The organism is Mesobacillus jeotgali (assembly GCF_031759225.1).
GTDB classification, from domain to species: Bacteria; Bacillota; Bacilli; order Bacillales; family Cytobacillaceae; genus Mesobacillus; species Mesobacillus jeotgali_B.
In genome coordinates this window covers 2,200,171-2,315,513 of sequence record NZ_CP134494.1, presented here as the reverse complement: position 1 = coordinate 2,315,513, position 115,343 = coordinate 2,200,171, and the positions used below count along the sequence as shown (strand labels likewise).

The 115,343-nt window shown below is 43.4% G+C and carries 116 protein-coding genes and 1 riboswitch (2 of these 117 only partly in view); of the genes, 33 read left to right on the top strand and 83 right to left on the bottom strand.

Annotated elements, in window-relative coordinates:
* From RH061_RS11590 to RH061_RS11525, 14 genes are all read right to left on the bottom strand, one after another.
* Positions 1-1,668 carry the 5' portion of a long-chain fatty acid--CoA ligase gene (locus tag RH061_RS11590; protein ID WP_311076375.1) on the bottom strand. It extends 9 nt beyond the left edge of the window, so the window shows 1,668 of its 1,677 coding nt (coding positions 1-1,668); the start codon lies at positions 1,666-1,668; the stop codon falls past the left edge of the window.
* A 20-nt stretch (positions 1,669-1,688) separates the two neighbouring features.
* Entirely contained in the window at positions 1,689-2,642 is a 954-nt protein-coding gene (locus RH061_RS11585) for an alpha/beta hydrolase (RefSeq protein WP_311076214.1), read from the bottom strand.
* Between the two features lie 33 nt (positions 2,643-2,675).
* The gene (locus RH061_RS11580; RefSeq protein WP_311076213.1) at positions 2,676-3,407 is read right to left on the bottom strand and encodes a 2-phosphosulfolactate phosphatase; all 732 of its coding nucleotides are present in this window, start codon (positions 3,405-3,407) and stop codon (positions 2,676-2,678) included.
* Between the two features lie 17 nt (positions 3,408-3,424).
* Positions 3,425-4,480 carry a phosphotransferase family protein gene (locus RH061_RS11575; RefSeq protein ID WP_311076212.1) on the bottom strand — a complete coding sequence of 352 codons (1,056 nt, stop codon included), beginning with the start codon at positions 4,478-4,480 and terminating at the stop codon, positions 3,425-3,427.
* 30 nt (positions 4,481-4,510) lie between these two features.
* Positions 4,511-5,680: a thiolase family protein gene (locus tag RH061_RS11570; RefSeq protein WP_311076211.1), complete on the bottom strand. Its 1,170-nt coding sequence runs from the start codon at positions 5,678-5,680 to the stop codon at positions 4,511-4,513.
* Positions 5,681-5,697: 17 nt separating this feature from the next.
* Positions 5,698-6,471 carry an SDR family oxidoreductase gene (locus RH061_RS11565; protein ID WP_311076210.1) on the bottom strand — a complete coding sequence of 258 codons (774 nt, stop codon included), beginning with the start codon at positions 6,469-6,471 and terminating at the stop codon, positions 5,698-5,700.
* A gap of 13 nt (positions 6,472-6,484) precedes the next feature.
* Entirely contained in the window at positions 6,485-7,690 is a 1,206-nt protein-coding gene (locus RH061_RS11560) for an acyl-CoA dehydrogenase family protein (protein WP_311076209.1), read from the bottom strand.
* 50 nt (positions 7,691-7,740) lie between these two features.
* A complete protein-coding gene (locus RH061_RS11555; RefSeq protein WP_311076207.1) occupies positions 7,741-8,886 on the bottom strand; it encodes an acyl-CoA dehydrogenase family protein in 1,146 nt (381 codons plus the stop codon).
* Between the two features lie 145 nt (positions 8,887-9,031).
* Positions 9,032-9,439, bottom strand: coding sequence for a MaoC/PaaZ C-terminal domain-containing protein (locus RH061_RS11550; RefSeq protein WP_311076206.1), 408 nt, complete (start codon positions 9,437-9,439; stop codon positions 9,032-9,034).
* Complete coding sequence (locus tag RH061_RS11545) at positions 9,436-9,885, bottom strand: MaoC family dehydratase N-terminal domain-containing protein (protein WP_311076205.1); 450 nt, start codon at positions 9,883-9,885, stop codon at positions 9,436-9,438. Before RH061_RS11545 ends, RH061_RS11550 begins: the two co-directional genes overlap by 4 nt.
* A gap of 17 nt (positions 9,886-9,902) precedes the next feature.
* Positions 9,903-10,667, bottom strand: coding sequence for a 3-oxoacyl-ACP reductase FabG (gene fabG, locus RH061_RS11540; RefSeq protein WP_311076202.1), 765 nt, complete (start codon positions 10,665-10,667; stop codon positions 9,903-9,905).
* Between the two features lie 48 nt (positions 10,668-10,715).
* Positions 10,716-11,891 carry an acyl-CoA dehydrogenase family protein gene (locus RH061_RS11535; RefSeq protein ID WP_311076201.1) on the bottom strand — a complete coding sequence of 392 codons (1,176 nt, stop codon included), beginning with the start codon at positions 11,889-11,891 and terminating at the stop codon, positions 10,716-10,718.
* Between the two features lie 338 nt (positions 11,892-12,229).
* Entirely contained in the window at positions 12,230-12,541 is a 312-nt protein-coding gene (locus RH061_RS11530; RefSeq protein WP_311076200.1) for a DUF3892 domain-containing protein, read from the bottom strand.
* 81 nt (positions 12,542-12,622) lie between these two features.
* Positions 12,623-13,522: a superoxide dismutase gene (locus tag RH061_RS11525; RefSeq protein ID WP_311076199.1), complete on the bottom strand. Its 900-nt coding sequence runs from the start codon at positions 13,520-13,522 to the stop codon at positions 12,623-12,625.
* Positions 13,523-13,671: 149 nt separating this feature from the next.
* Here RH061_RS11525 and RH061_RS11520 point away from each other — a divergent pair, with 149 nt between their 5' ends.
* Positions 13,672-14,721, top strand: a complete 1,050-nt coding sequence (locus RH061_RS11520) for a M42 family metallopeptidase (RefSeq protein ID WP_311076374.1) — start codon at positions 13,672-13,674, stop codon at positions 14,719-14,721.
* 349 nt (positions 14,722-15,070) lie between these two features.
* On the opposite strand, the gene RH061_RS11515 is transcribed toward RH061_RS11520, so the two are convergent.
* The 19 genes from RH061_RS11515 to RH061_RS11425 form a co-directional block, all read right to left on the bottom strand.
* Positions 15,071-16,285 carry an acyl-CoA dehydrogenase family protein gene (locus tag RH061_RS11515; protein WP_311076198.1) on the bottom strand — a complete coding sequence of 405 codons (1,215 nt, stop codon included), beginning with the start codon at positions 16,283-16,285 and terminating at the stop codon, positions 15,071-15,073.
* Positions 16,286-16,372: 87 nt separating this feature from the next.
* Positions 16,373-17,587, bottom strand: coding sequence for an iron-containing alcohol dehydrogenase (locus RH061_RS11510; protein WP_311076197.1), 1,215 nt, complete (start codon positions 17,585-17,587; stop codon positions 16,373-16,375).
* A 33-nt stretch (positions 17,588-17,620) separates the two neighbouring features.
* Positions 17,621-19,150, bottom strand: a complete 1,530-nt coding sequence (locus RH061_RS11505) for an aldehyde dehydrogenase family protein (RefSeq protein ID WP_311076195.1) — start codon at positions 19,148-19,150, stop codon at positions 17,621-17,623.
* 30 nt (positions 19,151-19,180) lie between these two features.
* Positions 19,181-20,074 (bottom strand): R2-like ligand-binding oxidase, encoded by an 894-nt coding sequence (locus RH061_RS11500; protein ID WP_311076193.1) that lies wholly within the window; start codon positions 20,072-20,074, stop codon positions 19,181-19,183.
* Between the two features lie 25 nt (positions 20,075-20,099).
* Positions 20,100-21,617, bottom strand: a complete 1,518-nt coding sequence (locus tag RH061_RS11495) for a class I adenylate-forming enzyme family protein (protein WP_311076191.1) — start codon at positions 21,615-21,617, stop codon at positions 20,100-20,102.
* Between the two features lie 41 nt (positions 21,618-21,658).
* Positions 21,659-22,555 carry an MBL fold metallo-hydrolase gene (locus RH061_RS11490; RefSeq protein ID WP_311076373.1) on the bottom strand — a complete coding sequence of 299 codons (897 nt, stop codon included), beginning with the start codon at positions 22,553-22,555 and terminating at the stop codon, positions 21,659-21,661.
* Between the two features lie 97 nt (positions 22,556-22,652).
* Positions 22,653-23,651, bottom strand: a complete 999-nt coding sequence (locus RH061_RS11485; RefSeq protein ID WP_311076190.1) for a phosphotriesterase family protein — start codon at positions 23,649-23,651, stop codon at positions 22,653-22,655.
* 15 nt (positions 23,652-23,666) lie between these two features.
* Positions 23,667-24,641 carry a quinone oxidoreductase family protein gene (locus RH061_RS11480; RefSeq protein WP_311076189.1) on the bottom strand — a complete coding sequence of 325 codons (975 nt, stop codon included), beginning with the start codon at positions 24,639-24,641 and terminating at the stop codon, positions 23,667-23,669.
* Positions 24,642-24,655: 14 nt separating this feature from the next.
* Complete coding sequence (locus tag RH061_RS11475) at positions 24,656-25,447, bottom strand: enoyl-CoA hydratase/isomerase family protein (RefSeq protein ID WP_311076187.1); 792 nt, start codon at positions 25,445-25,447, stop codon at positions 24,656-24,658.
* A gap of 38 nt (positions 25,448-25,485) precedes the next feature.
* A complete protein-coding gene (locus tag RH061_RS11470) occupies positions 25,486-26,265 on the bottom strand; it encodes an SDR family NAD(P)-dependent oxidoreductase (protein ID WP_311076185.1) in 780 nt (259 codons plus the stop codon).
* A gap of 31 nt (positions 26,266-26,296) precedes the next feature.
* Entirely contained in the window at positions 26,297-26,704 is a 408-nt protein-coding gene (locus RH061_RS11465) for an acyl-CoA thioesterase (RefSeq protein ID WP_311076184.1), read from the bottom strand.
* Between the two features lie 116 nt (positions 26,705-26,820).
* Positions 26,821-27,384 (bottom strand): TetR/AcrR family transcriptional regulator, encoded by a 564-nt coding sequence (locus RH061_RS11460; RefSeq protein WP_311076183.1) that lies wholly within the window; start codon positions 27,382-27,384, stop codon positions 26,821-26,823.
* A gap of 79 nt (positions 27,385-27,463) precedes the next feature.
* On the bottom strand, positions 27,464-29,077 hold the full coding sequence (locus RH061_RS11455; RefSeq protein ID WP_311076181.1) for a long-chain-fatty-acid--CoA ligase: 1,614 nt from the start codon (positions 29,075-29,077) through the stop codon (positions 27,464-27,466).
* 40 nt (positions 29,078-29,117) lie between these two features.
* Complete coding sequence (locus RH061_RS11450; RefSeq protein ID WP_311076179.1) at positions 29,118-29,870, bottom strand: SDR family NAD(P)-dependent oxidoreductase; 753 nt, start codon at positions 29,868-29,870, stop codon at positions 29,118-29,120.
* Positions 29,871-30,091: 221 nt separating this feature from the next.
* On the bottom strand, positions 30,092-30,871 hold the full coding sequence (locus RH061_RS11445) for a class I SAM-dependent methyltransferase (RefSeq protein ID WP_311076178.1): 780 nt from the start codon (positions 30,869-30,871) through the stop codon (positions 30,092-30,094).
* A gap of 27 nt (positions 30,872-30,898) precedes the next feature.
* The gene (locus RH061_RS11440; RefSeq protein ID WP_311076175.1) at positions 30,899-31,390 is read right to left on the bottom strand and encodes an NUDIX hydrolase; all 492 of its coding nucleotides are present in this window, start codon (positions 31,388-31,390) and stop codon (positions 30,899-30,901) included.
* 144 nt (positions 31,391-31,534) lie between these two features.
* A complete protein-coding gene (locus tag RH061_RS11435) occupies positions 31,535-32,596 on the bottom strand; it encodes a DUF3900 domain-containing protein (protein WP_311076173.1) in 1,062 nt (353 codons plus the stop codon).
* A 118-nt stretch (positions 32,597-32,714) separates the two neighbouring features.
* The gene (locus tag RH061_RS11430) at positions 32,715-35,852 is read right to left on the bottom strand and encodes an AAA family ATPase (protein WP_311076171.1); all 3,138 of its coding nucleotides are present in this window, start codon (positions 35,850-35,852) and stop codon (positions 32,715-32,717) included.
* Positions 35,849-36,994 carry an exonuclease SbcCD subunit D gene (locus RH061_RS11425; protein ID WP_311076170.1) on the bottom strand — a complete coding sequence of 382 codons (1,146 nt, stop codon included), beginning with the start codon at positions 36,992-36,994 and terminating at the stop codon, positions 35,849-35,851. Before RH061_RS11425 ends, RH061_RS11430 begins: the two co-directional genes overlap by 4 nt.
* A gap of 285 nt (positions 36,995-37,279) precedes the next feature.
* On the opposite strand from RH061_RS11425, the gene RH061_RS11420 reads away from it, so the two are divergent.
* The gene (locus RH061_RS11420; RefSeq protein WP_311076169.1) at positions 37,280-38,122 is read left to right on the top strand and encodes an STAS domain-containing protein; all 843 of its coding nucleotides are present in this window, start codon (positions 37,280-37,282) and stop codon (positions 38,120-38,122) included.
* A 34-nt stretch (positions 38,123-38,156) separates the two neighbouring features.
* On the opposite strand, the gene RH061_RS11415 is transcribed toward RH061_RS11420, so the two are convergent.
* From RH061_RS11415 to RH061_RS11400, 4 genes are all read right to left on the bottom strand, one after another.
* Entirely contained in the window at positions 38,157-39,110 is a 954-nt protein-coding gene (locus RH061_RS11415; RefSeq protein ID WP_311076168.1) for a glycine-rich domain-containing protein, read from the bottom strand.
* A 137-nt stretch (positions 39,111-39,247) separates the two neighbouring features.
* Positions 39,248-39,448 (bottom strand): cold-shock protein, encoded by a 201-nt coding sequence (locus tag RH061_RS11410; protein WP_311076167.1) that lies wholly within the window; start codon positions 39,446-39,448, stop codon positions 39,248-39,250.
* 237 nt (positions 39,449-39,685) lie between these two features.
* Positions 39,686-40,174, bottom strand: a complete 489-nt coding sequence (locus RH061_RS11405; protein ID WP_311076166.1) for a HAMP domain-containing sensor histidine kinase — start codon at positions 40,172-40,174, stop codon at positions 39,686-39,688.
* Between the two features lie 77 nt (positions 40,175-40,251).
* The gene (locus RH061_RS11400; protein WP_311076165.1) at positions 40,252-40,926 is read right to left on the bottom strand and encodes a LytS/YhcK type 5TM receptor domain-containing protein; all 675 of its coding nucleotides are present in this window, start codon (positions 40,924-40,926) and stop codon (positions 40,252-40,254) included.
* A 124-nt stretch (positions 40,927-41,050) separates the two neighbouring features.
* Between RH061_RS11400 and RH061_RS11395 the strand changes: the two genes are divergently transcribed.
* Both RH061_RS11395 and RH061_RS11390 read left to right on the top strand, forming a co-directional pair.
* A complete protein-coding gene (locus RH061_RS11395; RefSeq protein ID WP_311076164.1) occupies positions 41,051-41,215 on the top strand; it encodes a hypothetical protein in 165 nt (54 codons plus the stop codon).
* Positions 41,208-41,984, top strand: a complete 777-nt coding sequence (locus tag RH061_RS11390) for a hypothetical protein (protein ID WP_311076162.1) — start codon at positions 41,208-41,210, stop codon at positions 41,982-41,984. Before RH061_RS11395 ends, RH061_RS11390 begins: the two co-directional genes overlap by 8 nt.
* Before the next feature lie 521 nt (positions 41,985-42,505).
* Here RH061_RS11390 and RH061_RS11385 read toward each other — a convergent pair.
* From RH061_RS11385 to RH061_RS11370, 4 genes are all read right to left on the bottom strand, one after another.
* Entirely contained in the window at positions 42,506-43,183 is a 678-nt protein-coding gene (locus tag RH061_RS11385) for a DUF4145 domain-containing protein (protein WP_311076161.1), read from the bottom strand.
* A 115-nt stretch (positions 43,184-43,298) separates the two neighbouring features.
* Entirely contained in the window at positions 43,299-44,264 is a 966-nt protein-coding gene (locus RH061_RS11380; RefSeq protein WP_311076160.1) for an ArsA family ATPase, read from the bottom strand.
* Between the two features lie 11 nt (positions 44,265-44,275).
* Positions 44,276-44,539 carry a cory-CC-star protein gene (locus RH061_RS11375; protein WP_311076371.1) on the bottom strand — a complete coding sequence of 88 codons (264 nt, stop codon included), beginning with the start codon at positions 44,537-44,539 and terminating at the stop codon, positions 44,276-44,278.
* 58 nt (positions 44,540-44,597) lie between these two features.
* On the bottom strand, positions 44,598-46,340 hold the full coding sequence (locus RH061_RS11370) for a carbon starvation CstA family protein (protein ID WP_311076159.1): 1,743 nt from the start codon (positions 46,338-46,340) through the stop codon (positions 44,598-44,600).
* 255 nt (positions 46,341-46,595) lie between these two features.
* Between RH061_RS11370 and RH061_RS11365 the strand changes: the two genes are divergently transcribed.
* From RH061_RS11365 to RH061_RS11320, 10 genes are all read left to right on the top strand, one after another.
* A complete protein-coding gene (locus RH061_RS11365) occupies positions 46,596-48,224 on the top strand; it encodes a M4 family metallopeptidase (RefSeq protein WP_311076158.1) in 1,629 nt (542 codons plus the stop codon).
* A 385-nt stretch (positions 48,225-48,609) separates the two neighbouring features.
* Positions 48,610-48,720, top strand: a riboswitch (SAM riboswitch).
* 174 nt (positions 48,721-48,894) lie between these two features.
* Positions 48,895-50,010 (top strand): methionine biosynthesis PLP-dependent protein, encoded by a 1,116-nt coding sequence (locus tag RH061_RS11360; protein ID WP_311076156.1) that lies wholly within the window; start codon positions 48,895-48,897, stop codon positions 50,008-50,010.
* Positions 50,007-51,191 (top strand): cystathionine beta-lyase, encoded by a 1,185-nt coding sequence (gene metC, locus RH061_RS11355; RefSeq protein ID WP_311076154.1) that lies wholly within the window; start codon positions 50,007-50,009, stop codon positions 51,189-51,191. The genes RH061_RS11360 and metC overlap by 4 nt, the downstream gene beginning before the upstream one ends.
* Positions 51,188-53,050 carry a bifunctional homocysteine S-methyltransferase/methylenetetrahydrofolate reductase gene (locus RH061_RS11350; RefSeq protein WP_311076153.1) on the top strand — a complete coding sequence of 621 codons (1,863 nt, stop codon included), beginning with the start codon at positions 51,188-51,190 and terminating at the stop codon, positions 53,048-53,050. Before metC ends, RH061_RS11350 begins: the two co-directional genes overlap by 4 nt.
* Entirely contained in the window at positions 53,031-56,483 is a 3,453-nt protein-coding gene (metH, locus tag RH061_RS11345) for a methionine synthase (RefSeq protein ID WP_311076151.1), read from the top strand. Before RH061_RS11350 ends, metH begins: the two co-directional genes overlap by 20 nt.
* Before the next feature lie 117 nt (positions 56,484-56,600).
* Entirely contained in the window at positions 56,601-56,777 is a 177-nt protein-coding gene (locus RH061_RS11340) for a hypothetical protein (RefSeq protein WP_311076149.1), read from the top strand.
* 200 nt (positions 56,778-56,977) lie between these two features.
* Complete coding sequence (locus RH061_RS11335) at positions 56,978-57,508, top strand: DUF6431 domain-containing protein (RefSeq protein ID WP_311070903.1); 531 nt, start codon at positions 56,978-56,980, stop codon at positions 57,506-57,508.
* Between the two features lie 44 nt (positions 57,509-57,552).
* Positions 57,553-58,908, top strand: a complete 1,356-nt coding sequence (locus RH061_RS11330) for a DDE-type integrase/transposase/recombinase (protein WP_311070902.1) — start codon at positions 57,553-57,555, stop codon at positions 58,906-58,908.
* Positions 58,901-59,701: an ExeA family protein gene (locus RH061_RS11325; RefSeq protein WP_311070901.1), complete on the top strand. Its 801-nt coding sequence runs from the start codon at positions 58,901-58,903 to the stop codon at positions 59,699-59,701. The genes RH061_RS11330 and RH061_RS11325 overlap by 8 nt, the downstream gene beginning before the upstream one ends.
* The gene (locus tag RH061_RS11320) at positions 59,698-59,934 is read left to right on the top strand and encodes a DUF5348 domain-containing protein (protein WP_311070899.1); all 237 of its coding nucleotides are present in this window, start codon (positions 59,698-59,700) and stop codon (positions 59,932-59,934) included. The genes RH061_RS11325 and RH061_RS11320 overlap by 4 nt, the downstream gene beginning before the upstream one ends.
* A gap of 263 nt (positions 59,935-60,197) precedes the next feature.
* On the opposite strand, the gene RH061_RS11315 is transcribed toward RH061_RS11320, so the two are convergent.
* Complete coding sequence (locus RH061_RS11315; protein ID WP_311076147.1) at positions 60,198-60,344, bottom strand: hypothetical protein; 147 nt, start codon at positions 60,342-60,344, stop codon at positions 60,198-60,200.
* A 110-nt stretch (positions 60,345-60,454) separates the two neighbouring features.
* Positions 60,455-61,477 (bottom strand): VanW family protein, encoded by a 1,023-nt coding sequence (locus tag RH061_RS11310; protein ID WP_311076145.1) that lies wholly within the window; start codon positions 61,475-61,477, stop codon positions 60,455-60,457.
* Between the two features lie 172 nt (positions 61,478-61,649).
* On the opposite strand from RH061_RS11310, the gene RH061_RS11305 reads away from it, so the two are divergent.
* Positions 61,650-62,081, top strand: a complete 432-nt coding sequence (locus RH061_RS11305) for a DUF4395 domain-containing protein (RefSeq protein WP_311076143.1) — start codon at positions 61,650-61,652, stop codon at positions 62,079-62,081.
* Positions 62,082-62,111: 30 nt separating this feature from the next.
* On the opposite strand, the gene RH061_RS11300 is transcribed toward RH061_RS11305, so the two are convergent.
* Together RH061_RS11300 and RH061_RS11295 are read right to left on the bottom strand one after the other, a co-directional pair.
* Positions 62,112-62,627: a DUF1572 family protein gene (locus RH061_RS11300; RefSeq protein WP_396654876.1), complete on the bottom strand. Its 516-nt coding sequence runs from the start codon at positions 62,625-62,627 to the stop codon at positions 62,112-62,114.
* A 162-nt stretch (positions 62,628-62,789) separates the two neighbouring features.
* Positions 62,790-64,157: an MATE family efflux transporter gene (locus RH061_RS11295; RefSeq protein ID WP_311076138.1), complete on the bottom strand. Its 1,368-nt coding sequence runs from the start codon at positions 64,155-64,157 to the stop codon at positions 62,790-62,792.
* Between the two features lie 172 nt (positions 64,158-64,329).
* Between RH061_RS11295 and RH061_RS11290 the strand changes: the two genes are divergently transcribed.
* A complete protein-coding gene (locus RH061_RS11290) occupies positions 64,330-65,166 on the top strand; it encodes a GDSL-type esterase/lipase family protein (protein WP_311076137.1) in 837 nt (278 codons plus the stop codon).
* Between the two features lie 21 nt (positions 65,167-65,187).
* On the opposite strand, the gene RH061_RS11285 is transcribed toward RH061_RS11290, so the two are convergent.
* The 3 genes from RH061_RS11285 to RH061_RS11275 all read right to left on the bottom strand — a co-directional run bounded on the left by RH061_RS11285 (position 65,188) and on the right by RH061_RS11275 (position 67,650).
* Positions 65,188-65,334, bottom strand: a complete 147-nt coding sequence (locus RH061_RS11285; RefSeq protein ID WP_311076135.1) for a hypothetical protein — start codon at positions 65,332-65,334, stop codon at positions 65,188-65,190.
* Between the two features lie 366 nt (positions 65,335-65,700).
* Positions 65,701-66,039: a nuclear transport factor 2 family protein gene (locus RH061_RS11280; protein ID WP_311076133.1), complete on the bottom strand. Its 339-nt coding sequence runs from the start codon at positions 66,037-66,039 to the stop codon at positions 65,701-65,703.
* A 72-nt stretch (positions 66,040-66,111) separates the two neighbouring features.
* The gene (locus tag RH061_RS11275) at positions 66,112-67,650 is read right to left on the bottom strand and encodes a DHA2 family efflux MFS transporter permease subunit (protein ID WP_311076132.1); all 1,539 of its coding nucleotides are present in this window, start codon (positions 67,648-67,650) and stop codon (positions 66,112-66,114) included.
* A 182-nt stretch (positions 67,651-67,832) separates the two neighbouring features.
* Between RH061_RS11275 and RH061_RS11270 the strand changes: the two genes are divergently transcribed.
* Positions 67,833-68,702 carry a TetR/AcrR family transcriptional regulator gene (locus RH061_RS11270; protein ID WP_311076131.1) on the top strand — a complete coding sequence of 290 codons (870 nt, stop codon included), beginning with the start codon at positions 67,833-67,835 and terminating at the stop codon, positions 68,700-68,702.
* Between the two features lie 93 nt (positions 68,703-68,795).
* On the opposite strand, the gene RH061_RS11265 is transcribed toward RH061_RS11270, so the two are convergent.
* Positions 68,796-69,506: a DUF2161 domain-containing phosphodiesterase gene (locus RH061_RS11265; protein WP_311076129.1), complete on the bottom strand. Its 711-nt coding sequence runs from the start codon at positions 69,504-69,506 to the stop codon at positions 68,796-68,798.
* Between the two features lie 122 nt (positions 69,507-69,628).
* On the opposite strand from RH061_RS11265, the gene RH061_RS11260 reads away from it, so the two are divergent.
* The gene (locus RH061_RS11260) at positions 69,629-69,937 is read left to right on the top strand and encodes a hypothetical protein (protein ID WP_311076127.1); all 309 of its coding nucleotides are present in this window, start codon (positions 69,629-69,631) and stop codon (positions 69,935-69,937) included.
* Positions 69,938-69,968: 31 nt separating this feature from the next.
* Here RH061_RS11260 and RH061_RS11255 read toward each other — a convergent pair whose 3' ends face one another.
* From RH061_RS11255 to RH061_RS11245, 3 genes are all read right to left on the bottom strand, one after another.
* The gene (locus RH061_RS11255) at positions 69,969-70,421 is read right to left on the bottom strand and encodes an SRPBCC family protein (protein WP_311076126.1); all 453 of its coding nucleotides are present in this window, start codon (positions 70,419-70,421) and stop codon (positions 69,969-69,971) included.
* Positions 70,422-70,626: 205 nt separating this feature from the next.
* Positions 70,627-71,481, bottom strand: a complete 855-nt coding sequence (locus tag RH061_RS11250) for an MBL fold metallo-hydrolase (protein WP_311076125.1) — start codon at positions 71,479-71,481, stop codon at positions 70,627-70,629.
* 9 nt (positions 71,482-71,490) lie between these two features.
* Complete coding sequence (locus RH061_RS11245) at positions 71,491-72,456, bottom strand: alpha/beta hydrolase (RefSeq protein WP_311076124.1); 966 nt, start codon at positions 72,454-72,456, stop codon at positions 71,491-71,493.
* A gap of 153 nt (positions 72,457-72,609) precedes the next feature.
* Here RH061_RS11245 and RH061_RS11240 point away from each other — a divergent pair, with 153 nt between their 5' ends.
* The gene (locus tag RH061_RS11240) at positions 72,610-72,918 is read left to right on the top strand and encodes a hypothetical protein (protein ID WP_311076123.1); all 309 of its coding nucleotides are present in this window, start codon (positions 72,610-72,612) and stop codon (positions 72,916-72,918) included.
* Positions 72,919-73,113: 195 nt separating this feature from the next.
* Positions 73,114-73,704, top strand: a complete 591-nt coding sequence (locus tag RH061_RS11235; RefSeq protein WP_311076122.1) for a biotin transporter BioY — start codon at positions 73,114-73,116, stop codon at positions 73,702-73,704.
* Between the two features lie 216 nt (positions 73,705-73,920).
* On the opposite strand, the gene RH061_RS11230 is transcribed toward RH061_RS11235, so the two are convergent.
* The 3 genes from RH061_RS11230 to RH061_RS11220 all read right to left on the bottom strand — a co-directional run bounded on the left by RH061_RS11230 (position 73,921) and on the right by RH061_RS11220 (position 75,146).
* Positions 73,921-74,130 (bottom strand): hypothetical protein, encoded by a 210-nt coding sequence (locus RH061_RS11230; protein WP_311076121.1) that lies wholly within the window; start codon positions 74,128-74,130, stop codon positions 73,921-73,923.
* A gap of 162 nt (positions 74,131-74,292) precedes the next feature.
* Positions 74,293-74,739 (bottom strand): hypothetical protein, encoded by a 447-nt coding sequence (locus tag RH061_RS11225; RefSeq protein WP_311076120.1) that lies wholly within the window; start codon positions 74,737-74,739, stop codon positions 74,293-74,295.
* A gap of 218 nt (positions 74,740-74,957) precedes the next feature.
* Positions 74,958-75,146: a PspC domain-containing protein gene (locus RH061_RS11220; protein WP_311076119.1), complete on the bottom strand. Its 189-nt coding sequence runs from the start codon at positions 75,144-75,146 to the stop codon at positions 74,958-74,960.
* A gap of 447 nt (positions 75,147-75,593) precedes the next feature.
* Between RH061_RS11220 and RH061_RS11215 the strand changes: the two genes are divergently transcribed.
* The 3 genes from RH061_RS11215 (at position 75,594) to RH061_RS11205 (ending at position 77,212) form a co-directional block, all read left to right on the top strand.
* Complete coding sequence (locus tag RH061_RS11215) at positions 75,594-75,794, top strand: cold-shock protein (RefSeq protein ID WP_044392209.1); 201 nt, start codon at positions 75,594-75,596, stop codon at positions 75,792-75,794.
* Between the two features lie 193 nt (positions 75,795-75,987).
* Entirely contained in the window at positions 75,988-76,233 is a 246-nt protein-coding gene (locus tag RH061_RS11210; protein ID WP_311076118.1) for a hypothetical protein, read from the top strand.
* 280 nt (positions 76,234-76,513) lie between these two features.
* Positions 76,514-77,212 carry a YetF domain-containing protein gene (locus RH061_RS11205; RefSeq protein ID WP_311076117.1) on the top strand — a complete coding sequence of 233 codons (699 nt, stop codon included), beginning with the start codon at positions 76,514-76,516 and terminating at the stop codon, positions 77,210-77,212.
* A gap of 35 nt (positions 77,213-77,247) precedes the next feature.
* On the opposite strand, the gene RH061_RS11200 is transcribed toward RH061_RS11205, so the two are convergent.
* The 8 genes from RH061_RS11200 to RH061_RS11165 form a co-directional block, all read right to left on the bottom strand.
* On the bottom strand, positions 77,248-77,541 hold the full coding sequence (locus RH061_RS11200) for a hypothetical protein (RefSeq protein WP_311076116.1): 294 nt from the start codon (positions 77,539-77,541) through the stop codon (positions 77,248-77,250).
* Between the two features lies 1 nt (position 77,542).
* Positions 77,543-77,914, bottom strand: coding sequence for a hypothetical protein (locus RH061_RS11195; protein ID WP_311076115.1), 372 nt, complete (start codon positions 77,912-77,914; stop codon positions 77,543-77,545).
* Positions 77,915-78,125: 211 nt separating this feature from the next.
* Entirely contained in the window at positions 78,126-78,560 is a 435-nt protein-coding gene (locus RH061_RS11190) for an Hsp20/alpha crystallin family protein (RefSeq protein WP_311076114.1), read from the bottom strand.
* Between the two features lie 180 nt (positions 78,561-78,740).
* Positions 78,741-80,144, bottom strand: a complete 1,404-nt coding sequence (locus RH061_RS11185; protein WP_311076112.1) for a M28 family peptidase — start codon at positions 80,142-80,144, stop codon at positions 78,741-78,743.
* 192 nt (positions 80,145-80,336) lie between these two features.
* A complete protein-coding gene (gene adhE, locus RH061_RS11180; RefSeq protein WP_311076370.1) occupies positions 80,337-82,946 on the bottom strand; it encodes a bifunctional acetaldehyde-CoA/alcohol dehydrogenase in 2,610 nt (869 codons plus the stop codon).
* A 129-nt stretch (positions 82,947-83,075) separates the two neighbouring features.
* Positions 83,076-83,303, bottom strand: a complete 228-nt coding sequence (locus RH061_RS11175) for a hypothetical protein (protein ID WP_311076111.1) — start codon at positions 83,301-83,303, stop codon at positions 83,076-83,078.
* A gap of 184 nt (positions 83,304-83,487) precedes the next feature.
* On the bottom strand, positions 83,488-84,381 hold the full coding sequence (locus RH061_RS11170; protein WP_311076110.1) for an oxidoreductase: 894 nt from the start codon (positions 84,379-84,381) through the stop codon (positions 83,488-83,490).
* A 20-nt stretch (positions 84,382-84,401) separates the two neighbouring features.
* On the bottom strand, positions 84,402-85,157 hold the full coding sequence (locus RH061_RS11165) for an alpha/beta hydrolase (protein WP_311076107.1): 756 nt from the start codon (positions 85,155-85,157) through the stop codon (positions 84,402-84,404).
* Between the two features lie 123 nt (positions 85,158-85,280).
* Between RH061_RS11165 and RH061_RS11160 the strand changes: the two genes are divergently transcribed.
* The 5 genes from RH061_RS11160 (at position 85,281) to qoxD (ending at position 89,624) form a co-directional block, all read left to right on the top strand.
* Complete coding sequence (locus RH061_RS11160) at positions 85,281-85,445, top strand: hypothetical protein (RefSeq protein WP_311076105.1); 165 nt, start codon at positions 85,281-85,283, stop codon at positions 85,443-85,445.
* 288 nt (positions 85,446-85,733) lie between these two features.
* Positions 85,734-86,759 carry a cytochrome aa3 quinol oxidase subunit II gene (gene qoxA / locus RH061_RS11155; RefSeq protein ID WP_311076104.1) on the top strand — a complete coding sequence of 342 codons (1,026 nt, stop codon included), beginning with the start codon at positions 85,734-85,736 and terminating at the stop codon, positions 86,757-86,759.
* Positions 86,749-88,728, top strand: a complete 1,980-nt coding sequence (qoxB, locus tag RH061_RS11150; protein WP_311076103.1) for a cytochrome aa3 quinol oxidase subunit I — start codon at positions 86,749-86,751, stop codon at positions 88,726-88,728. The genes qoxA and qoxB overlap by 11 nt, the downstream gene beginning before the upstream one ends.
* Positions 88,718-89,323, top strand: coding sequence for a cytochrome aa3 quinol oxidase subunit III (gene qoxC / locus RH061_RS11145; RefSeq protein ID WP_311076102.1), 606 nt, complete (start codon positions 88,718-88,720; stop codon positions 89,321-89,323). Before qoxB ends, qoxC begins: the two co-directional genes overlap by 11 nt.
* A 1-nt stretch (position 89,324) precedes the next feature.
* On the top strand, positions 89,325-89,624 hold the full coding sequence (qoxD, locus tag RH061_RS11140; RefSeq protein ID WP_311076100.1) for a cytochrome aa3 quinol oxidase subunit IV: 300 nt from the start codon (positions 89,325-89,327) through the stop codon (positions 89,622-89,624).
* A gap of 1,038 nt (positions 89,625-90,662) precedes the next feature.
* On the opposite strand, the gene RH061_RS11135 is transcribed toward qoxD, so the two are convergent.
* The 5 genes from RH061_RS11135 to RH061_RS11110 form a co-directional block, all read right to left on the bottom strand.
* Entirely contained in the window at positions 90,663-90,878 is a 216-nt protein-coding gene (locus tag RH061_RS11135; RefSeq protein ID WP_311076098.1) for a hypothetical protein, read from the bottom strand.
* 224 nt (positions 90,879-91,102) lie between these two features.
* Positions 91,103-91,915: a DUF2935 domain-containing protein gene (locus RH061_RS11130; RefSeq protein WP_311076096.1), complete on the bottom strand. Its 813-nt coding sequence runs from the start codon at positions 91,913-91,915 to the stop codon at positions 91,103-91,105.
* Between the two features lie 1,163 nt (positions 91,916-93,078).
* Entirely contained in the window at positions 93,079-93,291 is a 213-nt protein-coding gene (locus RH061_RS11125; RefSeq protein ID WP_311076094.1) for a hypothetical protein, read from the bottom strand.
* A 121-nt stretch (positions 93,292-93,412) separates the two neighbouring features.
* On the bottom strand, positions 93,413-94,579 hold the full coding sequence (locus tag RH061_RS11120) for a TraB/GumN family protein (RefSeq protein WP_311076092.1): 1,167 nt from the start codon (positions 94,577-94,579) through the stop codon (positions 93,413-93,415).
* Between the two features lie 426 nt (positions 94,580-95,005).
* Positions 95,006-95,563: a YdhK family protein gene (locus RH061_RS11110; protein WP_311076089.1), complete on the bottom strand. Its 558-nt coding sequence runs from the start codon at positions 95,561-95,563 to the stop codon at positions 95,006-95,008.
* A gap of 156 nt (positions 95,564-95,719) precedes the next feature.
* On the opposite strand from RH061_RS11110, the gene RH061_RS11105 reads away from it, so the two are divergent.
* Entirely contained in the window at positions 95,720-97,552 is a 1,833-nt protein-coding gene (locus tag RH061_RS11105) for an alkaline phosphatase family protein (RefSeq protein WP_311076087.1), read from the top strand.
* Positions 97,553-97,690: 138 nt separating this feature from the next.
* Here the strand turns inward: RH061_RS11105 and RH061_RS11100 are convergent, their stop codons facing one another.
* Positions 97,691-98,158 (bottom strand): GNAT family N-acetyltransferase, encoded by a 468-nt coding sequence (locus RH061_RS11100; RefSeq protein WP_311076086.1) that lies wholly within the window; start codon positions 98,156-98,158, stop codon positions 97,691-97,693.
* A 58-nt stretch (positions 98,159-98,216) separates the two neighbouring features.
* Between RH061_RS11100 and RH061_RS11095 the strand changes: the two genes are divergently transcribed.
* Positions 98,217-98,393 (top strand): H-type small acid-soluble spore protein, encoded by a 177-nt coding sequence (locus tag RH061_RS11095; protein WP_311076085.1) that lies wholly within the window; start codon positions 98,217-98,219, stop codon positions 98,391-98,393.
* 56 nt (positions 98,394-98,449) lie between these two features.
* On the opposite strand, the gene fdhD is transcribed toward RH061_RS11095, so the two are convergent.
* The 5 genes from fdhD to RH061_RS11070 form a co-directional block, all read right to left on the bottom strand.
* On the bottom strand, positions 98,450-99,244 hold the full coding sequence (fdhD, locus tag RH061_RS11090) for a formate dehydrogenase accessory sulfurtransferase FdhD (protein ID WP_311076369.1): 795 nt from the start codon (positions 99,242-99,244) through the stop codon (positions 98,450-98,452).
* Between the two features lie 221 nt (positions 99,245-99,465).
* Complete coding sequence (locus RH061_RS11085) at positions 99,466-99,678, bottom strand: heavy-metal-associated domain-containing protein (protein ID WP_311076083.1); 213 nt, start codon at positions 99,676-99,678, stop codon at positions 99,466-99,468.
* A 12-nt stretch (positions 99,679-99,690) separates the two neighbouring features.
* Positions 99,691-100,188 (bottom strand): helical membrane plugin domain-containing protein, encoded by a 498-nt coding sequence (locus RH061_RS11080; RefSeq protein WP_311076080.1) that lies wholly within the window; start codon positions 100,186-100,188, stop codon positions 99,691-99,693.
* On the bottom strand, positions 100,163-103,144 hold the full coding sequence (gene fdhF / locus RH061_RS11075) for a formate dehydrogenase subunit alpha (protein ID WP_311076078.1): 2,982 nt from the start codon (positions 103,142-103,144) through the stop codon (positions 100,163-100,165). Before fdhF ends, RH061_RS11080 begins: the two co-directional genes overlap by 26 nt.
* Complete coding sequence (locus RH061_RS11070) at positions 103,137-104,006, bottom strand: formate/nitrite transporter family protein (protein WP_311076077.1); 870 nt, start codon at positions 104,004-104,006, stop codon at positions 103,137-103,139. Before RH061_RS11070 ends, fdhF begins: the two co-directional genes overlap by 8 nt.
* Positions 104,007-104,103: 97 nt before the next feature.
* Here RH061_RS11070 and RH061_RS11065 point away from each other — a divergent pair, with 97 nt between their 5' ends.
* Positions 104,104-104,322, top strand: a complete 219-nt coding sequence (locus RH061_RS11065) for a hypothetical protein (RefSeq protein ID WP_311076076.1) — start codon at positions 104,104-104,106, stop codon at positions 104,320-104,322.
* Between the two features lie 168 nt (positions 104,323-104,490).
* On the opposite strand, the gene RH061_RS11060 is transcribed toward RH061_RS11065, so the two are convergent.
* Complete coding sequence (locus RH061_RS11060) at positions 104,491-105,183, bottom strand: DUF4230 domain-containing protein (protein WP_311076074.1); 693 nt, start codon at positions 105,181-105,183, stop codon at positions 104,491-104,493.
* 211 nt (positions 105,184-105,394) lie between these two features.
* Here RH061_RS11060 and RH061_RS11055 point away from each other — a divergent pair, with 211 nt between their 5' ends.
* Entirely contained in the window at positions 105,395-106,177 is a 783-nt protein-coding gene (locus tag RH061_RS11055) for an SDR family oxidoreductase (protein ID WP_396654875.1), read from the top strand.
* Between the two features lie 78 nt (positions 106,178-106,255).
* Here the strand turns inward: RH061_RS11055 and RH061_RS11050 are convergent, their stop codons facing one another.
* From RH061_RS11050 to RH061_RS11030, 5 genes are all read right to left on the bottom strand, one after another.
* The gene (locus RH061_RS11050) at positions 106,256-106,798 is read right to left on the bottom strand and encodes a GNAT family N-acetyltransferase (protein ID WP_311076070.1); all 543 of its coding nucleotides are present in this window, start codon (positions 106,796-106,798) and stop codon (positions 106,256-106,258) included.
* Between the two features lie 55 nt (positions 106,799-106,853).
* A complete protein-coding gene (locus RH061_RS11045) occupies positions 106,854-107,792 on the bottom strand; it encodes a GNAT family N-acetyltransferase (RefSeq protein WP_311076068.1) in 939 nt (312 codons plus the stop codon).
* 102 nt (positions 107,793-107,894) lie between these two features.
* The gene (locus RH061_RS11040; protein ID WP_311076067.1) at positions 107,895-108,443 is read right to left on the bottom strand and encodes a GNAT family N-acetyltransferase; all 549 of its coding nucleotides are present in this window, start codon (positions 108,441-108,443) and stop codon (positions 107,895-107,897) included.
* Position 108,444: 1 nt separating this feature from the next.
* Positions 108,445-108,990, bottom strand: coding sequence for a GNAT family N-acetyltransferase (locus RH061_RS11035; protein ID WP_311076065.1), 546 nt, complete (start codon positions 108,988-108,990; stop codon positions 108,445-108,447).
* Positions 108,991-109,208: 218 nt separating this feature from the next.
* Positions 109,209-110,642: a glycoside hydrolase family 1 protein gene (locus RH061_RS11030; RefSeq protein WP_311076063.1), complete on the bottom strand. Its 1,434-nt coding sequence runs from the start codon at positions 110,640-110,642 to the stop codon at positions 109,209-109,211.
* Positions 110,643-112,181: 1,539 nt separating this feature from the next.
* On the opposite strand from RH061_RS11030, the gene RH061_RS11025 reads away from it, so the two are divergent.
* The gene (locus RH061_RS11025; RefSeq protein ID WP_311076061.1) at positions 112,182-112,400 is read left to right on the top strand and encodes a hypothetical protein; all 219 of its coding nucleotides are present in this window, start codon (positions 112,182-112,184) and stop codon (positions 112,398-112,400) included.
* Positions 112,401-112,442: 42 nt separating this feature from the next.
* On the opposite strand, the gene RH061_RS11020 is transcribed toward RH061_RS11025, so the two are convergent.
* The 3 genes in view from RH061_RS11020 to RH061_RS11010 are tightly spaced (at most 12 nt apart) and all read right to left on the bottom strand, a layout consistent with a single transcriptional unit that may run on beyond the window.
* Positions 112,443-113,621 carry a M20 family metallopeptidase gene (locus RH061_RS11020; protein WP_311076059.1) on the bottom strand — a complete coding sequence of 393 codons (1,179 nt, stop codon included), beginning with the start codon at positions 113,619-113,621 and terminating at the stop codon, positions 112,443-112,445.
* The gene (locus RH061_RS11015) at positions 113,621-114,856 is read right to left on the bottom strand and encodes a Zn-dependent hydrolase (protein ID WP_311076058.1); all 1,236 of its coding nucleotides are present in this window, start codon (positions 114,854-114,856) and stop codon (positions 113,621-113,623) included. Before RH061_RS11015 ends, RH061_RS11020 begins: the two co-directional genes overlap by 1 nt.
* 12 nt (positions 114,857-114,868) lie before the next feature.
* A protein-coding gene (locus RH061_RS11010) for a hypothetical protein (protein ID WP_311076368.1) crosses the window boundary here: on the bottom strand, positions 114,869-115,343 show its final stretch. It continues 716 nt past the right edge of the window; only the last 475 of its 1,191 coding nucleotides appear in the window; its start codon lies beyond the right edge, outside the window — the gene reads right to left on this strand; the stop codon is at positions 114,869-114,871.

Below are 115,343 nucleotides of genomic sequence, written 5' to 3'. Positions count from 1 at the left end.
CTCCTTTTCAGCCTTTTCCCGTTCTTCCTCCTGTAATTTACGCCATAATATCTTGCCGCTGCTTGTCATTGGGAATTGTGACCTGAACTCGACCTCGCGAGGATATTTATAGGCCGCCATATGGTGTTTGGACCATTCAATTATTTCATCTTCACTTATTTCTCCATCGTACCCCTCATTCAGAATCACGAAGGCTTTCACGGATTCCCCTCTTCTTGGGTCTGGGATACCAACCACTACCGCCTGCTGTATCGCCGGATGTTTGTAAAGATACGATTCCACTTCAGTTGGCCATACCTTATAACCAGAGGCATTGATCATCCTTTTGACGCGGTCGACCATAAAGTAGTACCCTTCTTCATCGAAGCGGCCTATGTCCCCTGTTCTGAAAAACTTCTTGTCGTCTATGTCAATGAATGAATTCCTGTTTTCATCTTCCCTGTTGTAATAGCCAACCATTACCTGCGGGCCATTGACGACAATCTCACCTATCTCTCCTGCACCAAGTTCTTTTCCGGTTGAGGGTTCTATAATCCTAGCATCGACATCAAAGGACGGAATGCCGAGGCACTGCATTTTAGGCCTGTCAGGCGGGTTAAAATGGGTCTGGGCAATAGTTTCTGAAAGACCGTAGCCTTCCACAAACCTCAGGCCTGTAAGTTTGTACAGTTTTTCTCCAACTGCCTCAGGGAGCGCTGCGCCGCCGCCTGAAATCGAGGTTAACGTTGCGATATCCTCTGGGATCAGCTTGGGATTTGCAAGGAAGTCGACAATCATGGTTGCAATTGCCACCCAGTGCGTGCATCCTTGTGATTTAATCAGTTCAACCGCTGCTTCGCGGTTCCACCTTGTCATCAGCACCATCGTACTGCCGGAGTAAATCGGCATATGCATGCTGTGGACCATTCCGGTAACATGGAACAATGGCAGGGTGGTTAAATGAACCGCACTGGTGGTAGAGCTCGACCAGTGATAGGCACCGATGGTATTTGCCTGAACTGTGCGGTTCGTATGCATACATCCTTTTGGAAGGCCAGTAGTACCAGAAGTATATGGAAGCACGACAAGGTCATCTGCGCTGGTCGTATGTTCTCCTGGCTCATATTTTGCCTCGATGGCTTCCTTCCAGTGGAAGTGTCCTGCCTGATTGTAAACATTTCTTGCTGCTTCTGCTTCCGGAGGCACCGTTCCGCTGAATTCATCCCCTTTATAATCAGAATAAGCAGCGACGACAACATTATTTAATGGAGTCGTTCCTACGAGGGGCTGGACCTTGTCATAAAGCTCCTGGCCAACCAGCGCAGTATTAATTTCACAATCCTTTATATAAAAGCTTAGCTCTTCTGGTGTAAGCATCGGGTTGATTGGGACCACGACTGCATCTGCCCTTGAAATCGCATAAAACCCAATCACAAATTGCGGGGAGTTCTGCATAAATAACAGGACTCTTTCCCCTTTTGTTACTCCCAGCTTCTGTTGAAGGAAGCCTGCAAGGTCGTTGACTTCCTCATCAAGTTCCTTGTAGGAAATTGTATGGCCATAATAGTAGATTGCACTTTGGTCAGGGTATCTCGCTGCACTGACTTTTAAATTTTCATAGAGTGATGTTTCTGGCAATTTCAGAGATTTAGAGATTTTTGTCCAATGCTCAAAATGAAGATTAGGCATCATTCATTCCTCCTGATTTTTTATTCAACTGGTTTAAGAGAGCTTCTGTTTTTGAAAGCTTTTGCGGCATCTCTGATTGATTTCTTGCCGTCTGGCAGGAATTCGGTCATTCCGAGAAATCCATGGAGCATTCCTGGAACGCACACATATTCAGTTTCTACTCCTGCTTTTTTCAGTTTCATGGCGAAGTGCTCACCGCCATCGCATAGAGGATCAAGTTCAGCTGTCATGATAAAAGCTGGCGGAAGTTTTTCAGTTACAGCATCAGGAATCAGCAAAGGTGCCGCCAGAGGGTTTTGTATATCAGCTGGTGTGTTCAGGTATTGCTCACGGAACCAGTTCATTGTGGACTTCGTTAAATAGTAGCCTTCGCCGTATTTTTCGTAGGATGGAGTATATTCAAAGCCTGTAGACGGGTAAAACAGCATTTGATAAGCAATCGGAGGTGTCTGCCTTTCGACTGCAAGAAAGCTGACAACAGCAGCAAGATTTCCTCCTGCACTGTCACCTGCGACTGCGATAAAGTTTTCATCGATATTCAGTTCATCTGCGTTTTCAAACACCCATTGAGCAGCTAGATACGAATCCTCTACTGCAACCGGAAATTTATTTTCTGGTGCAAGACTGTAATCCACAGAAACGACTATACATTCAGCTTCACATGATAATGTGTGGCAGAGGGCATCATGTGTTTCAATGTTGCCAATCACCCAGCCGCCTCCATGATAGTGAACAATGGCTGGCAGCTTTGACTCTTCTGTGCTCTCAGGCGTATAAATCCTGACCTTTATTTCTCCGTTATATCCATTAATCATCCGGTCTTCTGTTTTTGCCCGTTTTTCAGCTCTGCTCATTTGTTTAGCAGATTGTTCAAATCCCTTTCTGGCTTCCTCTAATGGCAGCTGTTCCAGCGGCGGAACAGGATTTTTGGAAAATACATCGAGCAACGCTTTGACTTCAGGTTTTAATTCCATATATTGTCCTCCTTTTATGTAAACGCTATCATTTCAAACTGAAATAATACGTTTTTTATCTATAAGCTTAGGAACCTTGTTGAATATATTTTGCTGGGAAACAAATTCGATTTCCTTGGCAAATCCATATTTACTCAGCATCCGTCCGACCCGGGAAGCTTTTAGGATATCGTCACTATTTTGATTGTGCCCATGGTAGAAACTATACGCAGCGTAGGCTGAATCAGTTAGAAAGAATTTGTCGCCGAATTGCTTGATGAGGCAGTCAATGAAGCAGCCCGCTCCCTGGAAATCTTCGACATTGAATTCATTGGAAGAGCCCGAGCAGACAACCACGATTGTCTCACCCTGATATTCTTTAATAATATGATTGGCAACTGCCTTGCAGTTCAACAGGGATGCCGCATATACTGCGTTGGCATTCGCAGAATTTTTGAGTGCGACCGTTCCATTAGTGGTAGATAGAATGACAGATTTCCCCGAGATTTTTTCTTTCAGTTCCAGAGGATTTGGAGACAGAAACCCGTCGATTGTTTTCCCTTGATATTCACCGACGAGAACGAAACTGTCTTTTTCCCTGCCGGCAGCTTCCTGTTCGGCAGCCTTTCCATCCAGGACCGGGATCACTTCTTTCGCGCCGAACTCAAGTGCTGATGCGATAGTGGAAGTAGCCAGCAGAACATCGAAAACAACAGCGATTTTGTTATCGGCCATTTTCTGTTTATCGATGTCCTCTTTTTTTAGCAAAAGGTGGACCTTCATCATCCTTCAGCCCCTTTCTGTCATTTCTTTTCTGCAGTGTAAAGGGCATATTGGATCAGGCTGCTGACAAACTTATCAAGGTGCGCAAAGCGGGGATCCTTCGTTTGTCCCTTTTTCCACCTGTAATAGATTTGCTGGCAAATGACTGCAAGCTTGAAATAAGCAAATGTTTGATAAAAGTTCATGTTAGCCAGATCCCTGCCGCTTTTTCTTGCATAATCCTCCATAAATTCATCACGAGTCATGAACCCGGGTGTGACCGTGACGGGAGGCTTTCCCATCCCTTTTTTCAAAAGATCAGAGTCATCGGGTTGTATCCAATAGCTCATCGCAACACCTAAATCGGCTAGCGGATCACCTACGGTTGTCATCTCCCAGTCGAACAATCCAACCATTTTCGTCAATTCATCATTGAACATTGAGTTATTCAATTTGTAATCGTAATGGATAATTGCCGGCGTTTCCGATTCCGATACATTCCTCAGCATCCATTGCTTCAAATGCTCCACGCCTTCGACGATATCTGTTTCCACTCGCTCATAACGGCGGATCCAGCCTATGACCTGCCTTTCCATGAAGCCTTCGGGTTTTGTCATTTCCGTAAGCCTTGTCTTTGTATAATCAATGCTGTGCAGCTCCACAAGATGATTGACCATTGTTTCTGACAAAGACCTGCATATCTGTCTGCCAGGCGTAATGCCTTCAGGAAAATCAGTGTCAAGGACAATGCCGCGCTTTCTTTCCATCACAAAAAATGGACTTCCGATGACACTTTCATCTGCAAACAGATAAGGTTCCGGAGCAGCCGCGAAATGAGGGCTGATCTCTTTCAGGATTTTATATTCCCTTTCCATATCATGTGCTTTTGGTGCCACAGGACCAAGAGGGGGGCGCCGCAGGACCGCTTCCCACTCCCCCATCTTCAGCTGATAAGTTAAATTGGATTTACCAAAGCTGAATTGTTCAATCGTCAGGTTATCGTCAGGAAGATTGTGCAATTGCTTCCTTAAATAGTATTCGATTGAGCTGGTATCAAGTTCTTCGCCTGGTCTGATTGGAATCGTATCAGAAGCCATAAGAACCAATCCTCCTTTTAGGTGAAATTTCTATTCTCGTTCAATGATTGTTGCGATTCCCTGGCCGCCGCCGATGCATGCAGTGATAAGGGCGTACCGTCCGCCTCTTCGCTCAAGCTCATAAACCGCTTTTGTGATCAGGATCGCTCCTGTTGCTCCCAATGGATGTCCATGGGCAATCGCCCCGCCATTTATATTGACTTTTGAAGGATCCATGTTCAACTCTCTGTCACAGGCAATGACCTGTGCCGCGAATGCTTCATTTATTTCGATGATGTCCATGTCATCGAGAGTCAGGCCAGACTTTTCAAGAACTTTTCTGACTGCTGGTACTGGTCCAATGCCCATGATATTCGGATCCACCCCGGCGACTGCCTGCTCCCTTACTACTGCCATTGGTTTCACACCTAAATGCTGTGCTTTTCCCCTTGACATGACAATAAGAGCTGCAGCGGCATCATTCAGGCCGGAACTGCTCCCGGCTGTGACCGTCCCATTCGGTAAAAAGGCTGGTTTAAGTTGAGCCAGGGCTTCCAAAGTCGTTTGCGGCCGTGGATGCTCATCCTTGTTAAAAATGACTGGTGTCCCTTTTCGAACAGGTATCGATATTGGGACAATCTGTTCGTCGAACCGGCCTTCAGCCATCGCAGCCGCCATTTTTTGCTGGCTTTCGAGCGCGAATTGATCTTGTTCTTCCCTGCTGATTGAATACTTTGTTACTAGATTTTCCGCTGTGATCCCCATTGGCGGATCGCCGATTTCTTTCGGTGACAGCTGGGACTTCCTGAAACTTGGCGGCACAGGGCTGTAAGGTCTTTCTGGTTTATCCATTAAATAAGGTGCCCTGCTCATGCTTTCGATCCCGCCGGCAACATAGACATCGCCAATCCCTGACATAATTGCCTGGGCGGCAAGATTTACCGCATTTATTCCCGATCCGCACTGGCGGTCGATCGTCAGGCCTGGCAATTCAAGTGAAAGTCCTGTTTGCAGCGCTGTGAGTCGGGCAATGTTGCCGCCTCCGCTGATCACATTCCCCATTATGACATCCTCGACCATTTCAGGCTGTACGTTTGCCCTTCTGATTGCCTCTTTGATCACCTCTGCCCCAAAAACATGGGCAGGTACCGAAGCAAGTGCTCCACCCTGCCTGCCGATTGCTGTCCTGACTGCAGATACAATGACTGCATCTCTATTCATGGCAGGTCCCCCCTTCTTTAAAGTACATGCGTTCCTCCATCGACCACCACTACATCACCGGTAATATAATCAGATGCTGATGCTGCCAGGAATACTGCTACTCCCTTAAGATCAGTGTCAGATCCGAATTTCCGTAAAGGAGTTCCTTCAAGAATCGTCTGGCCGCCTTTTTCAAGCAGACCTTTTGACATCTTTGTCGGGAAAAAACCTGGTGCAATCGCATTTACGTAAATTCCTCGCGGCCCCCATTTTGCTGCGAGGTCCTTTGTAAAAGTAATGACAGCACCTTTGCTTGCGTTATATCCAATCGCATCCATCACTTTGGGATTGGACCCTTTCAGCCCTGCAACCGAAGCAATATTGATGATCTTTCCTGACCTTTGCTCCAGCATCACTTTTCCAGCAGCCTGTGACATTAAGAACGTTCCTGTCACATTGACATTCAGGACCTTTTGCCATGCTTCAAGCGGCATTTCCTCCGCCGGCGCTCCCCAGGAAGCTCCGCTGTTATTGACCAGGATATCGATCCTGCCGAATTTCTCGACGGTCTGTTCTACTACGTTTTTCACATCTTCCGGGTTGGTGATGTCACATTTCAAAGCAAGCGAGTCAACTCCGATTTCCTTCAGCTTCCCGCTGACTTCTTCGCACGCTTCTACTCGTCGTGAGCAAACGACCACATTGGCACCTGCCTCTGCGAATCCAATCGCGATTTGTTCTCCAAGGCCTCTGCCCCCGCCTGTGACAATCGCTACTTTTCCTTTTAGTGAAAATAGTTCAGATACATGCATTGATGTCTCCTCCTTACATATATTTTTTCAGTTCGTACCTTGCAATGGCTCGTTTATGGACCTCATCCGGACCATCCGCCAATCTTAATGTCCTGATATTCGCCCATGCCGCTGCGAGCGTGAAGTCATCACTTACACCCGCCGCGCCGAATGCCTGGATCGCCCTGTCGATGATTTTGAGTGCCATATTAGGCGCAACCACTTTGATCATCGCAATCTCAGCCTTGGCTTCTTTGTTGCCGACTGTATCCATCATGTAGGCTGCCTTTAAAGTAAGGAGCCTTGCCTGCTCGATATCGATCCTTGCTTCCGCGATCCACTCCTGGATGACGCCCTGTTCGGCGAGTTTTTTCCCGAATGCGGTTCTCTGAAGGACCCGTTTTGACATCTCTTCTAGTGCACGTTCAGCCGCACCGATTGTTCTCATGCAATGATGGATTCTCCCTGGTCCCAGCCGGCCCTGGGCAATGGCGAAGCCTTTTCCTTCACCCCATAGCATGTTGGAGGCTGGCACCCTCACATTCTTGTATTCTATTTCCGCATGTCCATGGGGGGCATGGTCGTAACCGAAAACAGGCAGGATTCTCTTAATCGTTACACCAGGTGAATCAAGCGGAACAAGAATCATAGATTGCTGCTCATGCTTCGGGGCATCAGGATCATTTTTACCCATCACGATCGCAATCTTGCAGCGCGGATCTCCTGCACCAGATGACCACCATTTCGTTCCATTAATGACATACTCATCGCCATCACGGATGATGCTTGCCTGGATATTCGTTGCGTCCGAGGAGGCGACGTCCGGCTCTGTCATCGAGAAGCAGGACCTGATTTCGCCGTCGAGGAGCGGTTTAAGCCATTGTTCCTTATGTTCCTCCGTTCCGTAGCGGACAAGCACTTCCATATTGCCCGTATCAGGCGCAGCACAATTGAACACCTCTGGAGCGATGCTTGACCTTCCCATGATTTCACAAAGCGGTGCGTATTCAAGGTTGGTAAGGCCTTCGCCGTATTCACTCTCTGGTAAAAACAAATTCCAGAGTCCTTTTTCTTTCGCCTTCTCCTTCAGTTCTTCCATGATTGGGGGAACTTTGGAAAATGGGTCTTTTTTATCAATTTGGTCTTTATACACCTTCTCATTTGGATAAATGTATTCATCCATGAACTCTGACAGCCTGGCCTGGTATTCTTTGACCTTCTCCGTATGGTTGAAATTCATCCATACCACCTCTTTCCTTTTTGATACTAACTAGTTGGTATGTTCGCTTATTAATATTCTTTTTCCAGCTGAGAAGCAATAATGTTTTTCTGGATTTCCGACGTACCCTCATAAATCCTTGTGATTCGAGCGTCACGGAAGAATCTTTCGACTGGATAATCAGATATATAACCGAGACCTCCGTGAATCTGGACTGCTTTGTCGGCGACCCTGTTATAAACCTCCGATCCATAGAGCTTTAACATGGCCGCTTCCTTGATGACCTTCTGTCTGGAATCTACCATCCAGGCAACTCGGTATGTAAAAGACCTGAGTGCTTCGATTTCAACTGCCATTTCCGCCAGCATATGGCTAACTGCCTGATGCTTGATGATCGGGTTCGCGAACTGGACCCTCTCCTTGGCATAGGCAACAGACATGTCAAGGAGCTTCTGGCAAGACCCCAGATTTCTCGCAGCGAGGCCTGCCCTTCCGTTCGCCAGTATTTTCAAGGCATTTACATAGCCCTGGCCTTCGGTCCCAAGAACATTTTCAACCGGGACCTCGCAATCCTCGAACACCAATTCAGCAGAATGGGATCCCTTCAGACCCATCTTTTTTTCCACTTTGCCGAGCTTGAAGCCAGGAAAGTCCTTCTCGACGATAAAAGAAGTGATCCCCTTTGCGCCTTTTTCAGAATCCGTCACTGCCATCACTGTAAAAACACTACCCTCTACTGCATTCGTAATATAGTGCTTCAAACCGTTCAGCACATATTTATCGCCTTTCCTTACGGCGGTCGTTTTTAAGTTGGCCGCGTTCGACCCTGCATCAGGTTCTGTGAGGGCGAAGGCACCGATTTTTTCTCCGCTGGCCATTGCAGGCAAGTATTTTCGTTTTTGCTGCTCATTGCCAAGCTCGACGATCCCGACTGTGCCGATTCCTGTGTGGGCGCCAATCAAAGTCGTATACCCATTATGCGTCTGGCCGATTTCCTCATACAGTGCGCATTTCTCCACCATTCCGATTCCCAGTCCGCCGTATTCATCAGGTATGCTTAATCCGAAAAGGCCCATCTCCCTGGATAACTGGATGATGTTTTCCGGAATTTTGTCCTCTTCCTCAATTTGCATCGCAACAGGTTCGACCTCATCCTGGATAAAATCACGGACATTTCTTTTTAAAGCCAGTAAATCCTCATCAAAATCAAAGTTCACTTGGTTTTAACACCTCGTTTCTGCTATTTCTATATTGAAATTCGAGATTTTGTTAAAATTCTCAAACCCGAAGCGTTTTTCCTGAAAAACCCGTTTTAGACCTAAATGGCATAAACCCAGCAATTCTATGCCGGGTTTTTGGTTATTAAGAAGCATACCGATGATACAGGACATCTCCCTTAATGACTTCATTGCCGTTTTGATTGACTGCTCTAACGTTGAATCTGAGGATGTTCTCATTTTCCTCTGCCAGTTCTGCCTGGAGAGTGACGACGTCATTCAGGAAGACCATTCCTTTAAACCGAATTGTATAATCTTGAATGAATCCTTCTTCATAAAATTCGGTGAAAAGCTTTGCCAGGTTCCCCATTGTCCACATGCCGTGAGCAATGATTCCCGGTAACCCCGCTTTTTTCGCTTCTTCATCGATTGTATGGATTGGATTGTAATCTCCCGAAGCCCCGGCATATTTGATCAGGGTAATCCGGTCGACCGGATCAAGCTGAACCTCCTTCAGGGATTCTCCTACCTTCAATTCTGCTAAGCTGCTCATCCAATCAACACCTTCCTCACTGCTTCCGTGATAATGACCGTTTGCGTGGAGGAAAAGACTAGTTTTCCCATTTCGTCTTCACCAAAGCTTTCTAAAACCAGGAAGCCCATTTCACCCTGGGTTCCTTTCTTTTCGAAATAATTTTTGATCACCGAGTAACAGGTTATTTCTTCACCTACAAGCAAAGGGCGCTCGTAATGATAAGTTTGTTCCCCATGGATCAGTCCTTTATTAGGTAGATTTAACCCCTCGATTATTCCGTAATCGAATACCCTTGGAAAAGTAGGCGGCGCAATGTTCCTGTTATATCTTGACCTTTTGCCTGTTTCCTCATCAATGAAAATGGGATGAAGATCTCCGATGGATTCGGCAAACTTCCTGACAGCGCCGCGTTCCACAATGTTTTTAACTTTACTGGACTTTTTGCCAATATGCTCTTTGAACACTGACTTCTCACCTCACATTAATTTTTTGGACCGCCAGCTACATAAATGACCTGGCCGTTGACAAAGGACGATTTTTCATCAGCAAAGAAAGCAACTGCATTGGCGATATCTGCAGGTTTACCGCTCCTGCCGACCGGAATGCCCGCGACACTGTGTTTGATCAGGTCATCGAAAGAGATTCCGATTCGAGCTGCTGTTTCCTTTGTCATTTCCGTCTCGATGAAGCCTGGAGCGACTGAGTTAGCTGTGATTCCATAACGTCCCAGTTCAATCGCAAGTGTTTTAGTGAAACCCTGGAGTCCTGCTTTTGCCGCTGCATAGTTTGCCTGGCCCCTGTTTCCAAGTGCGGAGGTTGACGAAATGTTGATGATCCGGCCATATTTCTGTTCAACCATATACTTCTGAGCTGCTTTCGCTGCATTGAATGAACCTTTCAGATGGACGTCCATGACCGTCTGCCAGTCGGAATCACTCATTTTAAAAAGCAGGTTATCGCGGATGACACCGGCGTTGTTCACAAGGATGTCGACAGAGCCGAAAGTGTCATGCACTTCTTTCATTGCCTGATCAACCTGCCCGGAGTCCGTCACATTCGCTACTTTGGAGTAAACGTCGTATCCCTTCTCACGTAACTCGTTTGTTGTTTCCGCCAGTGCTTCCTCATTCAGATCTATAAAAGCAACCTTCGCTCCATCCTCGGCGAAAAGCTGGACAATTCCTTTTCCGATTCCTCTGCTGCCCCCTGTAACAAAAGCAACTCTTCCTTCAAATCTTCCTGCCATTCTGGTTCCTCCTCTATCTATCAATCTGTTAACGCTTACATTAATTTGTTATACAAACTGGCCGATTTTTACATGTCCTTTCAAAAGATCCCTGGCAATAATCATGCGCTGGATTTCATCCGTGCCATCGTAAATCCTCCAAAGTCTTGCTTCTCGGTACCAGCGCTCGATTGGCAATTCCCTAGTGTAGCCCATACCGCCGTGAATTTGCATGACGCGGTCAACAACTCTGTTCCCCATGTTGGAGCCATACAATTTTGCCATCGATGCCATATGCCTGTTATCCTCACCGGCATCAAGAGTATATGCGGCATTGAGTACGAGCCATCGTGCGGCTTCAATTTCCACAGCTGAATCGGCAATCATCCACTGAATAGCTTGTCTTTCAGCAATCGGTTTGCCAAAGGTAATCCGTTCTTTCGAATAGTCAATGGCCATTTGCAGCAAGCGTTCCGCGGCTCCGATCGCCCTTGCGCCAACAACCCATCTTGCAAATCCGATCCATTCCAGTCCCAGCTTATAGCCGCCATCGACTTCTCCCAGGATATTTTCCTCTGGTACGCGGACGTTATCGAACACCAGTCCCGCCGGTCCCCATTCGCCCATCGTATGTATGAATTCTGATTTCCAGCCCATTTCACGGTCGACAATAAAACAGGTCACGCCATCACGGCCTGTGGCACGGTGTTTTTCTTTATCAGTGATCGCAATGACCATGACAAAATCCGCTTCATTTCCGCCAGTTATGAACGTCTTTTCACCATTCAGGACCCATTCATTCCCGTCCTTTACAGCCGTCATTTTAATGTTCCTTGTATCCGAACCAGCTCCAGGCTCTGTCATCGCGAAGCACGATTTTTTATCACCATTGATGGTTGGAATCAGGTACTTTTGCTTTTGTTCTTCATTTCCATAATAAAGAATGTTGTCTGCTGAACCGCCAAATTGGAAAGGCACGAACGTTTTGGAAACTTCCATCAGGACGATGGCCATCATCATCTGGCCTAAATCTGCACCGCCATATTGTTCCGGTGTATTGATTCCCCAGAATCCCGCCTCTTTAGCTTTAAGCTGCAGTTCACGCAGTTTTCCAGGAGGAAGGCTTGGACGTCCTTCTCTTTCATTTCTTAACACTTCATTTTCGAGCGGCACTAATTCTTTTTCTACAAATCGGCGAATCGTCTTTTGCACCATTTTTTGTTCTTCTGTCAGGCGTAAATGCATTCAAGTCACTCCCATCGTATTCTTCAATTTTAATAGTCTATTAAAATGTATGTCTAAGCCTTGCATTACATACCTACCGGTTGGTATGTTAATTTAATTTTAGAGTGAAATTTCTGAAAAATCAAGTTATTTTATCCAAAAAGCGCAAGCGCCTTGTTCAGCCCCGACAAGCGCTGGAGGGCTGACCGGTGAAGTCGTTCTTTGACTTCATTGGGCGGACCGAAGCGACTCGAGGGGCTAGGCGCTGGAGCTGGATTATGAAAAATCCCTGTATTTATACATAAATAATCATTTTTTATAAATTCATGAGAAATAAAAAATACAGGGATTTCTCCCTGCTAGAAATGTGGTAAATGATCAAGGTTGTTTTCTTTGATTCCATCGGGTTCGCTCCTGAGAATATCACGGCCATATTTATGGAATACATCCACATGGGCCAGTTTTCCCGCTTTGGCCTCAGTAAGAGCAGAAACATAATCAAGCTCTCTTCCGCTTTCTGTTTTAAAAGCAATCAGGTCGCCATCATCATTTTTACGGACGGCAACGATTTGTTCTTTCCCTGATTGTGGTGAGTTAGCTTCCAGTTCCGCTTGTCCCTGGCTGTGCTCTTTATAATCATTGTAAATCTGGTTAAAGTCTTTGCTTTCCAAAATAACACCTCCCGAACATATGTTTAGTGTTTACATTGAGGTTGCATTTATGCAAAAAAAGGGGTGACAAATAGTCACTCCCTAAAACGGCTGCCATGCTAGCGTCCTGGCCTTATTGAACCGCTGCTCAACTTCTTTCCAATTGACTACCTTCCACCAGTTTTCAACATATTGTGCCCGCTCGTTCTTATACTGCAGATAATAAGCGTGTTCCCACACATCCAGAACCAGAAGCGGAACAACATCCCATTGTGTTAAATTTTGATGTTTTTCTGCCTGGAGGATTTCAAGGCGATGAGCTCGCGGTGACCAGACAAGGATTGCCCAACCCACAGCTTCTACGTTTTTAGCTGCTTCTGTAAAATGCTTCCTCAATTGATCGAAACTGCCGAATGAATCGTTGATCGCTTTTCCAAGCTGGCCTTTTGGAGAACCGCCCCCTCTTGGACTCATTATGCTCCAAAAAATCGTATGGAGATAATGCCCCGCCCCATGGAACGCTGCTTCTCTTTCCCAATGTTTAATCAAGCTGAAGTCCCCGGTCTGCCGGGCTTTTTGCATTTCTTTCTCGGCTTTATTCAAGCCGTCCACATAGCTTTGATGGTGCTTTAAATGGTGAAGTCTCATTATCTCCTGATCAATAACAGGCTCAAGCGCATCATAAGCATAAGGCAATGGAGGCAGTCTGTGGCCGCCTATAGGGACAGGCTGAAGTCGCTGGCCTTGCTGGCGCTCACTTTCTAAGTCAGACCCACCCAAATAACTGTTTAAATCGTCATATAAGTCTCTAGCCTGGGCATATAGTGCTTCCTCATCCGATGAATGTTGCGCCTCTTGTTTCAATGTAAGGAGATTTTCCTCCCATTCTTGTAATATTGACTCCTCACCAGATTCTCTGAACTGCCCTTTAACGGAACCTAATTTCGCTTCCATCTCATTGCACCATTGCAGCAATGAATATTTGAACCAATACCCGTTCATTTTAATCCCTCCCCAAAATCCATCCATAATCAAAATATGAATAGACTGGGTTTGTGATTACAGTATTACAAGATAAATGCTTACTTTCGTTGGGGAAAAAAGTTTATAATAAGAATTGCGTGAAGATTTATGACGAGAGGAGTTTTATGATGGCATACCCTAACACAGATGAAACATTGAATTTATTGAAGGAATTGGTCAGCATCCCCAGTCCTTCAGGAAATACGAACGAAGTCATTACATATGTAGAAAATTTTTTAAAGGAACTGCAGGTTGAAACGAAGCGGAACCGCAAAGGCGGATTGATTGCGACTCTTCCTGGCAAGGATCAGCAGAACCATAGAATGCTGACTGCCCACGTCGATACTCTTGGTGCGATCGTAAAAGAAATCAAACCGAGCGGACGTCTTAAGCTTGATTTGATTGGCGGCTTCAAATACAACTCAATCGAAGGTGAGTATTGCGAAATTGAAACTTCAAGCGGGAAAAAATTCACTGGGACGATTTTGATGCACCAGACATCTGTGCATGTGTACAAGGATGCTGGGAAAGCAGAACGCAACCAGGATAATATGGAAGTCCGAATTGATGAAAAAGTACATAGCGCCGATGAAGTAAGAGACCTAGGAATTGAAGTAGGAGATTTTGTGTCTTTTGATCCGCGTGTTCAAATTTCACCATCAGGATACATCAAATCCCGCCATCTTGACGATAAAGCAAGCGTCGCGATCCTGCTCCAGTTAATCAAGCAAGTTAAGAGTGAAAATATTGAATTGCCATATACAACACATTTCTTGATTTCTAATAACGAAGAAATTGGCTATGGCGGAAATTCAAATATTACGCCTGAGACGGTTGAGTATCTCGCGGTTGATATGGGAGCAATGGGTGATGGCCAGTCGACGGATGAGTACACCGTTTCAATCTGTGTCAAGGATGCAAGCGGCCCGTATCATTACGAGCTGAGGAAAAGGCTGACTCAACTGGCAATCGATAATGAGATTGGCTACAAACTCGACATTTATCCATTTTATGGCTCTGACGCCTCAGCAGCAATCCGTTCAGGGCACGATATCATCCATGGATTGATTGGACCGGGAATCGACTCCTCCCACGCTTTCGAAAGAACCCACAAGGATTCTATTGAAAACACGGCAAAACTTCTGTACCACTACGTACAGTCTGAAATGATTTTATAAGAGTAAAGGTGATCACTTACTTATAAGGTGATCACCTTTTTGGTAGTTATAGGTGTGTAGGTCCGGATAGGTGTTTGCTGCTGCCATAATGGTAGCAAGGAGTGCTGCATTTACCTAAAAAGAACTGTTTACCTAAAAACGGTCAAAGGAAAGTGTCTGCATTTACCTAAAAAGAGCTGCTCACCGGAAAACGGTCAAAGGAAAGTGTCTGCATTTAGCATTTACCTAAAAAGAACTGCTCATCGAAAAGCGGGCAAAGCAGATTGTCTGCATTTACTGAAAAAGTGCTGCTCATCGAAAAGCGGGCAAAGCAGAGCTACTGCATTTTACGAGATACAAGCCCGGTGGCTTATTTCACAGTTTCTTCGGAAACGGGCTCAAATGGCCAGGTTGGGAGCATATTGGAAAGTGGCTTATCAACTCGATATCCTAAGACATATTCTCCTTGCATGACTGTGTGAATTTCTCGTGTACCTTCATAAATGACGGGTGCTTTGGCGTTACGCAAATACCGTTCAACCGGATATTCGTTGGAGAATCCATAGGCTCCGTGGATTTGGACGGCATCATTTGCAGCTTCATAGGCATAGTCGCATGCCTGCCATTTGGCCAGGGAGGTTTCCCGAGTGTTCCTCTTCCCCTGATTTTTCAGCCAGCCTGCACGGTATACCAGCAATCTGGACTGTACGAGGCCTGCTTCCATTTTGGCGATCATCTGCTGGACAAGCTGGTGCCTGCCGATTTCTTTGCCGAAGGTGCTTCGTTCATGACAATACTTCACACTGGCCTCAAGGCTTGCCATGATGGTTCCGCATGCACCCGCCGCTACTGTAAAACGGCCATTATCCAGTGCAGACATCGCGATCTTAAAGCCGTCTCCCTCCTGCCCTAACAGATTTTCTTTAGGAACCTTTACATGATCAAAGAAAATCTCACCGGTATTTCCGGCCCTAATTCCCAACTTTCCTTTTATTGCTTTAGATGAAAATCCCTCCCAGGTTCTCTCCACAATAAAAGCAGAAATGCCATGGTGTTTTTTGCTTCTGTCCGTGTAGGCAAATACAAGAAAATGGTCTGCTGCATCACATAATGATATCCATGTTTTTGATCCATTGAGTACGTAGTAGTCTCCTGCGTCCCTCGCCGTTGTCTGCATTGCCGCGACATCGGACCCTGCATTAGGTTCAGTAAGGCCGAATGCTCCTACCTTCTGCCCTTTAGATTGTGGTACCAGGTACTTTTGCTTTTGCTCCTCATTTCCCCACTGTAGCAAAGTCATGCTGTTCAGCCCGGTGTGCACCGATACAGCAGTCCTGAAGGCAGTGTCACCGCGCTCAAGTTCCTCACAGACAATCGCTAGGGAAATATAGTCCATTCCACTCCCGCCATATTGTTCCGGTATACAGACACCCATGAGTCCCAGGTCAGCAAGCCTGGTTAAAATACTGGTTTCAAAATGCTGTTTCTCATCCCATTCTTTTATATATGGCATGATTTCTTTATCGACAAAGCTCCTGACCGTTTTTCTTAATAGCTCCTGCTCCTCAGTAAAATCAAAATTCATATCTAATCACTCCTTTATAAACCTAAGCTGTTATGAAACTGTAAAAAGAGGGTGAATCCCAGACGGATTCCCCCTCTTACAACCATTTTATTTAACCCCTAATGGGACGACCTGCTGGCCGACTGCATGGATCAGTTCTTTTGGCATCGGGAAGGATACGGCTGCAGGGTCCTTGGCAACGGCACCCGCAACCCGCTCCAGGTCTTCCTCGGTTATGTTGTATTCTGTAAAGTTCGATGGCAATCCGGTCTTGTGTTGAAGCAGGCGCAACTTTTCAATCACTTTTGCCAGGACGGCCTCATTCTCTTCATCAGCATCAAAGTCAACACGCAATGCCGAGGCAAGTTCTTTTACTTTTGGAAGATACAGGCTTGGTACATATTCCATAACCACAGGGAGGAAAACGGCATTTGCCAGTCCATGAGGAATCCGGAACAATGCCCCATATGCATGGGCGAAGTTATGGACTGGAATCGCGTTCAAAGCAAAGCTGAATGCGGTGATTCCCATTAAGCTCGCCTGCAGCATTTCCATTCTGGCGTCAAGATTGGAACCCTCTGCTACTGCAACCGGAAGATTTTTTTCAATCAGCCTGATTGCATGCAAAGCATGGGCATCCGTCAGTGCAGTGGCACTAGGTGATGCAAATGCCTCAATCGCATGAGTCAATGCATCAAAGCCGGTAAAAGCCGTGATTGCCGCCGGCAGACCCACTGTTAAATCAGGATCCAGCACCGCAATGTCCGCACTGAGGAAAGGATTGATGATATTGCCTTTCATCTGGATATCCTCATTGTAGATGACCGCGATCGGTGACACCTCGGATCCTGTTCCCGCAGTTGTCGGAATGGCAATGTGCGGAATCGGGATATGCGTCGCTTTAGGAAATTGCTCGAATAAGAAGCCGCCAGGAATTGCTTCCTTGATGTCGGTTAGCCCTTTATGCATGGCATACTTTACTCCCTTAACTGTATCCAGCACACTGCCGCCTCCAACAGCAAGCAGCCCGTCAGCCCCCACTTCCCTTGCATACCGGAGAGCTTCATTCACCGAACGGCTCTCGGCATCCTGGGCAATGTCGACGTAAATCCCGGCAAGTTCAGGGCCAGTACCTTTACCGGTCAACTCGAAAATCTGGGCGACTTTTTCTACTACTCCGGCTTTTTCCAGACCCCTGTCGCTAAAAAGAACAACTCTTTTAGACCCTAAACCTTTGAACAAATCAGGTACCATGGCACGAGAATTTGACCCACTGTAAATTGCCGAACGCAGGGAGAACTGTGATAATGTTGTCGTTTGCATCCTTTTCACCTCATTTAGTTTTTTAAAATATCTTTATTCAGCTGTATCGGATAAAAGCAGTCCATACCAAGTCCGCTTATGTGCTTCAGGAACCATTGAAGTGTGTACATGCTTGACTTGGGTGTAGGCATCTAGCGAATGCTTGCCCATCTCGCGGCCGATTCCGCTCTGCTTGTACCCGCCAAATGGGGCATCATTGCGAAGCATATGCCAATCATTGATCCAGACAACACCTGCCTGAAGTTTGCGGGCAACCTCATAAGCTTTATTGACATCCCTGGTCCAAACACCGGCAGCAAGACCATAAATGGAATCATTCGCCATCTTGATGGCATCGTCTAAATCGGTATATCGGATAACTGATAATACTGGTCCGAAGATTTCTTCTCGGGCAATTTTCATGTCATTCGTTACATTCGTGAAAATGGTTGGTTCAATGAAATGTCCATTTTCACAGCCAGGAACCTTAGCTTCGTTTCCGCCGCAAACAAGAGTAGCACCTTCTGCCTTTCCTGCTTCGATATAGGATAAAATCGTCTCTTTTTGCCTTTTTGAAATGACCGGGCCCACATCACTTGCTGGGTCAAGTGGGTTTCCTAACTTGATTTTCCTTGCAAGGTTCACAAGGTTCTCAACAATTACATCGTGCAAATGATCCGGAACAAACAACCTCGTACCCGATTCACAAAGCTGCCCCGAATGCAGGAACACTCCAAATAAGCTTCCTGGCAGTGCGATGCTTAAGTCAGCATCCTTCAAAATGATGTTAGGTGACTTACCACCAAGCTCCAGAGTCGTGTTCTTCACTGTCCCTGCAGCAAGCTGCATTACCTTTCGACCTACTTCAGTAGAGCCTGTAAAAGCAACCTTATCAACTTTTGGGTGACTTGCCAGCTTTTCGCCTACTTCAGTCCCAGGGCCAGTCACGACATTAATGACTCCAGGAGGAACGACCTGTGAAATGATTTCAGCCAGCTTCAAAGTTGATAAAGGAGTGTAGCTTGCCGGCTTGACGACAACTGTATTTCCCATCGCCAATGCTGGAGCGATTTTCCATGTCGCAATCACCATTGGCAGGTTCCAAGGAGTAATCGCTGCGCAAACTCCGATTGGTTCGCGCCAGATGAAATTATGAGCCGGTCCAGGGAATGGCGGACTTGGCAGCGTTTCCGAGAATTGATATTCTTCAACGAACTTGGCCAGTGTCTGGAACAAATCGACCATCTGCAGAATATCATTTGCGCCAATTCTCCTCACCGTACCGCCAGAACTGATAGCCTCCAAGTAAGCCAGTTCCTCAGCATGAGCAGCAATTTGATAGGAAATCGCATAAAGCACCTTCGATCTTTCCTTTGGTTTCATATCCTTCCAGTCGGTTTCATCAAATGCCCTGCGTGCTGCACCGACGGCCCTGTCCACATCGGCTGCATTCCCTTTTGCCACTCGTGCCACCATTTCTCCAGTCGCCGGATTAAATACATCAAAGGTTTCCTGGCTGCTCGCTGCCTCCCATTTTCCATCAATGAATAACGGGAACGTTTTTACATCGACATTTACAGTCATTATTCTTCCTCCTCTATCATTCTAATTTGTTTACAGAACTCCCATCTCAGTCTCTGAAACTTTATAAATCTCTTCAATCCGCTTGCCTCTTGCACGGGAGAGGATGTCCATCCGGACAGAAAGCTGCTTCATGGTAAAATTCATTGTATCTTCAATCTGATTTCCGAAAGTACTTACATCCTTCCCCTTGAATCCCTCCTGGTTCAAACGGATGGCAAGCGGGGTCAGTTCCTGCATTTTTCCTTCAACAAATTCGTACAAATGTGGATGCTCACAAATCAGTCTTTGCAGCAGGAAAGTCCCATACCCAATATGCCTTGATTCATCTCTTTTCAAATTTCCGATCCCCTTGAGCAGTCCTGGCATCAAACCGAGTGTTTCAAGATTTTGATAGAATGAGTAGTAGCCTGTTTCAGCTAGGACTCCCTCAACGAACATATTGTAAACAGTGGATGCCTCAGCGATAGCTTCTGGAGATTGGTCTGTCAGCAGTCGGTCCATCGTTGTTGGAAGAATCTCATAGAAAATCGTTTTATAAGTTTCTGTATGGTGTCCTGATAGGTCACCTGTTTCCCCTAGCGCATTCAGGACAAGCCGGAAGAACTCTGTATGTTTGGCTTCTTCAAACAAGAAGGTGGTTAAAAACATCTCCTCCTCCAGCCTGCCTTCCTTAGCGATGGCCATGATCAGCGGCAGCAAATCAAGGGTGACAGCTTCCTCACCAGCCTGGAACTGTGAAATCAAGCGCAGAATATCATTTTGCTGTTCGGCGTCCAACTGTTTCCAGTCCTGTTGGTCCTGGGTAAAATCAATGTCAGCAGGGTTCCAGATCCCGAATTTCTTCGCTTTTTGATAGAGACGGAATGGGAATGATTCCGTCTGCAACCCCCGCTTGCTGGTTGTTAACATTGTTCTTTGTTCCACTTGCACTCCTCCTCGGTTAATGTCTTTATTTTGTGATGATAGTTGCAGCTGTTTCTCTTAGACGGGTCTTGAGGATTTTGCCGACTCCGTTCCGCGGCAAAGTTTCCATAAAAACAATCCGCTTAGGTGTTTTGTTTTTAGCCAGATTATCCTGGCAGTAATGGATCAGTTCATCTTCTGTAGCAGTGGATCCAGCCTTTTTCACGACACATGCGACGATTTCCTCACCCATCGCTTCATCAGGTACTCCTAAAACAGCGGCCTCTGAGACAGAATCATGGGCGTTCAGCAGCTCTTCAATATCACGGGGATATACATTGAAACCGCCCCTGATTACCAAATCCTTTTTCCTGTCGACAATATAGAGATAGCCTTCGTTGTCTACTCTGGCCATGTCACCTGTGAAAAGCCAGCCATCCTTGATGACCTTGTTTGTTTCTTCTCTGTTCTGGTAGTAGCCAGGGGTAACATTGTCACCCGAGACAATCAATTCCCCAACCTCTCCTGCAGGGACTTCACTTCCCTGTTCATCGACAATTTTTATGTTGACCCCTGGAAGCGGGATTCCGACTGAACCAGGTTTAATTTCAATTTTTTTATTATGCGCTGTCACGATGGGGGCCGCTTCTGATAATCCATAACCCTCAAACACTTTCGCGCCGAACTTCTTGCTAAAACCGTTCAGGAGCACGATAGGCAACGGTGCGGACCCAGAGCCGATCCACTCAAGGGAGGATGTATCATAATGGTCGGCTTTTGGGCTGCCAACCATTGCGTGGATCATCGCTGGTACCGCGGAGAAAGCTTTTACTTTATAAGTCTCAATAGCTTTGAAAATTTCTTCTGGATCAAACCGGGCGAAAACAACAACTGAACTTCCCGTTATATAGCACGTATTCGATATCGTAAGGCCATATACATGCGCTAAAGGGAGGACGCCAATCGTAACGCCTCTTTCGGTTTCATTATGGGCTGCGGAGTTGACTGCATTGGTGTAGAGGTTTTTGTGGGTCAATAGAACGCCTTTCGGATTTCCAGTCGTTCCTGAGGTGTATAAAATCACGGCGGTTCCGTTTTCATCAGAATCTTCCTCGGTGTCAGCTGATTCTGAAGACATCAAATCATATAGGTTTAACGAATCATCACTGCCAGGAAGATCTGTAACAACCAGGATTGGTTTGACTTCCAGGGCTTCTATCGCCTTTTTCATATTTTCTGCTGTATAGGAAGAGGCAATGACAACTTTGGCTTCGCAATTTTTGATGATGTACTGAATTTCTTTTGGATGCAGGGTGAACATGATTGGAACAATGACAGCGCCGCTCCTGGTAATGCCTTGATAGGAAAATATCACTTCAGGGTTATTTGGCATACAGACGACTACCCGGTCGCCTTTTCCTACTCCAAGTTTATGGAGGCCATTCGCGATCTTGTCAGCATAAGACCGTGTTTCTATATTTGTATACTGTTGGTCTTTATAATAGATAAATGGATATGCACCGTATTTACTGATATTATTTTCAAGCAGCTCTTTCAGCTTCATTTAATCCACTCCTGATAAAAGTATAAGAAGCTAGCCAACTATCAGATCACCCTATAATAAACAATTGAATCTCGTTCCTCTTTCATCACCTCATTTCGGGCTTCCATCAAATCAAGATGGCCTTGTATTTGTGAGAGCCCAAGGAAAACGATCTTCCCCTTCAAGTGCGGGTATACCTTCTGGCAAATTTCATAAACATTTTTATCACCCTCTTTTAACACCTTGAGGATTTGCTGACAGCGTGCATCCTGCTGTGCCAACCTTTTATCAATGAGCTCATTGTGCTGTGTGAAGGGTAATCCATGTCCTGAATAACATTTTCCAAGCTTAATGCCCTTTGAGCGAATCAGGGATTCCCTGTATTGAATCAAGGGAGACGGACGATGTTTCCTACCTGGTACAGGAGGCTCTATGAAGGCGTTGACGGCCAGCTCGGGAATGATATGGTCTCCGACAAATGTAATCCCCTGCAGCTCATCAATCAGAAGGATATCCGTCTGGCTATGTCCGGGAACATGCAATACACTGTAGGGTCTTCCACCTATGTAAACTTCATCGCCTTCATTGACATAATGAACATTCTGCCAGATTTCTTCTTTGTATTTCCGTGCATGCTGATGAACGGCAGGGTCAGCACCACATTCCTTTAGAAAATCACTGAAAAAAAGATTGATTCTATTAAACTCTGTTTCTCCTCCTGTAATCACTGGCCTGGCGAGTTCATGTACATACACAGGAAGGCTGGCCTCCTGCTGAATCAGGCTGACTCCTCCACAATGGTCTGTATGCATGTGGGTCACAATGATATGGTCAAAGTCTCTAAAACTGAGATCATGATCTTTTAGCAGAGATTTCAGCTGGTAAAAGGATTTCTCGCCTGGATTGCCTGTATCTATAAGTGTCGCTGTTTCACCTAAAACCGCATATACAACAACGATTCCTTCAGAAAAAGGCGAATCCAGCGTAAGCGGTATAATTTTTTGAATAGGTCTTCGCCCCTTTCTTAGGATCTTAAATCAGCTGCAAGAAATGTTTCTAGGAAACTACCTTTGCAGGAGCGCCAGTGAAAAGCCCAACTGCATTTCCGCCGAGCATCTTATCAATTTGAGTTTCTGACACTCCATTTTCTCTAAGCCGTGGCAAAATGTTATTGAAGATATGGCCTGGCTGCCAGTTTTCCATGATTTTTGCTGCCTGTTCCGGCATAACAGGAGGGCGACCGAGCCAGATATTCACGGTGTCATGTGCCAGCAAAATTTGATCTTGGTATCCTTCATTTAGCAAAGTCAATAAAGTCTGAATCCGTTCCTGGTCGAAAGGAGCACCTACCATCCCCTGGATGCCAAAGCGGTCCAGGCCGATCCTGACTCCCTGATCCATAACCTCCTTATGATATTCAGGGTCGGTGTTTCCACACATATGGCCGATGATGATTTTGCCTGGATCTGCTCTATTCTCAATCAACAGCCTTACCTGTTCAGGTCCCATCGTTCCTTCCTGGGTGTGTGTAAGGATTACTGCGCCAGTCTCCTGCTGTACACGTGCGCCTGCCCTGAAAAACATTTTTTCATACTCTGTGATTTCATTTTTGCTTGAAGCAAGCTTGATCACTCCTGGTTTTATTCCCGACCCTGCAATACCTTCGGTGAGCTCTTCCTTGAACATTTGATAGATTTCTTCTTCGGCTGTTCCCAAGGCCTGCCTGAACTTAAAATAGGGTGTTGCTCCTTCGCCTTCATAATAGTAGCCGGTAGCACAAATAATTTGCAGACCGGTAGCTTCCGAGATTTTCTTTAAAAATTCCGGGTTCCTTCCACACTCATTAGGCGTCGGATCCACGACTGTCTTTACACCAAAGCTTTGCATGTACCTGGCAATGTTAATTGCCTCTTCCAGAGCGGATTCTTCATTGAAGGCACCCAATGTTACATCTCCCTGGAAACCAGGATAACCAAAGATAAAGTGCTCATGAATCAGTGTCTTACCCATTTGCTCAGCTTTAATAGGACCAGTTACCGTATTAATACTTGCCATTCAAATCCCCCCTTTTTAAGGTTTAAGAATCAGCTTTCCCTTCGTCTGCCTTGATTGTAAAAGACGATGGACTTCAGCTGCTTCCTCGAGGGAGAATACTCCTCCGATTGTAAGCTTTAATTGCCCCTTTGATAAATAACCAAGCATTTCAGCCATACTTGATTGAATCAAGGCTGGCTTCCTCATGATTTGTGGAAGAAAAAAGCCTATGACAGACTGGTTTCTCGCCATCAAGGAAGACGGATAAAAGCGGCTCTGTTCCCCGCTGGCAACTCCATAGATCACCAGACGCCCAAAAGTGGCAAGACATTTGAGGGTTTTATTGAAAATTTCGCCGCCTGCCATTTCCAGTGCGACATCGACCCCTTTGCCCTCTGTTGCCTCGAGAACCTTTTCCTCCCAGCCTTCTTCCGTATAATTGATAAGAACATCAGCTCCCATATCAGCGGCCAAAACCAGTTTGTCCTCAGTGCTAGCAGTAGCTATTACTTTGCTTGCGCCTGATAGCTTTGCAAGCTGGACAGCCAGCGTGCCGACTCCACCTGCTGCCGCATGGACCAGAACGGTTTCTCCTGCTTCCAGGCGTCCCATCGTCTTCAGGATATGATAAGCACTCAGACCCTGAAGCGGGAGTGCGACCGCCTGCTCAAATTCCATTTTGTCCTGCAAAGGTATTAGTCCACGGCTGTCAGCCAGGGCAAACTCAGCGTAACCTCCAGATTCAATCAAGGTAACAACGCGGTCGCCTGCCTGAACATTTGTTACGGATTCTCCTGTTTCAACGACTACGCCCGCAACCTCTGCACCAGGGATAAACGGAAGTTTTGTTGGAACAACATACTGTCCTTCTCTCCTTGCAGTGTCAGCATAGTTGACACCGATTGCATGGATTTCGATTAGAACTTGATGCCCTTTAGGAACTGGGCGTTCCAGCTCTACTACCTGGAGAACCTCCGGACCGCCATATTCTTTCAGTTGAATTGCTTTCATGATTTGCCTCCTCCTTAGTTGCCTGTAAAGTTTGGTTTTCTTTTTTCCTTAAAGGCTGCAATGCCTTCTTGATGATCTTCCGTGGAAACCATCATAGTCTGTGTAATCCGTTCCTGTTCAAGAATCTCTTCAAGCGTCGCTGTCAAGGAATGGTCGACCAGTTTTTTAATCATCCCATATGTTCTCGATGGCCCACTTGCAAGAAGTCCGGCTAGCTTAAGTGTCTCTTCCTGTAATTGTGCAGAAGGCACGAGATAGTTTATGACTCCAAGCTGGTATAAACGCTGTGCCGGTATTGGTTCTGCAGTGAACATAAATTGTTTTGCCAGGTGTGGACCGACTAGTCTAGGGACGAAATAGGAACCGCCGCCATCTGAGACAAGGCCGACCTGCGAAAAGCTTAGCGCAAATTTACTGTCATCCGCAGCGACAATCAAGTCACAAGCAAGTGCGAGATTAAAACCTGCGCCAGCAGCAAAGCCATGAACCGCTGCAATAATCGGCTTCTCCAAAGCTTTCATTGCAAGGATACATTCGTTCAGCCTGCCTATATGGTCATATACTCCTGCCGCGTTTGCCTGGCCCATCGTTTTTACATCGCCGCCAGCACTGAACGATCGTCCGGCGCCTGACAAAACGATTACCTTTACCTCAGGGTCGTTCTGTGCATCTCGTAATGTATCTGTCAGTGTTAGGATCATTTCCGGACTGAAGGCATTCAAGCTTTCAGGTCTGTTTAGCGTTAAGGAAAGTACGCTCCCATTTTTGTTATTTACCAAATGGTCATTTGTTTTAACATTCGTCAAAAATATCACCCTTTCATAGACTTAGAAGAGTCTTAAGCTTATTTAATCAGCCAGCCGCCATCAACAAGTATGTCAGAACCCGTCATGTAGGAAGCTTCCTGTGAAGCGGCAAAAGCAATCACATTCGCGATTTCATCGGCCTTGCCAGCTCGCTTTAAGGCTGTATTTTTTCTTATTGCTTTTACAAATTGTTCATTCTGCATTCCCTGCTCAGTCAAGGGTGTTTCCACGAATCCTGGTGAAACTGAATTTACCCTGATTCCGTATTGGGACAATTCCAATGCCAATGCTTTTGTAAAATTGATGACACCCGCCTTAGCGGCACTATAGTGGGGGATATGCGCACCAGCCTGGTGTCCGGATAAACTGGCCACGTTCACAATTGAACGGTTATGTGAAATATCCGATTCCTTGTCTGCACATTCAGCCATAAGTTTTCCAAGTATTTTCGAAACCAGAAAAACGCTTTTTAAATTTGTATTTTGGACAAAATCCCAATCCTGTGCTGTAGTGTCCATGATTTTTGAGTGGACAGAACCTCCGGCATTATTCACAAGAACATGCAGTTCCCCAAATTGCTCCTCTACGTATCTTGCTAACTCTAAAACATCTTCCTCGTCAGTCACGTCGGCAGGAAAGATTTCAGCCATGGGAATATTGAGTGATTCATTTATTTCTTTTGCCGCTCTCTCAAGCTTGGATTTCGTTCGTCCGACCAATATTACTTTTGCCCCTTCACTAGCAAACCGGGCGGCGGCCGCTTTTCCGATTCCACTCCCCGCTCCTGTAACAAGAACCACTGTTTCTGCGAATCTCAATCCTTTCACCTCCTTTATTTTTACGAAATATTCAGTTATTTATAGGCAATAAATAACTTTTCAGCCCTTCTTTCAGCAATTCGGGTAAAATTTCACTCTTTTGATTTTTAAAATCATAGTACACAATGATTGCGGTTCCCTTAGCAATCAGCAGCTGTGTTTGTGAACAAACAATGTCATGCTCAAGCTGGAAGCTTTTCGAGCCGATTCTTGATACATAAGTCTTAACAGTTAATAGCTGGTCAAAATAACCCTGGCTGACAAAATCACACTTAGTTGATGCTAAAATGAACTTCCAGTCATTCAATTCCATGCTGTATCCCAATGATTCAAAAAAGCGGATCCGTGCCTCCTCCAAATAAACAAAATAGCTAGTGTTGTTGATATGCCCCAGTGCATCTGTTTCTCCAAATCGTGCCTGTACCTGGATCTCCTGCATAGGTCTCCCCACTTTCACTTCGGTGAATTTAAATTGATCTTCTCGTACTAACCGGTTGGTATGTAAATAGCAAAGAAAGAGGCCAAGCTTTAACACGCCTCCTTCTACACTATTCTTCAGCTAACTTCGATTCCCTTCAGGATCATTTCGACAAAAATCTCGGCCACTTCACGATCGGATACCTTTCCCATTGGATTGAACCACTGGTAGCTCCAATTAGCAGCGCCCAGAATGCCAAAGGTGACGATAATTGGATTTAAATCCTGACGGAATTCGCCACTGTCAATACCCTTACGAATAAGCAATTCCACGTTCAATCTAAATTGATCCCGCTTTGCAACAATCTGTGCCAGCCTGTCATCACTTAAGTGACGCATTTCCCTGAAAAAGATTTTTGCGGATGCCCCTTTAGACTTAATGCTGCTGATCAGCATATAAACAATATCGTATAATTTTTGTTTGCTTGTTGACTGTTCTAAGAGTATCTCTTCCTGACGAGCCAATAATTCGTCAATATATCTGAGATGTATATCCATCAGTAATTCTTCTTTGCTGGAAAAATAATAATAAAACGAACCTTTAGTTACTCCAATGGAATCGACAATATCCTGGATGGATGTCTCACTGAAGCCTTTCTTCTCAAATAATTTTATACTGTGTTCGGTAATTTTTTCTTTCACTTTGCTGTCCTCGCAATCCTACTAGTCTGCACAGAAATTATACCATATTTTACCCCCTGTCCGATTCAGTTTAAAGTATTTATCTACTCTTCACTTCTTCTCTTAGGGCTCTTCGTAAAATCTTGCCAACACTTGTCTTTGGAAGCTGTTCACGGAATTCGACGACGTTCGGGACCTTGTATGCGGCCATATTTTCCCGGCAAAATTCCTTGATCTGGTCCTCATCTGCTTCTTTGCCAGCTTTTAGGACGATCACTGCTTTTACAGCTTCGCCGCGGTATTCATCCGGGATGCCAATGACAACCGCCTCCTGTACAGCTGGGTGCTCATATAGGACTTCTTCAATATCACGCGGATAAATATTGTATCCGCTCGCGATGATCATGTCTTTTTTCCTGTCGACAATGTAGAGATATCCGTCTTCATCTACTTTAGCGATATCTCCTGTATATAGCCACCCATCTCTTAAGGTGTTGGCTGTCTCTTCCGGCATATTCCAGTAACCTTTCATTACCTGCGGACCTTTGATGATGACTTCACCGAGCTCTCCAGCCGGAACGTTTTCTGTCCCTGTTGCCAGGTCGACGACTCTGTATTCTGTTGAAGGCATGCCGATACCGACACTGCCAGGCTTTCTCTCCGCAAAGCTTGGATTGCAATGTGTAGTAGGAGAGGCTTCTGATAGGCCATACCCTTCTAGGATTTTTGAGCCGGTTTTTCTCTCGAATTCCTTCATCAGCTCTACTGGCATTGGTGCACTGCCGCTGTTGCAAATTTCTATGCTGCCAATTCCAAACTCCTCCGCTTTCGGATGGTTCGTGATTGCGACATACATGGTCGGTACACCTGGGAACATAGTTGGCTGCTCATTTTTTATAGTATTAAGTACTTCTTCCAGGTCAAAGCGAGGCAATAAGATGATTTCTGCGCCTGTATAGATTGATAGATTCATGCATGCTGTCATCCCGAATACATGGAACAGGGGGATGACCGTCAATGAGCGCTCAACCCCAGGTTTGATGTCATGCTTGAAGAATTCATGTGATTGCAGTACATTGGCCAGGAGATTACGATGGGTCAGCATCGCACCCTTGGATCTTCCTGTAGTCCCGCCCGTATACTGCAGGACAGCGATATCATTCGCCGGATTAACATCCACCACTGATGTCCTGCCGCTGCTTTCTGATAAAAACGCTTCAAATTTAGTGTCCGGGGCAAAAGAGTGTTCAGAGGGCTGCAGGCTGACTACGATAATGTTTCGTAGCTTCGTAGAGGCCTGAACACTTTTAACCTTCGCATAGAGAGCATCAAACACTACAATCGTTTCCGCTCCTGAATCATTGAGAATATATTCAAGCTCACGTTCAACAGACATAGGGTTAACCTGGGTAACGATCGCACCTGCGGTCAATATACCATAATAGGAAATGACATATTGTGGACAGTTTGGAAGCATGATGGCAACCCGGTCTCCAGCTTCCACACCTCTGTTTTGCAGTGCTGAAGCAAAATGTGTAACTGTTTGGGATAATTGTTCATAGGTGACTTTTCTGCCATAGAAGGATAAAGCATTATTGTGAGGATACTTCTCTGCTGATTCTCGCAGCATTTGCGGCAAAGACTTCTCAGGAATAGTAATTGTTGTAGCAATGGAGTCAGGATACTTGGAAAGCCAGACATTATTCTCGCTCATTTAATTTCCCCCATTCAATTGTTAACTTAATTTTATATGGCTAAAATGTCAGTCCACCGCCGTCGACTGACAAAGTGGCACCGGTAATAAAAGAAGCTTCATCTGAAGCGAGGAACAGGACCGCATCAGCGACCTCTTCAGGTGTCCCGATTCTGCCTAACGCATTAGCTCTCGAAATAATCGGCCATTTCCTCTCATCATTTTTCCAACCATCTATAATCTTGGTATCGATCACACCAGGTGCAATGGCATTTACACGGATACCATCTCTCCCATATTCCAAAGCTGCATTTTTGGTCAGCAGGATGATCCCGGCTTTCGATGCGTTGTAAGCTGCTAGATATTTTTGCCCTTTTATCCCAAGCAAGCTTGAGGTGTTGATGATTGCGCCGCCGCCAGTCTTTTTCATCTCTGGAACAGCATATTTAATACCGAGGAAAACGCCTTTAAGGTTAATATCAATGATCTGGTCCCATTCCTCTTCCGCGAGATCGACACTTTTCACATTCGGATTTCCTATCCCTGCGTTATTAAAAAGAATATCCAGCTTCCCGAAGGTTTCGACAGTTACCGAAATAAGTTCCTTCATCTGCTTGGAATCGCTTACATTTATTTCGGCAAAAAGTGCACTTCCTCCCTGCTCTTCTATCAGGCCTGCTGTTGCCCGGCCGCCATCAACATTTAAATCACCGATTACAACCTGGGCCCCTTCATGAGCAAAGCGGAGTGCGGCTGCACGTCCAATTCCACTGGCCCCGCCAGTTATGATTGCCGTCTTGTTTTCAAATCTCATATTATTCCCCCTACTATTTTCTACTAACCGGTCGGTATGTATTGGTAACTTTATTATAACGTTTATATTGAAATATTCAACTATTAGTCTAAATATTCTAATAAATTTATCCAAGGGACTACTCAGGGTGAAGGTAGCTGGAGCTTGGTACTACTCCGGGTAATATGGTTTAATCCAGATATAATAAGAAAAGCCCTAAGGGTTACTTAGGGTAAAAATTTTCAGAGCTTTATTTTAATTGCTTTTGTTGCGACAAAACATTGAATAAACTCATCCAGTGGCCTTCTGCCGCCAAAATCATCTTCATACAATCCGGCAATGACAAATCCGGCATCGATCTGACCTTGAATCTGGTCTTCTAGTGTATGAAAGAATTCAATGGTATTACCTGATTCTATATATTTTTCTTTTTCATAGTCTGTAAGGTTGTCCAAAGAAGATCCGGGAATTTTATTCTTCACCACAAGATTCCCTTTCATATCTTCTTCATCATCAAAGATGAATAAGAGGGGATTTGTAAAGCCCGAAATAAGTGTTCCTTTGTTTTTCAATACTCTTGAAGCTTCTTTCCACACCTGGGAAATTTCCTCAACAAAGACATTGGCCACCGGGTGGACGATCAAATCAAATTCTTCATCGCTGAATGCCGAAAGATCTGTCATGCTGCATTGCAGAGTGCATAATTGAAGTCCTTCTCTTTTAGCGACAAACTCATCCTGCTCCAGCTGTTTTCTGGAAATATCAACAACCGTTACATCAGCGCCAGCTGCCGCCAGAACAGGCCCCTGCTGTCCTCCGCCAGAAGCAAGACATAGAACCTTCAAGCCTGCCAACGATTGAGGAAACCAGTTTCTTGGAACCGGTTTTCCCGTTGTCACGGTAATTTCCCATTCGCTTGCTTTGCTTTTTTCAATTATCTCCCTGGAGACCGCTTTGGTATATACTGACTCACTTTCTACCTTCTTGTCCCATGCAAGACTATTTTGCTTAATTGCGTCCATCTTCTTCACCCTAACTATCTTAATCTATTATTTTTTGCCTGCTGCGATTCTTAAAATATGCTCATAAAGCTGGTGCCAATCATGGTAATATTCTTGTACCTGATCTGGATCCACGAAAATTCGTTCTGAGGATTCGTATTCTGCTTCGAACTCATGTACTTCCGTTATGTCCATCCGGTAAAACACCTGAAAACCGATTTTAGGATAAGGACTATCCTCATTCCATTGCGAGTTTGCACTATGATCGACCATAATCGAACCTAAAAGTGTGCATTCACCAGAAACATAGGCCTCCTCCATAGTTTCCCTCTTAAAACACTCTTCAGCAGTTTCATCTGCCTCAATATGACCGCCCGTCATATCCCAGCCGCGTCGATTCAAGTTAACTAGGAGCACCTTGTCATCGCGAAAGCAAAAGCCATGGACACTGCTGATTAAATCCCTGGGAGGAAGCGAACCCTCTTCCAGCCATGATAACTTAACTCTTGCATTGCCCCAGTTTACATATGTTGTGACCATCCTTACTCCCCCTTGCCAACACCCTACTTTCCAATTGTAACCAAAATGTGAAGTGTGTGACAATATAAAAAACACTGGCCATTGAATATGCCAGTGTTTCTATAAGTATTAAATATGCTGAACTGCTATGGCTATGAACATCTGTCAGCCCTTTTGCCTGATTCTTTCAACAACAGTGCCTATTTCATCTGGTTTGGCAAATTCGACTGGCGAAAATCCTTTTTCAAAGGTAATCGTATCAGCTTCAATCATGATGACATACTTTCCATTAACCTTTGCAAGATGGATACTGTCACCATAATCTGCTAGCAGCCCTTTTACAAAAATGTGGTCGAGCTTCATCTTTAGCTCCAGTTCAGGTGTATGCTCGATCAACTGTGCAGCCGCTTCAATCACCTGCTCTGGTTCGAACCGCTCCTGGAGCTCACGTTTATCGCTTGCGGCCCAGATTTCCATCGCATTCTCGAGCTGCTCCCGTTCCTCGCTTTCAGGCTCAAAGGTTTCTTCCATATGCCCTCTGACCATTTCGATGACCTGAGTTTTTACGATTTCCGGCATCGACTGGCCATACTCTACATATTTGAGGAAATCTTCAAAGTATCGTGCATGTGATGATTGATTGATTTTTAGTTCGTTGTCCTGGATCATGCCTTCTTCAGGCATATATGGATATTGGATGGATTTCATGTTTTTAGTCGTAATAGCCATTTCAACCTGACGAATCAATGTAGATTCATCAGATATTGAAGCTACTTTTGGTTCAAAGTCACATTTCAGGATGAACACAAACGCATCGTCAAAAAACTTGCGAAGCTTTGCTCGTGCCACGATGAATGCACCGCATCTGACTGCGCTTGTATCAACGTAAGCGATGGCGAACTTTTCACTCTCTTGCTGGAATGCCTCTTTTGACTCCGCAAAACGGACACGATGGAACAGATTGTAGTTTGGGTTGGATGTTAAATCATGTCCTTCTTCAACGATGAAGTATCCTAGTTTTGTAGGAACTTCGTCAGTTTTTGGATGACGTTCAACCTTGCGCTTGACGATTTTTGCAAACTCCCCATCGAGGAAATCCTTTAAAGGGCCGGATTCATATTCTTCCTCATTCAAGGTCTGGAAATGCTTATATCTTTTATCTGCCTGCTCACCTTTCCCTTCTACCTGTACAACATAAAAAGAAAGGTACTGAACTTCAAATTCCATGATAAAACTCCCTGCTGACTATATTTGATGAATGCTTCCTAAATAAGCATTTATTAGATTTATGGAAATCCAATAATCGGAAAATACAGCATCTGTTTGTGGATGCTGTATTTCAACGTCAATTCATTAGAACAAATTCTGTTTTGCTACCCGTTTGTGTAGAGATGACCTCAAGTCTTGCATCAATTCTTTCCTTTAGTTCAGGAACGTGGGAAATGATCCCGACAAGTCGGCCGCTGCTTTGTATATCGATCAAAGCTTCTATTGCCTGATCGAGTGATTCCGGATCAAGGGTTCCGAAACCTTCATCGATGAACATGGTTTCGAGTGAAACACCGCCAGCGTAATTCTGTACTACATCGGCCAGGCCAAGTGCCAGTGAAAGCGCGGCTTTGAAGCTTTCACCCCCGGACAACGTCTTGACATGCCTCTCCTGCCCTGTATAGGCGTCTAGCACGAGAAGTTCCAACCCACTCTGAACATTGCCTTTTGAACGATCCGTCTTCCTCATTAGCCGATATCGGCCACTCGTCATTTTGTGCAGCCTTACATTTGCCTCGCGAAGGATATCATCGAGGAAAGCTGCAAGCACAAAGCGCTCGAATGTGATCCTGTAAGTGTTCTGCCCTTTTGAGATTTCATATAAATGACCGACAAGCTTATATTTATCCTCAAGCAGCTTCATTTGTTCATTCAAGGTAACAACCTGTTCAAAGACCGATGAATTGTCTCGTTTTTTCATATTTAAATCCTGATACGCCTCGTCAGCTTCTTTAATTTTATTGTTTAATTCTGCAAAGCGATTTTGGAGTGTATCCATATCAGGCTTTTTAACATCCTTTAACGTCTCTGTCAGTTCTGTAAAACGATCCCTTACAGATCTGACCTCTTCACGATAATTCCTGACATCTGTTTCTAGCTTTTGTATTGCTTGCTCAGAAATCTTAGCCTCACTATAAGATTGGTAGTTTTCAAACCCCTGCGCTGTCATATTTTCTTTGAATGTTTGACGTTCCATGATCAATTTTGCTTCTATTTCTTTTATCCTTTTATCAGCTTCTTCACGACGGGCTTTTTCCGTTCCCAGCAGTTCCTTGGCATCCTGGAAGTTCTTCCGGGCTAGTTCAAGTTCCTGATCAAGCTGTTTTTGTAAAATTTCCGCAGAATGGAGCCTTGCCTCGAATGCCTTTAGTGATCGAAGTTCTTCTGGTATCCTTTCAGTCATTCGCTCCAGGGTCGTCTTCTTTTCTGTATACTCTATGATAAGTTTTTGAAAGTCTTCGTCGAGCTGTTTTAATTGCTGATGCAATTTTTCTTTTCCGTCTTCGAATCTGGTGATTTCTGCTTTTATTTTCTCAAGGTTGTCTTTCTTCATTGAAAGGTTATTCTGCTCTTTTTTCAGTTTTTCAATATCACTTTCTGTAAACAGCACAGCATCAGACAGCTCTTCCAGTTCAAATCCAGGACGGAAGCCGGTAATATCAGAAAGTAATTCCTCTCCAGCTTCGGTCAAAGACCTAATGGCCGCTTCTGCTTCGATAAAGGATTTTTCAGCACTGCTCTTCTCTTTTTCAAGAAGTGATACTTGTTCACGTGCAGCTTTTAAATCCTCCTCAGTCGGAATGAAGCCTCCACTTACTTTTGCTGGTGCAGGATGATGATCTGAACCGCAGACCGGGCAGGCATTGCCATCGTGCAGCTTTCCGGCCAGTACAGCCGCCTGGGAGTGAAGCCATTTTTGCTCCAGCTCTTCTGCTGCGGACTTGCCATCGTTTAAACGGGCAACAGCCTGGTTAAATAGGCCCTTTCTTGCTTCAAAGCTTTTTTGAGCCTGGAGGAATCTTTGATTATGAATGGAAAGCTTTTTCAGCTTGTCCAGTTCACGGATCAGTTTATCCAGCTGTCTGTCGTTTTCGAAGTAAGTGATCTGAGCTGTTTCTGCCTCTTCCTTACCAGCCTGCAAAACCTTGAGACGGTCTTCAGCCAACTTAAGGGTATTTTCACCCTTTTCACGCTCCTGTTTTTTGGCATCGAAGCTTGCTTTAATTTTCTTTACCTCGGAATCAATGCTGTCAAAAGCCAGGACCTCTTCTTTCATATTAGCGAGTTTACTTAGTTGGTCAACTGCCGCCTTCCGTTCTGGTTCACGGTCAATTTGCTTCTGCTGCTCCTGTTCAGCAGACTTCAGTTTCACTGTTAGGTCTTCGATTCGCTTCGTAATCTGGGCAGCCTGGTTCGAAATGGAGTCAAAATCAGCCTTCAATCTGTGGCAGAGCTGTTCCTGGGCGTCAAGCAGTGCTGCTTTTTTCGCGAGCACGGACTGCTGCTCTTTTTCAGTAAATAAAGACTCCTGTGCTTCCAGTTTTTCCTTCACTGTCTTCAAGGTCTCTAGAGATTGAATTTGTTTCAATGTAGCTTCGGCTTCGAATAGGCGCTGCTGCATCTGGTCGCGTTCAAGTTGAAGTTTTTCACGATCTTTTGCCAGTACCTGAAGCCTTGCTTCCATTGCACATATTTCCTTTTTCAGAAGCGGGAGAATCAGGGTATCATTCACACTGCCTGCTGCTACAAGCTCCTTGAGTTCATCATTCTCGACAGCCTTAATGCTGCGTAAATGGGAGTTCCGCTTTTCGACCTGGTCCTCAACCGATTTTTTCAAAAGAGTTGCTTCTTCTTTAAGCTTCTCTTCTACTCTTTTGTAAATTTCAGTATGGAATAATCTCTGCAGGATGACTTCCTTTTCCTTGCTGTCGGATGTCAGCAGCTTGCGGAATTCCCCCTGGGGAATCATCAGGATCTGCCGGAATTGATTGCTGTCAATGATCATGATTTCCTTTATTTTTTCATCAACTTCCCGCACATTGGATGCTAGCAGCTGCAATTCACCATTTTCGTCAATCAAATAGAGCTCGGCCTTCGCTCCGACATTGGTTGTTCCTTCACCTGACTTCTTTTTCCTCTCCTGTTGTGGAGATCTTGTGATTCGATAAGTCTTTCGGCGAAGAGAAAACTCCAAGGAAACCTCGGTCAAAACATCATCGTCCGCAAACTGGCTCCGCAAGTCAGGACCATTCCGATCCTCCCCGCTTGCCTTGCCGTAAATCGCATAACTGATTCCATCAAAAATTGTTGTTTTACCTGAACCTGTTTTCCCTGAAATGACAAACATCGTCCTGTTCTCCAGCTGTTTGAAATCGACTGTTTCGGTACCGGCATAAGGACCGAACGCCTGCATGATCAGTTTAAGAGGTTTCATTTTTGCCCCTCCTCTTTCAGCACATTGCTAATCACATCTGTCATGACGCCACGTTTTTCTTCTGTGAAATCACTTGTGGTCATTTCCTGGTAGAACTGTTGAAATAGCTCGAGTTCTGACTTTCTGTCTTCCCTTATGGAGGTGAAGCTATGTTTATGCTTCTGGTCAATGGATTCAATTTTTCTCTCAAGGTGGAGAACATTCGGGAAGACCTGGCGCAATTTGCCCATTGGGTCGATCATGGCCCCGTCATCAAGCAAAGTTACTTTTAGATAGTCATTCGTATTCTCTTTTTCATAAAAGGAAGGATCCAGGAGCTGTTCAAGATGGCCTTCCAGCTCCCGCATATCCTGTTTCGGTTTCAAGGTCTTATAGCGCATATCAAAAGATCCGTTATCATTCATTTCTACGATTGATATGGATTTCCGCTGTTTTGCCTCGGAAAATGAATATTTTAATAGGGAGCCAGAGTACTTAATCTTGTCATGTTTGATCGCATCCGGGCTGTGAAGATGCCCCAGCGCAGTAAAAGCGAATGGATCAAAGAGGTCCTGCGTGACACAGCCAGAACCGCCAACTGATAATGACCTCTCTGAATCACAAGAGTCCCCGCCAAGAACGAAGGCATGTCCGACAAAAACGTTTGGTTCGTTCGGGTTCAGGTTTTCTTCTATTTTTCCTACAACTGCTCTCATCGCATCCTGATGGGAATGGATGGATGAATCGTCCAGTAAATGGCGGACTACTCCGGGTTCAGCATAGGGAATCAAATGAAAATTCACGCCATTGATATGTACAGGCTTAAAATCGGTCGTTAATTTTCCTGTAAGGTAAAAATGATTATGGCGATACCATGAGCTCCCAAATGATAGTCGCTCAGCACTATCGTGGTTGCCTGCAATCGCAACAATCGGCGTGTTCAGCTCCACATTGATCCGGAACAGTACTTCATCAAGAAGCTCAACGGCATCAGTCGGAGGTACTGACCTATCATACAAATCACCCGCAATCACGACAGCATCAGGCTGTTCCTCTGCGACAAGGTCAACAAATTGATTCAATACTTCACGCTGATCTTCAGTCATGTACATTCCATGGACTAGCTTCCCGAGATGCCAGTCACCAGTATGGATAAATTTCATCCCCAATCACCCCTGTAAATTAAATTAATCTATTTAAATTATTGTTAAATGCTTTTTTGACAATGTTACTATTATATCAAACTCAAAAATCTATTGGGCACTCAAAAAAAGGAAAGGATCAGGAACGTTTGTTCTGATTTTATCAAACATCCAATTTAATATCTACCTGAATTTTCCTCTTATATTGTCTATTATTTAACAGTTAGTAATTGATTCTCAGATTTGACTTTTCTTTTGCGGTTTTCCACAATAGAGGTATGACAAATTATAAAAGCAGGGATAAAAATGGAAACAAGATCAAAGGCTTTATATGAATATTTAGTAGAGCATGCAACCAATTTCACAGAGGATTGGATGAAACGCCAGCGAGTGATAAAAGGATCGGATTACTCTGCTGACGCACCGGCAGAAGTAATGAATAGAGTGAAGGAACAGAATTCAAACTATGTTCGTCTTGTGGCAAAATCACTTTATCAAACTGAGGAAGAGATGAAGGAAACCATTTCAGCATGGACGAGCCAGACTGCAGCTGACCGGATCAAATCTAAAACAGACCTGACAGAAGTAGCATGGAATTCAGGTGTTTTCCGCCGTGTTTACTGGGAGTATGTTCAGAAGTTTGTAAAACAGACGGAAATGGAAATCACATTGGACGATGTTTTTACATGGGAAAAGAAGATCAATTACACGCTTGATTATGTCTTTGAAACTTTTATCGTTGTTTTCATGGAAATCCTTATGAACCGCTTAGCGTCCCAAGCCACACTGATCAAGGAACTGAGCGCACCTGTTATTAGCTTGACAAAAGAAGTCGGCCTTCTTCCTTTGATTGGTGAAATCGATACAACGAGAGCAAAAGGCTTGATGGAATCAACACTTACACAAAGCATTGATGCAAGAATCAACACCTTGATTGTCGATCTTTCTGGAGTAGTGATGGTTGATACGATGGTAGCCCATCAAATCTTCAAACTGATGGACGCATTAAATCTCCTTGGCGTGCGATCGATCGTTACGGGGATCAGACCTGAGGTTGCCCAAACCGCTGTCCAGCTAGGAATCGACTTTTCAGGTATTACAACGGAAGGTAACCTCCAGAATGTCGTAAAAAAAATCATCCAAAGCTAAAACCTGCTAGCAAGCCACTAGCAGGTTTTTCTTTTTAAGAGGAGCATCCTCCGCCACAGCTTGAACAACTGCTTGAACAGCTATGGCCTCCTCCGTCGTTATGAGAATCATTATGCCCTCCCGTACCACAAAATACGGCACTGCAGCTCGATGTACCATGCGCCTGGGTTGAATAGGCATATGCTTGAGCATAATCCCAATACTCATCAAAGTAGTAGTAAGAATAAAACACCATTACCAAGCTTAATCCGGATAGGTCGCCAAATAACACTGGCCTTTCAAATGCCCCTTTTTTATCTGAATTATAAATTTCTTGAGATTCTCTCAGTTGCGCTCTTAGCTGGGTTATTAAGTAATTCACCAGTTCCTGATTATCTTCTTTTACGTTAAATAATTGCTGTTTCAACTCATCGTCACTAAATGAACTCATCTTTTGGAGTACTTCCCGATCCATTGGATAATGGAAAAAATCTCCCCAAGCCTGCCACGTATACTCTGTTATTTCAAACAGCTGAGCGAATGCCCAATCGAAAAACGCTCTTTCCTGGGGTGCGGGTTCAGGCTCCAAGTTTGGCGTATGATGAAGCATTTTCCCAAGATATCGTTCAGAAAATGCTTCATATTGCTTTGTGAACATCAGCATGTCATGCCAAACCTCATCGACCTTGCTGCTGAACATCGGTGTACTTTTCATAATTGAATTAAGGAAGAAATAGCGCTTTAATTCAAAAAGACGCCACTCGAATTCATCATCAGAAATTTGGGGGTGGTCACTTAAAAAACGTAGTTTCACTTGATTGATGTATTCATATGGCAGTGCGTTCTCCAGTTTATGAAGGATGGCAGAAGCCGGCACTTCTTCCAGCAAGCCAAGGCGATTCGGGATGTTCTCCTTCAATAAAACTTTCTTCTTGCTTCCTTTGCCAGATAAATAGGATATCGCAAATAATATCCCTGCTCCAGCGGCAATTGTTAAGAAAATACCCATCTATCATGCACCTCCCCTTATGGAATCATTGTTAAGGTTAATACGGTTTTCTTAGTGAAAAGGTTTCAAGGTGTATAAAATTTTATGTCATTAAAAAAGCCCAGCCTGGTGGCTGAGCTTTAAGATCAGATTAAGAATTATAGTTTAGTAACATTGGAAGCTTGTGGTCCTCGAGCACCTTCCACAACCTCGAAAGAAACTTCCTGGCCTTCTTCCAATGTTTTGAAACCTTCTGTTTGAATGGCAGAGTAATGTACGAAAACATCATTTCCGTCTTCTGATTCGATGAATCCAAAACCTTTTTCTGCATTGAACCATTTTACTTTACCGTTTTTCATGTGAAAGAAATCCTCCTAGATCGGCCGAACAAGCCATGATAAAATTAACCAAATCACAACGACTAGTTCCCTCATACATGACCTATTCAAACGTCTTAAAACATTGGAATAAGCAAATTGCATAGTGCCTAATACGTGTGCAATCAGCTAATTTCAATATAGCAATGATGGATTTTATTGTCAATAAAGGCCAAGTAATATTAACCATTTTTTCAAAAGTCAGCTGGCAAGACATCTTTACTCCATTTTGCTGAAGCGAATATGGAAGGTTGTTCCCTTTCCAACCTGGCTTTTCACTTCTACCTTTCCTCTCATTGCACGTATAATGCTGAATGTTACCATCATGCCAAGACCCGTTCCTTGCTGTCCTTTCGTTGTGTAGTAAGGTTCTCCAAGCCGGGCAATTTGCTCTTCATTCATCCCAATCCCTGTATCCCTGACAAGAATATGGACCACTGGACCGGTCGTAAACGTCTGGATGAGCAGTTCCCCGCCATTAGGCATGGCCTCCAAACCGTTCTTCATCAGGTTGATGAATCCCTGCTTGAACTTCGATTGGTCTCCTGAGATGACTAATCCCGGACTGAACTTTTTCGTTATTTTCACACCATTGAAATTAGCCAATGGGCTAAGTACATTAAGTACCTGATTCAGTTCCTTTTCGACTTCGATTTCCTCTTCCTTTTCAAACGCTGGCCTTGCAAAGGTCAGGTAGTCATTGATCACCTCTTCCGCCCGATTCAATTCCTGGACAGCAATATCAATGAATTCCTTTTTTTTAACCTCAGGATAGCTGTTCTCACCTAATAGCTGTAAAAAACCTTTACCGTTGTAAGCGGATTGCGGATTTCATGAGAAATAGCCGCACTTAAATGGCTGACGGCTTCGATTTTATCGGCCTTTGCCAACCTTTGGCGGATAATGAATGTTTGGCGGATTGTCTCAATTGAATAACTGACTAAACCGGAAGTAAGAGCCGGAATCAAGATGAAGCTGATCCATGCTTCTGGATGTCTGATTGGGGCGTTTACTACGGCGACCATCTGCATCAATAAAAAGGATGTAATGACTGTCAATAAGACAGAAACCCCGACTCTGCTGTTTAAGGTCAATCTGTTAAACCATGGGTGAATCCATTTGAGGAGGATGGCAAGTCCAAAAAAGACCCCCACTGAAACCCAGAACCCATCGTTTATACCTAAAAAACCTCGCATTAAAAGAGTAACACCTGCAAGAAGAAAACTATGTCCGGTATAGAGACTTCCTAGGATCATCGGCACCTGTCGAAGATCAAAGCGAATGCCGTTCTGTACTTCTACTGAAAATATATAACAGGTAAAAATCGATATTATGAAATAGATTAATTGATACCTTTCGCGCTTTTCTTCCTCTACTTGTCTTTCAATGATTAACTGGGTAAAAAATAGCAGAACAAGGAGAAGCGAGAGATTCATTAATAAATGCTTTGTAATTTCCACTGCAACACCACCATAAGTACATATAAAGATAGTATTATAATCCTGTGGACAGCGCAAATTTTACCCATTATCACCTTTTTATTCCTTGCCGTTTGTTTTATATTGGAAAAAAGGAGTGTTGTATATGTTATTATGGGTCATCATTATTTTGCTCGTGCTCATACTTATTGATGTTGTAAGACTGCATAGAAAGGTCGACCGATTGTATGATTTTTTAAATCCAAAGGTTCCGCCATCAGTTGAGGAAATCGAAAATATGCTAACCGCGAAGAATGATAGCCTTGAATAAAAAATGGCTCCCTTACGCACTCGTTTTTATTTCTGTCTTAATGATTTATACATTTGACACATACAAGTCACGTATGCCAGAGTCTGAAAAAGAAGAAGAATCAATCAGTTTCCCGGAAGCAGCCATCACGATTAACGGACAGGAAGTATTGTATAAATCAGGTGCGTTTTCCTGGGTAGAAAAAGGAACCGGACCTGTCGTCGACCAGGATGAGCCACCAATCCTGTTTCATGATTTGCTGCCAGTCAGCGCGAAACCATTCAGTAAGATGAAGATCGACTTTCCTGAAAAAGCGCAGATTGATACTATATCCGTTTATCGCTCACGAGGTGATTTGGAAATGGGGCCTCTGCCTTTGGAAACAATTTTCGATGATACCTATACTTTTAACAATGTGGCTGGGCTAAGTACGGTTATTATAGAAGCCACCAGGAAGGATCGAGTCTATCACTATACTTTTCCGATTATCATAGAAGAAGTAATTTCGTATCAATCCCAACTTGCCGAAGAAAAAGGCCATTTAGCTGTATTGGAACTATACCAACCAGATACACAGCAACAAAACTGGGCCCTGGAACAGGTAAATAATGAGTATGTCCATAAAGCACAATCCATGCAGGTGAACAGCGTTGAAGAAGCACGCCAGCAATTCCCCGATCTAACAATCGAAGCATTGCCATACTACGCCATCTTCAATCATGAACGATTGCTCTACGAGGCAAATAATCGCGATGATTTCTTCAAACTGCTGAAGATCGCGGCCCCTTAGGGAAAGTGCTGCCCTAATCTAACGTCCTATAAAAAAAGTAAGCGCCATTCAAATGGATGGAGTAAAGTCTTTCATTCTTGGCCGTTGAAACTTTGATGACGGACATATTTATTGATATAGCCGTGATTTCTGACCGTCATGACTTTTATGATGGTCATTTTTTCAGAAATGGCCATGATTTCTGTACTTCATCTTCACTTGCGTTTTTTACTTTTCAAAAGATGGAGCACTTCCACCAGTAAAAGCAGAACGGTGATGTAGCATAAGAAAGCAAAAATGATCCCAAGCAAAAGGTTAAGTACCCATTTTTTGCTCCACATTCTGCGAGCGATCAGTGTCCTTCTCCCTAAAGCCTTTTTCATCGGAAGGGTGAGGAAAAATAGTATCGAGAACAAAAGCCCGCTGAAAATACTGCAGTCAAATTCTTCTCCTGCTGTTTCCCCCTTTTCCCCCCTCCTGCTTTAGCAAAAGATCCCCGGATATTGAATATAAAAAGCAGCCTCCAGTGGAAGCTGCGAAAGTCAATTTAGCTTTTTTTCAATTTGTTCTCGGGTCATTTCAATTTTTCCGGGTAACACGAACAGATATTGAATCAAATCTTCCAGTAGATCCATGATTAGTTCCGTCATTTCATCATCCATCTCGGATTCCAACTCAAGCATTTTATGGAGCGCCCCTTCAGGTTTCATCAAAGGGCTTAATGAAGTGACGGCTTTATCTAAATGAATATGGTCCGGAAGCACTTCGAATTGCTGGTCGAGAGTCATGCCCTTTGCCTTGTCACCTAAAAAGTTCTTTAATACATTCTCAAGGACTCTCTTTGCAAGTACCGCAGTCGCAGTATTTTCTTTTGAAAGATAGACGCTGACTGCTGATTTATAAGCCCTGACCAATTCCTCTGGTATTTTAGGAATGTGCTGTATCTGGTTTGTTGGATCGGTTGAGCTCTGTGGATCATATATGTATACATCAGGCTGTGTCTCGTTTTCCCTTGTAATGATCACAAACGGAACACTTTTTTTACATGAGGGACAAACACTTTCAGTCATCAGTCCATGTTTGCTGCTCTGATACGTGGACTTAAGAACAAACTCCACCTTCTCCTTGCAAACTGGACAAATATTTCTAATGCCCTTTGGGACCTTCAAATGTCCGAACTGACTATAGGATGTAATCGAGCCGGCAAAGATACGCCTCATTTTCATGCCCCTTTCTGTGTCGCAGTTACCATCCACTATCAATAGCATTAGTTTCCATACTTCCCAAAATATTAAACCATGCTTTTATATAACCCTAATTAATGAAATGAAAACTCTACTTTTGACTATAGTTTAAACTCATATTAATTTGTTTTCCCAAAATTCCTGAAATTAATTCCAGGGAGCTAAGCGAGGAGATATCCTGCTCAAGAAGAGGCAAGAAAATTTGTCTCTGATTCTTGAATTTTTCTTCAATTTCATCTAGATACAATCGCTCGTTCGATCTCCTTTGTGCCATGAACCTTCCATCTGCCTCCTCAGGGATGACCTTGTTGACAACGATTGAGTTTACATGGATTCCATGCTGATGCAGTGTTTCGATTGCTTTGACGGTTTCAAGGATGGGTAGACGTTCGGCGTTTAGAACAAATATATACTCTGTTTGAGTACCATCAAGCAGGATTTCCCTTACACGCTTGAAGCGATTTTTTCGTTCATTCAGCTTGTCATATAAAGGGTCGTCAACGATTTCACCATCATTCATCCACTGCGCGTAGTTCTCGTTCACCTTTTTGCGCCGTTCCAATAGCCCGTCCATCCAAACACCCATCAACTCCGGCAGAGTCAGCAGCCGGATGGTATGACCTGTCGGTGCTGTATCAAAAACAATGGCATCATAATTTGCTATTTCCTCAAGTACCAATGAGGTGATTTTGTCAAACAGCGCTGCTTCTTCTGCCCCAGGGGAGGAAGCGGCCATATCAATCTGCCTGTTGACCTCCTCCAGCATTGTCGCTTTCACGAGGCCTTTCAAATTTCCTTTTACTCCATTGATGTAGTTCCTGGACTCCTGCTCCGAGTCAATCTCCAAAACATCAAGATTACGGGTTGCTCTTTCAATTTTCCCCCCAGTAAAGTTCCGATGGAATAAATCCCCTGTATTATGGGCGGGATCTGTTGAAACCAGCAGAATCCTTTTCTCTTTTTTAGCAAGCAAGAGTGCCATGGCCGCGGATGTTGTACTTTTGCCAACACCGCCTTTTCCGCCAATAAAATAGATCTTCTTGTCCATCATAGACATAACACTTCCTCCTAACAGCAGCGTATTCCTTCAAGCGGGGATTTTTCCATTCCTGCCCTCAGATGCCAATCATGGAAACGTTCGATGATGACAGGATAGAGTTCCAGAGTATAGTAAAATGCCGGATTGGGCAGACCGAGCATTTCCGAAAAACAAAGCAGCATGAACAAGTCTTCTTCATCTCTTAACTCACGGGCAATTTCGGTCCTGTGCGGCTGCCTGAGGATTTCATCGTATACAGCGATGGCACGCTTGAATTTGTCGTAGAAACCCATCATGCTTTACCCCCTTTCCAAAATGACAATAGAGACCGGTCGCCCGGCCTCCACTGTTTTACATTTCCTTGCCTATTGGCGGTGGATTATTCCTGCTGAAGGCTGTTATTGCCTCGAGGATGATCCAGAATACAAAAATCAGGATCAGGCCGCCGATGCCAAAGAGCAGCATATTCAACTCGCCGCTTCCATATCCAGACCACTGGAAAACAACCTGTTGAATCATGGCCCAGAGTGTCATGAAGAATACGAACACCATCGGAATGAAGGTGACAAGGTAATTCCTTCCCTGACGCTTCAGCCAGATAGAAATGAGCAGCAGGCTGACTCCAGCCAAAAGCTGGTTGCTTGTTCCGAACAATGGCCACAACAAGTATCCACCAGAACCGAATCCGTTAGGGCCTTTTGGCAGGAGTACAAGCGCTGCACTTGAAACAACAGCAACTGTTGTAGCGACATGAGCATTTGTCAAAGACTTGATGTTGTATTCACTTCCTATTTCAGCAATGATATAACGCATCAATCTTACAGAAGTATCCAATGTCGTAGCAGCAAAGCTGACAACGATGATAGAAACAATTGTTCTGGCAATATCGGCAGGAATCCAGATGCCAGTCGCAAGCTGGGCGGCACCATTGATAAAGTTGCCAAGACCTCCCGAGCTTGCTGCCGCAAAGCTTGAATAAGCAGCAGAAAAATCAGCCTTTGTCGCAAAAACGGTTACCACCGCGATGATGGCAATCAGGGCAAGAATCCCTTCACCAACCGCCCCAAGGTATCCAACAAAACGGGCATCCGTTTCTTTTTCCAGCTGCTTGGAAGATGTTCCCGAAGAAACAAGTCCATGGAAACCGGAAATCGCACCGCAGGCAATCGTGATGAACAACAGCGGGAACCAGGACACATCACTTGGCGCTCCATTCAATGCTGGTGCCGTTACTTCAGGCTGAAGGAAAACCAGTCCGGCATATAAAATGAATAATCCTACAACCAACTGGTGTGAATTGATATAATCACGAGGCTGCAGGAGCTTCCAGACAGGTAAAGTCGAGGCAATGTAAACATAGACCATCAACACGACAATCCAGACCAGGAATGCCATGGAAACACCGCTTAGGCCAAACATGACGGTATTATCCGCCCCGCCAAAGTATTTCACAAGATCAATTTGCAATGCTGGAACACGGCTGGCGAGGATGGCGGCGCCATACATGACAGCAAGTGCGACCAAGGAAGGCAGAAGCATTCCTTTTTTCTTTTTATACACTGCATAACCAATCCAGATCGCAAGCGGAATCTGTAAAAATACGGACAGGACACTCGCAGGGAAACTGACAAATAAGTTCGCGATGACCCATGCGAAAACAGCGTTGACCATCAAAACAAGAATTAAAATAATGAATAAGAACATAATTTTTGCACGTTTGCCAATCAGCTTATTTGTGATTGTACCTACTGACTGTCCCTTATTCCTGACTGAAAGGACAAGAGTTCCGAAATCATGGACACCTGCCGCGAAGACCGTCCCTAAAGTAACCCAAAGGAAAGCAGGAAGCCATCCCCAATAGACAGCGATCGCCGGCCCTACAATTGGTGCCGCCCCTGCTACTGACGTAAAATGATGTCCCCAGAGGATCATTTTCTTTGTTGGGACAAAATCAACCCCGTCAGAATATTGGTGCGCCGGTGTCACATAATTCGGATCAAGACGGTAAATCTTTTCAGCTACCCACCTAGAATAAAATCGATAGCCAATCGCAAAGACAATCATCCCGATTACGGCTAACCATAAAGAATTCATTGATTTTAACCTCCTTTTTTATAAGTTGGTACTACAACTTAATAATAAAAATATATTACCTGACTAGTCAATAAATTCTGACTACTTTTATAACAAATTTTGTTTTGGCATCCTTTCTCAATTCGCAAAAAAATTTCCCAACATACAAATTCGACATTTTGCGACTTAATTGTTGAAATGTTCAGACTATGGGAGTATAACTATGATAATCTACTAATATTTATTAGCTAGAATTTGATTTTAGGAGGAGTTTATTTGAAAAAGAAAGTAGTTTCCTTAAGTTTAACCGCAAGTTTGGCATTAAGCGGATTGGTTGCGGCAACAAGCTTTGCGGCTCCAACGGATTCAGCTTCGAAAAAGTTTACAAAAAGCCATGGCGCTCCTGAATTTGTTGCCGGGAAGCTGACGAACCCATCCCAAAAAGCTGCAAAGGATGTTGTTCTTGATTACTTGAAAACATCAAAAGGAAAATACAACTTGGGAACAAATGATAGTTTCGTCTTTAAATCTCAGGAAGCCGATAAGCTTGGTGGAGATGTAGTCCGCCTGCAACAGGTATACAATGGTGTCCCTGTCTGGGGTGCAGCACAGGCTGCAAGAGTGGATGAAGCAGGAGTTCTAAAAGTGTTCACCGGAACGATCAGCAAAGGACTTGATAACAAACTTGTAAAGACGTCCAATAAAAAATCCCAAAAAGACGCCATCTCTGTTGCTGAAGGCGACTTAGGTTTTAAACCTGATTATGAAGTAGCTCCATCTGCAGAATTGGTTGTTTATCCTGGTGAGGAACAAGCAGTATACGCTTACCATGTCACGTTGAACTTCCTAAGTCCTGAACCGGGTAATTATCAGTATTTTGTCAACGCTGCAACTGGGGAGATCATTAATAAATTCAATGCTCTTCACACTGCAGGGAAAACTAATCCTTCTTTAAGTGGAACAAACACTGTTGGATCTGGCGTAGGAGTTCTTGGAGACACGAAATCATTGAATACTCTTCTTTCAAACGGCGCTTATTATTTGCAGGATAATACACGTGGAAATGGAGTGTTCACCTACGATGCCAAGAACCGCCAAAGAACACCGGGTACCCTCTGGGTGGATGCTGATAATAATCTGAACGCATCTTATGATGGTGCAGCTGTAGATGCACACTACTATGCAGGATTGACCTATGATTACTATAAAGACACTTATGGTCGCAATTCATATGACAACAAAGGCGCTGCACTGAAGTCAACTGTCCATTACGGAAGAAGTTATAACAATGCATTCTGGAATGGACAGCAAATGGTATATGGTGATGGAGATGGAACGACATTCATCCCGCTTTCCGGTGGACTTGACGTTGTGGCGCATGAGCTGACTCACGCTGTGACAGATTTCAGTTCGGACCTTGTTTACCAGTATGAATCAGGTGCTTTGAACGAAGCGATTTCCGATATCTTTGGTACGCTTGCTGAATTCCATGACAACAATGACCCTGATTTTGAAATCGGTGAAGATATTTACACACCAAATAAAGCTGGTGATGCCCTTCGTTCCATGAGCGATCCTACTAAATATGGCGATCCAGATCACTATTCTGTACGTTATACTGGCACGTCAGATAATGGCGGAGTCCATATCAACAGCGGAATCATCAATAAAGCTGCCTACCTTCTGAGCGAAGGCGGTTCTCATTATGGAGTATCCGTTCCAGGAATCGGTACGGAAAAATTGGGCGCAATCTTCTACCGAGCAAACACAGTCTATTTCACAGCGTCCACTAACTTCAGCCAGGCACGTGCCGGAGCTGTACAAGCAGCAAAAGACCTTTATGGAGCCACATCTGCCGAAGTAAATGCTGTCAATAAAGCTTTTGATGCTGTAGGAGTATATTAATAGTTATATATTTAGCAAGACTGGCTCATCTTTTAGAGGTGAGCCAGTTTTATTATTGTGTTTTTTAATACGTTTTGCTGCTCGTCAGATAGTTCAGCGGTTTTTGACAACTTTAAGTCCGAAAGTAGGTAGCTGTCAAAATAACAACAGATTCTTGACAGGTTTGCACCCATAAGCTGAAAAGCTGTCAGAATAACAGCAGAATCTTGACAGGATTGCGTCCATAAGCTGCAAAGCTGTCAGAATAACAGCAGATTCTTGACAGTCTTAGCCCCCTTAGCCCCCTGATTTTTTACCTATTTACTTTACCGCTTTAATAAAATGATTGACATTCATCTCCAACAGCTGTAATATTTAGAGAAATTTAATTATTCAATAATATGAAATCTTATCCAGAGAAGCTGAGGGTCTGGCCCAATGAAGCTTCAGCAACCTTCAACCATGTTTGTTGAAAAGGTGCTAATTCCAGCAAGTTTTTAAACTTGGCAGATAAGAAGAATGGCTATCATCTGTAAAAGTCTTCTTCTTAAGAAGGCTTTTTTTGTTTTATTAAGGACTCACCGCAATGTTTTCTGGAGCTTTTGTGGAATTGTCTGCTTTAAGTCGAAGATCTCGTCTTTTTTTATAAAACAAAAATTGCCCTCCACTACAATCCATAGGAGTGAGTAAATTGGCAAAAATCGATACAAAGCTAGCGCAGCTTGGAAACAGGAGTGAATCTACAACAGGTGCGGTCAATCCGCCAATCTATTTAACGACAGCCTATCGGCACGAAGGGATTGGCCAATCCAGTGGTTATGATTATGTCCGCACCGGCAATCCTACTCGTGAAATTCTTGAAAAGGCGATTGCAGACCTGGAAGAGGGTGACCGGGGATTTGCCTGCAGCTCAGGAATGGCAGCAATCTGGACTGTTCTTTCTTTATTTGAGCACGGCGATGAATGGATTGTCTCTAAGGATCTATATGGAGGAACTTATCGTCTTCTCGAACAAGGCTTCAAAAAATGGGGATTACAAAGTACATATGCTGACCTGTCTGATCTAAACGAAGTCAAATCGGCCATAACACAAAAGACGAAGGCTCTTTTTGTAGAGACGCCGACTAATCCGCTCATGGAGCAAGCTGATATTGAAGCAATTGCTAAAATTGCCAAAGAGAACGGTATTCTGCTGATTGTTGATAATACCTTCTACACTCCCCTGCTGCAAAAGCCATTGACATTAGGTGCAGATATCGTAATCCACAGTGCAACTAAATATCTGGGCGGTCATAATGATGTCCTTGCAGGATTGATCGTGGCAAAAGGGCAGCACCTTTGTGAATCCCTCTTCCTCCATCATAATGGCGGTGGTGCGGTTTTGAGTCCATTCGACTCCTGGCTGCTCATCCGCGGTATGAAGACATTGTCATTAAGAATGGAACGTCACGAGAAAAATGCCAGTGAGCTGGTCGATTATTTACAGCATCATCCTTCAGTCAAGGATGTCCTTTATCCAGGTAGAGGCGGAATGATTTCCTTCAGGGTCCACTCCCTTGCCATGGTCAATCCATTTTTAAAAAGTCTGTCGGTCATCACGTTTGCAGAAAGTCTCGGCGGTGTTGAAAGCTTCATCACCTACCCTGCAACCCAGACACATGCCGACATCCCGGCAGAAATTCGTGAAAAAACGGGAGTTTGTGACCGGCTGCTGCGGTTCTCTGTGGGAATCGAGAATGTTGAGGATTTAAAATCTGATTTGGAAGAAGCATTCAATAAGGCACGCCAGGAGGCTGAAGTGATATGAGCCAACGCTATACATTCGAAACCCAGCTGCTGCATAACAAACATAAAGTTGACCCGGCCACCGGAGGAGTGAGTGTGCCCATACAGCATGCCTCTACCTTCCATCAGGTTTCTGCGGATGAGTTCGGAAAATACGATTATAGCCGCAGCCTTAATCCCACCAGAGAGGCGCTTGAGGAAATTATCGCCGAGCTGGAAGGCGGTGTTCGCGGTTTTGCCTTTTCGTCCGGAATGGCTGCTATTTCAACGGCATTTTTGCTTCTCTCACAAGGAGATCATGTGGTCGTCACTGAGGATGTTTATGGAGGGACATACCGGATGGTGACACAGGTGTTGAACCGTTTTGGTATTGAGCACACTTTTGTCGATATGACCGACCTTGAGGCGGTGGAAGAAGCAATTAGGCCAAACACTGCCTTGCTATATGCAGAAACGCCTTCTAATCCGCTGTTAAAAGTAACGGATATTCGTGCTATCAGCGAAATAGCGAAGAAACACAGCGCACTAACATTTGTCGACAATACTTTCATGACTCCATACTTGCAGCGCCCGCTTGATCTCGGAGCTGATATTGTCCTCCATAGCGCCACAAAGTTTCTTTCAGGCCACAGTGATACGGTCGCGGGTTTAGCGGTAGTCAAAGATGAAGAACTGGCAAAAAGGCTGTATTCTCTTCAAAACTCTTTCGGTGCAGTTTTGGGCGTGCAGGATGCATGGCTTGTGATGCGAGGCATAAAGACCCTGTCGGTCAGAATGAATCAATCTCAGGAAAGCGCACGGAAGATCGCTGGATTTTTACTAAAACAACCTCTAATCAAGAATGTTTATTACCCTGGTCTACTGAACCACCCGCAATCAGGCATTCAAAAGCAGCAGGCATATGGCACAGGAGCGGTATTATCCTTTGAACTTGAAAATGCAGAGGTTTTATCCAGATTCATAGAACAAGTGAAACTGCCAGTTTTTGCTGTAAGTCTTGGAGCGGTTGAATCCATCCTCTCCTACCCAGCGAAAATGTCCCATGCAGCCATGCCGCAGCATGAACGTGAAAGACGCGGAATCAGTGAAGGACTCCTCCGCCTCTCAGTCGGGTTGGAGAGCGCAGAGGACTTGATTGCGGACATCGAACAAGCTTTGAATACCATAGGAATTTTTGCAGTGAAAAAGGAGGAAGTCAGATGAGTTTCCTGAAACGCCTGGAAAATGAAATTTTAATTGCCGATGGAGCGATTGGGACTCTCCTTCACTCTTATGGAGCCGGTACTTGTTATGAGGAGTTGAACATTTCACATCCAGATGACATCATCCAGATCCATAAAGCTTATATAAATGCAGGTGCTGATCTGATCCAGACCAATACTTACGCGGCGAATTATATTAAACTTGAAAGATATGGACTCGAGGACCAGGTAAAAGAGATTAATAGTGCGGCAGTTAAGCTCGCCCGCCAGGCAGCCGGCACTGATGCATATGTACTTGGGACAATTGGCGGGAACAGGGGTATAAGACCATCTGCCATTCCCATTGAGGAAATCAAAAGAAGTTTCAGGGAGCAGCTCTACTGCCTTCTCCTTGAAGGTGTAGACGGACTTCTGCTGGAAACTTTTTATGATATGGAAGAAATCGAGACCGTTCTCGAAATTGCCAGAAAGGAAACCAATCTGCCAATCATCGCCCAGGTATCCCTTCAGGAAATCGGGATCATGCAGGACCAAACTCCCCTGCAGGAGGCCTTCCATAGACTCGAAGATCTTGGTGCAAATCTGGTCGGCCTTAATTGCAGACTTGGGCCCCATCATATGATTTCAAGCCTGGAGCAGATCGAACTGCCTTCAAAGGCATTTCTTTCAGCCTATCCTAATGCCGGTTTGCCTGCTTATACGGATGGTAAATTCCATTACGAAGGCGATCCTGACTATTTCGGAAAATCGGCCGGCAGTTTCCGGGACCAGGGTGTCAGGCTGATTGGGGGCTGCTGTGGAACGACTCCTCAACATATTAAGGCATTTGCTGATGAGCTAAAGGGTTTAGCCCCGGTATTAAATAAGAAAATCCCAGCAAAGAAACCGAAAATCATTGTCACTCCAACTGATGTAAAAAGGCCGATGGCTCCACTTCATCAGGTAGTACAAGAGCGGCCTTCTGTGATTGTAGAGCTTGATTCACCGCGAAAACTGGATACTACCCGATTTTTTGAAGGAGCAAAGGCACTAAAGGATACAGGAATTGACGCCCTTACCCTGGCTGACAATTCACTTGCTTCGCCAAGGATTTCAAATGCGGCAATCGGGCAGCTTGTGAAGGAAAAAGTAGGCTTGCGACCGCTTGTGCATCTAACATGCCGCGACCGAAATATCATAGGACTTCAATCTCATTTAATGGGTTTGCATACACTTGGACTGCATGATGTGTTAGCCGTTACTGGCGATCCAGCACGAGTAGGTGATTTTCCAGGCGCATCTTCTGTTTTTGATGTCTCTTCATTTGAACTAATTGAGATGATCACGCAGTTTAACGAGGGTCTCTCCTACTCTGGAAAAGATTTAGGACAAAAAGGAGCTTTTTCAATAGGTGCAGCCTTCAATCCAAATGTCCGTTCCCTCGATAAGGCTGTCATGAGGATGGAAAAGAAAATCCGGGCTGGTGCACATTATTTCATCACCCAGCCAGTTTATTCTCAAAAAATGCTTCTGGATGTCCATGAAGCAACAAAGCATATCGATGCTCCTGTATATATAGGACTGATGCCGCTTACGAGCAGCCGAAACGCTGAATTCCTTCACAATGAGGTTCCTGGCATCAAAATTGCACAGGAAGTACTCGACATTATGGCGAAATTCAATAATGAACCACTTCAATCGAAAAAGGAAGGCATCGCGATTACAAAGGGATTGATCGAGGCTGCAGCAGAACTGTTTAACGGAATCTATATCATCACCCCTTTTATGAACTATGAAATGAGTGTCGAGTTATCCAGCTACGCTAATGAATACAGCAGCCTTCTAAAGAGGAGGAAACAAAATGTCAACCTTGTTAACTGAACAGATGAAGAAAAAAATCCTGATCATGGATGGCGCGATGGGCACGATGCTCCAGCAGGCAGATTTGACCCCAGAAGACTTTGGCGGAGAAGAGTATGACGGGTGTAACGAAATTCTGAATATAACGCTCCCGGAATTGATTGAAAAAATACATGTGGAATACTTTGAAGCCGGTGCGGACATCGTGGAGACGAATACTTTCGGAGCCACCAGTCTTGTACTTGACGAATATGGCCTGGGCCACAGGGCTTACGAGATCAACAAGGAAGCAGCCCTGATTGCCAGGAAAGCAGCCGACAAAGTCTCCACTCCTTCTCAGCCCCGATTTGTGGCTGGTTCTATGGGCCCGACAACCAAAACTCTTAGTGTCACTGGCGGCGCAACTTTTGAGGAGATGTCTGCTTCGTATGAGGAACAGGCTCTTGGGTTGATTGATGGCCATGTCGACTTGCTTTTGCTTGAAACGAGCCAGGATTTGCTGAATGTAAAAGCGGCCTATACGGGCATCCAGCGTGCATTCAATAAAAGTGGCAAAGAGCTCCCTCTTATGATTTCTGCCACTATCGAACCAATGGGGACCACACTCGCTGGCCAATCGATCGAAGCTTTTTATATTTCAGTGCAGCATATGAATCCGATTGCGATCGGACTGAATTGCGCAACAGGGCCGGAATTCATGCAGGAACATCTGCGTTCACTGTCCTCCCTTTCGACTTCTGCTGTCAGCTGTTATCCGAACGCTGGCCTGCCAGATGAGGAAGGTCAATATCATGAAACACCTGACACGCTTGCCCAGAAGCTTTCCGATTTTGCGCGTGAAGGCTGGCTGAATATCGTCGGTGGCTGCTGTGGTACAACACCCGCACATATAAAGGCGATTTCTGAAAAAATGCAGCAGCGCCAGCCAAGGCAGACGGAAGAGAATAAGCTTCACATGGTTTCGGGGATTGAGCCTTTCATCTATGACGATCCGACACTAAGGCCAATTATGGTAGGAGAACGTACCAACGTAATTGGGTCACGGAAATTCAAACGCCTGATTTCAGAAGGAAAATTGGAAGAAGCAGCAGAGATTGCAAGGGCACAGGTTAGAAACGGAGCGCATGTCATTGATATCTGCCTGGCTGACCCTGACAGAGATGAGCTTCAGGATATGGAAGGATTTATTAAGGAAGTTGTTAAAAAGGTGAAGGCGCCGCTCGTGATTGATTCTACTGATGATGAAGTAATCGAAAAAGCGCTCAGTTATTCCCAGGGTAAGGCGATCATTAATTCCATCAATTTGGAGGACGGTGAAGAACGATTCAAGTCAGTTGCTTCTCTGATCCATAAGTATGGGGGCGCAGTGGTTGTCGGAACGATTGATGAAGAGGGTATGGGGGTGACTGCTGAAAGGAAGTTGGAAATTGCCAAACGTTCATACGACCTGCTTGTCAATAAGTATAAAATACCGGCACAGGACTTGATTTTTGATCCGCTCGTCTTTCCTGTCGGCACCGGAGATGAACAGTATATTGGCTCAGCGAAGGCAACCGTGGATGGAATCAGGAGGATTAAGGAAGCTTTGCCGGAAACACAAACAATCCTTGGTATCAGTAATGTTTCTTTCGGCCTCCCTCCTGTTGGCCGTGAAGTATTAAATTCTGTTTTTCTTTATCATTGCACCCAGGCTGGACTGGATTACGCCATTGTGAACACGGAAAAACTAGAACGCTTTGCTTCAATAAGTCCACAGGAAATTAAAATGGCGGAAGACTTATTATTCAATACTACAGATCAAACACTTGCAGAATTCACTGATTTTTACCGTGATAAAAAGAAGGAAACAAAAAGCACCCTTCCGGATATGACGCTTGAAGAAAGGTTGGCCTATTATGTAGTTGAAGGCACGAAAGAAGGTCTCCTCCCAGACCTTGAAACAGCACTCGAAAGCTACCCTGCCCCGCTTGATATCATCAATGGTCCATTGATGGACGGAATGAAGGAAGTTGGCAGGCTGTTCAATGATAACCAATTAATTGTGGCCGAGGTCCTTCAGAGTGCAGAAGTCATGAAAGCTGCCGTGTCTTACTTGGAGCCTTTTATGGAGAAAAATGCTTCAACCGCCGCAAAAGGAAAGGTGCTGCTCGCCACTGTGAAAGGCGATGTGCATGATATAGGCAAAAACCTGGTGGATATTATCCTCAGCAATAACGGTTATGATGTGGTCGATCTTGGGATCAAGGTTACCCCAACTGTCCTTATTGAGGAGATCAAAAAGGAAAAGCCTGATATCATCGGTCTCTCAGGATTGCTGGTGAAATCCGCTCAGCAGATGGTCCTGACTGCCCATGATATGAAGCAAGCAGGAATCGACACTCCCATCCTTGTGGGCGGTGCTGCTTTATCCAGGAAATTCACAGATACAAAAATCGCTAAAGAGTATGACGGACTTGTACTTTATGCAAAAGATGCGATGAACGGTCTGTCTATCGCTAATCAACTCAGGGAGCCGGACGGGTACGAACAATTTTTAACAGAACAAAAAGCTAAGCAAGAAGCCGCGATGAATAAGCAGGAATATTCGGCACCGGGCCGAACCTCTGCCACAACCGTTTTAGACCGTCCAAAAGTAACAGCAATGGCACCGGTATTCATTCCGCAGGATACAAAAAGACATCTGGTTAAATCATACTCCCTGTCCCATATTGAGCCCTATATCAATCAGCAAATGCTGCTAGGGCATCATCTCGGATTAAAGGGAAAAGTAGATAGATTGCTGGCGGATGGAAATGAGAAGGCAGTCAAGCTTCACGAGGTTGTTCAATCGCTTTTAAAAGAAGCAAAAGCAAATGAATGGATTAAACCAGCTGCTGTTTATCAGTTCTTCCCTGCTCAGTCAGAAGAAGATAAACTGCATATATTCAATCCTGAACAGCGTGATCAAATTATTGAGACTTTTGAATTCCCGAGACAAGAGGTTTCACCGGGATTATGCCTTGCAGATTACGTCCGCCCTGTCAGCGATTCCGAAAAGGATTACGTTGGGATGTTCGCAGTCACAGCAGGTGCAGGAATACGCCAGGCAGCAGAACAACTGAAAAGCGAAGGCAGATTCCTGGAAAGCCATGCCCTTCAGGCACTTGCACTTGAGACGGCAGAAGGATTTGCTGAATTGATCCACCGCCAAATCCGTGATCGATGGGGTTTTCCTGACACACCTGATATGACAATGAAGGACCGATTTGCTGCTAAGTATCAAGGCCAGCGCTTCTCATTCGGCTATCCTGCCTGTCCTGATTTAGAAGATCAACGAAAGCTTTTCAACTTGATCAAACCAGAAGATATCGGTATTCACTTGACTGAGGGATTCATGATGGAACCTGAAGCATCAGTTACCGCAATCGTCTTTTCCCATCCAGAGGCAAGATATTTCAATGTATTGAAGAATTAAAAGAAGTTAGGTCGAAGCAAGAGGTTCTCCCTCTTGCTTTTTAGGGTTTTCGATAATGGATAAATAATCACTAATTGGTAAATATTAATTCCATGAAGAAATGCTGGAGGTTTTTCTATGGAATATCAAAATAATATGGAGTTTGAAATCCAACATGGCTTTTTGCCGAATATGTATAATTCAGACAGGTTGAGGGTTTTGGAGGTTTCCAACAGCAGCGTGATCATCAAAATGAATAACGCGGAGAATCGGAGTGTTTTTCCAGTGGATAATTTTGATTATTGGTGTTTTTGACGCCATTAATTATCCGAAAGTTGACGGTATTGCCTGTCCAGAATTAGTCGATTATAATGTCCGTATATAATTCGAAACATTTCGACATTTATTCTGGAGAAAGGAAAAGACGTCCCCCATAAATGTATAACTGCGCCAACAGTTATACAGGAGACGTCCCACCAAAAAGTATATGGTTATTGTATCAGATTATCAGCTGATTGAAAACACTCATACTGGAGTTTTTAGTTAGGGGTGCGGGGAGGATTCCTTCCCCATGCTGTGGTAAAGACATGTTGGTTAGAGGTACAAAGAATCGAAAAGCCAAGGATCATACAGGTCAGAGTAAAACATATAACATCCGAAGATTGCAGTGCACCAATTGTCAGACCATCCATCATGAACTTCCAGATTTATTGATTCCTTATAAACGCTATGAGGCTGAATGTATCGAAGACGTTCTTACGAACCCGTCCGCCCATATTGTTGCTGCCGATGATTCCACTCTTTCGAGATGGCACGGCTGGTTTCATCAATTTGTGGATTATTGGATTGGCTGTTTGAATTCCATCATGATCAGGACCAACCAGGGAAATATCCCCCAGGATGTCACGTCCAAATGTTCAGGGACCGCACTTCAAAGGATAGGACGCTTGGCAGGAGATGCCAATGGATGGCTGACAAGAATTGTCCGGCCCATCGTAAATATTAATTTATGGATACATACCCGTTCCGCATTCATTGTCCAATAGCACCTGATTTACACTCGTGATAGACACAGAGAGGAGAGTGTATCATGAGTGATCATAAGAAATCAGAAGAATTGGCAGTGCATCGTTTTCAGCTAATATCCCCTTTATTAGCAGAGGGGCTTGACGCTGGGAAAGTAAAGGAATTAAGAGACCAGATAGCGAAGGCCAGCGGTCTTTCAGAAAGAACCATCAGGCGATATTTGGCTCAATTTCAGGAAGATGGGTTTGGGGGACTAAAGCCACAAGGAAGAAAAGGTGCTCGAAAGTCTGAGGCTATCCCTCCTCATTTATTGGAACAGGCAATCCTTCTGCGTAAGGAAGTGCCGAGCCGGAGCGTGGCTCAAATCATACAGATACTCGAATGGGAAGGGTTGGCTGAACCAGGGCAGATCAAAAGATCAACGCTCCAGGAAAAGCTCGCTGAAAAAGGTTACAGCACCCGGCATATGCGACTCTATTCCCAGACAGGAGTAGCTGCCAGAAGATTTCAGAAGCGACATCGCAACCAACTCTGGCAGTCAGATATCAAGTATGGTCCCTACTTGCCGATTGGTCCGAATGGAATAAAGAAACAAGTGTATCTTGTCGCCTTTATCGATGACGCCACCAGGTTTGTGCTTCACGCAGCTTTCTATCCTACCTTGGATTCAAGGATCATCGAGGATGCCTTCCGCCAGGCTATCCAGAAGTATGGTGTTCCAGAGGCTGTTTATTTTGATAATGGAAAGCAATATCGAACCAAATGGATGTCGCGTACCTGCTCAAAAATAGGCACCCGCCTTACTTACACACGGCCGTACTCAGCTGAATCAAAAGGGAAAATTGAACGCTTCAATAGAATCATAGATTCATTCATTAGTGAGGCTGTCATCGAAAAGCCCAATACACTTGATCGTCTGAATGAGCTTTTCCAAGTGTGGCTCACAGAGTGTTATCAGAATAAGCCTCATTCTGCACTTGGGGAGAAAATCAGCCCGGAAACGGCATTTCGTTCAGATAAAAAAGCGATTAGGTTCATCGATCCTGATACCTTGAGTAATGCATTCCTCCATTGTGAAACAAGGAAAGTCGATAAATCAGGATGCATAAGTTTCATGGATCAAAAATATGAGGTCGGCCTGGCTTTCATTGGACGACAGGTTGAGGTGGTTTATGATCCTGCGAATATCGAGGAGCTTACCATTGAGTTCGAGGATCATACTCCTTGGAAAGCCAAGAAACTTGTCATTGGGGAAAGAGCTGGGAAGCGTCCTGCATTACCTGAGCACCTGCAGGTGCAGGGTGTAGAATCTTCAAGACTATTAAAGGCAGCTGAACGAAAGAACCAGGAACGCCTAACCGAACAGAAACCTGCCGTGACCTTCCGTGCCGTTTGGAAGGAGGAAGATTCCCGTGTTTGAAGCATTCTATGAAATGGACAACACTCCTTTCGCCAGAGATCTTCCGACTGATCAATTGTATGATTCCTCCATGGTGCAAGAAATCCTTGGTAGGCTGAAGTACACAGCTGAAAGACAGCTTTTTGCCGTTCTGAGTGGGGATAGTGGTACTGGAAAGACCACAACCATCCGTAAGTTTGTGGACAAATTGGATAAAGGGAAATTCCATATCCTTTACCTGTCCGACTCTAAGTTAACGCCTCGTCATTTTTACAAAGGTCTTTTGGAACAGTTAGGCTCTGAAGCGAAGTTTTATCGAGGAGATGCAAAACGGCAGCTTCATCGTGAGATTGAATTAATGAAAGGCATACGAGGGCTACAACCTGTAGTGGTAGTGGATGAAGCTCATCTTCTGGACCGGGAAATGCTTGAAGAGGTTCGTTTCCTACTGAACTTCAAAATGGATTCGCAAAGCCCGATGGCGCTTATCCTGGTCGGTCAAAGTGAATTATGGGATCGGCTTCGACTCCAATCATACGCAGCCATACGCCAAAGAATCGATATCCAGTTTCAGCTAGGACATCTCGACCGTGCCCAGGTTGAAGAATATGTTTCTAGGCACCTTCGATATGCCGGTGTTGATCAACCAATATTCTCTGATGGAGCACTTGACGAGATTCATCGCTTCTCTGGTGGTGCCGCAAGGCTCATTAATAAGCTCTGTACACATAGTCTTCTCTATGGTTCACAAAATGGCCGAAGGATCATTGATGATCATATGATCAAGCAAGTCATCCAGGGGGAACTTTCATGAAAACCCGCTGGAAAGAGATGAATTATAATGAAGAATTGGATTGTTGGGTTGTGTTTTGGGGAGAGAACTCCGGCTATAAGATGCGATGTGGTGAATGGTTTGATTTACATCTAGGAAATGGTCGGACCCTTTCCTGCCGCCTGGAGCTGGGCAGAGATTGGTATATTCTTACCGGCCGAAATGACGTTAGATTCTATCTTAAGAAAAATGAGACCTATCAAGTTGATTTGTAAAAACTTTTGGGAAGCATGTGAACTGCTTCCCTTTCAATTTTGGACAGTAGTTCCGTCAGTTTTAGGACAATTAACATCGTCAAGTTCTGGACATTGTAGAACGTCATTAACAATTGGATCAAACGCGGCCTTTTGGTGAATGTCAATGAAAAGAAGCGGACTTCCTGACAGAATAAGATGCAGTAAGTCCTGGCTTGAGCTAAATTAAGAAAACAGCGGATTGATTTTCAGCCGCTGTTTTCTTTTGTTATGCTTAGCCCTATTTATTTTGACCGCTTCTCTCTCCTTTCAGAATTGTTCCAATTAAAACGGTTATAAAGTTTATACGCTTCTCGAAATTCATCCTTCCTTTTCATTTCTTCTTTCTTTGTATTCCAAATATATTCTAATGCTAAATAATTCATTTCCATATTGTTCGCCTCCCTTGTTCTTAATTCAAGAATAAGGGAATTCGTATATGGAAACATTCACCATCAGATTGATTCTTTCTACGTCTTTTGGCGGATTGCTTTTAAGACCTTTATATGCCTTTTTTTATTTGTGCTTCGTATTCCTTTGATGTTCTCACTTCTACTGTCAAAGACCCTTTTCCTACGATTGCTTTTAGTAAAAGCGGTACTCCTGTTGTGTTCTCGAACCTGAAATCCTTGCCTCCATAGGAAACCGTTGCGTCCCTTCCCTCTGGGACATAGCCTACAGATAGCGAGTGATGATGTTTTTCCACGTATCCAACACCCAGAACATCAACAGCATTGTATAAAGTAGACGAGGTCTGGCAGATGCCCCCGCCGATTCCCATAACCAGCTTTTTGTTGACAATTTCCTCAGCAGGCTGATATCCATGTGCTTCATCACTGGGACCGACAGTGGTATTGAATGAAAATACATCTCCTACCCCCAGGATGACATTGTTGATTGCCTCCGCAGACAGCTCGATGTTCTTCGTCCTGCCAGCAACCGATGCATTATAGTAAGTTGTATATTTACCCACAACTACCTCCCCGAGCTGGGCAGCATCACTTAATTCATACCCGCTTGCCGTCACATACAGCGGAAGCTCGACAGTTCCTCCTTTTTCTGAAGCCTGGATAATATTTTCCACTAGTTCAGCTTCTTCCAAAATGATTAAAGGGCTCCCTTTTTTCACCTGGCCATCCTGCCCAAGTTTATCCGGAATCATCCTTTGGTCATATCCTGGAGTCGTATCCGTACCTCGAGCCAATTCACTAGCCCACTTCTTCAATTCTGTTCTATACTTCTCATCATCGCTTTCGTAACCCATTTCAATAGGTGTAAGTGATTTTATCACTTCTTGAGTGGTAGGCTCGATCACATTCACTACAATTGGTTGAGCCTCTTCTTCTTCTTCAACAGGCTCATTTTCGTCTTGGTCGTCATTTGCCTGTTCTTTTTCTTCCTCGCCTTTCTGTTCAATCACCTTATTCTCTGTCTCTGCCTTCTCTGCTACAGGTTGGGAACAGCCAGTTAATCCAATGAATACCACAACAATCAACAGCCAAGTAACCTTCATTTTTCTCCCCATGTTACCCCCATCATTCCTCTATATATTAAAAACCAGCATTCTATTATATTCAGGAATACTTTTCCATATTTCCGTAAGTTCCTTATAAAATAAAAATAAATACTCTTGGCTTCACATTTTTAAGAAAAAAAGATAAAATACTAATAAACCAATATGAAAGGTCGGAATTAATATGACTGCTGAAATTCGTACGATTCCTAGGCCGCTGGTAAGAACCAATCAGTGGTTTATTGTCATAAGTGTCATTAGCACATGGTTAACTGGTCTTGAATGGATCCTGGCTTTGCCGCTTCTCGCAGGAATTTCAGGCCTGCTATTTGCCTATAATCCAGTAATGAGAACAGCGAGCACCTTTCTTAGAAAGAAAAAATCAGACTATATCCCGGAAGACTGGGATCAACAGCAATTCAATCAAAAAATTGCTGTTGGCTGCTTAACAGGCGGACTCCTTGCTTACGCCTCTGGTTTAACGGTATTGGGTCACATTTTCACTATCATGGTAGCGTTAGCCGCATTTATAGCAATCCTGGGATTTTGCATTGGCTGCTTCATTCGTTTTCAATATTCTAAATACAAACCAAAAAAACATGCTGTCAATTCTTAAGAGAGACCTTCTATTAGGTCTCTTCTTTGTTTAGATCCCCATCATTTTTTCATTGAATTGCTGTGATTTACCCTTTGGAATACTGAGGGTTCTCCATTCCTCATTTTTGATCAACTTCGCTAAATAGACGATCTGTCCGGCATGTGTTGCTTGATGGACAACCTGACGCTGAATCGCTTCAATGGCGGTGTGGGGTTCATTTCTAATGTAGACTGTTTTACCCAAGTCATCCTGTGATAACTGTGAAAGTGTTTGGAAAAGTACATCCCAGCCAGCATTCCAATGAGAAATCAAATCCTCCTTCGTGTGAAATGCCCCCTCGAATTCCCCGTCCCTGTTGCGGTCAGGCTTTTCACCATCACTTGTCAAAAATTCACGGAATCTTGATTGAAGATTACCGCTCATATGCTTGGCAATAATGGCAATGCTGTTTGATTCTTCGCTTGCCGAATAGTGAAGCTCCTCTAAATTCAATTGTTCCATCGCTTTTTCAGACTGATTTTTTATGCTTTTGAAATTCTCAGTGACCAACTTTAAATAATCCATTTTGAACACCTCCATGAAATATTTATTCCTCCAAAAAGGGAGAATTCCTTCTTTGTTTTTTCCAGTATCAGGATTTTTTTATAAGTTTAAGTACGAGTGATAATCAAGAAAATCAAAGTGCAGACAAAAAAAGTGAGATTCCTATTGGAACCCCACTCAAATTTAAACAACCTCTGCCATATTAGCGTTAAAACGGCGCTTTTGGATAAATATCAATCTCAATGATAAGGAGATTCCAGCTGCAAGCAACCCGATTGTCAATCCAACCCAATATCCCGAAGCTCCTAGACCGGTGTTGTGTGCCAGCAGGTATCCGACCGGCAGGCAGATGAGCCAGTAGGCGATCAATGTGATGATAAAGGATATATTCACATCTCTATACCCTCGCAATGCTGCTAGCGCAGTGGCCTGGATGGCGTCAGAGATCATAAAGAACAATGCATAAATCAAAAATTGGCCTGTTAAATCAATGACGGCGGGCTCATTCGAATAAAAACCGGCAACCTTATATCGGAATAGAACGACAAGCAATCCGGCTCCGACAGCGATGATGGCTCCCAGATAAATCCCCATCCAGCTGTATGCTTTGGCATCTTCATAACGACCTGCACCTACCTCAAAACCGACCAGTACAGTTTGAGCCATCGAAATACTCATCGGAATCATATATAGAAAGGAAACTATATTCAGTGCTGACTGGTAGGCAGCTATCGTTGTAATATTGAATTTGCTGATGAGAATGGTGACAACAGCAAACATGCTAGTCTCAAAGAAGATTGATAATCCCATCGGTACACCGATTTTCAGAATCTCCTTCACTTTTTCACCAGAAAATTCCTTGAAGTATGTCAAACCGACAAACTCCGAGAATGGTTTTTGCTTAATGATGACCCATGCTGTCAATCCCGCTATCACATAATAAGTGATCGAGGTGGCATAACCAGCTCCGGCTCCTCCTAATTCAGGAAAACCCCAGTGGCCGAAAATCAATACATAGTTCAAAAAGAAGTTGATCGGCAATGACAGCAGCAGGATATACATGACCACTCTTGTTTTTCCTATAGCATATATGAATGATCTCAATACATTAAAAATAAATAGTGGCATGATACCAAAACCTAAACCAGCCAGATAGCGAAATGCCGTTTCATGAACGCTTTCCGGGAGATTCATCGCTGTTAAAATTGGATTTAGCAGAAAAATCCCCAAGATGATGACAAGTACAGCGATGATCAAAGCTAAATAAATACCATGTGTGAGGATGGAAGATACCTCTCTTCCCTTTTTCTCACCAAATCGCTGAGCTGCAATCGGCGAAACAGCAAGAAGGATTCCGCTGAGCCCTGTAAAAACCGGACTCCAAATCGAGGAGCCAATCGCTACACCTGCAAGGTCCGAGGAATTGTATTTTCCCGACATGATGGTATTGAAAAATACCATTGAAAACATACCTAACTGTGTAATCAAAATCGGGATCAGCATGACAAAAATCTGTTTTATTTTTTCTTTTGTCGAATATGTCTGGTACATCTGTGTACTCCTTGAATATAGTAATTATATAATTATAACAAAATATCATTTCAGGAACCGAAATTTTTTGAATCACGAATTATTAATATTATTTTAAAAATGGAAATACCCCCCTAATTATTTCCTTTGAAATCCTTGATACAATAGAAGTACTATCGAGGAGTGAATCAACATGAAAATCATCAAAATTCTTCTTTTGTCGTCTCTGCTTGCTCTTCTGTCATTTTCCGCATGGATCTATTATCCACAATACCAGATAAATAAAATCAAACAGGAAAATGCACCAACAACTGAAAAGACCAATAAGCTTACTTATATAGATTATTATAGGACCATACCGGACAGTACTATCAATCACCTCGCACTCGGTGACTCGATTATCCGTGGCTACCGAATCCGAGATGACGAAAATATCATCAGTCAATTCTCCACCCAGCTGGGTGTGGAAACCGGTAAACAGGTACTTTCTCAAAATGAAGGTGTGATTGGAATTACCAGTGAGAGGCTGAACGTTCTGATTCAGGATGGAGTGTATGACGAAGCAATCAAAGAGGCTGACATCATAACTGTTAATGTCGGTGGCAATGACATTCTTAAAATGGTTAAACAGAGCGATATCTATAGTGCTCTTAAATCATTTGACAGCCTGCAGGAAGGGTTCTCGAAAAATCTTGCTGAAATCACATCAAAAATTGGAGAGTTGAATCCCGCCGCGACAATTGTCTTTCTAGAACTTTATAACCCAATGCCAGCAGATCACCAATTTTACTCATTGGCAGATAAGCTTTTGCCTCAGTGGAATTTAATGATTTACGAAGCTGCAAATAGCACATCGTCATCTATCGTGGTTCAAACTACGAATGTCATTAACAGTAAAAATCTTGAGTACCTGGCAAGTGATGGAGTGCACCCAAACCCCTCAGGAAATACAGCAATATCCAGTCAAATGTTAAAGCAATTCCAACAACAGCATAAAGCGGATGCCGTATTGGCAAACCGCCAAAATTAAGCTGGGCCTAACGCCTGGCTTTTATTTATTTTTCTGTTCCTCCTGGAAATGTTCATTTAAAAGAGAGGTTTCAGTTGTTGCGAAATTAACGGATTGCAGACTTGTTTCTTCATCAAGCCCGAATAATTGAGCTACCTCGCTATTGTGACCCGTTTTTTCCTTATGCATTCCGGCACACCTCCTTTCAATTAAGAGCGATATTACGTCTTTTAAATCAATCAGCAAGCGGTGGCTGTTAATCCCGCTCATCATCTCAAAATAACCATACAAGTCAATCTTTCCAATAAACAGTTTGTGAAAATAGAGGTGACGTCTTATCTATTTTCCTGTTGCGTCACTTTTTGTAACCCTTCTGTTTATTTAAGGATAGAATCCCCCTCGAAAACGAAATTATAATTGTATTACTGCCCTGTTATGGTCAGCTTTTACAGTTTATGATTAAAACAGGCTCAAACAACATCTATATTAGTTCATCGCAAAGAAAAAAGCCGACACCTTGTTGTAAAAGGGGTGCTGGCTTTCTTTTTAAACAAATTATAAAAACCATACTTTCGCTATCTTTTCACCCTCTATTTCATATATGGCAACTGCTTTTTTGGGCGCTGAATTTTCCCTGCCTGTGACAAGTTCATGATCAACTACTCTGTTTCCATGGACCATCCTTGCCAATAATTCCGCATGATTATTAGGATGATTTTTAAAAAGCTGGCCATATCTGGATCGCATTTCATCAATACCATTTGTCATTATCTTATTGCCGGGAAACTCCATGATGACCACATCATCACTATACACAGATAAAAACTCTTCTAAATCTTGTTTATTATAGGCCTCAAGCTGCTTTTGCGCGAGCATTTCTGATATTCTTTCCATTGTCTGGTCTCCTCAATTAGAATTAGTTCACTTCCAATTATACAAAAACCCCCTGTAAACAGGGGGAATGAATTAATTATTGACCAATTTTGGACTATGCTTCTTAACTGGGGCTTTTTTGCCAATTGTGTCTTCTGCCTGTGTAGCGCGTTTGATAAAGAACGCAAGCACCAAGGCAATGGCTGATAAGAAAACAGTGACATAAAATGCGTCATTGATTCCTTGCAGCATCGCCTGCATGGCAATCTGCTGTTCCATTTCCGCCTGAACTGCAGGTGTAACGGCTTTCCCTGCAGCTGAAGCTTCCTTAAGCGCAGAGGCAGCTAATTCTTTTCCATATGATTCTGCACGCATGGACATGACTGTAACCAGCAATGCTGTTCCAATTGCACCAGAAACCTGCTGCATAGTGTTGTTCATAGCCGTGCCGTGTGGATAATAACGTGCAGGCAGCTGATTTAGTCCGTTTGTGTTAACAGGCATGTTCACCATCGACATACCGAACATACGCACTGTGTAAAGGATGATTAGCTGTGTGTACGTTGTTTCCATTGAGAGTTTGCTGAAATAATAACTAGTCACAAGCGTAATGGCCAAACCAATAATCGCCAAGGCACGGCCGCCGAATTTGTCAAATAATCGTCCTGTGACAGGAGACATGATCGCCATGGCAATCGCGCCTGGCAATAACATCAACCCTGCATCCAGTGGAGAAATTCCTCGGATGGTCTGTACATAAATCGGCAATAGCAGCATACCTGAGAACATCGCCATTGTCACGATCATAGAGATCACGGAGGATAATGCGAACATTGGATACTTATATATCCTGAAGTTCAGCATCGGATTATCCTGTTTTAATTGACGAAGAATAAAGACAATCAATGCGATTGCGCCGATTGCTAAGGTTAAATATACATGCGGACTATCCCACCCCTTCGAACCGGCAGAACTGAAGCCGTACAAAAGCCCGCCAAAGCCGATGCTCGACAATGATAATGAAATGATGTCAAGACGCATATACACTTTTTCTTTTTTATCTTTTAACATGAAAAATCCTAGTAACAAGACAAGTGCTGCGATTGGCGTCACAAAGTGGAAAAGCATCCTCCAATCGTAGTGCTCGATGAGCCAGCCTGAAAGTGTCGGACCTATCGCTGGTGCGAACATTAGTACCAAACCGAATACTCCCATTGCAGTTCCGCGTTTCTCAATCGGGAAGCTAACAAGCATAACATTCATCAATAACGGCATCATGATTGCCGTACCGGAGGCCTGGATCATACGCCCTGCCAATAAAAGCGGGAATACGTGGGCTGCTCCGGCTAAGATGGTACCTGCTGTGAATAGACCCATTGCTGCCAGGAATAATTGTCTGACCGAATACTTTTGAATCAAATAGGCACTAAGCGGAATCATGACACCACTTACGAGCATGAAGCCAGTTGTCAGCCATTGGACTGTCGTCGCCTCAACTTTCAAGTCAGTCATGATGGATGGCAAAGCTATATTTAACAATGTATTATTTAAAAATGCAATAAAAGCTCCAACAATTAATACTGCGAGTATACCGTAAGGCGGTTTGTCGGGTGTCTGCATATTTTGTTCCATTCTATTTCCCCCTAAATTGTTCACAAATTTGTCAACAATGTAATTGCATAGAACTTAGCATATACCAACGGTACAATTTTTGCAACGTTTTTAAATCACCTTAACAAAGGGATTTGTAATGTCCGAAAATTTGATGTAGTATATTTTTTATACAACCGGTACAAAAAGGTCAAGGTGATGAAATGAACGACAGAAAAAGGCATGTTATTGAAAAAGCACATCAGCTTTTCATAGAAAAAGGATTCCAGGCTACCTCTATTCAGGATATCCTTGATTACAGCGGAATATCAAAAGGAACCTTCTATAATTATTTCTCATCTAAAAACGAGCTGCTCATGGATATTTTCAGGACAGCTTTCCGCAAGATGGAGAATGAACGGAATGGCATGTTGCTTGGTAAAGATCCTGGAGACGCAGAAATTTTTATCAGTCAAATTGAATACCATATGACAGCTAACCGAGAGAATAAAATCATTCCTCTTTTTGAAGAAGTGTTTTTCTCGGGAGACAAAGAATTGAAGCAATTCATCGAGGTGGGACAATTGAAGGTGTTACGCTGGTTCGCTGAACGCCTGGGACAGATAACTGATGAAAGTACCCAGCCTTATCTTCTCGATGCAGCGATCATGCTTAATGGCATTCTCCTTCAGAACATCAGGTTTCACCGTAAAGCAACCAGCGAAACATCCAGTTTACAGCTTGTTGTACGCTATAGTGTCACTCGAATTCTGAATATGCTGGATGAGCTTGTATTTTCCGGGGAACAATTAGTGCCCCCTGAAATTATGGATAAGTGGCTGCCCGTTTCTAATACAGAGGAGCTTGACTGGAGGGTTAAAGTTCATTCGATTATTTCACGCATGAAGAAGCTTAATTGTACTAACATAGATTATGTAAGGAAGCTTAATTTCATTGAGGAAGAAATCCTTCGTTCATCCTCACCAAGAAAATTCCTGATTGATAGTGTCCTTCAAACAATGACCGCGATTGATCAAAATGAATTTAACGTTTTACAAGCGATAATCGATGAGAATCTACTTGAAAAAGCATAAAAAAAGGGGCAGAAAACTTCATTGTTTCTGCCCAGTCCACTTGCGATTAAAAACCACCTTTAGATTACTTACTACACAGTATGTTCCATAAAATCAGGATTCCTGATCAAGTTTACTTAAATAGTACTCCACGAGTTCTGGGTAGTCTTTTAGTTCGGACCTTCCTTGCTCTGTAATTACATAAATGCCTCGCTCCACTCGTTCAAACCATTTATAATAGTTTTTCTGAAGAATCAAAGGCGTTTTATTTCCTGTTCCAAGAGCAACCAGGGCTTTCGGAGACAGTTGGCCTAGCTTTTCAAGATAACAGGCAATTTGGATGCAGTTTTCTTTGTAGGCAGTCATGATCTTGGTTTTGCTGCTGCCGCCAATATTATAGTCGGCGCTTCTTCCTTCTATCTCCTTGATCAGCGCTGCTTTTTTCCTGGTATTCTTGCTTGCCATACGTTTATAAGGTTCGGGGTGTATTTTGAATTCAACTTTTTTCCGGTTACCAGCAAATGATACGATAATCAGGCCCAGTTCAAGCCTTTGGATCAATTGGGTGATATCATTCCAGCGTTTCCTGGTGATCCTTTTTGGTTTAGGAATGGCAATATAAACAAGGTCTGTCAGGCGCTGCCTTCTAGTAGCCTGAAGCAATAGATCGATATTCAGAGTTAGTTTTAATTCCACGATTATGAGATTGTCATCCTTGACAGCGGTTAAATCGCAATCGTGCACCTCACCATTGACACGATAGCCTAGTTTTATAAAATGCTTGCGGATCGGCTCATATAAATCGGCTTCGTAAAGTTTCGTCATGTGTCAAACCCTTCTGTCCATCCTGCAGTTTTTCCTATCATTATAGCAAACTTTTTAAATGATTAAGTCATTTAGACAAGCCTTCTACATATAATGTTTACGGATTAAGCAGTGGAGGATGAATGATGAGGGTATTGTTCCTGTTCTTATTGACCATGCTTCTTGGATTGATGATTTACTTGAAGGTTGAAATGGATGAAGCAAAAAGAGCTTCAAACGAGACTGAAACTCAATATATTGCTGAGGAATACACAATCAGTGAGAGTGATGATTCTGGATATTACGGAGCAAGTAAAGATGGCAAAAGCATTTATTTTAAAAAAGAAAAAATTCCAGACAGCGAGAATATTGAAAGTGGTGATTCTATTCTAGTTTACTTTGATAAAAGAGGTCGGATTGACGGACCTGTAAAAATTGAAAAAACCGACTAGGGAGCCAGCTGTTTGCCGGCTCCCTCTCATTTTATCGAATCACTTTTCTTTCCTCAAGCTTTTGTGCGATTGAGATCGTCAGTTCTTGCCCGCTTTTCGGCAGTGAAGTCTTCATTACGGCATTCATGACCGGTGCAAGTGCGCCTTCTGCGGTCATTGCCAGATAACCAGTCATCTTTGTCCGGTTTTTGTCCAACGCTTCTGCGTTAAAATATCCGTTCCCAGTCATGTTTTCATTAATCCCCTTCAAATCAAATGTCACTCTAGTCGGCTCAATCCATTCCTTGATGCTCACCTGCAAACTGATTTTTTTCTTCAATACACCTACAGTTTCCTTGAATGTCCAATTGGACTGTTTTTCGTTCAATTTTTCATGGCTGATATATCCGGGCAACAATGGCGCCCAGTTGTCCATGTCTTTCACGAAATCCCAGACCTGTTCGATTGGAACATCAATGACAATCTCATGTTTTCCTTCTGGCATGATATCTCCTCCTTTTGTATCCTTTATGAGATATATGTTTTCCTTACCGATTTATACTTTGTCCATACTTTTTAAAAGGCTAGTTTGCTATTGTACTAAACTTCTAATCCAGTCGGAATCACCTGATTATTACCCCAACACCCAAATAATATATTCCCTTTACAAAACACAAAAACACACCATTTCAGATGTGTTTTGATGTTTACTATATTTCATATCCATTGACGAAAAAATGAACTGTTTCAAGTTCGTCCTCGGTAAGCTCCCTGCAAGTTTGGTTCCTGTATTGCTCGATGATCATTGTTGAATCTCCTTTATGCCTTTCAGTCAAATCCGCGATAGACCTAAGGAGTTTAACTTCATCAGCGAACTGTTGCTTAGACAAGATGCCGGTATGCGACAGAATATAATGGTCAGCATCAAAAGCTTCAAGTTTATTCAATAATTCCCTGATTCCATTGACTGTATAGTTGTCTTTTTCTGAAAAAATATCTGGGTAAAAGCAGTCTGCCAGGAACAATATCTTTTCCTCTTTGACATAGATGACCACTGAATCATCAGCATGGTCGCCACCCACATGCTTAATGAAGCATGTGATGCCGCCAAGGTCGACCTCAACTTCACCTTCGAAAGTCATTACAGGCAGAGTGATGGTAATGTCCCGCTTATCTGGAAACTCCAGTTTTATCGCATTCGCGCAAAATTCAATCTCTGTTCCTTCTGTGACCCTTTGATCGATTGCCTCATTGGACCAGGATAATGGGCGCAGCTTTTCCATTTCTTTCTTAGTCTTCGTCGAAGAGATGGATAGCGTATTTTCCAGCGCCGACAGGCCGAAAATATGGTCCCAATGCCAGTGGGTCAAAACTACATAAGAAGGCAAATCCACTCCCTTTTCCTTTACCATTTCCATAAAAAGGCTGGCGTGTGCCTCAGAATTTCCGGCGTCTATCATAAGTGTTTTTTCGCTGCCTGTAACGATTCCGAGGATTGGCCTGTCTGTGTCAGAAACCGGCGTCATATACCAAAATCGCTCGCCGATTCTTTCAATTGATTGCATTCAATTCACCTAATTTCCTATGGCTTTTTTCCAGAACGCCTTTAATTTTTCTTGATATTCATCTTCAGCAATTGTATATGCCTCCGTGTGCCCAGCTCCCGGCACAATCCAAAGTTCTTTCTCGCTATTAGCTTCCTCAAATAAACGTTTTCCCATTTCAGTTGGCACAAGTGCATCCTGATCTCCGTGAATGATGAGTAGCGGGAGTTTATTTTTTGCAACACTGTCAATTGCCGACGCTTCAGCGAATGTATAATCTGCCCTGATCTTCGTAATGACACTTGTAATCTGCATGACCGGAAAAGAGGGCAGCTTGTACAGATACTTCAATTGGTGGCTTAATTCTTCAAGAACCGTCGTATATCCACTGTCAGCAATGATTCCCTTGACCTGCTCCGGCAGTTTTTCGCCGCTCGCCATAAGGACCGTTGCTGCACCCATGGAGAAGCCATGCAAGAAAATTGATTCTGCTCCAGCTTCTTCAGCTAAAAAACTTGACCATCGAACATAATCTCTGCGATCATGCCAGCCATACCCTATATAATCACCTTCGCTAAGACCGTGTCCCCTCGCATCAGGCTTAAGAATATCATACCCCTGCTCATAATAAAACTTCGTGATCCCAGGCATTTGCTCACTGTTTCCTTTATATCCATGGGCAAGAATCACTGCTTTACCTGATGGGGTGTCATTCTTTAAAAAACGTGCCTTCAGCTTTAGTCCGTCTTCTGATTCTATTTCTACCAGCTCAAAATCCTGTTTTGCAGTCCAGTCGGTGATTTCCTCCAGCTTCCTCTGCTCCTCCTCTTCACTTAACAGTTTGGCAGCCGTGACACTTTTCCCGCCACCATGAAGGTCAACAGATTCCTCACCACGATTGATGGCCACATTATAAAAGTAATTGCCAGCTGCAATCAATAGAATGAAAATCGCCATAACCGTTCCAGTCCCTATCCATATTAGCTTTTTCTTCACAATCACGATCCCCTTTTTCCCTATTTCAGATTCTTTTTAAAAATAGTTTATCAGAAACTGTGAAAAAAAAGACCGTTAAGCGGGATTTTGTAAAAGTTAGTGCGAACCATTTCCTGGGTATATATAAATAAAACCGATAGGAGGCTGATTGAAATGGAAATTGAAAAAAAGCATATCCTTAAGTCATATAAAAACGAGCAGGAAGCCATTGGTTCAATTGAAAAAATTAAAGACGAAAAAGATCATCCAGTTAACAATTCCATTTCCGGCTATAACGTAGAAAAGAAACACACTAAAAAATACCCTACAAATGCTTTTAGTCCAGGCAAACTTGATATGGGAGAACCCGCTTTTGAAGATTACAAGGATGACCCAAAAGAAAATCCCGCTTTAGAAACAGACAAAAACAAGGATATAGAGCGGCCGTTGCCAGAACGGGCATTGAATAACCGCATTAGATAAGCGAAGGTGCACGGATTTTTTTCCGTGCACCTTGTTTTTATACATTTCTGCGTTGTACTCTCTCTTAAAATAAACCATCCCCAGCTTCTCCGTCCCTTTTAATCATTATTTGTTAACTTGTATATTTTTAGGTTGACATTAAATATTCGGAAAGTTTATTCTTTATGTATATTACGTAAAAGGAGAGCATCACACATGAAGTTCAAAGCATTAGATTTAACTCTGGCATCTATGTTTGTCGGCCTGATGGCTATTGGAGCAAATATTACCTCTTTTGTTCCGTTCATGGTCGTTGGGGGTGTACCGATCACACTGCAAACCTTCTTTGCCATATTAGCTGGGACCATCCTCGGCAGCAGATTAGGAGCGATTTCAATGACTGTCTACGCATTAGTAGGATTAGTAGGCGTCCCAATCTTCGCTAAATTTGGAGCTGGTTTTTCTACTATTATCAGTCCAACATTCGGATTTATTCTTTCTTTCATTTTAACCGCTTATGCCGTAGGCAAAGTCGTCGAAAAGAACAGGACTCTTTCTGCTTTTGTTATTGCTTCATTAATCGGTCTCGTCATCAATTATGTATTCGGGACAAATTGGATGTATTTTGCCTATAAATTTTGGGCAGCTGCTCCTGAAGGATTTACCTATACAATGGCATGGCTTTGGATGGTTGCCCCGCTTCCAAAAGATATTATCCTTGCCGTATTCGCTGGCATGATGGGCCACAGACTGGAAAAAACGGTCCTATCCAAAGGCAGCTTCAAACACTTAAGAAAAGCTGCTTAGAAACTATAAAGGGATTAGGATTAACTGAAACACACCAACAAGAAAGTGTGTTCATGAGTCAATGAGGAAAAAGGGAGTAGCTTGCAGGCCTTTAGGCTTGTAGTTACTCCCCCTTTTTTTACTGGAGATCATAATGGATCTTTCTTTAGAATGTTTTAAAAGTGTTAAAGTTCAATGGGATGGCAGCTTTTTGATTATTTGTGATACTGCTTGATTTTAAAGGATTAAATCGAAAAGCCTTTGATAACCAAAAGGCAACAATACAGCAACTAAGATACCTGTTGCGATAAAGGAAGTTGCTAAAACTCTAAATTTCAGAACGGAAATTTCTTCTCTTTTATAGGCGATACTTAAAACTTTCACCATTGAATAAACCGTAATAACAATAATTATAGCTGAAAAAAGACTAATTAAAATCACTGGCATTATGGATCTCCTTTAATAATATCTTGAGAAAAATCAACAAAACATGAGTGAATGAAATTTTCTGTCTCTTACACGTGCTTTCTCTGTTCGATAAGGAATTCAGATAATATCCATTGTTCAACCTAGATTAGCAAAAGGTAGTTGATGAAGATAGCCATTTTCTTATTCAAAGGACTCAGCTGTTTCAACCATTTTTTCCTTAGTTCCGTTTTTATCTATATAAGATGTCAATATGTAATGATAATCCCCATCACTCCAATGAATCGATGAACCTGGTCCCGCTGTATAGAAACCGCTAATTCCGTTAACCTTAACTTTTTCACCTTCAAAATTGACATATTCAACCGGGATTGGTTGTATAGTCAATGAAAACTGCATTCCTCCTTCTACTCCTTTGAAAATCACCTCGTTTATTTTTGTTTCGTGAGGAGGAATAACCCGTTCATACTCGACAATGGTTATTGGGAACTTCGTCGGAAGCTTTGGGAAGATTCCTTCTTTGTTAAATTCTTCTTTGAGTGCTGCATGGTCAAACCTCCCCTCATTTTGGCTGCATCCCCATAGGATGATCGGAGCTAATAAAATGCATAAAAACATAACCCTTTTCATGAATACCACACCTTTATAATTTGCTGCTTTTCATTTATAGTGAAGATTGAACTTTGGCCAAGAGTAAGGTTTTGAAGCATAAACTATTTCACCTTCCCTACACCATCTAGTACTAGTACGTTCTCGATTGGTAAAAGTTTCAAATGATCCATGATCAATTAAGCTAAAGATACTAAAAACTGGTGCTACAATCACCTTGGATTGAGGCACCAGTTTTTTTAATATAAAGACGGGGGCTGATCAGCCATCGTATTAGTTAGAGTTAAATAGATTAGAATGTTTACGCCAGGTAATAATAAAAATAATAGTCTCACCGCAAAAGAGGATATGCCAAAATACTCAGCAATGCCTCCACAAACACCACTTATAGACTTGTCTGTTGAAGACTTTTTCATTTTTTTAATCAATTTCCAATCCCCCTCATGTTAAATCCTTTTAAGTTGATGATACCATATATAACCATTAAATATCAGGCGTTACATACTTAGCTTTGCTCTCAAGGTATTATATAAAATAGAAAAAAGAACAGCTTTAGCGCTGATCCTTTCGCGTGTCGCGGCCTCCTGATCATACAGCGTCCCTCCCAACTACCATCGGCAGACATGGCAGAGCAGAATATAACCAGAGACATGGGAGAATCGGAGCTGCTTGTGAGAATAATTGGCGAGTGCTGGGGCATAAATAGGCAATTAGAATGAAATCTTCCATTAATGTTTGCTATTGATTCCAGTATCTGTTATGATGAAGTAGAATTATTTTTGTTCGGTGTAAAGGATAGAAATTATTTCGTCTTAATGATCACTTTGGGCAAGGATAGTAACATAATGTGCAAATGCACTGGGAGGTAACAAGAAATGGAACAAGGTACAGTAAAATGGTTTAACGCAGAAAAAGGTTTTGGATTCATCGAGCGCGAAGGTGGAGACGACGTATTCGTACACTTCTCTGCTATCCAATCTGAAGGTTTCAAATCATTAGACGAAGGTCAAAAAGTATCTTTCGACGTTGAGCAAGGCGCTCGCGGACCACAAGCTGCTAACGTAACAAAACTATAATATTAGTTTTGTAAAATGAAGAAGGTTCCTCTGGGACCTTCTTTTTGTTCTGTCTATAATCCCTCCCTCTTCCCTCAATATTCGACCACTCCTATTAAAACTGTATCCCTGCTCACTATACCAAGCAAAATTCACATATCCTCCGCGGACCGAATAATTTTATTAAAGGCCTTTTTTCAGGGAGGGATCAAACATGGCAAATAGCGTTTTATTTAATTCAATAAATGTCAATTCGATGCAAAGTAATGCTGGTGTCTTTATCGGTGGTAATGCACAAACCGGATGGAATTCACCAACCAAGCAAAACAACGGCATTTTTGGCACAGGCCAGGGAAATGTTTACTTCGGAAACATGCATTTCATCAGTGACAATGATGGAGTCGACCTGCCTAATGCGGATCCGGATATACAGCCGACCAGTCAGGGGCAGGCTTTTTAAAAATGATGAATTCCATTAAAATTACCTTTGGAAAAATTAATATCAATAGTATCTCCAGTTCATCCGGAGTATTTTTCGGAACAAATGTAAGTTTGAATTTTCTCTCGACTACAAAAACAAATAATAGTTTTTCAGTAATAGGAGATAAAAATGAACTTGTCCGCAATTTTAGTTTCATTAAAGATGACAAAGAAATTGAAATCATAAAATCTGTCACATAGAATAGTAATCCGCCTTTTAGCAAATAATTTAGAAAACAATAGATAAGGCGGGATCATGATTGAATCAGTTAGAATTATTGCTCAGAATCGCAATTGGCTTTATTGTCTTATTTTCCATGGCACGATGGTCTGGCATAAAAGAAATCAGCCAAATGACGTTTTTCAACCTGGTATCTGCTATCGCATTTGGGTCTATAGCTGCTGCACTTGTAGTCAATCCGAGCGTAAGTATAACAAATGGAATTATTGCGTTACTAGGATGGGCCGTTTTTACAGTTTTAACCGATCAAATTCATCTAAAATCCAAAAAAGTCCGGAAGCTGCTGATGGGCGACCCGGTGATTGTTGTGAAAAAAGGAAAGATAATGGAGGATGCTCTCAGGCAGACGCGTCTTGACATAGACACTCTACAAGCGATGCTCCGTGAGAAGAGCATTTTTTCCATGAATGATGTCGATTATGCCATTTTTGAAACAGATGGAAAACTTTCTGTCTTGAAAAAGGATAGCAAACAGACCGTTACAAAAAGTGACTTGCAAATAACGATGTCTACCGATAAACTTGTCCCGCTATCAACAGAATTGGTATCTGATGGACAAGTGAATGCCCAAAATCTCTCAAAGATGAAGAAGGATCAAAGCTGGCTGGAGACGCAGCTGCAACAGGCCGGTGTCCAATCAGTAGAGGATGTCTTTTATGCAGAACTACAGCCTGATGGGAATTTGTATATTGATAAAAGAGATGATCTGTTGCATTAAAAAAGAGGCCCCGCGATTCATAACGATGGGCCTCTTCATTCTTGTTCAATTTGGACCTGCTGGGATTTCAAAAGATTTTCGAGCCATTCTGGCTGCTGTTCATCTCCTCCTGTATCTCCGAAGATTTCAGCGATATTTCTTTGAGTAAGCCTTGATATGATGTCATGTATATCATTATTATCCCCACTAATACTTCCGAAGCCCTGGTTTTGATTTTTTTGACTTGTAAAATCCTTTGGGAAACTGTTGCCGAAATTCACACATGAAGCATCCTGGACAGTCCCGATTTGGATAGTCCCTATGTAAAAGACAGGGCTTAATGTTTTCAAATTAACTCCTCCCTCCATTCGGAAAAATTTCTTTGCCATTGATTACAACACTTAAAGCTGGTTCGTCCCTCTTCTCATCTTGGTGTTTGCTGCTGATGTTCGGTGGTTGATCTCGTTCATTATCAGACTTCTTCTCAAAAGGTTTTTTTGATTGGGATTTTACTGTCTTGAGATCGGGACTGAACATATTTCCTAAATTCATCATTCCGCTAAGTTCTTTTATATCAATCTTTTCAAGATGATAGGCTAATTCCTCCAATTGAAGGTGTTCGACTGTCAGTTTGTCAATATGAAAATGGTATTCATTCTTCTGCATGGAATCCATTTTTTCATTGAGATGTTGGATCATCTTAACGAGATCTTGGTTATCCATTTCGATTCTCTCCGTTTTTTCGGTGTGAAGAGGTTGTGTTGTTGAAAATTCTGTTTGATTTACCTTCTATAACTCCAAATCCCTCCGAGCTGTTGCCCCGATGCTTCCAGTTATGATGCACATTTACGCCTGTATTCACTGCTGAGCTATTGCTGACAGAGTTTATGCTTATATTTTTAAGGTTAATTTTCGTCATATCATCATCTCCTGGTCAGCTATGGAAGTTGATCTGGATTGATTCTCGATTATGGGTGGAATGTCGTTGGACGAATGGAATCCGGATAAATAGAAGACCATTGAAAAAGTCGGCCTGAATCAGCTCCAGGTCACAATGATGAGGGATTTTCAGCCTTCGTTCAAAAGGGCCCTCCACCCGTTCATTCATCAGAAGTTTATCATCATCTGTCACATAAGGACGCTTTAACTCTCCCTTTATGGATAAATGGTACCCTTCCAATGATAGTTGAACATCGTCCTGAGACACAAGACCGGGTAATTCAGCTACTATAACTAGTTCATTTTCCCCCTGGAACATATCGATTCTCGGTCCGACAAGAGGAAGGATATCAGAAACTGCCTCAAAAAAATCCTCGCCAAGAATCCTTCTGGCCTCACCCATCGAATTCACGCTCTTTTTCCGGCTCATAGGTCCTCCAAGCAATAATTAGTTATTGTATATATATATTTTATACAGAGGAAATTAGACCTTTTGTAAAACAACAATGGCTCTTCTATGCCTGCAAGATGCCAGCTTAGGCAACATTATAATTTCAGAAAAATAAAAACCAGGTCCACCTTTAAACTGGTGAACCTGGCGATCAAAGGCTTATTTAATTTGTTCCTCATAATATAGGTGCGGAACCTTTTGTTCTTCCCCTCTATTTGCTTTTGGTCCCTGGTTTTCTGGACGGACAAGATCATAGACAGCGGTACCTACAATTTCTGCTACATCCTGTAGTTTTTCTTTGCTGATTTTATCGATCGTGTCTTCTGGTGTATGATACCACGGCTCAAGAGGTCTATGGATAAACGAAGCCGAAGCAATACCGCCTTCATAGAACGATACGTGATCACTGCTTCCCCCTGGCTGGATCGGAGTTGGTTCTCCATTCAAACGTTCACTGGAAGCCTGAGCGGTTTGCGAAACAATGTTGTTGGTTCCGTCCGGTGTATTGATGACCAGATCCCCTGCATCCCGGCTACCAACCATATCCATGTTGAAGTATCCAACAAAGCGGTCTTTTTCAGCCTCCGAAAGCTGGCTAACATAATAGCGAGATCCAATCAAGCCCAGCTCTTCAGCGCCAAAAGTGATAAAGCGCATTTCCATATTCGTCGGCAAATCCTTCATGACACGCGCGAGTTCAAGCGTCATTGCTGTTCCAGATGCATCGTCATTTGCTCCTGGTGCTCCAGGAACTGAATCATGATGGGCTCCCATTGCGAGAATACCGTCTTTTGCCTTATTTTTATTCGTTGGTGCTTTCGTGGCAATGACATTATAGGATGTTCTCATTCCGGCCTCTGCACCCTCGATGTTAATTGAAGCTGTTACAGCTTCACCGTTGGTTAGCTTGTCCAATAATGCTTGTCCAGTTTCCTGGCTTATTGCCACAGCCGGTACATAGGCGTCATTTGGAGCACCAAATGTTCCGTTAAGATCTCCTGGTGCATTGTTAAAAATGATGACTCCCGCTACACCGTTTGCTGCTGCATTCAGGACTTTATCAGCAAATGAAATCGAACCACGCTGAATTAATGCGATTTTACCAGTTACATTTACGTCTTCAAAATCTGCTGCTTGTCCTAATCCTGCATAAACCACTTCACCTGCAACAGAACCATCCATCCCATATGTAAAGGATTTCGGATTGATTTCACCTGTATAACCATCTACCGTCAATTCAACTGTGTTTGGTGCAGTATATCCGTAAAAAGTAAATTCCTGAAGCTCTGTTTCGTAACCGTATGACTCGAATTGCTCTTTGACATACTGAATCGCATTATGCTCGGCTTCTGTACCGGCAACACGAGGTGTTCTTGAAAGGTATTCAATGTTATTGTAGATATTTTCAACATTGATCTGATTCAGGACCTTATTGTCAAAAACGTTGAATGGCTGTACCTGGTTCGGAGTTTCTGCCGGCTTAGCAAAAGCGGCTGGTGCTCCTAGAGAACTTAGTGCTAAACCTGTGGCTAATGCGATGGAAAGATAGGGCTTCTTTTTCATACATTACCTCCCGGATAAATAAATTCCTTGTCCGGGGTAAATAATATAATATTCTAAAAATAAAAACTAGTTAAATTATTACTATTTTCACTGGGTAAATAGGATAGTTTTTCAGTGCATCTCATATAATAATAGGAAAAGAATCACAGAAAAAAAGAGGTGGAAAGTTTTCATCCACCTCTTACCTTTCTATTAAACTCCCTTATAGGCCAGTCGATAGATTTCAGCCAGTTCTGAAACTAATGGAAGCTTAGGGTTTGCTGTTGTACACTGGTCTTCAAAGGCTCGGTCTGCAAGCAGGTCTACCTTTGCTTCAAATTCAGCTTTGTCTACACCATTTGCCTCGATGCTCATTGGAATATCCATTTCCCTTGCTAATTTGATGATTGCCTGGACAAGGCTTTCTACACCTTCTTCAGTGGTTCGGCATGGAAGGCCTAGGATCCGGGCGATTTCCGCGTAACGCTGGTCGGCGACGAAGCTTTCATACTTCGGGAATGCCGTGAATTTCTTCGGTTTTGTTGCGTTATAACGGATGACATGCGGCATCAAGATGGTATTCGAGCGGCCGTGAGCGATATGGAATTCTGCTCCGAGCTTATGCGCCAAACTATGGTTGATTCCCAGGAATGCATTGGCAAACGCCATACCTGCAATTGTTGAGGCGTTGTGGACCTTCTCCCGCGCCACTTCATCCTCCCCATTTCGATACGCTCTTGGCAAATACTCAAAGATTAGCTGGATGGCTTTAATCGCAAGGCCGTCTGTATAGTCGTTTGCCATGCAGCTTACATACGCTTCAATGGCATGTGTCAGTACATCCATTCCTGTATCGGCAGTAATATGTTTTGGCACAGTCATGACATACTGCGGATCGACAATCGCGACATCAGGAGTCAATTCATAGTCTGCGAGCGGATATTTGATATTGGCCTTTTTATCGGTAATAACCGAGAAAGATGTCACTTCTGATCCGGTACCAGATGTTGTTGGGATCGCAACAAATTGTGCTTTGCGGCCAAGCTGCGGGTATTTGACGATCCGTTTGCGAATATCAAGGAATTTCTGCTTCAACCCATGGAAATCTGCGTCAGGATATTCATAGAACAGCCACATTCCTTTCGCTGCGTCCATCGCTGATCCACCGCCCAATGCAATGATGACATCTGGCTGGAAGCTCGACATCATTTCCGCACCTTTCATGACCGTTTCAATAGATGGATCTGGTTCTACATCAGAGAAGATTTCACAGTGTACATAATCAGGGCGCTTTCTTAAGTGATAAAGGACTCTATCAACATATCCAAGCTTCACCATACCAGGATCCGTGACAATGAAAGCTTTCGAGATTTTTGGCATTTTCGCAAGATACTGGGTTGAGTTCTTTTCAAAGTAGATTTTTGATGGGACCTTGAACCACTGCATATTCACGTTCCTTCTCGCAACTTTTTTCACATTGATCAGGTTGATGGCACCGACGTTCGTAGAAACCGAGTTCCCGCCGTACGTTCCACAGCCAAGTGTCAAGGATGGCATGTAGGCATTATAGATGTCACCAATCGCCCCCTGGGAAGATGGAGCATTTACGATGACACGTCCTGCCTTCATTCTTAATCCGAATGCTCTTATAACTTCATCACTAGTGGAATGAATGACTGCAGAGTGGCCAAGCCCGCCGAATTCAAGCATCTCTTCTGCCCGCTTAAGACCTTCTTCGGTTCCATTCACTTTATAGCAGGCCAACACAGGGCTTAACTTTTCACGGGAAAGCGGATATTGCGCACCGACACCCTTCAGCTCTGCAATAAGGATTTTCGTTTCTTCAGGCACTTTCACACCTGCCATTTCAGCAATCTTATGGGCCGGCATCCCTACAATATCTGCATTCACTGCACATGAGTGTTCATTGATGACAAGTTTCTCAACCTTCGACCTTTCTTCTTCATTTAAAAAGTAGCAGCTATTGGCGATCATTTCTGCTTTTACATCATGATAGATCTCTTTATCAATGATGACCGCCTGTTCGGAAGCACAGATCATTCCGTTATCGAAAGTTTTTGATAAAATCAGGTCATTGACTGCGCGTTTCACATTAGCAGTCCGCTCGATATAGCAAGGCACATTCCCTGGTCCAACACCTAATGCTGGCTTTCCTGAACTGTACGCGGATTTCACCATCCCCGCACCGCCAGTAGCCAAGATCAGAGAAATCTTCGGATGGTTCATCAGTGATTGTGTCGCTTCCAGTGAAGGCTTCTCAATCCACTGGATGCAATCTTCGGGTGCACCAGCTCTTATGGCTGCATCGCGGAGAATTCTCGCTGCCTCACTGCTGCATTTTTGCGCGGACGGATGGAAAGCAAATATGATTGGGTTTCTTGTCTTAATTGAGATTAACGCTTTGAACATGGTGGTAGAGGTAGGGTTCGTTACCGGCGTCACCCCGGCGATCACTCCGACAGGCTCAGCAATCGTTATCATTCCTTCATGCTCATTTTCGTCAATGATGCCCGCCGTTTTATCGTATTTGATATTGTGATACACATACTCAGTTGCAAACATATTCTTGATGATCTTATCCTCATAAACACCACGTTTTGTTTCTTCAACCGCCATTTTAGCAAGTGGCATATGCTGATCAAGTCCGGCCAGTGCCATTTCTTTTACAATTTTATTCACTGCGTCTTGGTCAAGCTCCCGCATTTTCGCTAATGCATTTAAACCTTTTTCTAAAAGACTATCGACCATTTTTGAAACGGATGATTGCTCTTTTACCACTTTTTCGATTGTCCCCATGTTCAGGACCTCCTCATTTTTTTTGGTTCAACTGCTAGAATTATGTAGTTCATATGTTGTGGAGTTTTAAATTAGGTTCATTGATGTGGAAGTAAGTTTTATTTGTGAATATTTTCACAAGAGCTGTCAAAAAAATTACTCACAAACTGGATTTCTGGGTATTTTCTCAAAACTGATGTCCGTAACAAATTTAGTGCTTCTTTTAACAATGATAACGAAGTTGACTGTCCAGATGTATGCTGGTATCTCATGATCCTCCTTATACATCATCGCTTCGAACTCATCGCCGATGACTTCCTCAAACATTTCCTGGGTATATGTTTCAGTATCGGTTGAGAAGGGTTTGAATTCACAATACATCATTTTTATCACTCCTTTTCCTTTTCTAATTAAAGATTAACACATAAAAAGAATAATACTTTGTGAAATATTGAACAAAGTATGAATTATAATTATCTTTTATTCAAAGGAATGAATTCTCACGGTTTGAAATCGCTTACAAATATATTGTTATTTTAATATAAAAAAAAGACTCTTTATAGAGTCTCTAAAAATCAAATTGCACCCCGGTCAACTCTTCTGATACTGACCATAGCCTGTTCATTGTCACTTCATTGAAAACTCCAGGTGCAGGGATTTCAATTGCCGGAAAACCCTTTCTGTTCCCCCTGCCGTCTGGTCCGATGTATTCACCGCCCGTCAAGCTGTCATCCGCTGCAGCGTAAATCGTCGGTAGGGCACCCATTGCTGCAGGCTGGGAAAACAGTTTCATCAGTCCTTTCATATATTTAGGCGTTTCTCCTTTTCCTAAATTGAATAGATTTGTATTTGATATTCCCGGGTGACAGGCAACACTGATTGTTTGGATGCCATGCAGTTTTAAGCGGTTATCCAGCTCCCTTGCGAATAACAGGTTTGCCAGCTTGCTTTGCCCGTAAAACTTCATCGCTTTGTAACCTTTAGAGCCGTCCAGATTGTCAAAGTCAATCGAAGCTCCACGGTGAGCGATGCTGCTTAAAGTGACAACCCTGGATCCTGGTGTCTTTTTCAGAAGCGGCAGTAAAAGCCCTGTTAGCGCAAAATGTCCGAGGTGATTGCTGCCGAACTGAAGCTCGAACCCATCCTTTGTCTTGCCGTATGGAGGAATCATCACCCCGGCGTTATTGATCAATATATGTAGGTGATCATATTTTTCGATAAATGCAGATGAAAAATTGCGGACACTCGAAAGGTCAGCAAGATCCAATTTCATCAATTCGACGCTTGCTTCACTATTTCCTTGCAGAATGGAATTTACAGCAGCCCTTCCCTTTTCCCCATTTCTCACAGCGAGGATGACGTGTGCTCCTTTTTCAGAAAGCTTTCTGGCAGCTTCAAAGCCGATACCGCTATTTGCACCGGTAATAATAACCGTTTGTCCTGATAAATTCTCCTTTAACATGTGAGGCACCTCCAAAGGTTCTATTTTATAAAGTTACAAATGTTCTCGATGACTTCTTTTTCCCATTGATACGAACTAAAGGTATGGTCTGCTCCTGTCACGATATGTAGCGCTGCCTTCCCCTGGTAGCATTTCTCCTGATAAGTCTTGGATTCCTCAATCGATACTGCTTCATCCCTTGACCCATGAATGATCAAAACATCACGTTTAAAAAATTTCGCCCTTTCCCATACATCAATGGATTTTAATTCAGCAATAAAATCTTTTCCTATTAAATTCCCGCCAATGTCGAAGGCGTCCTCCTCTTTTATATAGGCCGAATTTTTCTCCATGACTTCTGCTTTCTCTGCCATATTGCCAGCAGGAGCGAGTAAAATGAGTTTCTCGATTTTATCTGGATGATCTCCAGCGAGGAGACTGGCAACTAATCCTCCCATGCTGAATCCAAGAACAATCACTTTTTCCTCATCAATATTGGGATGCGAACGAACATACTGTAGGATCGTTTCTGCTTCTGCTAACTCATTTAAAACAGTCATATCTTCAAAATTCCCATCACTTTCTCCGCTCCCTAAAAAATCGAAGCGGAAGCTGGCAATTACTAGATCTTCGAGTGCCCTGGAAATCTTCAAAAAGAAACGATGAGGCTCTAGCTTGCTACCGGTAAAGCCATGCAGAAGAATAACAGCAGGAGCCTTCTTCTGGTCTAATGAAGGGATATGTTCCATCCCTCTCATCACCTTGTTGTTATGTAAAAGCGAAACAGCTTGTTGCATTTGGATAGCTCCTTTCGGTTTAACAATATCTTCAATGTTATCACAATTGGTCTTATTAACCATTGAAATTAGTGTGAATTTAATTCATACTAAACTCATAGGAATTATTGGAGGGATTTGAGTATGAACCTTTTTGTTGAAAAATGCCCACGTTGTAAAGAAGCGCTGGAAGTTAAAGACCATCCTTCAAGCAAGACGATCATCATTAAGTCTTGTCCGTCAGGCCATTATGAAAAGGAATTCCATCCAGCATTGGAGACATATATCGAGAGAAATAAAGTATCTTAAGCATGCAAAGCAGGGCCTTCATTTGAGGGTCCTGCTTTTTTCGTCAATAAACATTCTTCTAAATTCACTAAGTTGACAATTATTGTTTTCATAATTTGTTCACATTTGTCGTCAAAACCGTAACAATTTGCATGTTAGAATGATTACAAATAAAGCAGTGTGATTTTTATCACACCTTTTGCCACAACTTACCGTTCATTTCTGGAGTAATTTCGAAATCTTTGTGAACAAATGAACATAAGTTTGTGATAGAATGAACAAGGTTGATATTTGAAAGGAGCTGCAGTGATGAAGAAATCAAAATTATTTTTGGTCTCCCTCACCTCAATCATGGCTATGCTGTTGCTTAGCGGCTGTGAAAACAATATGGTGGTTTTCAACCCAGAGGGACCAATCGCAAGGCAAATTCTTGAGCTAATCAACTTTTCAATTGCTCTGATGTTACTAGTTACAGTCGTTGTTTTCGGTCTATTCGGATTCATCGTCTGGAAGTATCGTGAACGCAAAGAAAACATGGATTACGAGCCGCCTGAAGAACATGGCAGCACAGTATTGGAAATTATCTGGACAGTGATTCCGATTTTGATCATTGTTGCTTTGACCATCCCTACGGTCAAAACAATTTATGCGATAGATGAAGTACCAAAAGGCTATGAAAATGAAGAACCTCTGGTCATTAACGTGACATCTGCTGACTGGAAATGGATCTTCAGCTACCCTGAACAAGGAATCGAAACAGTCAACTATGTGAACATTCCTGAAGACCGCCCGATTGATTTCAGGCTGACTTCCGCCGGCACAATGCAAAGCTTCTGGATTCCTGCATTGGCAGGACAGAAGTACACGATGGCAAAAGCTGAAACACAGCTTTATCTGGTCGCAGACAATCCTGGATCCTATGTCGGCAAGAATACGAACTTCAACGGCCAGGGATATGCGGGCATGGAGTTTGAAGTACTTTCGCAAACCCAAAAGGAATTTGAACAATGGATTAAAGATGTAAAAGAAACAGCGCCAAAAATGACATTGGAAGAGTATGAGAAAATGCTTGAGCCTTCCCACCTTGGCCGCAAGACATTCTCAAACACGCACCTTGAGTGGGTCGATCACTCTGATCCACATTCAAAGAACTACACAAATCCAGAAATGTACGACAGAGGACATGGCTGGCCAGGAAAAATCTTTGAAGACAAGGACAATTACAAAAATAAAGATGGAAACACTGAGCATTCAAATCACGAAAACAATGAAGATATGAACCATAAAGAATCTGAAACTGAAGATTCACACGGGGGTGACCACAGTGGGCATTAAATGGGATGAATTTTTTGTAACCGGTGATCCACTGATTTTCGCGTCGCAAATCGGGATTGCCCTGACAATGGTCGGTGCGTTAGCCGGAATCACTTATTTTAAAAAATGGAATTACCTATGGACAGAGTGGTTCACGACTGTTGACCACAAGAAAATCGGGATTATGTATATCCTGCTTGGCGTCGTGATGTTCCTCCGCGGCGGTATTGATGGCTTGATGATGAAAGGCCAGACAGCCGTTCCGGAAAATGACTTCCTGAATGCCCAGCACTATAACGAGGTATTCACCACTCACGGCGTCATCATGATTCTATTTGTTGCGATGCCGCTTCTGATCGGTCTCATGAACTTTGTGATTCCGCTGCAAATCGGAGCGCGCGATGTTGCTTTTCCACAGCTGAACGCTCTTAGCTTCTGGCTTACCGTCAGCGGTGCTGCGCTGTTCAATATATCATTCATTATCGGGGGTTCTCCTGATGCCGGCTGGACTTCCTACTTCCCTCTTGCCGGGAAGGAATTCAGTCCGGGTATAGGAAATAACTTTTACGCAGTGGCCCTGCAAATTGCGGGTGCCGGTACTTTGATGACAGGTATTAACTTCGTTGTCACAGTGTTAAAAATGAGAACTAAAGGCATGACCTTGATGAAGATGCCGATGTTCACATGGACATCATTCATCACATCGATTATCATCGTAGCCAGCTTCCCTATTTTTACAGTAGCGCTTGCCTTGATGACATTTGACCGCACATTCGGTACACACTTCTTTACCATCTCCGGCGGCGGTATGGATATGCTCTGGGCGAACCTGTTCTGGCTCTGGGGACATCCAGAAGTTTATATCGTAGTGCTCCCGGCATTCGGTATGCTGTCAGATATTATTTCGACTTTTGCCCGTAAAACTTTGTATGGCTATAAGTCGATGGTCATTTCGATTGTGATGATTTCGGTTTTAAGTATGCTTGTATGGGTTCACCACTTCTTCACAATGGGAAACAGTGCAGGAGTAAACTCCTTCTTCTCGATCACAACAATGGCAATTGCCATCCCGACCGGGGTCAAGGTATTCAACTGGCTGTTTACGATGAGAAAAGGACGGATCAAATTTACGACGGCGATGCTCTGGGCACTTGCGTTCGTACCTAACTTTGTTATCGGCGGTGTGACTGGCGTCATGCTGGCAATGGCTGCTGCTGACTATCAGTATCACAATACGTTATTCCTGGTAGCACACTTCCACTATGTACTGATTCCTGGTGTAGTGTTCCCTATTTTTGCAGGCCTTTACTTCTGGTGGCCTAAAATGTTCGGATATATGCTGAACGAAAAGATTGGTAAATGGCACTTCTGGTTGTTCGTAGTTGGCTTCAACGTGACATTCATGCCAATGTTCTTCCTTGGACTAGACGGTGCGGTCCGCCGCGCGTACACATACTCAGCTGAAACTGGGTTCGGTCCATTGATGATGATTTCTGCTGTTGGATCAGTGATTCTTGCGGCAGGCTTTGCGGCTCTTGTGTACAACATTTATTGGAGCGCACGTAATGCTGACCGCAATATCGGCAATGACCCATGGGATGCAAGAACGCTTGAGTGGGCTACGGCTACACCCGTACAGCATTATAACTTCGCTTCCCTTCCTGAGGTTACGAAGCTTGATGCCTTCTGGCACATGAAAAAGACTGATGAACTTCAGCCTTTGACTGAAGATGAAATAGAAGAAATCCACTTGCCAAGCAACACATGGATCCCGATTTACATGGGTGTCGTGTTTGGAATTTCAGGATTCCTGCTAGTATTTGAATGGACAATCGCAGCCGGTATTGCCGCACTTGGTATTTTTGCCGGATTGGCTTTCCGTTCATTCGATTATGATGAAGGCTTCCATGTTCACAAGGATGAAATTTTTGAAACAGAAAGTAAATGGAGAAAAGGCGCGAACAAAGGAGTGAAGAACCATGTCAGCTAAAGTCAATGCCGCATTGCCGCTTGAATACCAGACAGAGCAAAACAGGATGAATATCCTCGGTTTCTGGGTCTTCCTTGGTGCGGAAATCGTGCTCTTCGCTACCCTTTTCGGAGTATATGGAGTGCTCGGTGAAAGGTATGCCGGCGGACCGACACAGAAGGATATCTTTATTGTAAGAGATGTCATGATTCAAACCTTCCTGCTTTTGACAAGCAGTTTTACAATGGGAATTTCGATCTTTGAAATGCGCCGCAGCAATAGGAAAGGCATGCTTATGTGGCTGATTTTCACACTGCTTCTTGGCGGCGGATTCCTTTTCATGGAGATTCGAGAGTTCATGCACTATGTCCATGAAGGTGCAACGATGCAGACAAGTGCGTTTCTTTCCAGCTTCTTCGTTTTGCTAGGAACACACGGGTTGCACGTCACAATCGGAATTGGCTGGGCGATCCTATTGATCATCCAAATATTGAAGCGAGGACTGACAACTGTGACAGCCCGCAAAGCATTCATCTTCGGACTGTATTGGCACTTCCTTGACGTTGTTTGGATCTTCATCTTCACATTTGTTTATTTGCAAGGGTTGGTGATGTAAAATGGATAAGCATTCAAAAAGCTTCCCGATCAGCCATGTCTTTGGATTCTTTATGTCGCTCGTACTAACGTTTGGTGCAGCATGGATTGCCCTGCAGAGCTCCCTTTCAATGAAGGCAGTCATGTGGATCATCGGCACACTGGCAGTTGCTCAGGCCGGTATCCAGCTATACATGTTCATGCACATCAATGAAGGCGATGATAAAGTAACGAATAATATCAATATCATATACTCAGCTTTTATCGCAGTCGTCATTGTTGCAGGATCCATCTGGGTTATGACTTCAGGACACTCGCATTAAAATAACTAAAACCAGGTTTTCCTTAGGGGATGACCTGGTTTTTTTATTGCTGGTAAATTGTTTTGTAGTATGCCGGTTTGCTGCTGGTACCCCAACTTGTAGATTCCTGATTTAGACTCTGCTCCGGTGGTGGAGTATTGAACGATTGGATTTGGCTTTAGAGGCTTTTGATGCTGCTTAACTTTGTGCGTGATTGGCTTTGGTTTTGTCCGAAGTTACCTCTACTTCGGACAACTTTGGCATGATGAGCTTCGATTTTGTCGGAACCCTGACCTACTTCAGACAATTTCCGCTTGATGAGCTTGAGTTTTGTCCGAACATGACGCTACTTCGGACAACTTTCGCTTGATTGGCTTCGATTTTGTCCGAACTTGGCCCTATTTCAGACAACTTTTGCATGATGAGCTTCGATCTTGTCCGAACCTTGACCTACTTCAGACAACTTTGGCCTGATGAGCTTCTATTTTGTCCGAACCCTGACCTACTTCGGACAATTTCCGCTTGATTGGCTTCGATTTTGTCCGAACTTGGACCTACTTCGGACAACTTTCGCTTGATTGGCTTCGGTTTTGTCCGAACATGACGCTACTTCGGACAACTTTGGCTTGATGAGCTTCGATTTTGTCCGAACATGACGCTACTTCGGACAACTTTCGCTTGATTGGCATCGATTTTGTCCGAACTTGGCCCTACTTCGGACAACTTTCGCTTAATCGGCTTCGATTTTGTCCGAACATGACGCTACTTCAGACAACTTTGGCCTGATGGGCTTCGATTTTGTCCGAACATGACGCTACTTCGGACAACTTTCGCTTGATGAGCTTCGATTTTGTCCGAACATGACGCTACTTCAGACAACTTTGACCTGATTGGCATCGATTTTGTCCGAACTTGCCACTACTTCAGACAACTTTTGCTTGATGAGCTTCGATTTTGTCCGAACACTTTCGATAACATTCTCTACTTCAGCCACTAACCGGTCAAAAACCACTTATTCCCTTATCCCGACTTACTTAACATGATTGGCTAAAATTGAATTTAAACCTTTGCCATCTCGTTTTTGCGGCCTTTAATCAAACGTAAACGAGGCAACTTGCCTTCTTTCCTGAATAAAGAAAACATCGCAAAGTTAAATGCTGCAAGGAACAGTGATAGGACGGCATGCTGGAATCCGTGTGATGCCAATGCCAGGAATCCGCTTACAAGACAATACAAACCAACAATTAGATAAAAATACATAAGAAGTTTTCCCACTTCTCATTCCCCCACTTTTTCGTATGTATTTTTTATATTAACAGAATTTATAAAAAAAATGTCACATAATGTTCACATTTTACTCTTTATTTTTTCATAATTTAAGTAGCAACCCAGTTTGCACTCTCTATCTTCCCACAAAAAAACAACGGGCATTATACCCGTTGTTCTCTTTCCCCTTTGTTCTTGCTTTTCCGGTAATAGCGAAAAGCCTGTATAGAATCTTAAAAAGATGGTTTGGATAATGAGCAATTGCCGACCAGAGCCTGTAATCTTGGTTCGTAGTAACTTAAGCTGGCGAGAAAGTAACATGTTTCAGGGAAGTGGTGTTCGAGAAACCGTAGATTGGATTTATTCAAAAGAGTATCTCCTTTATACTTTGCCACCATTTGCTTTATGAACTGATTCATTTCCAGGGTGGTCATTCCGACTTCATAAATAAATTCCTGCTGTCGGGCAAAGCCTGGCTGCTTTACTCTTAAGTAATTTTTCAAATGATGGTTTTGGACGATATACAGCTGGAATCTTCGTTTGAATTCCTGCGCGGCCGTGTTTGCTCCCACTTCAATTGGGTCAAGCAGATTCTCGAAAAGCACAGCGTGCCCGAGCTGATCTTCGAGCCAAAGGTCCATTATTTGAGTAATAGTCAGCGGAACTGGTTCCTGACCTTGTACGAGATAGCTTAGAATCCTTAAATATTCCTGGTTTTCACTAAGAGTACCGTTTAGATAAGTAGGTGACAGATTCAAGTTCACTTTATTGTCGATCCGGAGAGACTGCAAAGTACCTTCAAAATCATAATAATTTTTAGCAAGCTTCCATGCTCTTCTTGAAAAATCAATCATTTGACTGTCCTGATAGTCAGCATCACGAGGAATAGTTTGTAGCTTAGCTAAAAGATTGTCGTATAAGCCGATGAATTGGTTGGCGATTTCTACATACTCACTCTCGACTGGCGATAACCCATCCCTGACAAAAAAAGCATGATCCTGCAGCATTTCAATCCAAAATGAATGTTCATCCCAAAGAGAAATCATATCTCTCCCCCTCCTTTTCCTACTTATACTTACTGTTCAAAAGAAGAAGAAATGATGACCGGCAGAAATTCCTAAATACACTCATCTTTTACCATGAATTGAAGATACTAAGAAAAATCTAATTCAATTCTCTCCCAAAAGGTGTTGCTGATGAAAAACTTGAAACTATACATATTTTTAATGGCCGTCCTGCCCTGGCTCTCATTGCCCCTTCTTGGTAAACGAACATTCAAAAAGTTCCTCCCAGGTACCTTGTTCATGGGAATATATTTAATGTTCGAAGGAAGGTTGGCTGAGAAGAGAAAATGGTGGTGGTTCCCTTTTCAAATCAAACCAAATGTATTAGGTGAATTGCCCTTAATATGGGGGCCCTTCTTTATTGGATCATTCTGGATCATGAAATACACTTATAAAAAATTCAATTTATACTTATTGGTCAATATCCTGATTGACTCATTATTCACTTATTATGGTCTCGATATTTTCAAAAAATATGGTTATGTCTCATTGGTGCGCCTAACTAAATTTCAGTTATCAATAGTTTTTTTAATCAAGACCTTCGTTTTATATGGGTTCCAGGTATTTTACGACAAGTTCGTTAGGGGAATATCCGATAGGCATCATCAATAATTAAAGTCTAAATGAACATAATATAAATAGGTCAATGGAAAGTGAGATGAGTGGAATGGCAAGACAAGGGATGAGTAACAAAGATCAAACTAGGGAGCAAATAGAAAAGCATGATGAAAGTAATGATATTGAACTGGGCTCCGAGTTCCAGATCGGAAATTCAAAATCACAGAGTCAGAAAAAAAGCGGAAGACAAGCAAATAAGAAATAACTAAGACGCCCTTCTACTTGTGGGCGTCTTTTCTTCTGAGTTACAGCTCATCAAAGCCAGGAATAAATTTCTGAAAGTTATTTGAAATTTAAAGTTTTAGAAGAGGAATCACCGGGAAGGTACGTAATAAGATTGATATTGGGAGGTGTTGAAGGTGAGTTTGTTGTACAGCAAGGCAATGGAAGCTTTTAAAAAGGATGCTGAGCGGCAGAATGATTTTCAAAAGAACTCAACTAGAAAGGCGAACAAATAATCCGCCTTCCAGGTTGTCCATTCATCTTCTTATCATCCCTAAAATGAGGATGATTTTTTTTGTTGGCATTTAATTGTTCAAATGCGCACTTCCGATTGCCCTGAGAATCAGGCTGATGATCGCCGCGAAAAGGACAGTTGAAAATAATAATAAGAGATGGATTTCACTTTGAAGAAACTTCGTTAAAATAATGTTATTCAAGGAAGCAATAGCAAGGACCCCTATTATATATAAAAAATGTATCAAGACCGAAATCGACAGCGCAGGCTTTAAGACGTTCATTATATCACTCCAGGAAAAATGGTTCTCCTTACTTATTCCATATTATGTAACCAAATTCCTCTTTTTTCGCCAAATTTTTTACAGAAAAAAAAACGAAATCATGTAGATTCCGTCCTGATTTTTATAGATTCTCGATGAAGACTCTGATGACATCGGCGCCGCCAATGAAGGTACCGAGGGAACTTCCAAGGTTCGAAAGTACGACGATCAGCAATATCCGGCTGACTTTGTTTCGCCAGAATCCTTTAAAACTGAACACATCTTCAGATAGTGTCTCAAAATCCTTAACATTCGGCCTGCGTACATACGCCTGTGCCAAACCGGCAAACCAGCCTGCGGCGAGCAAAGGATTTAATGAAGTGATAGGCGCCGCTATAAATGCAGTCACTATCGTCAGTGGATGTCCCATCGCAATCGCTGCTCCCAGTGCAGAAAGGCTGCCGTTCCACAAAATCCAGCTGATCGTTTGTGAATAACCTGCAGATGGATTAGCGAAAAAAGTATAGGCGATAATAGCGAGTATCAATACAGGAATGCTCCAGCCTATGACTTTAGGCCAATTGGATTTCGGCGGGATCGCTCTTAGTTTCTTCAAGTCATGCTCTTTTTTGATTTCTTCCTTGATTCCCGGTACATGTGCCGCTCCAAGGACAGCGACGATTTTTTCTCCAGGTGCATCCTTGATTTTCTGTGCCAAGTACTGATCACGCTCATCAATCAATGGCTTTTTCAGACGAGGGAATGTCTCGGTGAATTCATTCAGCATCGCGTTGATGGTATCCTGTTCCTTGAGCTTTTCCAGTTCCTCCTCCGAGATACTGTCCCTGCTGAAGATGCTCGTAATGATTTGGCTTAGCAATAATGCCTTCCCTTTTAACCCAAGGTTGCCCCAGATACGGGAAAAAGTAATCTGGATATTGCGATCTGCCAGGACAAGTTCTGCTCCAACTTCCTTTGCGGATTCTATTCCCTGAATCATTTCCTGCCCTGCTTTGATGCCAAGCTCCTTTGCCATCCGGTTTTGGAAAGAAGAAATAGCCAGATTCATCAATAATAAGGAAGCCCGTTTTTCTTTGATGACCTGGATGATATCCATCTCTTGCCACTTTGAGCCCTCGGTGATCGTTTGATATCGCTGCTCGTCCAACTCGACGCAGACAGAATCCGGTCTCTCTGCTTCAATTACCTCTTTAACCTGCTCAGCACTATGTTTAGAGACATGTGCAGTTCCAATCAGTATGTATTCCTTGCCATTCATTTCTATTCTCGTAATATTTTCCTCGCCCATAGATACCTTCCTTTTAATAGACCCATGCAAGCCAACTATATGTATTATATATTTCGAAACAAAGTTTATGATTCATTTTACCATTATAACATGAACAATAGTCCCAATTATAAAGATATTTTCCGAGCAAATGATAATTGCCAGATTGAATCGGCAGCAAACGATCTAGATAGGCAGAAAAAGACCGCTCAAAAGTAAACATTTACTTCTGTGCGGTCCGGATTAAAATTTATTTTGAATAGCTTGTTTTAATTGAGGATGATTTCCTGTTATTCATCATTTTCTTCACGATTGGATAAAGAACAGGTCCCCACTTAAGCGCCGTTCTGATTAACTTATTCATGTGTCATCCCTCCTCAAGTCTTAGTAGGTATATACCCTGACTAAACGAGAGTCAACCCTGCATGATTTTGGCAATATCGGTACTTATTTAGCAGGAGAAAGTTCGTCCTCCGTCACCCATTGATGGTTCGTAACTTTTTCAGACCCATCAGTCGGCGTGAAATCAACCATATACACAGTCATTTCTTCAGCTGTATCGATGACTGCCTTTGCTCCATGCATTCCTTCCATATGATCGGTATTGATGGTTGCTTCATCCCCTGGCTTTAATGGTTCGTCTCCGGCTTCAAGCAGTTCCTCATGGATGACCCACTTATGCTGTTCTACACGATCTCCCCCATTCGTCGGATCATAAGATAATGAATAGACGACGGTGTCATAGGCACCGACAATCGTCGCTTCTGCCCCTTTCATGCCAGGCATATGATCGTCAGTTATGATTGCCTTGCTGCCAACTTTGTATGCTGGATTCGCGGCTTCCTGCAATCCTTCAGGTAAATCGCCCGATCCTGAATGCTCCATATTTCCATGGCTGTTGTGATTTTCATTGCTGGACTTTTCCTCTTCACCGGTGCAGGCAGTTAAAAATAATGCTGTTGTCATTGATAGCAGTACCATTAAAAGCTTCTTGTTTAATTTCATCCCTTTTTACCCTCCTATTTTTAAGAAATTTATAACATTTATTTATGCAGATTTTATGAAGTAGCTTGTTGCTAACTGAATAGCTAATTTTCAAAAAGTTTTAATCCCCTGAAAAATAGGTAAAACCCTTATATAACATCTAAGTAGGGAGAATCTATGACAACAAGATTTTTAAAAGTAATCATCCTATTCATTATTTTTTCAAGCATCAATATGACACTTGCAAAAGCAGAAACAGATCGCCAGGTAATCCTTATTTCTTTTGACGGCATGCGGAACGACCTCACAAGGACTTATGTGAAGAACGGGAAACTGCCTAATATAAAAAATGTGATTGAGAAAGGAACGATCGCTAAATACGCTAAAACTGTAAGCCCGTCACTTACAGCCCCATCACATGCAGCGATTGCCACAGGAGCGACTCCGCTGAAAACATCAATCGTCAGCAATGCCTGGCAGCAGAAAGATGCATCATTAACGAACCAGAAAAGTGCCTTTCTAAGTGAATTTGAGGTTGACCCTCTTTGGGTAGCAGCCAGGGAGCAAGGGAAAACGACTGCAACAGTGGCTTTTGCTGGAGCAAATCCTTCCACAGGTAGGCAAGCAGACTATACGATATATTACGGAGATACTTGGTCTTCCAGCAAACAAGAGAAATTTAGATTCTCAGAAGCATCAGGCTGGAGTAACAAACCAGAAAGCTTTAGCCCGCTGATGGAAACATCCTTCACCATCAAGGTCGAGGATGGCAAAAACAAAGAGATGCAGATACTCGCATTCGATACAACCAACGATCAGAAAAAGAATTACGACAGATACATTGTTTCAGACAATAAATCAATTGATCATAGTGGAGTAAACACAAAAGATTGGGGCTCGGTCAGCATCCAGGTTGATGAAAACCAGACTGCTGGTTTTTGGTTCAAGTTCACATCCATCGATCCAGCATTGGACAAAGAGGCGGTCATGTACCGATCACAGGTAACATCAGGTTTAATTGATGGACCAAATGGATTTGCAGCACGGATTAAGGAAGAATTTGGATTTTTCCCGCCTCAAGATGATGACACCGCCCTTGAGAATGGCTGGATAACGAGGAAGGAGTATGAAGAAATATCGGAGAGATTCGTAAACTGGGTAACAGATGTATCACTTTTCATAAAAGATGAGTACCAGCCCGATTTGCTGATGTTTTACGCACCGCAAATTGATCTTCAGGAGCATAAGTACCTTCTGACAGATCCAAGGCAGCCTGATTATTCAACTGAAAAATCCAAGAAGTACATGGAATATATCGAATGGTCCTATAAGGTTGCTGACAAGGTCGTTGGGAAGACTGTCCAATCCCTGGACGAGAATGACAATCTCTTCATTGTTTCGGACCATGGAATGGAACCGGCGCATTCAGCTCTTGAGCCTAATAAGATCCTAAAAGACAATGGTCTTCTTGTGTTAAATGCTGAAGGAGAAATAGATTATAGAAAGTCAAAAGCAATAGCGATATCGAGTGGTTCAGCAGCCCACGTATACATCAATCTGCAATCGAGAGAAAAGCATGGAGTCGTTCCTGAAGAAGACTATGAGCAGATTCGTGATGACATTATCAAGGCGTTCGAAGGTGTACAAGTGAATAGGAATGAAAATGGGCCAGTCATCAAGCATCATCTAAAGGGTATTTGGAGCAGCACCATGAACTTATCTTTTAACGGATTGCAAGAAGACACAAAGAGCCTGCTTGGCTATCTGACGAATGCCAAAGTACATCCCTATCAGGATATCAAGAAAATTACCCAAAAAGAGGATTTAAAGGACCGGAATGCCGGGGATGTTCTGCTATTGGCTGCTCCAGGATATATTATGGGGGAAGGCATATCAAAAATCGTAAAGCCAACAACGGAGTTAGGGACGCATGGCGGAAACCCAGAGCGTGAAAGACTTAAAGCGGTATTCATGGCATGGGTGCAGATATTCAGGCTGGCAAGCAGATAAATCCGATTTCTAATTTGGATATTGCGCCAACAATCTATAAGGTGCTTGGGCTGGAAACTCCCTCATATGTTGAAGGGAAGAGGATAAATGAAATAACTGAATAATAGCTAAGGGCGAATCGATCCCGATTCGCCTTCTTTATAGTTTCTTTTCCATGACCCATAATGGCTTGTCACGGAATTGTATTTGTTTTAATTGCTGAAACCCCTGTTTTGCCCAAAACGACAATCCAGGTTGATTTGCAGCAAAACATCCCAATCGTACTTCCGATATTCCACGGTCTACCATCATATTCTCATACATAGCCAGGGCTTTTTCCGCGATTGACTTCCTAGTCCAGTCTTTATGTATAATTAACAGGCCAAGCCATGGTTTTCCGTCTCTGGGATTCCTCATGATAAAATCAATGATTCCAATGAGTTTTCCTTCTGCTTCTATTAGGTACCTCTCTTTCTCGAGTTCTTTCCCCTCTTCATGCTCCTCCATCAAATCTTTTTCATCCAATATCCGCTTACCTTCCGAAAGCAAATTATAGTCTGGATGAGAATTCATGATCTCCATCTCTACTGGAATCTGAGCCGGATTGCTTTTGACAAATTTCATCATTCTCTCCCTCTGCATAATGTTTCTGTTATTAGTTCATTTTAAGTATGAGGTGATATCCATGGATTTGCAAAGGGTAAAAGAAATCCTGTCTGCCCAAGATGAAGTCTCTGTCCACTATCATGGAGTACCGATTTGGATTGAAAGCATAGATTCTACTTCAAGTATGGCGGTCATTTCGTCACGAGGAACCCAAGAAGAAAGACAGCTTGTATCGATCGACAGCCTGGCAGAATGATTAAAAGAGGCTCTCCTGCTGGAGAGCCTCTTAACATGTATTCAGGAGGCGCAGGTTCAGCCAAGAACCACTCTTTCCTGTCCCGTGTATACATTCAGAGAATCATTGCGAACAAAACCTATTGTCGTTATCCCCAAATCCTCAGCAAGTTTTAAGGCAAGGGCAGTAGGTGCTGATTTTGAAAGAACAATTTCGCAGCCAATCTTGGATGCTTTCAAGAGGATTTCTGCGGATATCCTGCCGCTGAAAGCAAGAATCTTGTCTGTGAGCGGTATATTGTTTTTAAGGCAGTACCCATATATTTTATCTAGGGCATTATGTCTCCCAATATCCATGCGTGAAATCACTACCTTGCCTTCCTGGCAAAGGGCCGCATTATGAACTCCTCCAGTGTTCTGAAATACGGTTGATGATTCCTGCATTTCGCTCATAAGTGAAAAGCAGTCCCGTGTTGAAATTTTTACCCGTACCCTGTCCATTTTTTTAGCAGTCAATGCATCATTTATGAACACGAACCCCTGCCTTCCAGCTCCACAACATGATGTGATGTATCTTTTGCCCTGGAAATTCAGGTAATACGGATTTAACTTCTTCGTTTTTACATGTGCAGTGCCTGACTTACCATCTATCCAAACATCTTCTAATTCGTCGTATTTGCGAATAACCCCTTCAGAAGCCAAAAAACCTGTGACAAGGTCTTCGATATAATCCGGCGAGCAAACCAGAGTGGCAAACTCTGTCCCATTGATTTTTATAGTCACAGGATGTTCTGTAACGATACTATCCTCAATTCGTTCTGCAAGTCCGTTACCGTATCTGATGATTTCCCGTTTCACTTCAATTGGTTCCAGTGCTTTGCCACCTCGTTCCATCTGTTTTGCCTACTTCCTAAGGAGTTTAATTTTGAAATTAATATGCCAAGTCACCTAAAGGCGGTGTTTTCCGGTCCTCTCGGCAGCTATCACATACATGAAGCTTTACAGCTTGAAATATTTCTTCCTGATTTTCCACAAACCCTTCTTTTCTTCCGCATACTTCACAAATTCTCATTTTCGTCACCTCTTATGAACATTTATTCACTCATTAGTTCAAAGCCGGCTTCACGCACTGCCTGCTCAAAATCAGCCGGGGATGCCATCCTTTCATCGAACATTATGGACACAGTTTTGTGCTGCGAGCTGGCTTCAGCCTGGGAAATTCCCCAGACATGAAGCATTGCCTCGGTGAGTTTCTCGGCATCTTCGGTTGTGTGTAAATTACTGATCCTGAAAGTCTTTTCCTGCACAATGATTCCTCCCTAATCCCTCTTTTCCCTGCTACGCAGGAAGGCCTCTCCCATCCCTTCCATAAAATCAACCATGGTCGTCATCGCAGCACGGATCTCCGGACTGCGGAGCCTTATTCTCATTTTCCAGATGCTTTGCTTCTTGCCTTTTTCCCCGGTTTGGGACATCCTCTTCAAACCAAGAGAGACCCCTGTCAAGAGAGTTTCGAGCTGGGAAGGCTGCATTCCCCCAAGAAACTTAAACAGTCCGAAACCGCTTTTGATGATATTATGGACAGCAGGCTGGTTGACCTGCTGCATCGCAATGACTCCTACCTCGTTGCGCTGCTTTAACAAGGAATCTGCTGTTTCGAAGACTTTCACTTCGTGGAGTTCTTTTGCCAGCTCGATCATCGATAGGACTGCTTCCTTATTATCAGCTAGTGCCTGCAGGATTTCTTCAACTGCCTGGGCCCGTTCTTCCGTTTCGTTTGGAACCTGTCTGCTAATTTGCCTGATCGCTTTCGCCATAATACCCCTCCTTCAAATCATCTATTTCGGAAATTGGTATATAGTCAGAACGCTGCCACTTTTCCTCGACCTTCACGCTGATTTGCGGGATTCTGTTTCCAAAGCGGTGGTTGTGTTTCGGAAGCGGCGGCTCTCCTGATGTTTCAAGCACTTCCATCTTGACTCCCATTTCCTTATAAGCTGGAGTATGGGTAATGAGATCGTGATAGCTGCTTGTCAGCCTGTTCACTGCCTCGTTATCCTCTGCGGTATTCATCGGCAGATACAATTCATGGCCCTTTACCCTGTCAGTCACAATCACGCGGACTTCGACCTGCCCATATGGTGAAGTCAGTCCGACAAGGGCTCCATCTTCTAGCTTTCGTTCCGTTGCAAGCTCAGGTGAGATCTCGAGCCATACATCCGGAACCTTATGCACAAGACCCTCTGTTCTGTGTGTCATATTTCCCTCGTGGAAATGCTCCAATATCCTGCCATTGTTTAAATGCAGATCGAATTCCTTGCCCGGGTCAAACGGAACGGTCCACTCGACAGGAAATAGCCTTGCCTTCCCATCAGGAAATCCAAATTTATCAGTATACAATAATGGTGTATCGGTTCCGTCAGCTTTAACCGGCCAGACAAGCGACTCCCATTCTTCCAGCCGTTCATAGCTCACTCCAGCAAATATATTTGCTAGCTTTGCCGCCTCATCCATAATTTCTGAAGGATGCTGATAGTTCCAGTCAGCACCAAGCCGATTCGCCAACTCCTGAAAAATCAGCCAGTCAGGCTTTGAATCCCCCAGCGGCTCAAAGACCTTGTAGAATCTTTGGATCCGCCTTTCGGTATTTGTAAAAGTCCCGTCCTTTTCCAGGCTAGGCGCTGCCGGTAAAACAACATCCGCAAATTGTGCTGTTTTACTGAAGAAGATATCCTGGACGACAAAGAAGTCAAGTTTTTCAAAGGTTGAATGGACATAGTTGGAGTTTGCATCCACGATGGCCATATCCTCTCCGAATAGATACAATGCTTTCATTTTTCCCTTATTGATGGCTTCGACCATGTGGTGATTGTCATAGCCAGGGTTTTCAGGCAAATCAACACCCCAGGCCTCCTTATACTTGGCCCTGACTTCTTCATCGTTTACAGGCTCATAACCTGGCATCCAAGGAGGAAGCGTGCCAAAATCACAAGCCCCCTGGACATTGTTATGACCGCGTAATGGATAGGCGCCTGTCCCGGTGCGCCCATAATTACCGGTTACCAGCAACAAATTCGAAATGGCGGTACTTGTGTCTGACGCCCCCATATGCTGAGTAACTCCCATTGCCCAGAGAATACAGACTGATTTTGCTTCCTTGATCATTTCTGCCAGACGCAACAGTTCCTCCATGGTGAGCCCTGTTTTTTCAACAGCATACTCCAATGTATATTTTGCAAGAGAGGCCTTGAATTCTTCTACACCATTCACGCGTTCTGCAAGGAAACCCGCATCCTCCCAACCCTGGTCAAAAAAGTATTTTGCAATCGCACTCAGCCAAATAATATCCGTACCTGGTTTAGGGTGGAGATGGACATCCGCCCTTTGTGCCAGTTCATTCTCCCTTAAATCAACAACGACAAGCTTCTGGCCATGGAGTTTGTGCTCACGCTTGATTCGTGTTGCCAAAACAGGGTGAGACTCGGCTGGATTCGCGCCGACAACGATCACAAGCTCTGACGCAATGATATCCTCCATTGTTCCGGAATCTCCGCCAAGTCCTACAGTCCGCATCAACCCGGTAGTAGCAGGAGACTGGCAATACCTCGAGCAATTATCAACATTATTAGTTCCCATGATGGCACGTGCGAACTTTTGGAAGAGAAAGTTTTCCTCATTTGAGCATTTCGATGAAGCGATATAGCCTATGGCATCCGGGCCATGCTCTTCCCTGATTCCGGAAAGCTTATCAGCAATCAATGACAGAGCTTCATCCCAGGTCGCCTCAACAAATTCTTCTCCTTTTCGGATAAGCGGCTTGGTCAGGCGTTCTTCACTGTTAACGAAATCCCAGCCCCATTTACCTTTGACACAGGTAGAGATCCCGTTGACCGGTGCCTCTGTCTTCGTCTGGATTTTCAGGATTTCCCGGTCCTTTGTCCAGACCTCAAAGCTGCAGCCGACTCCGCAATATGTACAGACCGTCTTCGTTCGTTTAATCCGGGCCTTCCGCATTGCTGCTTCCACCTCGGATACAGCAAAGATTTCACGATAACCAGGCTCCACCTCTTTTGTCATATCAATCATCGGCGCAAGAATGTTCGGAGCAATCCCTGTCAGGAAACCGGCATTCCCAAGCATTGATTTTTCCATGAGAGCGTTACAAGGACAGACATTCACGCAATGGCCGCAGGATACACATGAAGATTGGTCAATCGGAACGTCATCATCCCAGATCACCCGAGGAACTTCACGGCTCCAGTCAATCGTAAGTGTTTCATTCACCTGCAAGTCCTGACATGCCTCAACGCAGCGTCCGCAAAGGATACATTGGTCAGGCTCGTACCGGTAAAATGGATGTGAATTATCGGGCGGATACGGTTTTGCCTGGAATGGATACTTTTGATGTGCGAGTCCCATATCTTCAACGGTATTATGAATCGTACAGTTTCCGTTGTTGTTATCACAAACAGTACAATACAGTTCATGATTTTTTAGGATTCTCGACATAGCCTCATACTGGGCAGACTTCACTTCATCTGACATTGTATCGACTTTCATGCCCGGCTCGGCCTTTATCGTACAAGACCGTGTCAATTGTCCATCTACCTCCACATAACAGGTATCACATGTCTGGATTGTCCCCAAATCGGGATGGTAACAGATACCAGGGATGAAAACATCTTCAGCTCTTGCTACTTCTAAAATTTTCTGCCCTTCTACGGCACTGTATTCCTTGCCATTTATTTGGATCGTGAATTTTGAATCACTCATTTACCTGCCTCCTTAATCCAACTCTCGTCAATCCATGTCGGTTCGTTCCCGACTGGTTCGGCCTTCGCTTGGTCTCCTTCCTGGTACCCGTCTCCAATGTTCCGCGATAAGCAATCCAGTAAAACACGGAGACAAACACAGTACCCCCTATTGCATTACCAATGAAGACCGGAATAAAGTTCCTGATAAAATCACTCCAACTATAATATCCAGAGAAGATTGCCGCTGGAATCACGAACATATTGGCGACCACGTGCTGGAAACCTATGGCGACAAAAGCCATGATTGGAAACCAGATTGCCAGAATCTTGCCGCCGATATCCTCCGCGCCATATGAAAGCCAAACAGCCAATCCGACCAGCCAATTGCAGCCAATGGCCGATACAAGAGATGCCATAAAACCATGGTCCAGCTTACCGCCAGCAATCGCAACCGTCTTGTCAAGATAAGGACCAGTAGATGTTAGTTCTGCGACCTGGCCAAAGAAATAGGCGACGAACAATGCGCCCAAAAAATTAAACAAGGTAATCCAAAACCAATTTTTCAAAAGCATGCCAAGGGAGATTCTCTTCGCCAAATAGGCCATCGAAACGGCCATCATATTCCCTGTCAACAGTTCTCCGCCGGCAATGATGATTAAAATAAGTCCTACAGGAAAAACTGCCGCACCGATCAAAGAGCTTAGCGTCCCCCATTCCTCAGGAAGACTGGCGATTACCCGGATATCAAGTAAGTAGCCAAGGGAAATAAAAGCCCCTCCTAGAAAACCCAGGACCAGTATACTGGAAAAAGGCAGGTGTGCCTTCTTCTGTCCATGTTCAACTGTCAGTTGAGCAATTTTATAAGGCGGATGATATGCCAAGGGTCATTCAACTCCTTTAATTTCCCTAAATAATATTTACATAACTGGGAAAATTATTTAGCATCATGACAATAATTTTTTAAAAGGAGTAAAAACCATGGACAAAAATCAATTGCTTCACCGCGTTCAGGCGATGATTCAGTCATCAACAAAAAGGCCAAAGCAAATGACGATTTCAACCGTTAAGGTGGCAGATATTTTCGGGGTAAAACCTGAGGAAGTCCAAAAAGGACTAGAAGACCTAGTAGCGCAAGGATATCTAAAACAAGCTAAACTTGAAAGCCCGCCATATCATATTGTATTTTTACTTCCCTGAAATACAAAAAGCACATCCGATTGTGGGATGTGCTTTGCTATTATATGGGAAACTTCCTTATTCATTTTACATAATGGCTTGATTCTCACTGTCTGCCATTGAGATATTATTTTCTGCTGGAAATATCTGTTCCAATATAAGAATTCTTAATTAGTTTACATAATAATATTATGTTTTCTTAATGATGACTTTGTACCCCATTTGGCCAAAAAATTCCTTCAATACTGTTTCAGCATTTTCTTCGGCTTTTAGCAATATACCGGAATCAATTGCTTCTTGTTTGATTTGATCCTGAGCTTCAGCTGCCAAATCGAAGCCTTCGTCCCACTCGATTTTTCCACGGAAAATTCCTTCATCTGAAAATGTCCTCACCTGATCCATTTTAATAGAAGGCTCCTGGAGGAAAGAAGCTTTTGGCAATACAAGTTCTATTATTTTTTTCTCTTCATCTACTTTCATGTCCTTTTGTTCTATAGCTTGCAAATCAACTCCCGCAATGACCGTGGCAGGTACGATTAACAGCAATTCTCGTTTAGTTCCGGGTATATGAAAGGGGATTTTCTCTCCGAATATCTCATTATCTTCCTTCTGAAAGATGACTTTCATATGGGCTTCGGCTGTTGCCAGAGTAGCCAGGTCATGTACTTGTTCAATATAAACTGTTGATTCTGCCTTTCCCCTGCTCTCCTTGATAAACCAGAGGGATGAAACAAAACCTGCAGATAAAAAAATGAATAGGATCAGGAAGGTCGCGAACTGCCTTCGCTTCGGTAATTTCTTATGCCGCCTGGTAATGGATGCTGTCCTAACTTCATCCGATAATTCATCGATTTTTGAAATGATCGTTTCATTCTTCTCCATATCCTAACCTCCTGCTACGGTACAAATTATGATGAAATTCGACAATTCCAGTGATGAAAAAACCCCCACTTATCCTGGAGGCTATCTATTAATACGTCTTTGTTTGGAAATAGTTTCAAAGAATGCCATATTACTAGATTAAACTGTTTTATTTTCCAAGAAAATGGGCAAAGTTAAAAGTATTCTACACATGGTAAAGGAGGACGATGATTTGAGCCAATTGGATGGAAAGATTGCTTTTATTACCGGCGCCAGCTCGGGAATAGGAAGAGCAGCGGCGATAAAACTGGCCCATGAGGGTGCAAAGATTGCATTGATCGATATAAAGGAAGAAAACGCAAGAGATGTTAAGGAGACTATTGAAGCTGCTGGCGGCAGCGCCCTAATAGTCGAATGTGATATCGCCAAACCCTCTGAAATGGAAAAAAGCTTTCAAAAGGTGACTGATACCTGGGGGAAAGTCGATATCGTTTTTGCTAATGCAGGCATCAATGGTGTCATTGCTCCAATCGAAGATCTATCGCCGGAGGACTGGGATGAAACCATCAACACGAACCTCCGCGGTACTTTTCTTACTGTTAAATATGCCATCCCGCATATGAAGAAGCATGGTGGCAGCATCATCATTACGAGCTCCATCAACGGTAACAGGATATACAAAAATTTCGGCATGTCCGCCTACAGCACTTCTAAAATAGGACAAACAGGCTTTGGTAAAATGGCGGCACTCGAACTTGCCCAGTACAAAATAAGAGTCAATATCATCTGTCCGGGAGCAATCGAAACCAATATAGGCAAAAACACCTTTCCTCAAGAGGAAAATCTTGAAAAAATAAAGATTCCCGTTGAATATCCAGAGGGCAACCAGCCACTGGAAGAACACGCCGGAAAGCCGGAACAAGTAGCAGACCTTGTTTTCTTTCTTGCTTCTGAACTGTCCTCACATATTACCGGAACAGAAGTCTATATAGATGGAGCGGAGTCGCTTTTATAAAAACTCTATTGAAAATGCTCAGGCGCACCGAGACCACTGATTAAATCTTTAACAGTGTTTTGGCTTACCTGAGCATTTTTAACTGTTTATAATTCCATAATGAACTAAATCTTCATAACGGTCATCTTTCCTGATGTGATCAATTAAAGTCCCTTCTTCTTTCATTCCCAACTTTATCAAAACCCGTCCAGATGCCGGATTGGAACCAAAGCAGCGAGCAAATACTTTATGTAATTTCTTTTCTCTGAACGCAAATTGTAGTATCGCTTCAGCAGCCTCTGTCGCATAACCTCTTCCCCAAAACTCCTCACCTATCCAGTAGGCTATTTCACCTTGATTGAATTTTTGGTTGTTGGATAATCCTATAGCACCCAACAATTGCCCGTTTTCCTTATCGGTTACTGCAAACTCATAGAATTTACCAGCTTCATAATTTTCAAGATGCCTTTCCATCCATGACAAAGCATCATCTATTGAGTAAGGATAAGGCAGGTACAAAGTATTATTGTAGATATTAAAATTATTGCAAAGCCTGGCAACTTCCTTCGCATCGGACTGATTAAACATCCGCAGAATCAATCTGGAGGTTGTGATTGTTTTATTTTCTTGATTAAAGATCATTTTTTATTCCCCCTAAAAACAACTTCAGTCATCTCTTTAATTTTAGTTACGAAAATTAATCAGCTATTTGCTTTATAAAGCCATAGATTCCTGGTTTTTGTTCATAGCCTAGTTTTTTATTAACCTTAAGCATCGGAGCATTTATGGAGTCATTATGCGTCCGGATATATTTCCCTTTATTTTGCTGGGCAAATTCTATAGCTTTTATTTTTACTGCTTGAGCAAGCCCTTGCCCCCGGTATCGCTTGTCCACCCCGGTCATCGAATTATAGAAGATTTCATCCTTTTCCCTTACGATGATAGACAAAGCAATCCATCGTTCGCCATCAACTGCTAAAATAAAACCCTTCTTTTCATAATCCTTCATCAAGGCTATCATTCTATCATTATCAGGACGAGGCTTATCCATCATGCCAGGAACATCTGATACAAGTTCCCACCAAAAATCCCAGAACCGATATTCATAATCTTTATCCTTCGAATAATCCTCTAAAGTAGTGAAACTAATTCCTGATAAATCCAGCTCTTCAAAAATAGAACTATATGGATCTTTTTTGAACCTAGAAATGTCCAATTGAGATTCAAAATAGTGACCTGTCTTTTTAAAGCCGTTCTTTTTAGCCCATTCAAGCTCTTCTTCGTATGTTTCCTTAATTTGAGTCTGAAGAAATCTGATCCTATTTTTCTGGGCGAAACCCTCAATCTCAGATAAAATCCAGCTCCCGATCCCCCGGTTCCGCCATTCTTGATCGACTTTAATAAAAATCTCTGCATACCCAGGCTTTAATATCGGATCCCAAGGTCCGGAAGCATGCATTCCATAGCCAATTAACCTGCCACTTGGAGTGAGTACTCCAAATATTTTCAGCAGAGTTTCGCTCACAGCTTTATTTTCAAGCAATTTAATCGTATTCAAGTTAGGCAAATCTTTAGAATGCTCACGTACAACTTCAGAGAAATTCATGGAGGTTAATGGGGTGAGTTTTAGGTCCATAACATTCTCCTTTTTGTTCATTTCAATGATAGATTATTGATTTTTTGAAGGGTTTCATTAGAACATATCCTCATTTGCTATAACCAAGTCCAGGCAAATTCATTAATATAAATTTGGATTGTTATATTCCATCAACCAGCAATCACGGTATTCTCCTTCATGGAGCTCGTGTTCAGGCAAGAGTTTAACTTTTTTGAAGCCACATTTTTCGTAGCAGTTTATCGCACGCTCATTCCATACTTGAGGATCCATGATCACTTTGTCGGCATGGAGCTGGTTAATAAGAAAATTTGTCATGGAAGTGACCAGTCTAGTTCCTATCCCTCTATTCCAATAGTTCACTTCTCCGATAAATTGATCTGTCCCAAAAACTTTTTCCGAGCCGTATCCATACTCCCTTTTTGTCACCTTGTCCAATTCATAATATTGAATATAGCCTATTGGTATCCCATCGTACTCAATCATGCATTTAACTTCATCGTCATCTGAAGCATAAAAAACACTGTCGACTTTTTCTAAATCGAAAGGTTGATCCCGGCCTTCATAGTATTCAAGTACCTTTGGATCTGACAGCCACTTTGCTAATAAGAGTTTATCTTTTTCTTTTAACCTTCGCACCGATAAACTGCCGTTTTGAAGCAAAAAGTCCATACTATTTTAAGTCCCATTCTTCTGCCAGAATCCCATAAACTATATGGTCTACATAGTGGTCGTATAACCATTCTGCCTGCCTGATCCTTCCTTCTTCTACAAATCCCAGTCTTTCGGGGATTCCTCTGCTCTTTTTATTTTCCGCTGCTGCTCTGATTTCAACTTTGTTCAATTTCAGATGGTTAAAGGCGTAGTCAGTCAGCGCCCTTGATACCCTTGTCATAATCCCTTTTCCCTGATACTCATGGCCGAGCCAATAGCCGATATAGGCCGTCTTGTTTGACCAGTTGATACTATTAAAACCTGCCGTCCCGACGATTTCTCCGTTGTATAAAATAACAGTCGTCATGCTTCTGTTTTCGGCGTAGCCTTTCATCGTACCTTTTAAAAATTCTTTCGTATCTTCAACCTGCGTTGTAAAATCGAGCCAGGGCAGCCACTCTTTTAAATAGTCCCTTGCATTTTCTGTCAGCTCAAATAGTCGGTCTGCATCGGATACCTCTGTTAATTTTAATGATAATTCCTTATCTATCTTATATAAAAACATTATTTTTCCTCCTTGATATAATTAATTTGATTATAATTCAATTAGCATTCCACTCTGAATACATAAGGGATTTCCCCCTTTTTAGGCTCTCATCTATATAGATAAGAATATGTAAAAAGGTATTATTCGACAAAAGCGTCGGATTTCCTTTTATTGCTAGTGATTTTCTCCAATATAAAGAAGCTGCCTACATAACAGGCAGCTCCCTACAATACCGTTTATAACTTTTTACCGTTTGTCTTAATGACATCTTTATACCAGAAGAATGACTTTTTCTTGATCCGTTCTAACGTCCCGCTGCCATCATCATGCTTGTCCACATAGATATAGCCATATCTTTTGGAAAACTCGCCGGTTGACATGCTGACCATATCGATACATCCCCAACTTGTATAGCCCATCAAGTCGACTCCATCTTCAATCGCTTCGCCCATTGCTTTAATATGCTCTTGCAGATAGCCTATCCGATAGTCATCATTAATACTGCCGTCTTCTTCGATTTTGTCATAGGCTCCCAGGCCGTTTTCAACAATAAAGAGCGGAATCTGATAGCGATCATATAGTTTGTTCAGGCTGATTCGCAATCCAACTGGATCGATCTCCCATCCCCAGTCACTAACTTCCAGGAAAGGATTCCTCACCCCGCCAATAATATTTCCTTCTGATGCGTCCTCGGCGGCCTTTTCTTTTTTCTCAGTACGTGACATATAGTAGCTGAAGCCCACATAATCCACAGTGCCTTCCTTCAATACTTCAAGGTCATTTTCCTCGATCTCTAATTGGATATTGTGTTCTTTAAAGTATCGATTCATGAAAGAAGGGTATTCCCCGCGCACCTGGACATCTCCGCAAAAATAATTGAAAATCTGCTCTTCTTTAAGTGCATGAAGGACATTATCCGGATTGCTGTCAAATGGATAAACTGGTGCGAACAGGATCATACAGCCGATTTCCGAGCCTGGAATGATTTCATGGCAGGCTTTTACGGCAATGGCGCTTGCTACTAATTGATGATGATATGCCTGAAAGGTTGGCTGGTACCGGTCCTCCTCTTTTTCAATCGAAAAACCAAGGCCGTTGATCGGCATCACCAGGGCACTATTGATTTCATTGAACGTCATCCAATACTTAACCTTATCTTTATAGCGGGTTAAAATGGTGTTGGCATATCTTTCGAAGAATGTGACCACTTTGCGGTTACGCCAGCCACCGTACTCCATCACCAAATGAAGCGGCATTTCATAGTGGGAAATGGTCACCACCGGCTCAATTCCATGCTTGTGCAATTCATCCAAAACCCGGTCGTAAAATTGGAGCCCTTCCTCATTCGGTTCGATTTCGTCGCCATTCGGAAAAATCCTCGTCCAGGCGATCGACATTCTGAAGGCCTTGAAACCCATCTCCGCAAACAAAGCAATATCCTCTTTGTAACGATGGTAAAAATCGATCGCTTCGTGATTCGGGTAATATTGATCAGGTTTGATTTCAAAGTCGAAACCCGGTTTTGTTAAAATATCGTATCTTGCTTTTCCTCCTGGCAGAACAACCGCGACATTCAAGCCTTTGTTCCCTTCATTGAACCCACCTTCAATTTGATTGGCGGCAGTGGCACCGCCCCATAAGAATCCTTCAGGGAATTTATATGTATTCATCGTTGTGAACCTCCTAGTTTGGTTTTATTTTGACAAGATTTCTTCGTTTTGCTCCTGAACTATGACTCCGGCATTATTGTGACAGCTTTTCGCCTGGAGGGCTCGATCCTGTCACGATTACGGGGTTTTCTTGACAGCTTTTCGTCTGGATTGCGCGAACCTGTCACGATTCCAGGTTTTTCTTGACCACTTTTATTCTGGATGACCCGAACCTGTCACGATTACCAGGTTTTCTTGACAGCTTTTCGTCTGGATTGCGCGAACCTGTCACGATTCCAGGTTTTTCTTGACAACTTTTATTCTGGATGACCCGAACCTGTCACGATTACCAGGTTTTCTTGACAGCTTTTAATCTGAAGGGCTCAAACCTGTCACGATTATGGGGTTTTCTTGACAGCTTTTCGTCTGTAGGGCCCGAACCTGTCACAATTTCCAGGTTTTCTTGACAGCTTTTCGTCTGTAGGGCCCGAACCTGTCACGATTACGATGTTTTTTTGACAACTTTTTACCTGTAAGCCCCGAACCTGTCACGATTACGGGGTTTTCTTGACAGCTTTTTGCCTGTAAGCTCCGAACCTGTCACAATTACCAGGTTTTCTTGACAGCTTTTTGCCTGTAAGCTCCGAACCTGTCACAATTACCAGGTTTTCTTGACAGCTTTTCTCCTGTAAGCTCCGAACCTGTCACAATTACCAGGTTTTCTTGACAGCTTTTCGCCTGGATGGCCCGAACCTGTCACGATTGCGGTTTTATTTTGACAACTTTTTACCTGTAAGCCCCGAACCTGTCACGATTACGGGGTTTTCTTGACAGCTTTTTGCCTGTAAGCTCCGAACCTGTCACAATTACCAGGTTTTCTTGACAGCTTTTATTCTGAATGGCCCGAACCTGTCACGATTGCGGTTTTATTTTGACAACTTTTTACTGTTGGGATCTCAAATTGTTGTAACTTGAGCTGACTTCTGACAACTTTCCATCTCAAAGCCCCAAATCTGTCAGAACATGCGCTAACTTCTGACAGCTTTCCATCTCAAAGCCCCAAACCTGTCAGAACATGGGCTGACTTCTGACAGCTTTCCATCTCAAAGTCCCAAACCTGTCAGAACATGGGCGAACTTCTGACAGCTTTCCATCTCAAAGCCCCAAACCTGTCAGAACATGGGCTGACTTCTGACAGCTTTCCATCTCAAAGTCCCAAACCTGTCAGAACATGGGCTAACTTCTGACAGCTTTCCATCTCAAAGCCCCAAACCTGTCAGAACATGGGCTGACTTCTGACAGCTTTCCATCTCAAAGCCCCAAACCTGTCAGAACATGACCACACTTTTGATAGCTTCTTCCCTCTGACCCTATAACCTGTCAGAAGTTGAATTCATACAAAGTAACTTTCCTACTTAATTAATCCCCACTAAAAATTCTCCCCACTAACACAATAAATCAATCCTACTAAAATTCCTCCTATTAATCAGTTCTAAACCTAGTATCCCGCAAATATGTTAGTGATAGGAACACTACTACTATAGAAAAAGGTGATAGGCTATGTTTGTTGTCCATTTTTTTGAAAACAGAACGGAGCTTTTGAATCAGCTGCGTCAGCAGGTCCCTGCGGTTGGGGAGGAATTGAGGATCAAGGGGCGTAAGGGGAAAGTTACAAGTGTGTTAGCGGTTGATGAACAGACATATCATGTGCAGCTGACAATTGAGTCGAAGGCGAAGCCGACGCTGGCTGCTGATCCTGGCAAAAAGAAAAAGAGGTAATCAAAAGTGGAGAGCCCCAGAGGGTTCTCCACTTTTTGTCGGTCAGCTTCTGTTCAGGTAAGCCCAGGCAAATTGGGCGTATAGTTCCGCACCTGTTGTTAACGCATCTTCATCAATATTGAATTTGCCATGATGGTGGGCCCACTCGCTATCTTTTTCAGGATTGCCGCTTCCAACTAATGCAAAACTTCCCGGTGCCTCGTCAAGATAGAAACTGAAATCCTCGCCGCCCATGGTAGGTTTTTCATGATAAATGACATCCTCGCCGAATGCCTCAGCAGCTACCCGCTGGACAAGCAGCGCACTTTCTTCGTCATTGATAACCGCCTGTGTGCCGCGTGTATATTCTACCTTAGCCGTAGCACCGTAAACTGCTGCGACATTTTCAGCATAGTGGGTCAGCTGTGTCTCGATATGGTCACGAACGGCAGGGTCAAAGCAACGGACTGTCCCTTCTATTACTGCATTTTCTGCAATGACATTGAAGCGTGTGCCGACAACCATTTTACCGACCGTTAGAACTGCGCCCTGCTGGGGATCGATCGTTCTTGAGACCACGGATTGGACATTCATGACGAAGGATGAAGCAACAACCGCTGCATCGATGCAAGCCTGCGGCATCGCTCCATGGCCGCCTTTCCCCTTAAATGTCACTTTGAACAAATCAGCTGAGGCGAAGGATGGACCCGGTGTGCAGCTGACCTTATGCGTCGGCATTTGCGACCAGATATGGATACCGAAGACATTGTCCACTCCTTCCATAGCACCTTGCTCAACAAGAGCCCTTGCTCCCTGTGCAACTTCTTCCGCTGGCTGGAATAATAAACGGACATTTCCTGGCAAATCTTCCTTGATCTCATTTAGTGCTTTAGCCGCGATCATCAGCATGGCGGTGTGCGCATCATGTCCACATGCATGCATTTTCCCGTCTTCCTTCGATGCGTATGTCAACTCCTTGTTTAGTTCTTCAACCGAAAGAGCATCCATATCCCCTCTCAAGGCGACCGTTTTGCCTGGCTTGCCTCCCATAATTTCAGCAATGACTCCAGTTGGCTCGGTTCGCCGGTACGAAATGCCCAGCTTATCCAGATAAGAGCAAACAAAATCTGTCGTCTTGAACTCTTCCCATGAAAGCTCCGGCTCGCTGTGAAGAATTCTCCTAATTTCTGTTAATTCGTCACTGTAGCTTTTAATGGCCTCTTTTACTCGATCGTTTATCATTATTCCGCCTCCGTTAAGCTCTTAGCTGTTTCGTAAAAGATTTCTGCCGCTCTGGCTATGTCTTCTGAATCTGACCACTCTTCCGGGCAATGACTCAGGCCATTCTTGCTCGGAATGAAGAGCATTCCAACATCGGTAAAATCAGATAAAACCATTGCATCATGCCCTGCGCCGCTGTGGATCGAACAGTAAGAAATTCCAAGCTCTTCACTTTTTTCTTTTAAAAGTGAGCGGATACCTGGATTCAGTTCTTTCGGCTGGATATATAGTAGCTGCTCAATTGTTGTTTCAATACCACTTCCACTTAAAGATTGAACAAGACTCTTTGTTTTTTCGATCACATTCAGGACATGCTCTTCCTTTCCTGAACGAATATCAACCGAGAAAACCACCTGATCAGGGATCACGTTGGCGCCGTTGGGATAGACGTTCAAGCGACCGGTGGTAATGACTGTCCCATGCCCTTCTTCTTCAGCAAGCGAGGGCAATTGAGCGATGATACTTGCGGCAGCCACCAGAGCGTCGGCCCGGCGGTCCATCGGTGTGGTACCTGCGTGCCCCGCCTGCCCTTTAACTGTCACCTCCAGCTGTGTCAGACCTACAATCGCCTCTACAACACCAATCGGAATCTCTTTTTCTTCTAAAATAGGACCTTGTTCAATATGTAATTCAAGAAATGCTTTCATCGTTTTCGGATCTCTTTTTTTCGGCAGCGACGGGTCCAGCCCAATTCCATTCATTGCTTCGATTGTGGAAACTCCGTTTTGGTCTCTCAGGCTCTTAAACTCTTTCTCTCCAAGCAAACCGACCATTCCCCGGGATCCCATAAGCCCTCCGCCAAATCTTGCACCTTCTTCTTCCACCAGGGCAACGATTTCAAGAGGATACTTTGGAGTTAAGTTATTTTTTGCAAATAGTGCTGCCACCTCAAGTGCCGCAACGACTCCTGCGGGGCCATCATAGGAACCTCCGTGAGGGACCGAGTCAAAATGCGACCCGATCATCACGCTAGGTGCGTCCTTTAAAGTGCCCTCCAGTTTGCCAAAAATATTGCCAAAGCCGTCTTCACTAACCTGCAGGCCATACTCTCTCATTTTTCCTTTTATATAATTGCGAGTCTTTAAATCCTCCTGGCTGTAGGTCAACCTTGTCGTCCCTTTTCCTGGAGTAGCAGTGTATTCACTGATTTGATCAATATGATGCTGAATGCGTACCTTTAACTCTAGCAATCTCATTCGCCTCTTTTCCTATAAGAATCCTACGAAGATACCGGCAAGCACGACCGATACGATCGTGACAGTTACAAATCCGCCCACAAGCATTGGCGGAAGCATATGGCTGGTCAAAGCTTCTCTTTCTTTTTCATCCTCAGTCAAGGAATTGATGACTTCATTAGTGATGATATAGTCTGCCGGGAATCCATAAAGTGCTGTCAATGATACAGCAAAGGCCATTTCCTTGCTCACCTTTAAAATTTTGCCGACGATGAACGAAAAGATATACATTCCTGTGATGCCAAGAACAATCGCACCAATAAGCGGAACGAGGATTTCAAGAAGCATTCCTGGAGTAGCCTGCTTCAATCCATCAAAAATAAATAACATCAAGACAAGAATGGCGATTCCAAATCCATTGGCCTTTTGAAGTGCCTGCTTTTCCAGGAATCCTACACTTGTGGCGATAACACCAAATAATAGTGCCAATACGAACGGGCTTACCGAG

What these genes read in the sequence shown, in the direction of transcription:
- RH061_RS11585 (WP_311076214.1), bottom strand. Translation starts at nt 2,642, where the DNA reads ATGGAATTAAAACCTGAAGTCAAAGCGTTGCTCGATGTATTTTCCAAA.
- RH061_RS11125 (WP_311076094.1), bottom strand. Translation starts at nt 93,291, where the DNA reads ATGAACGTCTTAAAGCCTGCGCTGTCGATTTCGGTCTTGATACATTTT.
- RH061_RS11305 (WP_311076143.1), top strand. Translation starts at nt 61,650, where the DNA reads ATGACTGCTGAAATTCGTACGATTCCTAGGCCGCTGGTAAGAACCAAT.
- RH061_RS11495 (WP_311076191.1), bottom strand. Translation starts at nt 21,617, where the DNA reads ATGAAGCTGAAAGAGCTGCTTGAAAATAATATCAGTAAATACGGTGCA.
- RH061_RS11575 (WP_311076212.1), bottom strand. Translation starts at nt 4,480, where the DNA reads ATGGCTTCTGATACGATTCCAATCAGACCAGGCGAAGAACTTGATACC.
- RH061_RS11580 (WP_311076213.1), bottom strand. Translation starts at nt 3,407, where the DNA reads ATGATGAAGGTCCACCTTTTGCTAAAAAAAGAGGACATCGATAAACAG.
- RH061_RS11080 (WP_311076080.1), bottom strand. Translation starts at nt 100,188, where the DNA reads ATGGCGAAAGCGATCAGGCAAATTAGCAGACAGGTTCCAAACGAAACG.
- RH061_RS11095 (WP_311076085.1), top strand. Translation starts at nt 98,217, where the DNA reads ATGGATTTGCAAAGGGTAAAAGAAATCCTGTCTGCCCAAGATGAAGTC.
- RH061_RS11315 (WP_311076147.1), bottom strand. Translation starts at nt 60,344, where the DNA reads ATGGAAATGAATTATTTAGCATTAGAATATATTTGGAATACAAAGAAA.
- RH061_RS11130 (WP_311076096.1), bottom strand. Translation starts at nt 91,915, where the DNA reads ATGATTTCTCTTTGGGATGAACATTCATTTTGGATTGAAATGCTGCAG.
- RH061_RS11505 (WP_311076195.1), bottom strand. Translation starts at nt 19,150, where the DNA reads ATGACTGTAAATGTCGATGTAAAAACGTTCCCGTTATTCATTGATGGA.
- RH061_RS11525 (WP_311076199.1), bottom strand. Translation starts at nt 13,522, where the DNA reads ATGAACGGGTATTGGTTCAAATATTCATTGCTGCAATGGTGCAATGAG.
- RH061_RS11310 (WP_311076145.1), bottom strand. Translation starts at nt 61,477, where the DNA reads ATGGGGAGAAAAATGAAGGTTACTTGGCTGTTGATTGTTGTGGTATTC.
- RH061_RS11410 (WP_311076167.1), bottom strand. Translation starts at nt 39,448, where the DNA reads ATGAAAAACGGTAAAGTAAAATGGTTCAATGCAGAAAAAGGTTTTGGA.
- RH061_RS11380 (WP_311076160.1), bottom strand. Translation starts at nt 44,264, where the DNA reads ATGTCTATGATGGACAAGAAGATCTATTTTATTGGCGGAAAAGGCGGT.
- RH061_RS11060 (WP_311076074.1), bottom strand. Translation starts at nt 105,183, where the DNA reads ATGGAGAAGAATGAAACGATCATTTCAAAAATCGATGAATTATCGGAT.
- RH061_RS11455 (WP_311076181.1), bottom strand. Translation starts at nt 29,077, where the DNA reads ATGAGCGAGAATAATGTCTGGCTTTCCAAGTATCCTGACTCCATTGCT.
- RH061_RS11370 (WP_311076159.1), bottom strand. Translation starts at nt 46,340, where the DNA reads ATGAATTCTTTATGGTTAGCCGTAATCGGGATGATTGTCTTTGCGATT.
- RH061_RS11045 (WP_311076068.1), bottom strand. Translation starts at nt 107,792, where the DNA reads ATGGACCTAAAACTCACCCCATTAACCTCCATGAATTTCTCTGAAGTT.
- RH061_RS11190 (WP_311076114.1), bottom strand. Translation starts at nt 78,560, where the DNA reads ATGAGCCGGAAAAAGAGCGTGAATTCGATGGGTGAGGCCAGAAGGATT.
- RH061_RS11350 (WP_311076153.1), top strand. Translation starts at nt 51,188, where the DNA reads ATGAGTTTCCTGAAACGCCTGGAAAATGAAATTTTAATTGCCGATGGA.
- RH061_RS11415 (WP_311076168.1), bottom strand. Translation starts at nt 39,110, where the DNA reads ATGGGTATTTTCTTAACAATTGCCGCTGGAGCAGGGATATTATTTGCG.
- RH061_RS11160 (WP_311076105.1), top strand. Translation starts at nt 85,281, where the DNA reads ATGAACCTTTTTGTTGAAAAATGCCCACGTTGTAAAGAAGCGCTGGAA.
- RH061_RS11195 (WP_311076115.1), bottom strand. Translation starts at nt 77,914, where the DNA reads ATGGATAACCAAGATCTCGTTAAGATGATCCAACATCTCAATGAAAAA.
- RH061_RS11300 (WP_396654876.1), bottom strand. Translation starts at nt 62,627, where the DNA reads ATGGATTATTTAAAGTTGGTCACTGAGAATTTCAAAAGCATAAAAAAT.
- RH061_RS11240 (WP_311076123.1), top strand. Translation starts at nt 72,610, where the DNA reads ATGGAAATTGAAAAAAAGCATATCCTTAAGTCATATAAAAACGAGCAG.
- RH061_RS11570 (WP_311076211.1), bottom strand. Translation starts at nt 5,680, where the DNA reads ATGAATAGAGATGCAGTCATTGTATCTGCAGTCAGGACAGCAATCGGC.
- RH061_RS11275 (WP_311076132.1), bottom strand. Translation starts at nt 67,650, where the DNA reads ATGGAACAAAATATGCAGACACCCGACAAACCGCCTTACGGTATACTC.
- RH061_RS11110 (WP_311076089.1), bottom strand. Translation starts at nt 95,563, where the DNA reads ATGAAATTAAACAAGAAGCTTTTAATGGTACTGCTATCAATGACAACA.
- RH061_RS11535 (WP_311076201.1), bottom strand. Translation starts at nt 11,891, where the DNA reads ATGCATTTACGCCTGACAGAAGAACAAAAAATGGTGCAAAAGACGATT.
- RH061_RS11375 (WP_311076371.1), bottom strand. Translation starts at nt 44,539, where the DNA reads ATGGGTTTCTACGACAAATTCAAGCGTGCCATCGCTGTATACGATGAA.
- RH061_RS11330 (WP_311070902.1), top strand. Translation starts at nt 57,553, where the DNA reads ATGAGTGATCATAAGAAATCAGAAGAATTGGCAGTGCATCGTTTTCAG.
- RH061_RS11420 (WP_311076169.1), top strand. Translation starts at nt 37,280, where the DNA reads ATGGAAACAAGATCAAAGGCTTTATATGAATATTTAGTAGAGCATGCA.
- RH061_RS11435 (WP_311076173.1), bottom strand. Translation starts at nt 32,596, where the DNA reads ATGGAATTTGAAGTTCAGTACCTTTCTTTTTATGTTGTACAGGTAGAA.
- metC (WP_311076154.1), top strand. Translation starts at nt 50,007, where the DNA reads ATGAGCCAACGCTATACATTCGAAACCCAGCTGCTGCATAACAAACAT.
- RH061_RS11035 (WP_311076065.1), bottom strand. Translation starts at nt 108,990, where the DNA reads ATGTTTTTATATAAGATAGATAAGGAATTATCATTAAAATTAACAGAG.
- RH061_RS11480 (WP_311076189.1), bottom strand. Translation starts at nt 24,641, where the DNA reads ATGAAAGCAATTCAACTGAAAGAATATGGCGGTCCGGAGGTTCTCCAG.
- qoxA (WP_311076104.1), top strand. Translation starts at nt 85,734, where the DNA reads ATGAAGAAATCAAAATTATTTTTGGTCTCCCTCACCTCAATCATGGCT.
- RH061_RS11170 (WP_311076110.1), bottom strand. Translation starts at nt 84,381, where the DNA reads ATGTTAAAGGAGAATTTATCAGGACAAACGGTTATTATTACCGGTGCA.
- RH061_RS11280 (WP_311076133.1), bottom strand. Translation starts at nt 66,039, where the DNA reads ATGGAAAGAATATCAGAAATGCTCGCGCAAAAGCAGCTTGAGGCCTAT.
- RH061_RS11285 (WP_311076135.1), bottom strand. Translation starts at nt 65,334, where the DNA reads ATGCATAAGGAAAAAACGGGTCACAATAGCGAGGTAGCTCAATTATTC.
- RH061_RS11520 (WP_311076374.1), top strand. Translation starts at nt 13,672, where the DNA reads ATGGCATACCCTAACACAGATGAAACATTGAATTTATTGAAGGAATTG.
- RH061_RS11260 (WP_311076127.1), top strand. Translation starts at nt 69,629, where the DNA reads ATGATGAGGGTATTGTTCCTGTTCTTATTGACCATGCTTCTTGGATTG.
- RH061_RS11025 (WP_311076061.1), top strand. Translation starts at nt 112,182, where the DNA reads ATGTTTGTTGTCCATTTTTTTGAAAACAGAACGGAGCTTTTGAATCAG.
- RH061_RS11485 (WP_311076190.1), bottom strand. Translation starts at nt 23,651, where the DNA reads ATGGCAAGTATTAATACGGTAACTGGTCCTATTAAAGCTGAGCAAATG.
- RH061_RS11565 (WP_311076210.1), bottom strand. Translation starts at nt 6,471, where the DNA reads ATGCATGTATCTGAACTATTTTCACTAAAAGGAAAAGTAGCGATTGTC.
- RH061_RS11340 (WP_311076149.1), top strand. Translation starts at nt 56,601, where the DNA reads ATGGAATATCAAAATAATATGGAGTTTGAAATCCAACATGGCTTTTTG.
- RH061_RS11510 (WP_311076197.1), bottom strand. Translation starts at nt 17,587, where the DNA reads ATGCAAACGACAACATTATCACAGTTCTCCCTGCGTTCGGCAATTTAC.
- RH061_RS11030 (WP_311076063.1), bottom strand. Translation starts at nt 110,642, where the DNA reads ATGAATACATATAAATTCCCTGAAGGATTCTTATGGGGCGGTGCCACT.
- RH061_RS11295 (WP_311076138.1), bottom strand. Translation starts at nt 64,157, where the DNA reads ATGTACCAGACATATTCGACAAAAGAAAAAATAAAACAGATTTTTGTC.
- qoxD (WP_311076100.1), top strand. Translation starts at nt 89,325, where the DNA reads ATGGATAAGCATTCAAAAAGCTTCCCGATCAGCCATGTCTTTGGATTC.
- RH061_RS11560 (WP_311076209.1), bottom strand. Translation starts at nt 7,690, where the DNA reads ATGAATTTCAACCATACGGAGAAGGTCAAAGAATACCAGGCCAGGCTG.
- RH061_RS11015 (WP_311076058.1), bottom strand. Translation starts at nt 114,856, where the DNA reads ATGAGATTGCTAGAGTTAAAGGTACGCATTCAGCATCATATTGATCAA.
- RH061_RS11020 (WP_311076059.1), bottom strand. Translation starts at nt 113,621, where the DNA reads ATGATAAACGATCGAGTAAAAGAGGCCATTAAAAGCTACAGTGACGAA.
- RH061_RS11515 (WP_311076198.1), bottom strand. Translation starts at nt 16,285, where the DNA reads ATGAATTTTGATTTTACTGAGGAGCAGGAGCTATTAAGAAAAACGGTC.
- RH061_RS11250 (WP_311076125.1), bottom strand. Translation starts at nt 71,481, where the DNA reads ATGCAATCAATTGAAAGAATCGGCGAGCGATTTTGGTATATGACGCCG.
- RH061_RS11270 (WP_311076131.1), top strand. Translation starts at nt 67,833, where the DNA reads ATGAACGACAGAAAAAGGCATGTTATTGAAAAAGCACATCAGCTTTTC.
- RH061_RS11165 (WP_311076107.1), bottom strand. Translation starts at nt 85,157, where the DNA reads ATGCAACAAGCTGTTTCGCTTTTACATAACAACAAGGTGATGAGAGGG.
- metH (WP_311076151.1), top strand. Translation starts at nt 53,031, where the DNA reads ATGTCAACCTTGTTAACTGAACAGATGAAGAAAAAAATCCTGATCATG.
- qoxC (WP_311076102.1), top strand. Translation starts at nt 88,718, where the DNA reads ATGTCAGCTAAAGTCAATGCCGCATTGCCGCTTGAATACCAGACAGAG.
- RH061_RS11065 (WP_311076076.1), top strand. Translation starts at nt 104,104, where the DNA reads ATGGACAAAAATCAATTGCTTCACCGCGTTCAGGCGATGATTCAGTCA.
- RH061_RS11430 (WP_311076171.1), bottom strand. Translation starts at nt 35,852, where the DNA reads ATGAAACCTCTTAAACTGATCATGCAGGCGTTCGGTCCTTATGCCGGT.
- RH061_RS11210 (WP_311076118.1), top strand. Translation starts at nt 75,988, where the DNA reads ATGGCAAATAGCGTTTTATTTAATTCAATAAATGTCAATTCGATGCAA.
- RH061_RS11175 (WP_311076111.1), bottom strand. Translation starts at nt 83,303, where the DNA reads ATGATGTATTGTGAATTCAAACCCTTCTCAACCGATACTGAAACATAT.
- RH061_RS11395 (WP_311076164.1), top strand. Translation starts at nt 41,051, where the DNA reads ATGTTATTATGGGTCATCATTATTTTGCTCGTGCTCATACTTATTGAT.
- RH061_RS11230 (WP_311076121.1), bottom strand. Translation starts at nt 74,130, where the DNA reads ATGCCAGTGATTTTAATTAGTCTTTTTTCAGCTATAATTATTGTTATT.
- RH061_RS11215 (WP_044392209.1), top strand. Translation starts at nt 75,594, where the DNA reads ATGGAACAAGGTACAGTAAAATGGTTTAACGCAGAAAAAGGTTTTGGA.
- RH061_RS11225 (WP_311076120.1), bottom strand. Translation starts at nt 74,739, where the DNA reads ATGAAAAGGGTTATGTTTTTATGCATTTTATTAGCTCCGATCATCCTA.
- RH061_RS11265 (WP_311076129.1), bottom strand. Translation starts at nt 69,506, where the DNA reads ATGACGAAACTTTACGAAGCCGATTTATATGAGCCGATCCGCAAGCAT.
- RH061_RS11320 (WP_311070899.1), top strand. Translation starts at nt 59,698, where the DNA reads ATGAAAACCCGCTGGAAAGAGATGAATTATAATGAAGAATTGGATTGT.
- RH061_RS11385 (WP_311076161.1), bottom strand. Translation starts at nt 43,183, where the DNA reads ATGAGGCGTATCTTTGCCGGCTCGATTACATCCTATAGTCAGTTCGGA.
- fdhF (WP_311076078.1), bottom strand. Translation starts at nt 103,144, where the DNA reads ATGAGTGATTCAAAATTCACGATCCAAATAAATGGCAAGGAATACAGT.
- RH061_RS11050 (WP_311076070.1), bottom strand. Translation starts at nt 106,798, where the DNA reads ATGATCTTTAATCAAGAAAATAAAACAATCACAACCTCCAGATTGATT.
- RH061_RS11425 (WP_311076170.1), bottom strand. Translation starts at nt 36,994, where the DNA reads ATGAAATTTATCCATACTGGTGACTGGCATCTCGGGAAGCTAGTCCAT.
- RH061_RS11445 (WP_311076178.1), bottom strand. Translation starts at nt 30,871, where the DNA reads ATGGACGCAATTAAGCAAAATAGTCTTGCATGGGACAAGAAGGTAGAA.
- RH061_RS11105 (WP_311076087.1), top strand. Translation starts at nt 95,720, where the DNA reads ATGACAACAAGATTTTTAAAAGTAATCATCCTATTCATTATTTTTTCA.
- RH061_RS11185 (WP_311076112.1), bottom strand. Translation starts at nt 80,144, where the DNA reads ATGAAAAAGAAGCCCTATCTTTCCATCGCATTAGCCACAGGTTTAGCA.
- fabG (WP_311076202.1), bottom strand. Translation starts at nt 10,667, where the DNA reads ATGGCAGGAAGATTTGAAGGAAGAGTTGCTTTTGTTACAGGGGGCAGC.
- RH061_RS11550 (WP_311076206.1), bottom strand. Translation starts at nt 9,439, where the DNA reads ATGAGCAGCTTAGCAGAATTGAAGGTAGGAGAATCCCTGAAGGAGGTT.
- RH061_RS11235 (WP_311076122.1), top strand. Translation starts at nt 73,114, where the DNA reads ATGAAGTTCAAAGCATTAGATTTAACTCTGGCATCTATGTTTGTCGGC.
- RH061_RS11255 (WP_311076126.1), bottom strand. Translation starts at nt 70,421, where the DNA reads ATGCCAGAAGGAAAACATGAGATTGTCATTGATGTTCCAATCGAACAG.
- RH061_RS11450 (WP_311076179.1), bottom strand. Translation starts at nt 29,870, where the DNA reads ATGAGATTTGAAAACAAGACGGCAATCATAACTGGCGGGGCCAGTGGA.
- RH061_RS11120 (WP_311076092.1), bottom strand. Translation starts at nt 94,579, where the DNA reads ATGGGCGAGGAAAATATTACGAGAATAGAAATGAATGGCAAGGAATAC.
- RH061_RS11290 (WP_311076137.1), top strand. Translation starts at nt 64,330, where the DNA reads ATGAAAATCATCAAAATTCTTCTTTTGTCGTCTCTGCTTGCTCTTCTG.
- RH061_RS11465 (WP_311076184.1), bottom strand. Translation starts at nt 26,704, where the DNA reads ATGCAGGAGATCCAGGTACAGGCACGATTTGGAGAAACAGATGCACTG.
- RH061_RS11100 (WP_311076086.1), bottom strand. Translation starts at nt 98,158, where the DNA reads ATGATGAAATTTGTCAAAAGCAATCCGGCTCAGATTCCAGTAGAGATG.
- RH061_RS11040 (WP_311076067.1), bottom strand. Translation starts at nt 108,443, where the DNA reads ATGGACTTTTTGCTTCAAAACGGCAGTTTATCGGTGCGAAGGTTAAAA.
- RH061_RS11440 (WP_311076175.1), bottom strand. Translation starts at nt 31,390, where the DNA reads ATGGTCACAACATATGTAAACTGGGGCAATGCAAGAGTTAAGTTATCA.